This is a genomic window from Methylobacterium sp. 190mf (assembly GCF_900107945.1).
GTDB lineage: Bacteria > Pseudomonadota > Alphaproteobacteria > Rhizobiales > Beijerinckiaceae > Methylobacterium.
This window is the reverse complement of sequence record NZ_FNVI01000005.1, coordinates 55,475-167,463: the sequence shown is the minus strand read 5'-3', so window position 1 is coordinate 167,463 and position 111,989 is coordinate 55,475. Positions and strand designations below refer to the sequence as shown.

General features: G+C 72.1%; 101 protein-coding genes (2 of these 101 running past the window's edge). 54 read left to right on the top strand and 47 right to left on the bottom strand.

What is annotated here, in order from left to right; genetic code table 11:
* The 5 genes in view from rimM to C4T42_RS07850 are tightly spaced (at most 18 nt apart) and all read right to left on the bottom strand, a layout consistent with a single transcriptional unit that may run on beyond the window.
* On the bottom strand, positions 1-488 hold the 5' portion of the coding sequence (gene rimM, locus C4T42_RS07870) for a ribosome maturation factor RimM (protein WP_020092606.1). 208 nt of this gene lie to the left of the window's left edge; only the first 488 of its 696 coding nucleotides appear in the window; its start codon is at positions 486-488; its stop codon lies beyond the left edge, outside the window.
* Between the two features lie 12 nt (positions 489-500).
* Positions 501-863: a 30S ribosomal protein S16 gene (rpsP, locus tag C4T42_RS07865; protein WP_020092607.1), complete on the bottom strand. Its 363-nt coding sequence runs from the start codon at positions 861-863 to the stop codon at positions 501-503.
* A 7-nt stretch (positions 864-870) separates the two neighbouring features.
* Positions 871-1,203 carry a chorismate mutase gene (locus tag C4T42_RS07860; RefSeq protein WP_012320554.1) on the bottom strand — a complete coding sequence of 111 codons (333 nt, stop codon included), beginning with the start codon at positions 1,201-1,203 and terminating at the stop codon, positions 871-873.
* On the bottom strand, positions 1,200-2,759 hold the full coding sequence (ffh, locus tag C4T42_RS07855; protein ID WP_042675612.1) for a signal recognition particle protein: 1,560 nt from the start codon (positions 2,757-2,759) through the stop codon (positions 1,200-1,202). Before ffh ends, C4T42_RS07860 begins: the two co-directional genes overlap by 4 nt.
* A gap of 18 nt (positions 2,760-2,777) precedes the next feature.
* Entirely contained in the window at positions 2,778-2,996 is a 219-nt protein-coding gene (locus tag C4T42_RS07850; protein ID WP_026604841.1) for a glutathione S-transferase, read from the bottom strand.
* Between the two features lie 300 nt (positions 2,997-3,296).
* Here C4T42_RS07850 and C4T42_RS07845 point away from each other — a divergent pair, with 300 nt between their 5' ends.
* Together C4T42_RS07845 and C4T42_RS07840 are read left to right on the top strand one after the other, a co-directional pair.
* Entirely contained in the window at positions 3,297-3,926 is a 630-nt protein-coding gene (locus C4T42_RS07845) for a hypothetical protein (RefSeq protein WP_020092610.1), read from the top strand.
* A gap of 360 nt (positions 3,927-4,286) precedes the next feature.
* Complete coding sequence (locus C4T42_RS07840; protein ID WP_051123736.1) at positions 4,287-5,420, top strand: aromatic ring-hydroxylating dioxygenase subunit alpha; 1,134 nt, start codon at positions 4,287-4,289, stop codon at positions 5,418-5,420.
* A 7-nt stretch (positions 5,421-5,427) separates the two neighbouring features.
* Here C4T42_RS07840 and C4T42_RS07835 read toward each other — a convergent pair whose 3' ends face one another.
* Positions 5,428-6,162, bottom strand: coding sequence for a methyltransferase domain-containing protein (locus tag C4T42_RS07835; protein ID WP_020092612.1), 735 nt, complete (start codon positions 6,160-6,162; stop codon positions 5,428-5,430).
* Between the two features lie 75 nt (positions 6,163-6,237).
* On the opposite strand from C4T42_RS07835, the gene trmD reads away from it, so the two are divergent.
* Both trmD and C4T42_RS07820 read left to right on the top strand, forming a co-directional pair.
* Positions 6,238-7,002, top strand: a complete 765-nt coding sequence (gene trmD / locus C4T42_RS07830; protein WP_020092613.1) for a tRNA (guanosine(37)-N1)-methyltransferase TrmD — start codon at positions 6,238-6,240, stop codon at positions 7,000-7,002.
* A 351-nt stretch (positions 7,003-7,353) separates the two neighbouring features.
* Complete coding sequence (locus tag C4T42_RS07820; protein ID WP_020092614.1) at positions 7,354-8,523, top strand: phosphoserine transaminase; 1,170 nt, start codon at positions 7,354-7,356, stop codon at positions 8,521-8,523.
* A gap of 213 nt (positions 8,524-8,736) precedes the next feature.
* On the opposite strand, the gene C4T42_RS07815 is transcribed toward C4T42_RS07820, so the two are convergent.
* The 3 genes from C4T42_RS07815 to tesB all read right to left on the bottom strand — a co-directional run bounded on the left by C4T42_RS07815 (position 8,737) and on the right by tesB (position 11,856).
* Positions 8,737-10,236 carry an ammonium transporter gene (locus C4T42_RS07815; protein ID WP_042675605.1) on the bottom strand — a complete coding sequence of 500 codons (1,500 nt, stop codon included), beginning with the start codon at positions 10,234-10,236 and terminating at the stop codon, positions 8,737-8,739.
* 81 nt (positions 10,237-10,317) lie between these two features.
* Positions 10,318-10,656 carry a P-II family nitrogen regulator gene (locus C4T42_RS07810; RefSeq protein ID WP_010683623.1) on the bottom strand — a complete coding sequence of 113 codons (339 nt, stop codon included), beginning with the start codon at positions 10,654-10,656 and terminating at the stop codon, positions 10,318-10,320.
* 300 nt (positions 10,657-10,956) lie between these two features.
* Positions 10,957-11,856 carry an acyl-CoA thioesterase II gene (gene tesB, locus C4T42_RS07805; RefSeq protein WP_091976800.1) on the bottom strand — a complete coding sequence of 300 codons (900 nt, stop codon included), beginning with the start codon at positions 11,854-11,856 and terminating at the stop codon, positions 10,957-10,959.
* Between the two features lie 98 nt (positions 11,857-11,954).
* Between tesB and C4T42_RS07800 the strand changes: the two genes are divergently transcribed.
* The gene (locus tag C4T42_RS07800) at positions 11,955-13,220 is read left to right on the top strand and encodes an FAD-dependent monooxygenase (protein ID WP_103984967.1); all 1,266 of its coding nucleotides are present in this window, start codon (positions 11,955-11,957) and stop codon (positions 13,218-13,220) included.
* A 21-nt stretch (positions 13,221-13,241) separates the two neighbouring features.
* Here C4T42_RS07800 and C4T42_RS07795 read toward each other — a convergent pair whose 3' ends face one another.
* The 5 genes from C4T42_RS07795 to C4T42_RS07775 form a co-directional block, all read right to left on the bottom strand.
* Positions 13,242-14,195: a phosphatase PAP2 family protein gene (locus C4T42_RS07795; RefSeq protein ID WP_103984966.1), complete on the bottom strand. Its 954-nt coding sequence runs from the start codon at positions 14,193-14,195 to the stop codon at positions 13,242-13,244.
* Between the two features lie 74 nt (positions 14,196-14,269).
* Complete coding sequence (locus C4T42_RS07790; RefSeq protein WP_103984965.1) at positions 14,270-15,304, bottom strand: acyltransferase; 1,035 nt, start codon at positions 15,302-15,304, stop codon at positions 14,270-14,272.
* Positions 15,305-15,437: 133 nt separating this feature from the next.
* Complete coding sequence (locus C4T42_RS07785; protein WP_020092621.1) at positions 15,438-15,941, bottom strand: cupin domain-containing protein; 504 nt, start codon at positions 15,939-15,941, stop codon at positions 15,438-15,440.
* A gap of 132 nt (positions 15,942-16,073) precedes the next feature.
* Positions 16,074-17,606, bottom strand: a complete 1,533-nt coding sequence (locus tag C4T42_RS07780) for a glycosyltransferase (RefSeq protein WP_103984964.1) — start codon at positions 17,604-17,606, stop codon at positions 16,074-16,076.
* Positions 17,607-17,625: 19 nt separating this feature from the next.
* Positions 17,626-20,760, bottom strand: coding sequence for a rhamnan synthesis F family protein (locus C4T42_RS07775; RefSeq protein WP_026604845.1), 3,135 nt, complete (start codon positions 20,758-20,760; stop codon positions 17,626-17,628).
* Positions 20,761-21,096: 336 nt separating this feature from the next.
* On the opposite strand from C4T42_RS07775, the gene C4T42_RS07770 reads away from it, so the two are divergent.
* From C4T42_RS07770 to C4T42_RS07740, 7 genes are all read left to right on the top strand, one after another.
* Positions 21,097-22,101, top strand: coding sequence for a MoxR family ATPase (locus tag C4T42_RS07770; protein WP_026604846.1), 1,005 nt, complete (start codon positions 21,097-21,099; stop codon positions 22,099-22,101).
* A 2-nt stretch (positions 22,102-22,103) separates the two neighbouring features.
* Complete coding sequence (locus tag C4T42_RS07765; protein ID WP_103984963.1) at positions 22,104-23,015, top strand: DUF58 domain-containing protein; 912 nt, start codon at positions 22,104-22,106, stop codon at positions 23,013-23,015.
* 7 nt (positions 23,016-23,022) lie between these two features.
* Positions 23,023-25,842 (top strand): DUF4159 domain-containing protein, encoded by a 2,820-nt coding sequence (locus C4T42_RS07760; protein WP_020092626.1) that lies wholly within the window; start codon positions 23,023-23,025, stop codon positions 25,840-25,842.
* Positions 25,843-26,176: 334 nt separating this feature from the next.
* Positions 26,177-28,258, top strand: coding sequence for a membrane protein (locus tag C4T42_RS07755; RefSeq protein ID WP_042671469.1), 2,082 nt, complete (start codon positions 26,177-26,179; stop codon positions 28,256-28,258).
* 151 nt (positions 28,259-28,409) lie between these two features.
* Positions 28,410-30,335, top strand: a complete 1,926-nt coding sequence (locus C4T42_RS07750; protein WP_020092628.1) for an extracellular solute-binding protein — start codon at positions 28,410-28,412, stop codon at positions 30,333-30,335.
* 14 nt (positions 30,336-30,349) lie between these two features.
* Entirely contained in the window at positions 30,350-32,197 is a 1,848-nt protein-coding gene (locus C4T42_RS07745; protein ID WP_020092629.1) for an extracellular solute-binding protein, read from the top strand.
* A gap of 4 nt (positions 32,198-32,201) precedes the next feature.
* Positions 32,202-33,305, top strand: a complete 1,104-nt coding sequence (locus tag C4T42_RS07740) for a microcin C ABC transporter permease YejB (RefSeq protein ID WP_020092630.1) — start codon at positions 32,202-32,204, stop codon at positions 33,303-33,305.
* A gap of 19 nt (positions 33,306-33,324) precedes the next feature.
* On the opposite strand, the gene C4T42_RS07735 is transcribed toward C4T42_RS07740, so the two are convergent.
* Positions 33,325-33,816, bottom strand: a complete 492-nt coding sequence (locus C4T42_RS07735; protein WP_020092631.1) for an Rrf2 family transcriptional regulator — start codon at positions 33,814-33,816, stop codon at positions 33,325-33,327.
* A gap of 192 nt (positions 33,817-34,008) precedes the next feature.
* Between C4T42_RS07735 and hmpA the strand changes: the two genes are divergently transcribed.
* Entirely contained in the window at positions 34,009-35,250 is a 1,242-nt protein-coding gene (gene hmpA / locus C4T42_RS07730; RefSeq protein ID WP_020092632.1) for an NO-inducible flavohemoprotein, read from the top strand.
* Between the two features lie 7 nt (positions 35,251-35,257).
* Here hmpA and C4T42_RS07725 read toward each other — a convergent pair whose 3' ends face one another.
* Positions 35,258-36,073, bottom strand: coding sequence for a helix-turn-helix transcriptional regulator (locus C4T42_RS07725; protein WP_026604847.1), 816 nt, complete (start codon positions 36,071-36,073; stop codon positions 35,258-35,260).
* A gap of 62 nt (positions 36,074-36,135) precedes the next feature.
* Here C4T42_RS07725 and C4T42_RS07720 point away from each other — a divergent pair, with 62 nt between their 5' ends.
* Positions 36,136-37,332, top strand: a complete 1,197-nt coding sequence (locus C4T42_RS07720; protein ID WP_103984962.1) for an MFS transporter — start codon at positions 36,136-36,138, stop codon at positions 37,330-37,332.
* A gap of 64 nt (positions 37,333-37,396) precedes the next feature.
* Positions 37,397-37,900 carry an N-acetyltransferase gene (locus tag C4T42_RS07715; protein ID WP_020092635.1) on the top strand — a complete coding sequence of 168 codons (504 nt, stop codon included), beginning with the start codon at positions 37,397-37,399 and terminating at the stop codon, positions 37,898-37,900.
* Positions 37,901-38,168: 268 nt separating this feature from the next.
* Here the strand turns inward: C4T42_RS07715 and C4T42_RS07710 are convergent, their stop codons facing one another.
* Together C4T42_RS07710 and C4T42_RS07705 are read right to left on the bottom strand one after the other, a co-directional pair.
* Entirely contained in the window at positions 38,169-39,350 is a 1,182-nt protein-coding gene (locus C4T42_RS07710; protein ID WP_234081219.1) for a multidrug effflux MFS transporter, read from the bottom strand.
* A 143-nt stretch (positions 39,351-39,493) separates the two neighbouring features.
* Entirely contained in the window at positions 39,494-40,465 is a 972-nt protein-coding gene (locus C4T42_RS07705; protein ID WP_020092637.1) for a cytochrome c family protein, read from the bottom strand.
* 323 nt (positions 40,466-40,788) lie between these two features.
* Between C4T42_RS07705 and C4T42_RS07700 the strand changes: the two genes are divergently transcribed.
* Positions 40,789-41,532 carry a 3-deoxy-manno-octulosonate cytidylyltransferase gene (locus C4T42_RS07700; RefSeq protein ID WP_020092638.1) on the top strand — a complete coding sequence of 248 codons (744 nt, stop codon included), beginning with the start codon at positions 40,789-40,791 and terminating at the stop codon, positions 41,530-41,532.
* Between the two features lie 24 nt (positions 41,533-41,556).
* Positions 41,557-42,414 carry a prephenate dehydratase gene (locus tag C4T42_RS07695; RefSeq protein ID WP_020092639.1) on the top strand — a complete coding sequence of 286 codons (858 nt, stop codon included), beginning with the start codon at positions 41,557-41,559 and terminating at the stop codon, positions 42,412-42,414.
* A 3-nt stretch (positions 42,415-42,417) separates the two neighbouring features.
* Here the strand turns inward: C4T42_RS07695 and C4T42_RS07690 are convergent, their stop codons facing one another.
* Positions 42,418-43,143: a tyrosine-protein phosphatase gene (locus C4T42_RS07690; protein WP_020092640.1), complete on the bottom strand. Its 726-nt coding sequence runs from the start codon at positions 43,141-43,143 to the stop codon at positions 42,418-42,420.
* Positions 43,144-43,348: 205 nt separating this feature from the next.
* On the opposite strand from C4T42_RS07690, the gene C4T42_RS07685 reads away from it, so the two are divergent.
* Entirely contained in the window at positions 43,349-43,855 is a 507-nt protein-coding gene (locus C4T42_RS07685; protein ID WP_020092641.1) for an N-acetyltransferase, read from the top strand.
* Positions 43,856-43,966: 111 nt separating this feature from the next.
* Positions 43,967-44,500, top strand: coding sequence for an inorganic diphosphatase (gene ppa, locus C4T42_RS07680; protein WP_020092642.1), 534 nt, complete (start codon positions 43,967-43,969; stop codon positions 44,498-44,500).
* Positions 44,501-44,540: 40 nt separating this feature from the next.
* On the opposite strand, the gene C4T42_RS07675 is transcribed toward ppa, so the two are convergent.
* On the bottom strand, positions 44,541-45,074 hold the full coding sequence (locus C4T42_RS07675) for a gamma carbonic anhydrase family protein (RefSeq protein WP_020092643.1): 534 nt from the start codon (positions 45,072-45,074) through the stop codon (positions 44,541-44,543).
* A 158-nt stretch (positions 45,075-45,232) separates the two neighbouring features.
* Here C4T42_RS07675 and C4T42_RS07670 point away from each other — a divergent pair, with 158 nt between their 5' ends.
* Both C4T42_RS07670 and C4T42_RS07665 read left to right on the top strand, forming a co-directional pair.
* Positions 45,233-45,511, top strand: a complete 279-nt coding sequence (locus C4T42_RS07670; protein ID WP_020092644.1) for a hypothetical protein — start codon at positions 45,233-45,235, stop codon at positions 45,509-45,511.
* 108 nt (positions 45,512-45,619) lie between these two features.
* Positions 45,620-45,835, top strand: a complete 216-nt coding sequence (locus C4T42_RS07665; RefSeq protein ID WP_020092645.1) for a hypothetical protein — start codon at positions 45,620-45,622, stop codon at positions 45,833-45,835.
* A gap of 29 nt (positions 45,836-45,864) precedes the next feature.
* Here C4T42_RS07665 and C4T42_RS31900 read toward each other — a convergent pair whose 3' ends face one another.
* Positions 45,865-46,029: a hypothetical protein gene (locus C4T42_RS31900; protein ID WP_020092646.1), complete on the bottom strand. Its 165-nt coding sequence runs from the start codon at positions 46,027-46,029 to the stop codon at positions 45,865-45,867.
* A 94-nt stretch (positions 46,030-46,123) separates the two neighbouring features.
* Entirely contained in the window at positions 46,124-46,639 is a 516-nt protein-coding gene (locus tag C4T42_RS07660; protein WP_026604848.1) for an META domain-containing protein, read from the bottom strand.
* A 222-nt stretch (positions 46,640-46,861) separates the two neighbouring features.
* Here C4T42_RS07660 and C4T42_RS07655 point away from each other — a divergent pair, with 222 nt between their 5' ends.
* From C4T42_RS07655 to C4T42_RS07640, 4 genes are all read left to right on the top strand, one after another.
* Positions 46,862-47,185 (top strand): XRE family transcriptional regulator, encoded by a 324-nt coding sequence (locus C4T42_RS07655; protein WP_020092648.1) that lies wholly within the window; start codon positions 46,862-46,864, stop codon positions 47,183-47,185.
* A 192-nt stretch (positions 47,186-47,377) separates the two neighbouring features.
* Positions 47,378-48,115 carry a PIG-L family deacetylase gene (locus C4T42_RS07650; RefSeq protein WP_020092649.1) on the top strand — a complete coding sequence of 246 codons (738 nt, stop codon included), beginning with the start codon at positions 47,378-47,380 and terminating at the stop codon, positions 48,113-48,115.
* Complete coding sequence (locus C4T42_RS07645; protein WP_020092650.1) at positions 48,112-48,705, top strand: SAM-dependent methyltransferase; 594 nt, start codon at positions 48,112-48,114, stop codon at positions 48,703-48,705. The genes C4T42_RS07650 and C4T42_RS07645 overlap by 4 nt, the downstream gene beginning before the upstream one ends.
* Entirely contained in the window at positions 48,702-49,553 is an 852-nt protein-coding gene (locus C4T42_RS07640; RefSeq protein WP_103984961.1) for a galactosyltransferase-related protein, read from the top strand. The genes C4T42_RS07645 and C4T42_RS07640 overlap by 4 nt, the downstream gene beginning before the upstream one ends.
* A gap of 187 nt (positions 49,554-49,740) precedes the next feature.
* On the opposite strand, the gene C4T42_RS07635 is transcribed toward C4T42_RS07640, so the two are convergent.
* From C4T42_RS07635 to C4T42_RS07600, 8 genes are all read right to left on the bottom strand, one after another.
* Positions 49,741-50,712 carry a CoA ester lyase gene (locus C4T42_RS07635; protein WP_103984960.1) on the bottom strand — a complete coding sequence of 324 codons (972 nt, stop codon included), beginning with the start codon at positions 50,710-50,712 and terminating at the stop codon, positions 49,741-49,743.
* A 187-nt stretch (positions 50,713-50,899) separates the two neighbouring features.
* Complete coding sequence (locus tag C4T42_RS07630; protein ID WP_020092652.1) at positions 50,900-53,650, bottom strand: phosphoenolpyruvate carboxylase; 2,751 nt, start codon at positions 53,648-53,650, stop codon at positions 50,900-50,902.
* A 167-nt stretch (positions 53,651-53,817) separates the two neighbouring features.
* Positions 53,818-54,708, bottom strand: coding sequence for a succinate--CoA ligase subunit alpha (gene sucD / locus C4T42_RS07625; RefSeq protein WP_010687110.1), 891 nt, complete (start codon positions 54,706-54,708; stop codon positions 53,818-53,820).
* A 16-nt stretch (positions 54,709-54,724) separates the two neighbouring features.
* On the bottom strand, positions 54,725-55,903 hold the full coding sequence (locus C4T42_RS07620) for a malate--CoA ligase subunit beta (RefSeq protein ID WP_020092653.1): 1,179 nt from the start codon (positions 55,901-55,903) through the stop codon (positions 54,725-54,727).
* Positions 55,904-56,303: 400 nt separating this feature from the next.
* Positions 56,304-56,945: a methenyltetrahydrofolate cyclohydrolase gene (gene fchA / locus C4T42_RS07615; RefSeq protein WP_020092654.1), complete on the bottom strand. Its 642-nt coding sequence runs from the start codon at positions 56,943-56,945 to the stop codon at positions 56,304-56,306.
* A 10-nt stretch (positions 56,946-56,955) separates the two neighbouring features.
* Positions 56,956-57,819 (bottom strand): NADP-dependent methylenetetrahydromethanopterin/methylenetetrahydrofolate dehydrogenase, encoded by an 864-nt coding sequence (locus C4T42_RS07610; RefSeq protein ID WP_042673897.1) that lies wholly within the window; start codon positions 57,817-57,819, stop codon positions 56,956-56,958.
* Between the two features lie 209 nt (positions 57,820-58,028).
* A complete protein-coding gene (locus C4T42_RS07605; protein WP_020092656.1) occupies positions 58,029-58,973 on the bottom strand; it encodes a D-2-hydroxyacid dehydrogenase in 945 nt (314 codons plus the stop codon).
* Positions 58,974-59,076: 103 nt separating this feature from the next.
* The gene (locus tag C4T42_RS07600) at positions 59,077-60,285 is read right to left on the bottom strand and encodes an aminotransferase class V-fold PLP-dependent enzyme (protein ID WP_020092657.1); all 1,209 of its coding nucleotides are present in this window, start codon (positions 60,283-60,285) and stop codon (positions 59,077-59,079) included.
* A gap of 519 nt (positions 60,286-60,804) precedes the next feature.
* Between C4T42_RS07600 and C4T42_RS07595 the strand changes: the two genes are divergently transcribed.
* The 3 genes from C4T42_RS07595 to C4T42_RS07585 are packed head-to-tail and all read left to right on the top strand — an operon-like array spanning position 60,805 to position 63,390.
* A complete protein-coding gene (locus tag C4T42_RS07595) occupies positions 60,805-61,620 on the top strand; it encodes a UDP-2,3-diacylglucosamine diphosphatase (protein WP_020092658.1) in 816 nt (271 codons plus the stop codon).
* A gap of 10 nt (positions 61,621-61,630) precedes the next feature.
* Positions 61,631-62,677 (top strand): glycosyltransferase family 1 protein, encoded by a 1,047-nt coding sequence (locus C4T42_RS07590; protein ID WP_020092659.1) that lies wholly within the window; start codon positions 61,631-61,633, stop codon positions 62,675-62,677.
* Positions 62,678-62,715: 38 nt separating this feature from the next.
* On the top strand, positions 62,716-63,390 hold the full coding sequence (locus tag C4T42_RS07585; RefSeq protein ID WP_020092660.1) for a ribonuclease HII: 675 nt from the start codon (positions 62,716-62,718) through the stop codon (positions 63,388-63,390).
* 13 nt (positions 63,391-63,403) lie between these two features.
* On the opposite strand, the gene C4T42_RS07580 is transcribed toward C4T42_RS07585, so the two are convergent.
* Together C4T42_RS07580 and C4T42_RS07575 are read right to left on the bottom strand one after the other, a co-directional pair.
* Positions 63,404-65,506: a HAMP domain-containing methyl-accepting chemotaxis protein gene (locus C4T42_RS07580; protein ID WP_020092661.1), complete on the bottom strand. Its 2,103-nt coding sequence runs from the start codon at positions 65,504-65,506 to the stop codon at positions 63,404-63,406.
* Positions 65,507-66,177: 671 nt separating this feature from the next.
* Positions 66,178-67,293 (bottom strand): PA0069 family radical SAM protein, encoded by a 1,116-nt coding sequence (locus C4T42_RS07575; protein ID WP_103984959.1) that lies wholly within the window; start codon positions 67,291-67,293, stop codon positions 66,178-66,180.
* A gap of 158 nt (positions 67,294-67,451) precedes the next feature.
* On the opposite strand from C4T42_RS07575, the gene C4T42_RS07570 reads away from it, so the two are divergent.
* Positions 67,452-67,982 carry a hypothetical protein gene (locus C4T42_RS07570; protein WP_020092663.1) on the top strand — a complete coding sequence of 177 codons (531 nt, stop codon included), beginning with the start codon at positions 67,452-67,454 and terminating at the stop codon, positions 67,980-67,982.
* A gap of 163 nt (positions 67,983-68,145) precedes the next feature.
* Positions 68,146-69,594, top strand: a complete 1,449-nt coding sequence (locus C4T42_RS07565) for an amino acid permease (protein WP_020092664.1) — start codon at positions 68,146-68,148, stop codon at positions 69,592-69,594.
* Positions 69,595-69,603: 9 nt separating this feature from the next.
* Here C4T42_RS07565 and moaB read toward each other — a convergent pair whose 3' ends face one another.
* Complete coding sequence (gene moaB / locus C4T42_RS07560; protein ID WP_020092665.1) at positions 69,604-70,161, bottom strand: molybdenum cofactor biosynthesis protein B; 558 nt, start codon at positions 70,159-70,161, stop codon at positions 69,604-69,606.
* Positions 70,162-70,302: 141 nt separating this feature from the next.
* Here moaB and maiA point away from each other — a divergent pair, with 141 nt between their 5' ends.
* From maiA to C4T42_RS07540, 4 genes are all read left to right on the top strand, one after another.
* Positions 70,303-70,950 (top strand): maleylacetoacetate isomerase, encoded by a 648-nt coding sequence (gene maiA / locus C4T42_RS07555; protein WP_020092666.1) that lies wholly within the window; start codon positions 70,303-70,305, stop codon positions 70,948-70,950.
* Positions 70,951-71,090: 140 nt separating this feature from the next.
* Positions 71,091-72,422, top strand: coding sequence for an NAD(P)/FAD-dependent oxidoreductase (locus C4T42_RS07550; RefSeq protein ID WP_020092667.1), 1,332 nt, complete (start codon positions 71,091-71,093; stop codon positions 72,420-72,422).
* 65 nt (positions 72,423-72,487) lie between these two features.
* Positions 72,488-72,799, top strand: coding sequence for an EthD family reductase (locus C4T42_RS07545; RefSeq protein WP_020092668.1), 312 nt, complete (start codon positions 72,488-72,490; stop codon positions 72,797-72,799).
* The gene (locus tag C4T42_RS07540; protein WP_020092669.1) at positions 72,796-73,113 is read left to right on the top strand and encodes a hypothetical protein; all 318 of its coding nucleotides are present in this window, start codon (positions 72,796-72,798) and stop codon (positions 73,111-73,113) included. Before C4T42_RS07545 ends, C4T42_RS07540 begins: the two co-directional genes overlap by 4 nt.
* Positions 73,114-73,249: 136 nt before the next feature.
* On the opposite strand, the gene C4T42_RS07535 is transcribed toward C4T42_RS07540, so the two are convergent.
* The 3 genes from C4T42_RS07535 to C4T42_RS07525 form a co-directional block, all read right to left on the bottom strand.
* A complete protein-coding gene (locus C4T42_RS07535) occupies positions 73,250-76,585 on the bottom strand; it encodes a GAF domain-containing hybrid sensor histidine kinase/response regulator (protein ID WP_020092670.1) in 3,336 nt (1,111 codons plus the stop codon).
* A 46-nt stretch (positions 76,586-76,631) separates the two neighbouring features.
* Positions 76,632-77,906: an O-antigen ligase family protein gene (locus tag C4T42_RS07530; RefSeq protein ID WP_020092671.1), complete on the bottom strand. Its 1,275-nt coding sequence runs from the start codon at positions 77,904-77,906 to the stop codon at positions 76,632-76,634.
* Positions 77,907-78,015: 109 nt separating this feature from the next.
* The gene (locus C4T42_RS07525) at positions 78,016-79,023 is read right to left on the bottom strand and encodes a GTP-binding protein (RefSeq protein ID WP_042673890.1); all 1,008 of its coding nucleotides are present in this window, start codon (positions 79,021-79,023) and stop codon (positions 78,016-78,018) included.
* A gap of 293 nt (positions 79,024-79,316) precedes the next feature.
* Here C4T42_RS07525 and C4T42_RS07520 point away from each other — a divergent pair, with 293 nt between their 5' ends.
* From C4T42_RS07520 to C4T42_RS07510, 3 genes are all read left to right on the top strand, one after another.
* The gene (locus C4T42_RS07520) at positions 79,317-80,639 is read left to right on the top strand and encodes an efflux RND transporter periplasmic adaptor subunit (RefSeq protein WP_020092673.1); all 1,323 of its coding nucleotides are present in this window, start codon (positions 79,317-79,319) and stop codon (positions 80,637-80,639) included.
* 11 nt (positions 80,640-80,650) lie between these two features.
* Positions 80,651-83,800, top strand: a complete 3,150-nt coding sequence (locus C4T42_RS07515) for a CusA/CzcA family heavy metal efflux RND transporter (RefSeq protein WP_020092674.1) — start codon at positions 80,651-80,653, stop codon at positions 83,798-83,800.
* Between the two features lie 143 nt (positions 83,801-83,943).
* Positions 83,944-85,479: an efflux transporter outer membrane subunit gene (locus C4T42_RS07510; RefSeq protein WP_020092675.1), complete on the top strand. Its 1,536-nt coding sequence runs from the start codon at positions 83,944-83,946 to the stop codon at positions 85,477-85,479.
* Between the two features lie 10 nt (positions 85,480-85,489).
* Here the strand turns inward: C4T42_RS07510 and C4T42_RS07505 are convergent, their stop codons facing one another.
* The 4 genes from C4T42_RS07505 to C4T42_RS07490 all read right to left on the bottom strand — a co-directional run bounded on the left by C4T42_RS07505 (position 85,490) and on the right by C4T42_RS07490 (position 89,667).
* Positions 85,490-86,281: a flagellar hook basal-body protein gene (locus C4T42_RS07505; protein ID WP_020092676.1), complete on the bottom strand. Its 792-nt coding sequence runs from the start codon at positions 86,279-86,281 to the stop codon at positions 85,490-85,492.
* A 136-nt stretch (positions 86,282-86,417) separates the two neighbouring features.
* Positions 86,418-86,900, bottom strand: a complete 483-nt coding sequence (locus tag C4T42_RS07500) for a secondary thiamine-phosphate synthase enzyme YjbQ (protein ID WP_020092677.1) — start codon at positions 86,898-86,900, stop codon at positions 86,418-86,420.
* The gene (locus tag C4T42_RS07495) at positions 86,897-88,615 is read right to left on the bottom strand and encodes a cisplatin damage response ATP-dependent DNA ligase (RefSeq protein WP_020092678.1); all 1,719 of its coding nucleotides are present in this window, start codon (positions 88,613-88,615) and stop codon (positions 86,897-86,899) included. The genes C4T42_RS07500 and C4T42_RS07495 overlap by 4 nt, the downstream gene beginning before the upstream one ends.
* Entirely contained in the window at positions 88,612-89,667 is a 1,056-nt protein-coding gene (locus C4T42_RS07490; protein ID WP_020092679.1) for a ligase-associated DNA damage response exonuclease, read from the bottom strand. The genes C4T42_RS07495 and C4T42_RS07490 overlap by 4 nt, the downstream gene beginning before the upstream one ends.
* Before the next feature lie 68 nt (positions 89,668-89,735).
* On the opposite strand from C4T42_RS07490, the gene C4T42_RS07485 reads away from it, so the two are divergent.
* Together C4T42_RS07485 and C4T42_RS07480 are read left to right on the top strand one after the other, a co-directional pair.
* Entirely contained in the window at positions 89,736-90,683 is a 948-nt protein-coding gene (locus C4T42_RS07485) for a methyltransferase domain-containing protein (protein ID WP_020092680.1), read from the top strand.
* A 69-nt stretch (positions 90,684-90,752) separates the two neighbouring features.
* Positions 90,753-91,547, top strand: coding sequence for a YoaK family protein (locus C4T42_RS07480; RefSeq protein WP_020092681.1), 795 nt, complete (start codon positions 90,753-90,755; stop codon positions 91,545-91,547).
* Positions 91,548-91,574: 27 nt separating this feature from the next.
* On the opposite strand, the gene arfB is transcribed toward C4T42_RS07480, so the two are convergent.
* On the bottom strand, positions 91,575-92,006 hold the full coding sequence (arfB, locus tag C4T42_RS07475) for an alternative ribosome rescue aminoacyl-tRNA hydrolase ArfB (RefSeq protein ID WP_020092682.1): 432 nt from the start codon (positions 92,004-92,006) through the stop codon (positions 91,575-91,577).
* 168 nt (positions 92,007-92,174) lie between these two features.
* Positions 92,175-92,471 (bottom strand): BolA family protein, encoded by a 297-nt coding sequence (locus C4T42_RS07470; protein WP_020092683.1) that lies wholly within the window; start codon positions 92,469-92,471, stop codon positions 92,175-92,177.
* A 108-nt stretch (positions 92,472-92,579) separates the two neighbouring features.
* Here C4T42_RS07470 and C4T42_RS07465 point away from each other — a divergent pair, with 108 nt between their 5' ends.
* The 4 genes from C4T42_RS07465 to cobT all read left to right on the top strand — a co-directional run bounded on the left by C4T42_RS07465 (position 92,580) and on the right by cobT (position 96,820).
* Positions 92,580-93,206: a DnaJ domain-containing protein gene (locus tag C4T42_RS07465; RefSeq protein ID WP_020092684.1), complete on the top strand. Its 627-nt coding sequence runs from the start codon at positions 92,580-92,582 to the stop codon at positions 93,204-93,206.
* Between the two features lie 208 nt (positions 93,207-93,414).
* Positions 93,415-94,398, top strand: a complete 984-nt coding sequence (gene cobS, locus C4T42_RS07460; RefSeq protein WP_012320633.1) for a cobaltochelatase subunit CobS — start codon at positions 93,415-93,417, stop codon at positions 94,396-94,398.
* Positions 94,399-94,403: 5 nt separating this feature from the next.
* The gene (locus C4T42_RS07455) at positions 94,404-94,910 is read left to right on the top strand and encodes a DUF29 domain-containing protein (protein ID WP_020092685.1); all 507 of its coding nucleotides are present in this window, start codon (positions 94,404-94,406) and stop codon (positions 94,908-94,910) included.
* Between the two features lie 5 nt (positions 94,911-94,915).
* Positions 94,916-96,820, top strand: a complete 1,905-nt coding sequence (cobT, locus tag C4T42_RS07450) for a cobaltochelatase subunit CobT (RefSeq protein ID WP_020092686.1) — start codon at positions 94,916-94,918, stop codon at positions 96,818-96,820.
* 349 nt (positions 96,821-97,169) lie between these two features.
* Here cobT and rpmB read toward each other — a convergent pair whose 3' ends face one another.
* Positions 97,170-97,472, bottom strand: coding sequence for a 50S ribosomal protein L28 (gene rpmB, locus C4T42_RS07445; RefSeq protein WP_012320636.1), 303 nt, complete (start codon positions 97,470-97,472; stop codon positions 97,170-97,172).
* A gap of 354 nt (positions 97,473-97,826) precedes the next feature.
* On the opposite strand from rpmB, the gene C4T42_RS07440 reads away from it, so the two are divergent.
* The 8 genes from C4T42_RS07440 to C4T42_RS07405 all read left to right on the top strand — a co-directional run bounded on the left by C4T42_RS07440 (position 97,827) and on the right by C4T42_RS07405 (position 106,227).
* On the top strand, positions 97,827-98,768 hold the full coding sequence (locus C4T42_RS07440; protein ID WP_234081223.1) for a DUF3108 domain-containing protein: 942 nt from the start codon (positions 97,827-97,829) through the stop codon (positions 98,766-98,768).
* 81 nt (positions 98,769-98,849) lie between these two features.
* Positions 98,850-99,140 carry a DUF1330 domain-containing protein gene (locus C4T42_RS07435; protein WP_020092689.1) on the top strand — a complete coding sequence of 97 codons (291 nt, stop codon included), beginning with the start codon at positions 98,850-98,852 and terminating at the stop codon, positions 99,138-99,140.
* 157 nt (positions 99,141-99,297) lie between these two features.
* Positions 99,298-99,612 carry a hypothetical protein gene (locus C4T42_RS07430; protein ID WP_020092690.1) on the top strand — a complete coding sequence of 105 codons (315 nt, stop codon included), beginning with the start codon at positions 99,298-99,300 and terminating at the stop codon, positions 99,610-99,612.
* A gap of 212 nt (positions 99,613-99,824) precedes the next feature.
* Positions 99,825-103,052: a helicase-related protein gene (locus C4T42_RS07425; protein WP_020092691.1), complete on the top strand. Its 3,228-nt coding sequence runs from the start codon at positions 99,825-99,827 to the stop codon at positions 103,050-103,052.
* Positions 103,053-103,062: 10 nt separating this feature from the next.
* Entirely contained in the window at positions 103,063-103,371 is a 309-nt protein-coding gene (locus C4T42_RS07420) for an RNA-binding S4 domain-containing protein (RefSeq protein WP_020092692.1), read from the top strand.
* Between the two features lie 217 nt (positions 103,372-103,588).
* A complete protein-coding gene (gene fdxA / locus C4T42_RS07415) occupies positions 103,589-103,927 on the top strand; it encodes a ferredoxin FdxA (protein WP_020092693.1) in 339 nt (112 codons plus the stop codon).
* A 503-nt stretch (positions 103,928-104,430) separates the two neighbouring features.
* Entirely contained in the window at positions 104,431-105,036 is a 606-nt protein-coding gene (locus C4T42_RS07410) for a CarD family transcriptional regulator (protein WP_020092694.1), read from the top strand.
* Positions 105,037-105,351: 315 nt separating this feature from the next.
* Positions 105,352-106,227, top strand: coding sequence for an RNA polymerase factor sigma-32 (locus C4T42_RS07405; RefSeq protein ID WP_012320644.1), 876 nt, complete (start codon positions 105,352-105,354; stop codon positions 106,225-106,227).
* A gap of 152 nt (positions 106,228-106,379) precedes the next feature.
* On the opposite strand, the gene C4T42_RS07400 is transcribed toward C4T42_RS07405, so the two are convergent.
* The 3 genes from C4T42_RS07400 to C4T42_RS07390 form a co-directional block, all read right to left on the bottom strand.
* Entirely contained in the window at positions 106,380-107,612 is a 1,233-nt protein-coding gene (locus tag C4T42_RS07400) for an MFS transporter (RefSeq protein ID WP_020092696.1), read from the bottom strand.
* Positions 107,613-107,726: 114 nt separating this feature from the next.
* Positions 107,727-108,119 (bottom strand): tautomerase family protein, encoded by a 393-nt coding sequence (locus tag C4T42_RS07395; RefSeq protein WP_020092697.1) that lies wholly within the window; start codon positions 108,117-108,119, stop codon positions 107,727-107,729.
* A 26-nt stretch (positions 108,120-108,145) separates the two neighbouring features.
* On the bottom strand, positions 108,146-108,706 hold the full coding sequence (locus tag C4T42_RS07390; protein ID WP_020092698.1) for a DUF4865 family protein: 561 nt from the start codon (positions 108,704-108,706) through the stop codon (positions 108,146-108,148).
* Between the two features lie 87 nt (positions 108,707-108,793).
* Between C4T42_RS07390 and C4T42_RS07385 the strand changes: the two genes are divergently transcribed.
* Positions 108,794-109,672, top strand: a complete 879-nt coding sequence (locus C4T42_RS07385; protein ID WP_020092699.1) for a LysR family transcriptional regulator — start codon at positions 108,794-108,796, stop codon at positions 109,670-109,672.
* 22 nt (positions 109,673-109,694) lie between these two features.
* On the opposite strand, the gene secB is transcribed toward C4T42_RS07385, so the two are convergent.
* Positions 109,695-110,195 carry a protein-export chaperone SecB gene (gene secB, locus C4T42_RS07380; protein ID WP_026604852.1) on the bottom strand — a complete coding sequence of 167 codons (501 nt, stop codon included), beginning with the start codon at positions 110,193-110,195 and terminating at the stop codon, positions 109,695-109,697.
* 346 nt (positions 110,196-110,541) lie between these two features.
* Between secB and C4T42_RS07375 the strand changes: the two genes are divergently transcribed.
* Both C4T42_RS07375 and C4T42_RS07370 read left to right on the top strand, forming a co-directional pair.
* Positions 110,542-111,255 (top strand): Tim44/TimA family putative adaptor protein, encoded by a 714-nt coding sequence (locus tag C4T42_RS07375; protein ID WP_020092701.1) that lies wholly within the window; start codon positions 110,542-110,544, stop codon positions 111,253-111,255.
* A 38-nt stretch (positions 111,256-111,293) separates the two neighbouring features.
* On the top strand, positions 111,294-111,989 hold the 5' portion of the coding sequence (locus tag C4T42_RS07370; protein WP_244603187.1) for an MltA domain-containing protein. 483 nt of this gene lie beyond the right edge of the window; 696 of the gene's 1,179 nt are visible here — the first part of the coding sequence; the start codon lies at positions 111,294-111,296; the stop codon falls past the right edge of the window.

Below are 111,989 nucleotides of genomic sequence, written 5' to 3'. Positions count from 1 at the left end.
GTCCCGGCCTCGTCCACCGCCGCGGCGCCGATCAGGTCGGCGGCGTAGACCTCGTCGTCGTCCTCGGGCGCGGACAGACGGTCGCGGGGAACGTACAGCGCCACGCGGTTGAGCGCCTCCGCGGCGCTGCGGCCCGAGACGCCCTTCACCCGGGCGATCAGCATGTCGGGCGACGGGCCGGGGGCGGGACGCACGTCGGCGAGCGTCAGCGTCCGGCCGTCGGCCGTCAGAAGGGTTCCGTAGCCGGCGATCGCCTGCGGATCGCCGGTGTAGGATTTGAGCCGGACCTCGCCGTTGAGGCCGTGCGCCCGCCCGAACTCGCCCAGCAGGACGAGGCTCGGATCGGGCGGCACGGGCAGCGGCGCCGGCCTGGGGGCCGGTGCCTTGGGCGAGGTCGCCGCGTCGGGCGCAATCTTGCCGATCGCCGAGCTCGTGCGGCCTCGGCGGCCGCCGTCGCGGGAGGTGGGACCTGCGGGGCGGCGCGCCATGACCGGTGCGCCTTACGCGGCGGCGTCCTCGGCGGGAGCGGCGGCCTTCTCGGCGCGCTTGGCGGCGCGCTCCTTGGCCTTCTCGCCCGGCTCGGCCTTCTGCGGGTTGTTGCGGGTCGGGCGCTTGGCGAGGCCGGCCTGGTCGAGGAAGCGCAGGACGCGGTCGGTCGGCTGCGCGCCCTTGGCGAGCCAGCTCTGGATCTTCTCGTTGTCGAGCACGATGCGGGCCGGATCGTCCTTGGCCTTCATCGGGTCGTAGGCGCCGACCTTGTCGATGAAGCGGCCGTCGCGCGGGGCGCGGGCGTCGGCGACGACGATGCGGTAGTAGGGGCGCTTCTTGGCGCCGCCGCGGGTGAGACGGATCTTGAGGGCCATGGTCTGACTACTTTCGCTGTTGCTCGATCTGGGACTCGTGGTCCGCCTTGATCGACTGGTGGTGCCGAATGACTTCCTTGACCACGAAGGCCAGAAACTTCTCGGCGAAGTCGGGGTCGAGCTTGGCCTCGACCGCGAGCTTGCGGAGCCGGGCGACCTGACGGGCCTCCCGGTCCGGATCGGAAGGGGGGATCCCCTTTCGGGCCTTGAGCTCGCCGACCCGCTGCGTGCAGCGGAAACGCTCGGCGAGGAGGTGGATCAGCGCCGCATCGAAATTGTCGATGCTGTCCCGCAGGCGCGCGAGTTCGGGATCGACGGCCTGGGCCGCGAGCACGCTCATTTCTTCTTCCCCGGCATGAACCCACCGAGACCCGGCAGCTTCGGACCGCCGAGGCCCGGAAGTCCGGGAAGCTTGGGCATCCCGCCCCCGCCCAGGCCCGGCGGCATCGGCGGCAGCTTGCCGCCGAACTGCTTCTCGAGCTGCGCGATCTGCTCCGGCGTCGGCTCCGGCATGCCGGGCGGGAGACCGGGCATTCCACCGCCCATCCCGCCGCCCAGGCCGAACATGGAGCCGAGCGCCTGCCCGATCCCGCGCTTGCCCTGGCCCATCGCCTTCATCATGTCGGCCATGGTCCGGTGCATCTTCAGGAGCTTGTTGATCTCCGAGACGTCGACCCCCGAGCCCGCCGCGATGCGCTTCTTGCGGCTGTTCTTGAGGAGGTCGGGGTTCTTCCGCTCCTGCGGGGTCATCGAAGAGATGATCGCCCGCTGGCGCTTGAACATCTTCTCGTCGAGGTTGGCGCCCTCGACCTGCTTCTTGATCTGGCCCATCCCGGGCAGCATGCCCATCAGGCCGCCGATGCCGCCCATCTTCTCCATCTGGGCGAGCTGCATGGACAAGTCTTCGAGGTCGAACTTGCCCTTGCGCATCTTCTCCGCGGTGCGGAGCGCCTGCTCGTGGTCGATGGTCTCGGCGGCCTTCTCGACGAGCGAGACGATGTCGCCCATGCCGAGGATGCGGTTGGCGACGCGGGCCGGGTGGAACTCCTCCAGCGCGTCGACCTTCTCGCCGACGCCGACGAGCTTGATCGGCTTGCCGGTGACGGCGCGCATCGACAGCGCCGCGCCGCCGCGGGAATCGCCGTCCATGCGGGTCAGCACGATGCCGGTGACGCCGAGCCGCTGGTCGAAGGCGCGGGCGGTGTTGACCGCGTCCTGGCCGGTGAGCGCGTCGGCGACGAGCAGCACCTCGTGGGGCCTTGTCGCGGCCTTCACCTCGGCGGCCTCGGCCATCAGGCCCTCGTCCACCGTGGTGCGGCCGGCGGTGTCGAGCATCACCACGTCGAAGCCGCCGAGGCGGGCCGCGTCCATGGCGCGCTTGGCGATCTGCACCGCCGACTGGCCGGCGATGATCGGCAGGCTCTCCACGCCGACCTGCTTGGCCAGCACCGCGAGCTGCTCCATGGCGGCCGGGCGGCGGGTGTCGAGCGAGGCGAGCAGGACCTTGCGCTTCTCGCGGTCGGAGAGGCGCCGGGCAATCTTGGCGGTGGTCGTGGTCTTGCCCGAGCCCTGCAGGCCGACCATCAGGATCGGCACCGGGGCGGGGGCGTTGAGATCGACGGTCTCGGCGTCGGTGCCGAGCATCGCCACGAGCTCGTCGTTGACGATCTTCACGACCATCTGGCCGGGCGTCACCGACTTGAGCACAACGGCGCCGACGGCCTTCTCCTTCACCCGGTCGGTGAAGCCGCGGACCACCTCGAGGGCGACGTCGGCCTCCAGCAGGGCGCGGCGCACCTCGCGCATGGCGGCGGTGACGTCGGCCTCGGTCAGGGCACCGCGACGGGTGAGCCCCGAGAGGATGCCGGAGAGGCGGTCGGACAGGCCTTCGAACATGTTCCTGACGCCCCGCCGTTACTGCTCGAGCCCGGCGCGCTCGACGCGGCGCGCCTGGAGGGCGGCCTCGAAGCCGCGCACAGCCTTGGCGAACTTGTCCCGGCAGTCCGGGTTGCAGAAGCCCACCACGGCGCCGTTGTAGAGCGTCAGCGAGTCCGCCGAGATCGGCTTGCCCGACCACGGGCAGGTCTCGTTGATCGCGTCCTCGATCTTCAACGCTTCTTGATCTCGCGTCATGCGGGTGCCTCGGCCGGCGGATCCCGTCCTCGCATATCGGCCAACGCCCATCGCGCCCGAGGGCGCGGACGCGCTGTCGGGCGTTGACCTCCGGCCTCGCGGGACCGGTCGGCTTGGCATCGGTCGATCTGCTACGGATCGGGAGGCCGGGGCGTAGCGGCAGCCGGCCGGAAAGTCAATTTTTCGGCCGGCCCGGCGCCGCGGCGGTGCCGAAACGGGCCGCCGATCGGTGTTAACTTTTACCGATCGTTAAGCATGTTGGGATTGTCTTCGGGCCATATTCGATCAGGACGCCCGCCGATGTCGGAACCCGCCCGCTCTCACTCGCCGACCGAGTCCGGCAGCTTTCCCGCGACCGGTCCGCTCCGCGACTGGCTGACGGCGATGAAGGCCCAGGCGCCGGCCGAGGCCCGCGGCGATGCCCGGCCCGAGGAGACCCTGCCCGAGGCGAAGCGGCCTCGCGGCGGGGAGACGGCGTGGTCGCCCCGCGTCGTCCCGGCCCCCGAGGCGCCGCGGGCCGCCGCCGAGGATCCCGACATCGCCGAGCTGATGGCCGAGAACCTGATGCTGAAGGCCAGGCTCCGCGTCGAGGCCGAGCGCCAGGACGAGCTGCAGACCATCCTGGCCGACGAGATCCGGACGCTCCGTGAGCATATCCGCGACGAGATCGGCTCCCTGGAGGATCTCCGGGCCGAGCAGGAGGACGTCCGCGTCGAGCGCGAGGAGTTCCGCGGCGAGCGGGAGCGCTTCCGGGCCGAGCGCGAGGAGCTGCGCGCCGAGCGCGACCGGGCGATCGCCGAGCGGGACGCCCTGCGGGCCGAGCGGCTGACCCTGGCCGGCGAGCGCGACGCCCTGCGCGAGGAGCGCGACCTGTGGCGCGCCCGGACCGAGGCGCTGGCCCAGCCGCTGTTCCAGTCCCAGCGGCGCTGAGCGGCGCTGAGCGGCGCTGAGCGGCGCTGAGCGGCGCTGAGCGGCGCCGACCGCATGTCCGGATCCTGAAACGCCGAAGGGCCACCCGAGAGGGTGGCCCTTCCATTGCCGAACCGTGTTGTCCGGCGGAACTGTCCCGAGATCGGGTCTCTGACGCGTCTTAGAGCGACGCGCCGGAGGCGACGGTCCAGGTCCGATGAGCCGAGACACACGGCTGATGACAATGAGACACTGGATCACCTCCTTTCGTTGGTTGCGGGTGAGGCGAAGGTAGGTGGCCGCGCCCGGCTTGTGAAGCCCCGCGCCTGCGCCCGTTTGTCCTCCCCGGCCCGGCGCTTCCCCGTCCCGGCGGCCGGGCGTATGACGGGCGCCCCGAGGTCTGCCCGAACCGCCTTGAACGCGCCCTTCGCCAACCCGCCGCGCCCCGCCGACGAGGCCGCGCTCGATCCCGACGCGATGCGCCAGCCGCTCGGCAACGCGTGGTACTGCGTCGGGCAGTCCCGGAGCCTCGGCAGGGTGGGCGGCCGGTCGGCCCTGCGGGCTGTGGCGCTGAACGGCGAGCAGATCGTCCTGGGCCGCGCCCCCGACGGCGCGCCCTTCGCGCTGCGCGACCGCTGCCCTCACCGCGGCATGGCCCTGTCGAAGGGCCGGTTCGACGGCGACACCCTGATGTGCCCGTTCCACGGCTGGCGCTTCGGCACCGACGGGCGCTGCCGCGACGTCCCGACCCTGTCGGAGCACGACGCCGCCGACTTCTCGCGCATCCAGGTGCAGCGCTTCCCCGTGCGGGAGAGCGCCGGCTTCCTCTGGGTCAACCCGCATCTCGGCCCGGCCGCCGGCGCGGTGCCGGAGGTGCCGGCGCTGGATTTCGAGCCCGCCGGATCCCTCGTGGTCGAGCTGGAGGTCGAGGCCTCCTTCGACTTGACGACGCTGAGCCTCGTCGATCCCGGGCACGTCGCCTTCGTCCACGATTCGTGGTGGTTCCGGCCCTCGAAGCAGCTCCGCGAGAAGGTGAAGACCTTCCAGCCGGTGCCGCACGGCTTCGTGATGACGAGCCACGCGACCACGACGAGCTCGCCGGTCTACCGCCTGCTCGGCGGCATCCCCGAGGTCGAGATCGAGTTCCGCCTGCCCGGCGTGCGGCTGGAGCGCATCCGCGCGGGGGAGAAGCGGGTGGCGAACTACACCTTCGCGACGCCGCTGACGCCGGACCGGACGCTGCTCACCAACGCCCTCTACTGGAGCATGCCGGCCCTGAACCTGCTCAAGCCGGTCGCGCGCCCGCTGATGCGGCAGTTCCTGACCCAGGACCAGCAGGTGCTCCAGCACGCGCAGGACGGGCTCGACCGCAAGCCCACCATGGTGCTGTTCGGCCAGGGCGACCTGCCCTCGCAATGGTATTTCCGGCTGAAGCGCGAGGCCCTGGAATCGGCCCGCGACGGGCGCCCGTTCGTCAACCCGCTGGAGCGCCGCGAGCTGCGCTGGCGCTCCTGAGGTGCCGCTACCGCGCCGTCGAGTCGTCGCGGCAGGGCCGGACCGTCTCCGGCCGCGGGCGCGCCTCCGGGGCGGGGGCCGCGAAGATTGCCAGGTAGGCCCCGTCCGCGAGCGGCCGGAAGCCGGTCTCCCGGTAGCCCGCGGCGGCGAGCTCGCAGCGCAGGAGCGCCGGCGGCGTGCCGTGCCGCGACGGGATCGCGTCGGCGTCGACGATCCCGACCCGGGCGCCCGGGCGCATCGCGGCGGCGAGGTTGTGGAGCAGGCCGAAGGGCTGGGTGATCTCGTGGTACATGTGGACGAGGATCGCCGCGTCCACCGAGGCCGGGGGCAGGCGCGGGTCGTGCGGCTCGCCGCGCACGACCGTGACGTTCCCGAGCGCCTTCACCCGCTTCTCTAAGGCCGCCAGGTAGGACGGCGTCACGTCCTCGGCGAGCACGCGGCCCCGCGGCCCGACCCGAGGGCTCAACCGCACCGCGTAGTAGCCGCTGCCGGCGCCGATATCCGCCACCGTCTCGCCGGGCGCGATGCCCATCCCCTCGGCCACCTGCTCGAACTCGCCCGCCCTGTCGCGCTCGGCCTCCGAGGACCAGCGCGGCGCGACGATCTCGGCCACGGGCCGGTCGGGCCTGGGGAAGGCGGCGGCGGGCGCGCCCAGGGGCGCCAGCGGCTCGGCGGCGCGGGCCGGGCCGGCCAGGGCGGCGGTGGCGGCAGCGGCCGCGAGGAGGGCGAGGGCGCAGATCATGGCCGACAACCCGCGGGGCGCGCCGACGGTGCCGGGCCCGTTGACCGTGCCGCACCCCGCGCGCCATCAAGCGCCATGACGCGCGCGGACACGCCCTGGCGGGCCACGATCCTCACCCTCTACCCGGAGATGTTCCCGGGCCCGCTGGGCGTGTCCCTGTCGGGCGACGCCCTGGCGCGGGGCGACTGGACCCTGGAGGCCCGCAACATCCGCGCGCACGGCCTCGGCCGCCACCGCTCGGTGGACGACACGCCGGCCGGCGGCGGGGCCGGGATGGTCCTGCGCTGCGACGTGCTCGGCGCCGCCATCGACGCCGCGACTTACGACGCCGCGACCGGGGCCGACGACCCGCGCCCGCGCCTGCTGATGTCGCCCCGCGGCCGGCCGCTCACCCAGGCCCGCGTGCGCGACCTCGCGGCGGGACCGGGCGCGCTGATCGTCTGCGGCCGCTTCGAGGGCGTCGACGAGCGCGTCATCGCCGGGCGCGGCCTGGAGGAGGTCTCGATCGGCGACTACGTGCTGTCCGGCGGCGAGATCGCCGCGCTGGTGGTTCTGGACGCCTGCGTGCGCCTGCTGCCCGGCGTGATGGGCAAGGTGGAATCCGGCGTCGAGGAGAGCTTCGAGGGCGGGCTCCTCGAGTACCCGCACTACACGCGCCCCCGCGACTGGGAGGGCCGCGCGATCCCGGACGTCCTCTCCGGCGGCAACCACGCCGCCATCGCCCGCTGGCGGCGGGCGGAGGCCGAGCGGATCACCGCCGAGCGGCGCCCGGACCTGCGCCCCGGGGGCAGCCCCGGTCAGGCCGGCTCGAGGTCGATCACCGGGCCGTCGCGGTCGTAATCCGGCGGGTCGAGCCGCAGCGGCTGCGGCACCAGCCGCGGTGTCCGGCTCGCCTGCAGGAGGCGGGGAATTAAGGCCCCAATAACCAAGAGTAGAACGGACCAGACCGCCAATATCGCGGCGCTGTGGAAAGTCATCGGCGCACCTCAAACGCTACGCGGCACCTCATTAAGGCTAACGGGCCGGGATTAATCGACTGTTCCCCGCCGCCCGGGGCCGTGTCCCGACCGGGGGCAGCGCCGCGAAGACTGCCGCCGGGACGGGCGCTTGCAAGCCGGCCGGTTTCGGCGCATGCGCGAGCCGGGACGCGCCTCCCCCGGGAGCGCGGCCCTCTGCAAGGATGGATCCGCCATGACCAGCCGCCCCACGCAGCGCCCGCGCGTGCCCCACTTCTCCTCCGGCCCCTGCGCCAAGCGCCCCGGCTGGACCCCGGCCGCCCTGGCCGACGCCGCCCTCGGCCGGTCGCACCGCTCCCCCCTCGGCAAGGCCAAGCTCGGCCGGGCGATCGACCTGACCCGCACGGTCCTGCAGGTGCCGTCCGACTACCGGATCGGCATCGTGCCGGCCTCCGACACCGGCGCCGTCGAGATGGCTATGTGGACGATGCTCGGGCCGAAGCCCGTCGCGGTCGCCGCCTGGGAGGCGTTCGGCAAGGAGTGGGTCACGGACGCGCTGAAGCAGCTCAAGATCGCGCCGCGCATTCACCAGACGCCCTACGGGATCCTGCCGGACCTCGCGGCGATCGACACGAAGAACAGCGACGTGGTCTTCACCTGGAACGGCACCGCGGCCGGCGTGAAGGTGCCGGACGGCGACTGGATCGCGGCCGACCGCGAGGGCCTGACGATCTGCGACGCGACCTCGGCGGCCTTCGCCCAACCCCTGCCCTGGGACAAGCTCGATGTCGTGACCTTCTCCTGGCAGAAGGTGATGGGCGGCGAGGCGGCGCACGGCATGCTGATCCTCTCGCCCCGCGCCGTGGCGCGACTGGAGAGCCACACACCGTCCTGGCCCCTGCCGAAGATCTTCCGCCTCACCAAGGACGGCAAGCTGATCGAGGGCATCTTCAAGGGCGACACGATCAACACGCCCTCGATGCTGGCCGTCGAGGACTACCTCGACACCCTGGACTGGGCCGAGCGGATCGGCGGCCTGAAGGCGCTGCACGCGCGGGCCGACGCCAACGCGAAGGTCGTCTACGACTGGGTCGCGCGCACGCCCTGGATCGCGCCGCTGGCCGCCGATCCCGCGACCTACTCGAACACGGGCGTCTGCCTCGTGATCGCCGATCCGGATGTGCTCGCCCGCGGCGACGCGGCGGTCTCGGCCTACGCGGCGGGGATCGTCGAGCGCCTCGACCGCGAGGGTGTCGCCCTCGACATCGGCGCCTATCGCGACGCGCCGGCGGGCCTGCGGATCTGGTGCGGCGCCACCGTGGAGACCTCGGATCTGGAAGCGCTGACGCCCTGGCTCGACTGGGCCTTCGCGGAGGAGAAGGCGGCGCTGACGCGGGCGGCGTGAATGCTTCGGGGTCGATGCCCGGTCGCCGCCCCGCATCGTCTTTGCGAGCGGAGCGAAGCAATCCAGGGCTTCGCTCCGATTCCGACCGCAGCGCTGCCCTGGGTCGCTTCGCTGCGCTCGCGATGACGGCCTGACGCGAAAAAACCCCGGTCCTCACGGAGCCGGGGTTTTCTCGTTCGGGGGACGCGGCCCCGCGGGGCCGCGCCCTCCGTCTCAGTAGTTGTAGGCGCGCTCGCCGTGATCGGCGATGTCGAGACCCTCGCGCTCCTCCTCCTGCGTGACGCGCAGGCCGATCGTCACGTCGACGAGCTTGTAGAGGATCGCCGAGCCGATGCCCGACCACAGGAGCGTCAGGCCGACCGCCTCGGCCTGGACGATGAGCTGGCTCATCATGTCGTAGGCACCGACCGCGAGCTCGCCCGGCTTCGAGGTGTAGTCGGGGATGCCGACGCCGCCGAGGTTCGGGTCGACCAGGATGCCGGTCGCCAGCGCGCCCAGGATGCCGCCGACGCAGTGGACGCCGAAGACGTCCAGCGAGTCGTCGTAGCCGAGCGCGTTCTTCACGGTCGAGCACATCACGAAGCAGACCACGCCGGCGACGAGGCCGAGCACGATCGAGCCCATGGGGCCGGCGAAGCCGGAGGCCGGGGTGACCGCGACGAGGCCGGCGACCGCGCCCGACAGCATGCCGAGCAGGGACGGTTTGCCCTTGAGGGCCCACTCGGCGAACAGCCACGCCACCGCGGCGCCGCAGGTCGCCACGAAGGTGTTGAGCATGGCGAGGGCGGCGGTGCCGTTGGACTCGAGGTTCGAGCCGGCGTTGAAGCCGAACCAGCCGACCCACAGCAGCGAGGCGCCGATCATCGTCATGGTCAGGGAGTGCGGGGCGAGCAGGTCACGGCCGTAGCCGATGCGCTTGCCCATGATCAGGCAGCCGACGAAGCCGGCGATGCCCGCGTTGATGTGCACGACCGTGCCGCCCGCGAAGTCGAGGGCGCCCTTCTGGAAGAGGAAGCCGGCATCCTTGTTGACCGCGTCGAGGGCCGCCTGGGCGGTCGCCTTCGAGGCGTCGTCGGTGGCGGCGGCCAGCGCCTTCGCGGCGTTGCCGACGGCGTCCGGGCCGGCCCAGTACCAGACCATGTGAGCCATCGGGAAGTAGATGATCGTGACCCAGAGGATCGTGAACACCACCAGCGCGGAGAACTTCATCCGCTCGGCGAAGGCGCCGACGATCAGCGCGGGCGTGATCATGGCGAACGTCATCTGGAAGCACAGATAGGCGTATTCCGGGATCACGACGCCGTTCGAGAAGGTCGCGACCGTCGAGTTCGCGTCGACGCCCTTCAGGAAGGCCTTCGAGAGGCCGCCGACGAAGTCGTTGAGGCCGCCGCCGCTGGTGAAGGCGAGGCTGTAGCCGTAGAACACCCAGAGCAGGCCGACGATCGACACGATCGCGAACACCTGGGTCAGCACCGACAGCATGTTCTTGGTGCGCACGAGGCCGCCGTAGAACAGCGCGAGGCCCGGGATGCTCATCATCAGCACCAGGGCCGACGAGATCATCATCCAGGCCGTGTCGCCCTTGTTGGGGATCGGCGAGGGCGGCGGCGAGGCGGCTTCCGGTGTCGGGGTCTGCGCGAGGGACGGCTCGATCAGGAGGGCGGCGATCGCCGCCCCTCCCAAGCCGAGCATGAGGGCATGACGAAGTTTCATGGGCACGTGGCTCCCGGTCTCAAGTCCGTAGTGTTTCAGGAGGTCTGGGGATCGGCGGGCCCGGGCGCACCGGGCCGCGGATCAGAGGGCGTCGGCGTCGGTCTCGCCGGTCCGGATGCGCACCGCCTTCTCCAGCGGCATCACGAAGATCTTGCCGTCGCCGATCTGGCCGGTCCGCGCGGCCCCCGCGATGGCGTCGATCACGCTGGACGTCAGGTCCGAGGCGACGGCGACCTCGATCTTCAGCTTCGGCAGGAAGCTGACGGCGTATTCCGCGCCGCGGTAGATCTCGGTGTGGCCCTTCTGGCGGCCATAACCCTTCACCTCCGTCACCGTCAGGCCGTGCACGCCGATTCCGGTGAGCGCGTCGCGCACCTCCTCGAGCTTGAACGGCTTGATGATGGCCATCACGATTTTCATGGGCGACGCCCCCTTCGAAGTCCTCGGGAACCGTTGCCGTCACCCGACCTGCGGGACGAGCCGACCCGGACCGTCCGCAGGCTCGGGATGACCCGCGGTCGAAGGCCGCTATTCAAGGACTATGCCAGACAAGCTTGGCCGGGAACATTTTCGCCGGTCGCCATTTTGCCCATCGATTAGCCCGATACGGCCAGATAGCGGGCAGGTCCGGTCGCGCCGCCGCACAAAGACGAGGCAATCTGCCCAATTCCGTGCATCTCGCCCCGTTGCGTGCCGGCAACACACGCGCGGCAACGCGATTTAATCCCGCGTCGGGCGGATCAGCCCCTCCTGGGCCACCGACGCCACGAGGTTGCCGGCCCGGTCGAAGATCTGGCCCCGGGCGAAGCCGCGCGCGCCGCCCGCGACCGGGCTGTCCTGGGCGTAGAGCAGCCAGTCGTCGATCTTCACGGGCCGGTGGAACCAGAGCGCGTGGTCGAGGCTCGCCGCCTGGATCGTCGGGTCGAACACCGAGCGCGCGTGCGGGATCAGCGAGACGTCGAGCAGGGTCATGTCGGACGCGTAGGCCAGCACGGCCCGGTGGAGTGCCGGATCGTCCGGCAGCGCCGAGGCCGCGCGCAGCCAGACATTGAAGATCGGGTCCGGCGCCCGGCCGCCCGCGCCGGCGGGCAGATAGCGGTTCAGATCGACCGGCCGCAGCGCGATCGGCCGCTCGCGGCCGAAATAGGCGGCGATCGCCTCCGGCATCCCGGTGCCGCCGGCCGCCGCCAGGGCCTTGCCGTCGAGGAGCCCCTCGGGCCCGGCCACCGCCGGCATCGCCGGCTGGTGCGTGAGCCCCTCCTCGACGACCTGATAGGACACCGTCGTGGCGAAGATCGCGCGCCCGTGCTGGATCGCCTTGACCCGGCGGGTCGTGAAGCTCCGCCCGTCCCGGATCCGCTCGACCTCATAGACGATGGGCGTGCGCGGGTCGCCGGGCAGCATGAAGTAGGCGTGGAGGGAGTGGGCGGGACGGTCGTCGGGCACCGTCCGGGTCGCGGCGACCAGGGCCTGCGCCACCACCTGCCCGCCGAAGACGCGCCGCCAGCCTGTCTTAGGGTTCTGGCCGCGGAACAGGTCGACCTCCAGGCGCTCTAGGTCGAGGATGGCGATCAGCTCGGCGACGGCGTCCGTCATCGCGTCGGTGTTGGCGTCGGTCATGACCCGCGGGGTTTCCGTTCGTTGCCCGCGTGCGACATAGGCTTTTCGGACGAACCAATCCACGCGTCCCGCGCTGGACCCCTAGGAGATCCGCCCCGATGACGGCCGAGACGCCTCGCTCCGGCAGCCGCAGCCTCCTGATCGCCGGCGGCGGCCTGCCCAGCCTCGCCCTGGCCCTCGCCCTGAAGCAGGCCCACGGGCCGGCGCTGGCCGAAACGGTGATCGATCCGGGCGCCGCCGACCCCGCCCGGCATCGCGGCCGCGCCTACGCCCTCGCGGCGGGCGGGCGGCGCATGCTGGAGCACCTCGGCCTGTGGGCCCGGGTCGCCGAAGCGGCCGAGCCGATCGGCGAGATGGTGATCAGCGACAGCCGCCTCGCCGACCCGGTGCGGCCGGTCTTCCTGACCTTCGGCCGCGAGGCGGACGCGGAGCGCGACGACGGCGAGCCCTTCGCCCACATGATCGAGGCCGAGCCGCTCGCCGCGGCCCTCGCGGAGGCCTGCCGGGCGGCGGGGGTCGCGATCGTCGCCGCCGGGGTGGTGCGCGCGGTGCCGGAGGGGGCCGCGATCCGCGCGGCGCTCACCACCGGCGAGACCCTGCGGGGCGACCTGCTAGTGGCCGCCGACGGCGCGCGCTCGCGGCTGCGCGAGGCGGCGCGGATCGGCTGGGTCGGCTGGTCCTACCCGCAGGTCGGGATCGTGGCGACGATCGGCCACGCCCGGCCGCACGAAGGCCGCGCCTTCGAGCACTTCCTGCCCGCGGGCCCGTTCGCGATCCTGCCGCTACGGGACGGCGGCCCCCTGGGGCACCGCTCCTCCATCGTCTGGACCGAGCGGTCGGACGACGCCGAGGCCCTGCTCTCCGGCGGCCCCGACGAGGTGCTCGCCGAGATCGAGCGCCGGTTCACCCTGGATCTCGGCGCGCTCGCGCTGGAGCACGGACCCAGCCGTCACCCCCTCGCCTTCGGCATCGCCCGCGCCTTCCGCGCCGAGCGCCTCGCCCTGCTGGGCGACGCGGCGCACGTGATCCACCCGATCGCCGGCCAGGGCCTCAATCTCGGGCTCGCGGACGCCGCGGCGCTGGCCGAATCCGTGACCGGCGCGCTGCGCCTCGGCCTCGACCCCGGCAGCCCCGACGTGCTGCGCGCCTACGAGCGCGCCCGGCGCTTCGACAGCTTCGCCATGGCGGCGGCGACCGACGGGCTGAACCGGCTGTTCTCGAACGACGCCCTGCCGCTGCGGCTCGCCCGCGACCTCGGCCTCGGGATCGTGGACCGGCTGCCGGGGCTCAAGCGCTTCTTCATCGGCGAGGCCGCGGCCGCACGCGACTCGCGGCCCCGGCTGATGCGAGGCGAGCCGCTCTGAGGTGCCCGCGGGCCGCGCGCGTCAGGCCCGCCCGGGTGCGGGTCCGCCCTCGGGCGCTCCGGGACTGGGCGCGTCCGCGGCCCACCGCCGCCCGAGCGCCCGCGCGGCGCAGATCGCCAGGACGGCGATGACCAGCCCGGCGATCACGTCGACGAAGTAGTGGCCGCCGTCGATCGGCGTGGCGGCGATGAGGAGGACGTTGACGAGAAGGGCCGGGATCCGGGCCGCGCGCAGGTGCCAGAAAGCCCAGATGTAGAGGGCCCCCAGCGCCGCGTGGAAGCTCGGGAACGTGATGATGCCCTCGACGTGGTCGAGGGAGATCGTCCGGAGCGCGCCGTCGCGCAGGCCGGTCAGGTCCGCGACGTGGACGTAGGACGCGGCCGGGTGCAGGTTGGGGAAGTCCGCCGGGGACAGGCCCAGGTACACGAAGTTCGCCAGGGCCGGCGTCAGCGCCGAGATCAGGACCGTCACCGTGCCGGCGAGGGCGAAGGCCAGGACGAAGTCCCGCAGGGCCCGCAGCCGGCCGCTGAAGCCCAGCAGGATGACCGCCAGCATGGTCTGCAGGATCAGGCTCCGGTAGGCCAGCGAGAGCGCCAGCCCGAGCCGCGGATGGCCGTCCACGAAGGCCAGGTAGGCGCGCCAGTCCAGTCCGAGCCGCCGGTCCCAGGCGTCGAAGGTCGAATCCCAGAGCGGGCCGCCGGTGCTCGCGACGGTGTACGACAGCGCGGCCGCGCAGGCGCTGAAGGCGATGACCTGCGCCAGCGCGCTCAGCGTCGCGGCGATGCGCGGCTCGGGGCGTCGCGTGCGGTAGACCTGCGCCAGGGCCTCGAGCCCGCCGCAGGCCGCGAGGGTGACGAGGGCGCTGTCCCAGGCGAAGTGCAGCCCGGCGACCGCCATCCAGACGATCGTGGCGACCAGCGTGGCGGCGATGAGGGGCCACGCGCCGACGCCGCCGCGCGGGCGCTCAGCGAACATCGGGGCCCCTGGCGTGTGGCGCTGTCATCGAAGGTCTTGCCGCCGGAATGCCGGCGGATCGTCCCGCACAAGTCTTAAGGATCCGCCCCGGGCAAGCCCGGCCGCGCGCGACGCCGGCGGCCGGCGAGCCCGTCGACCAAGCCGTCGACAACACTGTCGGCGGCCGCGCGGACGGCCCGGATCGGCCCGCGCAGCCCGCGAGCCGCGATCAGGTGCAGGGGCAGGCCGATTGCGGCGAGCAGCACCAGGCCGTCCCACCGGTCCCAGGCGGGCCAGTGCGGCGCCAGGAGGAGGAAGACGCCGCTGACGATGTAGAGTTCGAAGCTCGCCCGCCCCAGCAGGCCGGCCGCGGCGCGCGGCGGGCCGCGCAGCCGGCCGGCGACCGCCAGCGCGAACGCCGAGCCCGCCACCGCCGTCACGGCGAACAGCGCCGGGTCGCCGTAATGCCCGGTCGCGACGTGGACGAAGTTCCGCGGCGCGGAGAGCAGGAGCACGGCGAGGCCGCAGGCGCCGAGCAGCGCCGACACGTCGAACGACCGTGGCCCGAGCCGCAGGCCCGCGACGTAGAACGGCAGGGCGCCCACGAGCGCGTGGACCTGCCAGTACGGGAACGCCCGCGCGCTGCAGGTCCACGACAGGGCCAGGGCGCCGCCCAGGACGATCCAGTAGCCGCCCGGGAAGGTCGCCGCGCGCGCCGCGGCGTCGATCACCCGCACAAGCCCCAGGGCGACCAGGAACCAGAGCACGCCCAGACCGAAGTCGCGGCCGCACAGCGCGTCGCCCAGCGCGTCCCCGGGCGACAGGGTGCCGGCGAGGGCCTGGGGCACCAGCGCGAGGGTGCCGAACGCCAGCGTCACCGCCACGAGCCGCAGCGCGGAGCGGCAGGCTTCGCCGAGACTCGCCTCGCCCTTGATCCGGTCGACCATCCCGCAGAGCAGGAAGAAGAACGGCATGTGGAAGGCGTAGATGACCCGCCAGACCGCGAGGGCCGGCCCCGGCTCGGGCCCCGACGGGCCGTAGAAGACGGGCTGCAGCAGGTGGCCGGACAGGACCAGCAGCACGGCTAGACCGCGCGCGGCGTCGAGCTGCAGGTCGCGGGGTGGGGGCATCGGGTCGGTTCGCGGCGTCGGAGCGCCGAAGATGCCGCGCCGAGCCTTAGCAAGCCGTGTCACCGGATCGCGGGATTCAACCTAGATTACGCCTCGTCGGCGCGGCGCGGCGGACGCCGCCGGCGCCCGCGCCTCAGCCGGCGACGAGCGCCCGCGCCCGGCGCAGCCAGCGCAGGGACGCCTCGACCAGGGTCGGGCTGCGGTGCTTGAGGATCGCCGATTTGAGGAGCGTCCTCGGCACCTCCCAGAGCTGGACGGACCCGACCGGGAAATGCGCCACGTCGCCCGGCGTTAGGTGGTGGCGGCTGCCGTCGGCGTCGGTGACGAAGACCTCGCCGTCGAGGATGGTGATGATCTCGTCGGCGTGGTGGGTCCAGCGGAACGTGCTGGCCGTGGTGCGCCAGAGGTAGACCTGCGCGCTGCCGTCATGGGTCTGCGAGACCTCCGCGACCTCGGTGACGGGGTCGCCGGAGACGACCCAGTCCGCCGGGATCGGCGCCGGGGCGAAGGCGGCGCCGCCGGACCGGACCGCCGTGCTGGCGACGGGACGGCCCCGCTCGTGCAGCCGGATCTCCGCCGCGAGGCCGACCAGGGCGAGGCCGACGAGGAGGGCGGCGGCGGTGAGCGGCTTCTTCACGTTGGGCTCCCCACCCCAGCACGGACGAGTCCGTCCGCGCATCGCCCGCAAGGGGTAGAGGGTCGGACTGCCCCGTTCCAGCCCGCGACGCCGAACTTCGCGCGTTTAGCTTAACCCGGGCGCGCCGGCCGCTCAGGCGGCGTCCGCCCGGCGCTCCGCGATCCAGCGCGTCGCGTCGGCCCGCGGGGCGACCACGTCGGTGTCGATGCGCAGCTGCGGGCTGTAGGCCGGATCCTCCGCGATGACGTCGCCCCAGCGGCGCAGGAAGCGGGCGATCTGCGAGCCCGGCGCGAAGCTGGTCTGCCGCGAGGCGCTCTCGTGGTGCGCCATCTCGGCGAAGGGCGTGTAGACGATGCGGTAGCCGAGCTGCCGCATTTTCAGGCAGAGGTCGACGTCGTTGAAGTCGAGGGCGAAGCCCTCGTCGAAGCCGTTGACCGCCTCCAGCACCGCCTTGCGGGTGGCGAAGAGCGCCCCTGTCACCGCCGAGCAGTCGCGCTGCGTCAGGGCCCAGTCGCCGTAGGTCGGCTCGGCCGCGTCCCGGTTGTACCAGGGGTGGGCGAACACGTCGAAGATGCCGCCGGTCATGCCGGCATGCTGGATCTTGCCGGTGGGGAACAGCAGCCGGCCGCCGGCGCCGCCGACGCCGCGGTCCAGCGCGAAGGTCAGGAGCGCCTCGATCCAGCCGGGGCGGCGCACGACGAGGTCGTCGTTCATCAGGATGACGAGGTCGGTCTCGGCCGCGCGCCAGAGGGTGTTCATCTTGGCCGCGTAGTTGAACCGCTCGCCCGGCGCCCGGGTCGTCAGCAGGCGGGTCACGGTGAAGCGGTCGGAGCGGCCGCGGTAGATCGCGTCGTCGGCCACGTCGTCGCCGATCAGCACGCGGATCCGGTCGGCCGGGTAGGTGCTGCGGCCGAGACTGTCGAGCAGGTTGATCACGTGGGGCTTCGCGCCCTCGACGGCGCGGCCCTGATCGTCCTTCGGGCGGCTCTGGTTGGTCGGCACGACCAGGGTCACGGCCGGCCGCGCGTCGAAGCTCCGGCGGATCTCCAGCGTGTCCGGGGTCAGCCCCGGGGCGGTGCGCAGGGGCATGCCGGAGGCCTCGAACCAGCGGTCGAGGGCGTGGGCGCGCGCCGTGCGCATCGCCTTCGGGCGCTCCAGCGGCGAGGCGATCAGGGTCTGGGGGATCCGGTCGATGCCGATCCCCGCGGAGATCGCGCCGAGCAGGAATCGGAACCACGCGGCGCTGCCGTGGCGCAGGCCGAAATCGGGGCTCAGGCCGGCCAGGGCCGAGACGCGGATCAGCAGCGGGAAGCCGATAAAGTCGTCGGCCATCAGGAGGGCCGGGTTGAAGGCCGGCTTGCAGTGGACGCTGCGGACCTGGCCGGCGCCGTCCACCACGGCGTCGTCGCCGTAGAAGATGCCGATATCGGGCCGCTCCGCCAGCGCGCGCGTCAGGTGCGCCGCGAGGTCGGGGCGCAGCTCGGAGGCCGCGGGCGCGACGAAGATCGCCCGGCAGGCGGGGAACTGGCCGGAAGCGACCTGGGCGAGCCGGCGCTCGTCGAGGGGACGGAGCTGCCCGTCGAGGGGCAGCGGCAGGATCGCGTCCGGCCACGGGAGCGTGCCCCACGAGGCCGACGGGGCCGGGACCGGCTTCTTCTTCAACACGGGTCGCGTCTCCGGGGATTCAGGACCGTTCGGCGGCCAGGAGGCGGGTCAGGCTCGCCTCCATGGCCCGCGCCACCGCGCCGATGGACAGGCGCTCGCGGATGCGCGCCCGGGCGGCGGCGCCGATCCGGGCCGCGTCGCCGCCGGTCACCGCCCGGGCGGCGTCGTTGAGGGCCCGGGTCAGGTCCGCCTCGTCCACCTGGCCCCACTCGGCGCCGCGCAGGTACGGGCCGTAGGTCTGGTCGAGGGCCGTGACCTCGGCCTTCACGGGGAAGCCGCAGGTGGCGTCGAGGAAGTCGCGGCAGCCGCCGTAATCGGTGGCGACCACGACCTTGCCCATCTCCATCGCTTCGGCGATCGTCAGGCCGAAGCCCTCCGAGGAGTGCGACGACGCGTAGATTGCGCAGAGATCGAACAGCGCGCCGAGCTCGTTCTGGGAGAGCGGCTGGTCGATCACCACGACGTCGCCGGACGTGCCCACGAGGTCGAGGAGCTTCTTGCCCTCCTCGGGCAGGTCGAACACGTGCTTGGTCTTGAGCACGAGCTGCCAGCCGGCCTGCCCGAGACCCGCCGCCCGGAAGGCCCGGATCAGCGCGTGCGGATTCTTGCGGGCGAGGTAGCTGGAGCCGTCAAAGGCGTAGAGGATCACCCGCTTGGACGGGTCGATCGCGAAGGCCTTGCGCAGGTTCGCCTTGGCGGCGGCGCTCACCGGCTCGCCGGCCTCGTTCTCGACCACGTAGGGCACGACGTCGACCGGGATGTCGGTGATCTGCCGGAAGATCGCCGCGCAGAACTCCGTGGGCGCCCAGATCGCGTCGAGGCCGTCGACGGTCGGCAGCCAGCCCCCGGGCACGTGCGAGGTCTCCCAGACGAACAGCCCGATCTTCAGCCGCGCCTCGGCGGCGATCGCCCGCTGCCGGTCGCTCATCAGCGAGTGCCAGCTGTCGCCGTTGAAATGGACCAGCGCGACGTCGGCGGGGCCCGAGAAGGTCCGGGCCTGCCACGCCGGCGCCACCCGGGCGTGGACGTGGAACGGCCGCTCCATCGGGTGGACGTTCAGCGCGAAGGGGGTCCGATGCAGGGCGCGGGCGTAGCTGCGGGCCGCGACGCCGAGGCCGTTGGCGTAGTTCATCGGCGAGACGTAGGCGACGCGCAGCGGCCGCTCCGGCGCCCGGGGCCGGCGCAGGTCGGCCCAGATCTTGGCGCCCGGATACGTGTAGGTCACGTCGAGCCGGTCGAGGTCGAAGCCGCGCTCGGCGATCGCCTCCCGCACCGCCGCCCCGCCGATCGCGGCGTGCTCGCCCAGCAGCGAGCGCTTCACGAACGGGAAGCCCTGGCTGAGCATGTTCTCCCAGTCGAACAGGGTGCGGTTGTTGCGCGGGTCGTTGACCAGCGACATGTGCTTGTTCTGGGCCGAGAACAGGCTGCGCATCCCGAGCCCGGCCGCCCGCATCCGCTGCGAGAAGGTCAGCTCGTACTCGGTGATGACCGCGTTCTTGTCCGGCCAGTTCGCCACCGACAGGAGGAAGTGGCTGAACGCGTACGAGGACAGGCAGCGCCGCTTCAGGGCCAGGAAGAAGCTCTGGAGGTGGTGGCTGTAGTAGAAATTGTCGGCGAGGCCGATTACCGCCTCCGGGAAGGCGTCGATCTTCGCGAGCAGGCCGGCGAAGTCGTCGCGGTCGAGGGGGCCGACGAGGCTGTCGTTGGCGAGGTAGAGCGTCTCGGAATCGAGGAGGTCGGTGTCCTCCAAGAGGACATGCGCCCAGGCGGCGAAGTCGAAGCCGCTGTTCTCGCGCAGGTAGACCGAGGCGCAGAGATCCAGGATCGCCTGCGGCACGGCGTTCTTGTGCTGGTCGGCGGCGATGATCAGGACGAGGTCGGTCCCGTTCTCCGCGAAGGCCTTGAGGTAGGGCTCGACGTGGCCGCGGATCCGCCCCTCGGGGCAGTGTGTGATGAACAGGGCCGTGCGGCCGTGCCGCCGGGGCTCGCGCTTCAGGCAGGAGAGGCGCGCGTCGGAGGCTTCCGGCACCGCGGCCCCGGGGACGCGGCGGGTCAGGCGGCCCGCCTCCAGGCCGGTGGTGACGTAGTCGATCAGCGGGTTGAGGCCCAGCGCCGCGACCTTCGGGTAGCGGGCGCGGTACCAGGGCGCGTCGAAGCGCGGCGACGGGCTCGTCGTGCGCCCGCCATCGGCGAGGAAATGCGCCAGCGGGTTCTGCCCGGCCGCGTCGTCTTCAAGGTAGGTCTCGGTGTACCAGCGCGTGGCGAACCAGGGCCCCGGGTCGAGGCCCTCGGCGGCGCCGTGCTCCAGGTAATGGACCAGCGGGTTGAGGCTGTCGGCCCGCACCGCGGCGGACTGGGCCGCGTACCAGTCGGGATCGAACAGCGGGTGGGGCGCGTAGCGGCGGTAGCCGCCGGCCATCACGTAGTGCTCCAGGGGCTCGAGCCCGCTGGTCTCGGCCTCGGGGCAGCGCTCGCGGTAGAACGCGGCGTCGAAGAGCCCCGACCGCCGGATCAGGTCGACGTGCCGCGACAGGCCGGCGAACTCCTCCGGGTTGCGCAGGTAGCCCTGCTTCCGGCCGGTCTCGAAGAAGTGGCTCAGCGCGTTGCCGCCGGCCGCGCGGGCATCCGGGTAGCGGGACAAGTACCAGGCGGTGTCGAACTGAGGCGACGGGTCGGTGTCGCCCCGCGACAGGAAGTCGGAGAACGCCCAGGCGCGGTGCTCCGCGCCGCCGAGGTAGCGCGTCGCGTACCAGTCCGGGTCGAACAGCGGGTTGGGGCGGATGCCCGCCGCGGCGCCGCGGTCGAGGTAGTGGAGCAGCGGGTTGGTGCCCTCGGCCCGGAGGCCCGGGACGGAGTCGAGGTAGAGGTCGCCGTGGAAGAGCGGGTGCGGCCAGCGCCCCTCGCGCCCGCCGTGGACCGCGTAGTGCACCGCCGGATCGATCCCCTCGCCGACCACGTCGGGGTAGCGCCTCGCGTACCAGGCCGGGTCGAACAGGCCGGATTCCTTGACCGCGCGGACGAGGTCCGCCTGGCGGGGTTCGGTGCGGCGGCGGCCCTTGAGGCGCCGGGTCAGCGGGCGCGCGAGGGACTGCGCCGCGCCTGCGAGGCCGGCCTTCTCCGACGATCCGACGACGAACACATCTCGAAGGCGCATGGTCAGGTCCGGATACGCGGGAAGCCCGCAAAGCTGCCCACGCCGCGATCCGCGAGAGACATCAGAGGGTTCGGCCGGTCCGGCGGTCGCGGGTGAGGATCGCCCCGGCTTGGGCGCCTTCCTAAAGGTCCGGGTCGCCCACGCCAAGAGCGGGGCGGGATCGGCGTCCGACCCATCGCGGGCGGCTCCGGTCTCGGCGAGGGCGCCGGACGCCGCCAACGCGGCCGCGAACGGGCGTGCGGCGATCCCGACCTTGCCAGCCCGGCACCTGAAGCCCCACACTTGCGGGATTGGCCGGCGGGTCCCGCGGGGCCCGGGCAGGAGATGGATATCGGCATGACGCAGGGGATCAGCCCGGCCACCACCCTGGACGACGGCATCGTGGCGACGGCGGAGAGCTGCCTCGCCGATGTCGGCGCGGCGCGGGAGGCGATCCACGGGGTGATCTTCGGCCAGGAGAAAGTGGTCGATCTCGCACTCGTGACCATCCTGGCCGGCGGCCACGGCCTGCTGGTCGGCCTGCCGGGCCTCGCCAAGACCAAGCTGGTCGAGACGCTGGGCACGGTGCTGGGCCTCGACGCGCGGCGCGTGCAGTTCACGCCAGACCTGATGCCCTCCGACATCCTCGGCACCGAGATCCTAGAGGAGGACGCCGAGCGCCGCCGGGCCTTCCGGTTCGTGCAGGGGCCGGTCTTCACCCAGCTCCTGATGGCCGACGAGATCAACCGGGCGAGCCCGCGCACGCAGTCGGCGCTGCTGCAGGCCATGCAGGAGGGCCACGTCTCGGTGGCGGGCGCCCGCCACGACCTTCCGCGGCCGTTCCACGTGCTGGCGACCCAGAATCCGATCGAGCAGGAGGGCACCTATCCCCTGCCCGAGGCGCAGCTCGACCGCTTCCTCCTGGAGATCGACGTCGGCTACCCCGACCGCGCCGCCGAGCGGCGGATCCTGATCGAGACCACCGGCGTGGACGAGGCGCGCCCGCGGGCCGTGATGTCCACCGAGCAGCTGCTCACCGCCCAGCGCCTCGTGCGCCGGCTGCCGGTGGGCGAGGCCGTGGTCGAGGCGATCCTCGACCTCGTCCGCGCCGCCCGGCCGGACAGCGGCGACGCCATCGTGAAGGACAAGCTCCTCTGGGGTCCCGGCCCCCGCGCCAGCCAGGCGCTGACGCTCGCCGCCCGCGCCCGGGCGCTGATCGAGGGCCGGGTCGCGCCGTCGGTGGCCGACGTGAAGGCGCTCGCCGAGCCGGTGCTCAAGCACCGGATGGCGCTGAGCTACACTGCCCGCGCCGACGGCGAGACCATCGAGGGCCTGATCGCCAAGCTCGCGGAGAAGCTCTGACTTTGGTCGCGACGAACGCCCTCGACGCCGGCAGGCGCACCCCCGGCCGGCGCGAGAGCGAGGGCGCGACCGCCCTCTCCGACAAGATGCCCCGCCTCGTCCTGGAGGCGCGCCGCGTGTCGAGCCTGCTGGCCCACGGCCTCCACGGCCGCCGCCGCGCCGGGCCGGGCGAGAGCTTCTGGCAGTTCCGCCCCTTCGTCACCGGCGAGGCCGCGGCCCGCGTCGACTGGCGCCGCTCGGCCCGCGACGACCGGCTCTACGTGCGCGAGCGCGAATGGGAGGCGGCCCACAACATCTGGCTGTGGATCGACCGCTCGGCCTCGATGGGCTTCGTTTCGGACCTCGCCTCGGCCCCGAAGATCGAGCGCGCGCTGATCCTAGGCCTCGCCCTGGCCGACGCCTTCGTGGAGGGCGGCGAGCGGGTGGGCCTGCTCGGCCTGACCCGCGCGAGCGCCTCCCGCGGGATCGTCGAGCGCCTGGCCCAGGCGCTCGTGGCCGACACGGCCGGCCTCACCCAGGACCTGCCGCCCCGGGCCAGCCCCGCCCGCTTCGACGAGGTGGTGCTGATCGGCGACTTCCTGACCCAGCCCGACCGGATCGCGGCCTCCATTCAGAGCCTCGCCGGCCGCGGCAGCCGCGGCCATCTCCTCATGGTGGCGGACCCGATCGAGGAGACCTTCCCGTTCACCGGCCAGGCCGTCCTGCACGATCTCGAGGGCGGCCTCAGCCTCGACATCGGCGACGCCGACGCCTGGGGCGCGCGCTACCGGGCCCGGATCGCCGAGCACCGGGCCGCCCTCGCGTCCATCGCCCGCGGCCAGGGCTGGACGCTGACGATCCACCGCACGGACCGGCCGGCGAGCGAGGCGGCCCTGCGGCTCGCCACGCTCATCGCCGCCCGCGGCACCGAGTGAGGCCGCCATGCTGGGTCTGACCTTCGCGGCGCCGCTGGCGCTCGCCGCCCTGATCGGCCTGCCGGCCCTGTGGTTCCTGCTGCGGGTGACCCCGCCGCGCCCGCGCCGGATCAACTTCCCGCCGCTGAAGCTCGTCGCCGACCTGATCCCGCAGCGGCAGACCCCGGCGCGCACGCCGCCCTGGCTGCTGATCCTCCGGCTCCTGATCGCCGCCGCCCTGATCCTCGCGGTGGCCGGCCCGGTCTGGAACGCCGGTGGCGTGGGGGCCGGGGGCGGCCGCAGCGCGCTCCTCGTGCTCCTCGACAACGGCTTCCCGGCCGCCCACGACTGGCGCGACCGCCTGCGCGTCGCCACCGACGCGGTGGAGGGCGCCGCCCGCGACGGACGGCCCGTCGCAGTGATCGGCCTCGCCGACGCCCCCGCGGCCTTCGAGGCGAAGACGCCGGCCGCCGCCCTGGAGCGGCTGCGCGCGCTCGCGCCGCGGCCGATCCTCCCCGCCCGCGACGCGCATCTCCCGACGATCGAGACCTTCCTCGACAAGAACCGGGGCGCCGGCCTCGTCTGGATCAGCGACGGCGTCGCCGGCGCGAGCGACACGCGCTTCGCCAAGGGGCTGGCCGACCTCGCGGGCGACAGGGGCGCGGCCCTCACGGTGCTGCGGGCCGACAGGCCGCCGGCCCTCGCCCTGACCGCCACCGAGAACGCCGGCAAGCTCGTGACCCACGCCCTGCGGGCGGCGCCGAACGGGCGCGACGCGGGCGTGATCCGGGCGCTCGACCAGAAGGGCCTGCCGCTCGCCGAGCGCGACTTCGCCTTCGCGGCCGACGCCACCGAGGCGGACGCGACCTTCGAGATGCCGGTGGAGCTGCGCAACAGCATCAGCCGGCTGGAGATCGCGGGCGAGCGCTCGGCAGGCGCCGTGGTGCTGCAGGACGAGCGCGGCAAGCGCCGCCGGGTCGGACTCGTGTTCGGCGGCACCCTCGACCAGGCGCAGCCGCTCCTGGCGCCGACCTACTACCTGTCGCGGGCGCTCCAGCCCTTCGCGGACGTGCAGGAGCCGCGGGGCGCCAAGGGCACGGCGGACTCGATCAACCAGCTTCTCGACAATCAGGTCTCGGTCCTCGTGCTGGCCGATGTCGGCGCGCTCGACGAGAAGACCACCGCGCGGATCGAGAGCTTCGTGAAGGACGGCGGGATGCTGCTGCGCTTCGCCGGCCCGCGGCTCGCCGCCGGCAACGATCCGCTGGTGCCGGTGCGGCTGCGCCGGGGCGGCCGGACGCTCGGCGGCACGCTCTCCTGGGACAGCCCCAAGACCCTGGCACCGTTCCCGCCCGAGAGCCCGTTCGCGGGCCTGACGCCGCCGGCCGATATCGGCGTGCGCCGCCAGATCCTCGCCGAGCCGGACGGCGACCTGCCGAACCGGACCTGGGCGTCGCTCCAGGACGGCACGCCGATCGTCACCGCGCAGAAGCGCGGCCAGGGCACGATCGTCCTGTTCCACGTGACCGCCGACACGACGTGGTCGAACCTCCCGCTGTCCGGCCTGTTCATCGACATGCTCCGGCGCGTCGTGGCGCTGGCCGGCGCTTCCGCGCCGGTCCAGGGCGATGCCACCCGGGCCGCCCCCCCGGTGCTCGCGCCGCGGGTGACTCTGGACGGGTTCGGCGCGCTGGGCTCGCCGCCGGCCTCGGCCACAGCGGTGTCGGCCGACTACGCCGACCGGGCGAACCTCGAACATCCGCCGGGCTTCTACGGCCCGCCGGACGGAGGCATCAGCGTGAACGCCCTGAAACCGGATGACCGGCTGAAGCCCCTCGACACCGCCGCGCTCGAGGGCGCCCGGTTCGGATCCCTCGCCGGCGCCGAGACCCTGGACCTGCGGCCGAGCCTGTTCACCCTGGCGCTGCTGCTGCTGGCGCTCGACACCCTGGCGGGGCTGTGGCTCGGCGGCTTCCTGCGCCGCGGCGGTCTGGCGGCCCGCCTGCGCGGCCGTCCGGCCGTGCTGGCCCTCGCCGGCCTCGTCCTGCTCGCCGCCCTGCCGGCGCGCCCGGTCCGCGCGGAGGAGCCGCCGGCCAACCGGCCGAACGGCATCGAATCGGCGCTGGTCACGCGCCTCGCCTACGTGATCACGGGCGACGCCGCCGTCGACGAGGCGAGCCGCACCGGCCTCACCGGCCTGACCCAGATGCTGGCCGCGCGCACCGCGCTGGAGCCGGGCGAGCCGGCCGGGATCGACCCGGCGAAGGACGAGCTGGCCTTCTACCCGCTGATCTACTGGCCGATCGCCCCGAACCGGCCGCAGCCCTCGGACGTCGCGATCCGCAAGATCGACGCGTTCATGCGCAACGGCGGCACGGTCCTGTTCGACACCCGCGACGCGCTCACCGCCCGGCCGGGCGGGCCGCCCACCCCGGAAGGAGCCTATCTCCGGAAGATGCTGGCGACGCTCGAGGTGCCGGAACTGGAGCCGGTGCCCCTCGACCACGTGCTGACCAAGGCCTTCTACCTCGTGGACAGCTTCCCCGGCCGCTACGCCACGGGCCAGACCTGGGTGGAGGCGCTGCCGCCCGCCGCCGAGGGCGCCGAGCGCCGCCCGGCCCGCGCCGGCGACGGCGTGAGCCCGATCATCATCACCGGCAACGACCTCGCCGCCGCCTGGGCGGTGGGGCGCCGGGGCGAGCCGCTCTACCCGGTCGTGGGCGGCGACCAGCGCCAGCGCGAGATGGCATTCCGCGGCGGCGTGAACATCGTGATGTACACGCTCACCGGCAACTACAAGGCGGACCAGGTCCACGTGCCCGCGCTGCTGGAGCGGCTGGGGCAGTGATGGGTTCGGACACACGGCGCGCGGCCGCCTTCCCTCCCTCCTCTGCATGCCTGCAGATTCGAAGCGCGCGCGCGGCGCCGCGTCGGCAGGACGGGGCGCGGGTCCCCTCTCCCGTGCGGGAGAGGGACACGGTGAGGGGCCAGATCTCCCCGGACGCGGCGCTCCCTGCCGGCACATCGACGGCGTGCTCGAGCCTGTACCTTCCCGACCCTCACCCCAGCCCTCTCCCGCGCGGGAGAAGGAGCCCGTCGCGCCTGCCCGCGCCGCCGCGTGAGCGTGGCGGTTCATGGAATGAGGCGCGGCGCCGCCTCACGGATCCGGAGCGCTCCGCCCCATGCTGAGCCTCAGCTTCACCCCGCTCCTGCCCTGGCCGGCCATCGCCGTCCTCGGAGCGATCGTCGCCGTCCTGGCGGTGTTCGCCGTCCTGGCCCGGGGCCGCACCGCGCTACTGCGCGTCCTCGTCCTCGCCCTGGTCCTGGCGGCGCTCACCAACCCCGCGCTGGTGCGCGAGGACCGGGAGCCCGTGAAGGACGTGGCCGCCATCGTGGTCGACCGGTCCGGGTCCCAGCAGCTCGGCGACCGGCCGCAGATGACCGACGCGGTCCGCGCCGAGCTGCAGCGCCGGTTCGGCGCGCTCACCGACATCGAGCCGCGCTTCATCGACGTGCCGGATTCCAAGGACGGCGACGACGGCACCAAGCTGTTCACGGCCCTGAGTCAGGCGCTCGCCGACGTGCCGCCGGAACGCCTCGCCGGGATCGTGATGCTCACCGACGGCGTGGTGCACGACGTCCCCGCCTCCCTGGCCCAGCTCGGCATCAAGGCGCCGCTCCACGTCCTCGTCACCGGTCACCCGGACGAGCGCGACCGGCAGATCAAGCTCCTGGAGGCGCCGCGCTTCGGCATCGTCGGCAAGGACCTGACGATCCGCGCCGAGGTCATGGAGCGCGGCGGGACCGGCCACGCCGTCGTCACGGTGCGCCGCGACGGCGAGGAGATCGGCCGGCGGGACGTCGCCACCGACAAGCCGTTCGCTCTGAACCTGCGCATCGAGCACGGCGGCCCGAACGTGGTGGAGATCGAGGTCGAGCCGCTGCCGGGCGAGCTCACCACGGTCAACAACCGGGCGGTCCTGCCGATCGAGGGCATCCGCGAGAAGCTCCGGGTGCTGCTCGTCTCCGGCGAGCCGCACCAGGGCGAGCGCACGTGGCGCAACCTCCTGAAGTCGGACGCCAACGTCGACCTCGTCCACTTCACCATCCTGCGGCCGCCGGAGAAGCAGGACGGCACGCCGATCTCGGAACTCTCCCTGATCGCCTTCCCGACGCGCGAGCTGTTCGTCCAGAAGATCAAGGACTTCGACCTGATCATCTTCGACCGCTACGCCAACCAGAGCGTGCTGCCGCAGGCCTATTTCGACAACATCGTCCGCTACGTCCGCGAGGGCGGCGCCCTGCTGATCGCCGCCGGCCCCGAATTCGCCGGACCGGCCAGCCTCGCCCGCACGCGGCTCGCCGGCATCCTGCCCGGCGACCCCGACGGCCGGGTCGTCGAGAAGCCCTACAAGGCGACGCCGACGCAGGTCGGCCAGCGCCACCCGGTGACCCGCGCCCTGCCGGGCTCGGACGCGAACCCGCCCGCCTGGGGCGACTGGCTGCGCATCGTCGAGGCCCGGACCCGGCCGGGGATCCAGCCGATCCTGTCGGGGGCCGAGGGCCTGCCGCTGCTCGCGCTGTCGCGCGAGGACAAGGGCCGCGTCGCCCTGCTCCTGTCCGACCACGCCTGGCTCTGGGCGCGGGGCTACCAGGAGGGCGGCCCCTATCTCGACCTGCTGCGCCGCCTCGGCCACTGGCTGATGAAGGAGCCGGCCCTGGAGGAGGAGGCGCTGCGCGCCCAGACCACCGGGCGCGGCCGCGAGGTGCGGGTCGAGCGCCAGACGATGGCGGACCAGGCCGAGCCGGTCACAGTGACGGGCCCCACCGGCAAGGTGACGACGCTGACGCTCAAGCCCCAGGAGCCCGGCCTGTTCACCGCGACCTTCGACGCGGAGACCCTGGGCCTGCACACCCTGCGGTCGGGCAACCTCGTGGCCTTCGTCAGCGTCGGGCCGGCCAACCCGCGCGAGCTCGCCGACGTGTTCAGCGACACTGAGCGCCTGAAGGCCGCGGCCGACGGGTCGGGCGGCTCGGTCCGCCGGGTCGCCGAGTCGGGCGGCATCCAGGTGCCGCGCCTCGCGCTGGTGCGCGGCGGCCGCCTCGCCGGCAGCGACTGGATCGGCTTCCGGCCGAGCGACAGCGCCAACATCCGCGGCGTCGAGGTCTACCCGCTGGCGCTCGGCCTCGCGGCGCTGGCCACGCTGGCGGCCGCCCTTCTCGCCATGTGGCTGGTCGAGGGCCGGCGGGGGCGGGCGGCGTGACGCGGACTTGCGGCTGGGCGCGCCTTCGGCCCCGCGCGGCCCTGTGCGCTCCCGCATGGTCGACGGGCGGCGGTCCGCGTCCTATGACCCCCTGACATGTCGAGAGAGTCCGCGTCCGGCGCGGGCTCGAACCAACGGAGACAGCCTGCCCGTGACAGCGCAGACCGTGACTGGACGCCTCCTCGCCGCGACACTCCTCGTCGCCTGCCTCCAGCTCGCCCCGGCCCTTGCGCAGGAACCGGCCGCGATGCCGTCGACGCCGCCCACCGTGCCGGCCACCCTGCCGGCCGCCAACGGCCAGTGGACCCACGCGATCACGCTGATGGGCCAGCCGAAATACGGCCCGGACTTCAAGCATTTCGACTACGCCGACCCGGCAGCCCCCAAGGGCGGCATGGTCCGGTTCGGGGCCCAGGGCGGGTTCGACAATTTCAACATCGTCGTCGCCGGCCTGAAGGGCGACCTCGAGAACGGCATCCAGCAGATCTACGATCCGCTGATGACCGAGTCGTCGGACGAGCCGTTCACCTCCTACGGCCTGCTCGCCGAGGCGGTGCGGATCGCCCCCGATCTCGGCTCCGTCTCGTACCGGCTGCGCGAGAACGCCCGCTGGCACGACGGCAAGCCGATCACGCCCGAGGACGTGGTCTGGTCCTTCGACGTGCTGAAGGCCAACAGCCCGTTCTACGCCGCCTACTACCAGACGGTGGCCAAGGCCGAGGTGACCGGGCCGCACGAGGTGACCTTCACCTTCACGGAGACCGGCAACCGCGAGCTGCCGCAGGTGATCGGGCAGCTGCGCGTCCTGCCCAAGCACTGGTGGACCGCCAAGGATTCCAACGGCAAGGCGCGCAGCGTCACCGAGACGACCCTGGAGCCGCCGCTGGGCTCGGGCCCCTATCGGCTCGCGAAATTCGAGGCGGGCCGCACCACCACCTACACCCGCGTGCCCGATTACTGGGGCAAGGACCTGCCGGTGAATGCCGGGCGCTACAACTTCGACACCGAGCGCTACGAGTACTTCCGCGACGGCACCGTGCTGGTCGAGGCGCTGAAGGGCGATCTCTACGATTTCCGGGTCGAGAACATCGCCCGGAACTGGGCGACCGCCTACGAGGATTTCCCCGCCGTGAAGGAGGGCCGCCTGATCAAGGAGGCGTTCCCCGAGCGCGGCATGGGCATCATGCAGGCCTTCGCGTTCAACACGCGCCGGGACAAGTTCAGGGACCCGCGCGTGCGCCGGGCCTTCAATCTCGCGATGAACTACGAGGAGATGAACAAGGCGCTGTTCTACGGCCTGTACAAGCGCATCAACTCCTACTTCTTCGGCTCGGAGCTGGCCTCCTCCGGCCTGCCGGAGGGCGAGGAGAAGGCGATCCTCGAGAGCGTCAGGGACAAGGTCCCGGCCTCGGTCTTCACCACCCCCTACGCCAACCCTGTCAACGACGGCCCCGAGGCGGTGCGCAGGAACCTGCGCGAGGCCGTCGGCCTGCTGCGCGAGGCCGGCTACGAGCTGCGCGGCGGCAAGATGGTCAGCAAGGCGACCGGCGAGCCGCTGACCGTCGAGTTCCTGGAGTTCCAGAACACCTTCGAGCGGGTCATCCTGCCGTTCTCGGCGCAGCTGAAGCTGATCGGCATCGACGCCACCCTGCGGGTCATCGACCAGGCGCAGTACCAGAACCGCATCCGCAACTTCGACTTCGACGTCACCACGGCGTCGTGGGGCGAGTCGCTCTCGCCGGGCAACGAGCAGCGCGAGTACTGGGGCTCGGCGGCGGCCGACAAGCCGGGCTCGCGCAACCTGATCGGGATCAAGGATCCCGGCATCGACGCCCTGATCGAGAAGGTCATCTTCGCCAAGGACCGCCACACCGTGGTCGCGGCGACGCGCGCCCTCGACCGGGTGCTCCTCGCCCACGACTACGTCGTCCCGCAATGGTCCTCCGACCAGCAGCGGACGCTGCGCTGGAACCGGTTCGGCCACCCGGCGATCCTGCCGCTCTACGCCAGCTCCGGCTTCCCGACGACGTGGTGGTACGACGAGACGCTCGCCGCCAAGACCGGGGCGCCCCGTTGACGGGCGGTCCCGGGATGCCGACCCGGCGCGGGCTGGTCCTCGGGGCCGGCGCGCTCGCGGCGATGCCGCCGTGGCGCCCCGCCCGGGCGGTTGACGCGCAGGAGCGCCACGGCCTGTCCAGCTTCGGCGAGCTCAAATACGGCCCGGACTTCGCGCATTTCGACTACGTGAACCCGATGGCGCCCCGCGGCGGGCGCTTCTCGGCGCAGCTCGCCGCGACGACCGGCAACCAGTCGCTCAACACCTTCAACACGCTCAACGTCTACGTGCTGCGCGGCGACGGGGCCGCCGGCATGCCCCTGACCTTCGACAGCCTGATGGTCCGCGCCCTCGACGAGCCGGACGCCCTCTACGGGCTGGTGGCGCGCGCCGTCACGGTCAGCCCGGACGGCCTGACCTACACCTTCGCGCTGCGCCCGCAGGCGCGGTTCCACGACGGCTCGCCGCTGACCGCGCGGGACGCGGCCTTCAGCCTCAAGCTCCTGCGCGACAAGGGCCACCCCGAGATCGCCGAGGTGATCCGGCCCATGACCGACGCCCGGGCCGAGGGCGACGGGCGGCTCGTGGTGACCTTCGAGCCGGGCCGCGCCCGGGACCTGCCGCTGTTCGTCGCGCAGCTGCCGCTCTTCTCCGCCGCCTACTACGCCGGCCGGGACTTCGAGGCCTCGACCCTGGAGGCGCCGCTCGGCTCCGGTCCCTACCGGGTCGGCACCGTCGATCCGGGCCGGTCCATCGGCCTGGAGCGCGTCCCGGATTACTGGGCCGCCGAGCTGCCGGTGAATGTCGGCCAGAACAACTTCGACGCGATCCGCTACGAGTATTTCCGCGACCGCACCGTGGCGTTCGAGGCGTTCAAGAGCGGTGCCTTCACGTTCCGCGAGGAGTTCACCGCCCGGGTCTGGGCGACCGGCTACGACTTCCCGGCGATGACCGAGGGCCGCGTGGTCCGCGAGACGGTGCCGGACGCGCGGCCGAGCGGCACGCAGGGCTGGTGGATCAACACCCGCCGCGCCGCGTTCCGCGACCCGCGGGTGCGCGAGGCGATCGGCCTGTGCTTCGATTTCGAGTGGTCGAACCGCAACCTGATGTACGGCGCCTACGCGCGCACGGCCTCGTTCTTCGAGAATTCCGACCTCAAGGCGACCGGCAAGCCCTCGGCCCAGGAGCTCGCCCTGCTGGAGCCGTTCAAGGACTTGCCGCCCGAGGTGTTCGGCGAGGCCTGGGCGCCGCCGGTCTCCGACGGGTCGGGCCAGGACCGGGCGCTGCTGAAGCGCGCCGACGCGCTCCTGCGGGAGGCCGGCTGCACCCGCCAGGGCGGCAACCTGCTGCTGCCCGGCGGCCAGCCCCTGACCCTCGAGTTCCTCGACGAGGATCCGGTCTTCCAGGCGGTCACGCAGCCCTTCATCCGCAACCTGGGGCTGCTCGGCATCAAGGCGAGCCTGCGCACGGTCGACCCGTCTCAGTACCAGGCGCGGCTGAAGGATTTCGACTTCGACGTCACGCCGCGCCGCTACAGCAGCGGGCTCACCCCCGGCGCGGAGCTGCGCGAGACCTACGGGTCCCGCTCCGCCGGGACCGCGGGCTCCAACAACCTGTCGGGGATCGCGAGCCCGGCGATCGACGCGCTGCTCACCGCCGTCGCCGACGCGACGTCGCGGGCGGACCTGACCACCGCCTGCCGGGCCCTGGACCGGGTCCTGCGGGCCGGGCGCTACTGGGTGCCGATGTGGTACGCCTCGACCCATCGCCTCGCCCTCTGGGACGTGTACGGCCGCCCGGCGACGCCGCCGAAATACGATCTCGGCGCCCCCGGGACGTGGTGGTTCGACGCCGACAAGGCCAAGCGGATCGGGCGGGACTGACGCCATGCTCGCCTACATCCTGCGCCGCATCGGCCTGATGATCCCGACCCTGTTCGGGATCATGCTGATCACCTTCACCATCGTGCAGTTCGCCCCCGGCGGACCGGTGGAGCGGGTGCTGTCGCAGCTCCAGGGCCAGCGCGACGGGGCCATGTCCCGCATCACCGGCGGCTCGGGCGACCTCGGCGGCGCCAGCCGGCCGTCGGGCGGCGGCGACGCCAGTTCCCGCTACCGCGGCGCCCAGGGGTTGAGCCCGGAATTCATCGCCAAGCTCGAGAAGCAGTTCGGCTTCGACAAGCCGGCGCCCGAGCGCTTCGCCAAGATGCTCTGGGACTACGTCCGGTTCGATTTCGGCCGCAGCTACTTCCGCGACGTCACGGTCATCCAGCTGATCAAGGAGCGGCTGCCGGTCTCGATCTCGCTGGGCCTGTGGATGACGCTGCTGTCCTACGCGATCTCGATCCCGCTCGGGATCCGCAAGGCCGTGGCGGACGGCACGCGCTTCGACCGCGCGACCTCCTTCGTGGTGATCATCGGCTACGCGATCCCGGGCTTCATGTTCGGGCTGATGCTCATCATCCTGTTCGCCGGCGGCTCGTTCTACCAGTGGTTCCCGCTGCGCGGCCTGACCAGCGAGGGCTGGGAGAGCTTCTCGCCCTGGCACAAGGTGACCGACTACGCGTGGCACATGGTGCTGCCGCTGACCGCTCTGGTGATCGGCGCCTTCGCCACCTCGACCCTGCTGACCAAGAACTCGTTCCTCGACGAGATCCGCAAGCAGTACGTGCTGACCGCGCGGATGAAGGGGCTGTCCGAGCGGCGCGTGCTCTACGGGCACGTCTTCCGCAACGCCATGCTGATCGTGATCGCGGGCTTCCCCGGTGCCTTCATCTCGGCCTTCTTCACCGGCTCGCTGCTCATCGAGACGATCTTCTCCCTCGACGGCCTGGGCGAGCTGTCGTTCCGGGCGATCGTCGGGCGCGACTATCCGGTGGTGTTCGCCACGCTCTACATCTTCTCGCTGCTCGGGCTCGCGGTGAACCTGCTGTCCGACCTGATCTACGTCTGGATCGACCCGCGGATCGATTTCTCGGCGCGGGCGACCTGACCGCGCGACGCGCGGAGCCTCAGGCCTCCGGGAGGCTCGCGGCGCCGGCCGGCACCGGCGGCTCGTCGCGCGGGGGGCCGGCCAGGCCCAGCAGCGCCGCGATGGCGTCGCCGTCCGGCGCGCCGAGGAGGTCCGCCAGGGTGTAGCGGTCGAGGACGGCGAGGAACGCCGCCAGGGCCTCGCCCAGCACCCGCCGGAGCCGGCACGGGGCCGTGATGGCGCAGGCGCCGCCGCCGAAACACTCGACCAGCGCCAGGTCGTCCTCGGTCTGGCGCACCACTGCACCGACGACGATCTCCTCCGGCGGCTTCGCCAGCCGAAGGCCGCCGCCCCGCCCGCGGATCGTCCGGATCAGGCCGAGCCGTCCCAGCTGGTGGACCACCTTGGTCAGGTGGTTCTCCGAGATGCCGTAGGCGCGCGCGATCCCGGCGATCGAACTCTGCTCGGGCTCGTGGAGCCCGACGTAGATCAGCGTGCGCAACGCGTAATCTGTGTAGCGGGTCAGGCGCATCTCAACTCCAGAAGACGATCCCTGCCGTGGGGCGATGCGATGTCCGCCGCGGTCCGAGTCCGTACGCGCAGCCGCGGACCGGCACCACCGCTGGCAGGCGAACAGGCTTCGTCCCTATAAGATGTATTTCCCTTGCATCTTTTCGAGGGGGCGCTAAAAGAAGCATGTCGTATGCACCTTTTGAGCTGTGCCATGCCCGCGCCCCTCTCCCCCGCCACCGTCGCTCTCATCAAGGCCACCGTGCCGGCCCTGGAGGCCCACGGCCTCACCATCACCAAGCGCATGTACGAGCGCCTCTTCGAGAACGCTGAGATACGCGACCTCTTCAACCAGTCCCATCACGGCGAGACCGGCTCTCAGCCGAAGGCCCTGGCCCAGGCCGTGCTCGCCTACGCCCGCAACATCGACAATCTCGGCGTCCTGGCGGGCGCGGTCGAGCGCATCGCGCAGAAGCACGTCGCCCTGAACATCCTGCCGGAGCACTACCCGCACGTGGCCGACGCCCTCCTCGGCGCGATCGGGGATGTCCTCGGCGAGGCCGCCACGCCGGAGATCGCCACGGCCTGGGGGGAGGCTTACTGGTTCCTGGCGGAACTGCTGATCGGCCGGGAGGCCGCGATCTACCGCGACCATGCCTCCAAGCCGGGCGGCTGGAACGGCTGGCGCGACTTCGTGGTCGACAGCGTGACCCAGGAGAGCGAGACGATCCGCTCCTTCGTCCTCGTGCCGGCCGACGGTGGCCCGGTGCTGCGGCATCGGCCGGGCCAGTATCTCGGCTTCCTCCTGGACCTGCCGGGCCGCGGTGTGCTGAAGCGGAACTACTCGGTGTCCTGCGCGCCGAGCGACCGGGCCTACCGCATCACCGTCAAGCGCGAGGCGGCGCCGGGCCGTCCGGCCGGGATCGCCTCGAACTGGCTGCACGACCACGCGCGGCCCGGCACCGTGCTGAAGGTCGCCGCACCGGCGGGCGACTTCAGCCTCGACACCGAAAGTGACGCGCCCGTGGTGCTGGTCAGCGGCGGCGTCGGGCTGACCCCGATGATCAGCATGCTCGAGACCATCGCGGCGGACAGCCCGGACCGGCCGACCTGGTACGTCCACGGCGCCCTGTTCGGCCGCGTCCACGCCCTGCGCGACCACGCCCGGGCGCTCGCGGCGCGGGCCCGCGCCGCGACGCTCGTGACGTTCTACGCGGAGCCCGAAGCCGCGGACCGGCCGGGTGAGCACTACGACGTCCAGGGCCTGATCACGGCGGACTGGCTCGCGGAACACACGCCGCACGACCGCGCGACCTACTACCTGTGCGGTCCCAAGCCGTTCCTGCGGGATCTCGCCACCGGCCTGCTGCGCCGCGGCGTCCCGGCCGAGCGGGTGAAGTTCGAGTTCTTCGGCCCGGCCGACGAGCTCTTCGAGGAGCCCCGACAGGCAGCCTAGGCGGCGCTCAGGGCGTCCCGCCGCGGAGCGGACGCGCGGCGCCGAGCACCCGCGCCACGGTCGTGCGCAGCGCCTGCGCGCTCCGGTAGCCCACGGCCGCCGCGACCGCCCGGGGCGGCCGCCCCTCGGCCGCCAGCGCCAGCGCCCGGATCACGCGGGCTCTCGCCCGCCAGTCGCCGAAGCTGAGACCGGTCTCCGCGCGGAACCCGCGCGTGAGCGTGCGCCGGCTCGCCCCGGCACGGTCGGCCCAGGCGTCGAGATCGGCCTCCGAGGCCGGATTCTCGATCAGCGCGAGGCAGACGCGGCGCAGGCGCGGGTCCCGGGGGAGCGGCAGCGCGAGCGGCGTCGCCGGGGCCCGGCCGATCTCGTCGAGCACCAGGGCGGCGAGGTGGCCGCCGCGACCCGCCTCTGCGTAGAGCACCGGCTCCTCCGCCAGCGCGGTGAGCGCGGCGGCGAGGAGCCGCGACACCGCGATCACCCGGCAGCTCGCCGGGAAGGACCGGACCGCGGCCGGATCGAGATAGGCCGAGCACATCGCGACCGCGCCGTGGGTCGCGACCGCGTGCGGCAGAAGCGGCGGGATCCAGAGGGCGTGCCCCTCGGGAACCACCCAGGTGCCGTCCTCCGCGAACGCCATCATCAGCCCGGACGTGGCGTAGAGCAGCTGCGCGCGGGGATGGAAGTGCCGGGCGAGGTGCATCCCGGCCGCGTAGGTCTTGGGCATCACCGCGACCGGGCGCGGCACGTCCTGATAGTCGGCCGCCTCGGTCGACCGCCCGACGGCGCCGCGCGCCTCCGTCAACATTGGCCCGTTCGCGTACATATCCGGCCCAATACCGCCATCGGGTCAGGCTATCAGGGTGCCGTCCCGGAGGATACGCCGCGATGGATTCGGACACGCTGTCCCGCCGCACCCTGCGCTTCGTCAACGTCGCGCACGCCCTCGACCATTTCGTGCTGCTGATCTACCCGACCGCGGTCATCGCCATCGCAGCCCAGACCGGGCTCGGCTACGGCGAGCTGATCGGGCTCGCCACCGGCGCCTTCGTGGCCTTCGGTCTGTGCTCGCTGCCGATGGGCTCGCTGGCCGACCGCTTCGGGCGGCGCAACATGCTGGCGGTGTTCTTCTTCGGCTACGGCCTGTCCTGCCTGGGCGTGGCGAGCGCCTCGACGCCGCTGGGCTTCGCCCTCTGGCTCTGCGTCCTCGGGCTCGCCTCGGCGATCTACCACCCGGTCGGCTCCGCCATGCTGGTCACCCATGCGCGCCGGCTCGGGCACGATCTCGGCATCAACGGCGTCTGGGGCAATCTCGGCGCGGCCTCGGCCTCCGGCCTGACCGCGCTGCTCGCCGCCACGGTCAGCTGGCGCGCGGCCTTCATCGTTCCCGGCCTCGTCTGCCTCGCCTGCGGGGCCGCCTTCGTGGCCCTGGTCCCGGGGGACGGCGACGCCGCGGGGAGGAAGGCCGGCGGCGCGGCGGTGATCCCCGTCACCCGGCCCTGGGCGCTCATGGCGATGTTCGCCCTGTCGATCTTCGCGGGCGGCCTGACCTTCAACCTGACGACGATCAGCCTGCCCAAGGTGATCGACGAGGGCGTCGGGCAGGCGCTGCCCCTGGCGCTGACCGGCTCGATCGCCACCGGCGTCTTCCTGTTCGGCGCGCTGATGCAGCTCGCCATGGGCCGGCTGATCGACCGCTACAGCCTGCCGTCCCTGTTCGTGGCCCTGTCGGTGCTGCAGCCGCTGGGGCTCGGGATCGCGGCCGTCTCCACCGGCCTGCCGCTGCTCGCCGGGCTCGTCCTCGCCATGACGGCGATCTACGGGCAGGTGGTGATCAACGACGCGATGATCGCCCGCTACGTGCCGCCCGCCTACCGGGCCCGCGCCTACAGCGTGCGCTACTTCGTCGGCTTCACGGCGAGCGGCTTCGTGGTGCCGGCGATCGCCCTCCTGCACGACCGCGGCGGCTTCGCGCTGGTCCTCGGCGCCGCCTCCGCCTGCGGCGCGGTGATCTGGCTCGCGGCCCTGGGCTTCCTGAGGCTGACGCAGGGCGGCGCGCGGCCCGCCCTGGCCGCCGCCGAGTAGCGCGACGGTTTGCGGGTCCGGCCCGGCGCTGCTACGCGGCGCCCGTCCGACCCGCGAGTACCCCGTGACCGATCTGTCCCTCGTCATCCGGCCGGAGCGGCCGGAGGATGCCCCCGCCATCGAGCGCCTCCACGCCCGGGCCTTCGGTCCCGGCCGCTTCGCCCGCACCGCCTACCGCCTCCGCGAGGGCGCGGCCGAGCGGATCGACCTCGGCATCACCGCCTCGGTCGGCAGCTTCCTCGTCGGCTCGGTCCGGATGGGTCCGGTGCGGACCGGGGCGACGCCCTTCGTGATGCTCGGCCCCCTGGCGGTCGATCCGAGCTTCGAGGGCCGCGGCATCGGCGGCACCCTGACCCGCGCGGCGATCGAGGGGGCGCGGCGGGCGGGCGAGGGTCTGGTGATCCTCGTCGGCGACGCGCCCTACTACGCCCGCTTCGGGTTCACACCGGTTCCGCCCGGGCGCCTGACCCTGCCGGGGCCGGTCGACCCGGCGCGCCTGCTGTGGCTGGAACTGGCCGAGGAGTTCCGTGCGGGCGTGACGGGCCCGATCGAGGCGGTCAGGACCTGAAACGGGGCCCGGCGGGCGTGCCTCAGCTCTCTGACGGTGATTTCGATCCGCACCGGGCTGGTCTTCTGCATGCGCGTGAATGGCTCAGCTCAATCCACACGCAGCCGCCGTCATTGCGAGCGAAGCGAAGCAATCCAGTAGCGCCACACTTACGGAGGGCGCGCTGGACCTGGGTCGCTTCGCTGCGCTCGCGATGACGGAGGGGGCCGACGGCTCCGCCGAGCAGCGAGCGCCGCCGGGGCCGGCGCTCGACCGTTCGAAACCCCGTTCAGGCCCGCCGGAGCGCCAGCGCGGCGATCAGCCCGGCCGCGAGCAGCGCCAGCGCCACCGGCGTCGCCGAGGTCGCCGGCCAAGCGGAGGCGGCGGCCGTGAACAGCGCCCCGAACGTCATCTGGGTGAAGCCGTAGAGGCTGGAGGCCGACCCGGCGGCGTGCGGGTCGACGTTCATCAGCCCCGCCACCGCGTTGGGGCTGAGCAGACCGACGCCCACCGCGTAGGCGAAGAGCGGCACGATCAGGCTGACCACGCCGAGCATGCCGGTGCGGTCCACGACCAGCAGCGACAGCGCCGCCCCGATACAGAGGAGATTGCCGCTCCGCGCCGCCTTGCGGATCGGCACCCGGGCGGCGAGCCGGCTCGCCAGGACGGCGCCGCCGACCATGCCGAACACGACGATCAGGCAGTCGAAGCCCACCTCCTGCGAGGAGCGCCCGAGCCGGTCCACGAGGAGGAACGGCGCCACCGCCAGGAACGCGTACAGGCTGGTGCCGCCGCAGGCCCCCGCCACCAGGTAGGCCCGGAACACCGGGACCCGCACCAGCCGCAGGTAGCCGGACAGGACGGCGACGAAGCCCGGCAGCGCCACCTTGTGGCGGTTGGTCTCGGGCAGGGTGAAGACCACGAGCGCGCCCAGCACGGCGACGAGGCCGGCCAGCACCACGAACACCGCGCGCCAGCCGAAGGCCTCGTTCACCACGCCGCCGATCGCCGGGGCCAGCGCGGGCGTGAGCGTCATCGCGGTGGTGAGGATCGCGAGCTTCCGGGCGGCGTCCTCGCGGGTCGAGACGTCGCGGACCATCGCCCGGCCGATCACCAGCGAGCCGCAGGCGCCGAGGGACTGCAGGACGCGGGCGACGAGCAGGACCCCGATATTCGGCGCGGGGATCGCGAGCAGCAGGCCGGCGAGGTAGAGGCCGAGTCCCCCGATCAGGATCGGGCGCCGCCCGTACCGGTCCGAGAGCGGCCCGTAGAGGAGCTGACCGCCCGCGAGCCCGATCAGGTAGACGGTGATCGTCAGCTGCGCGCCGGCGGCGTTGGTGCCGAGGTCGACGGCCGCCGCCGCCAGCGCCGGCACGAAGATGTGCAGCGCCACCGTCCCGGTCATGGTCACGGCGACGAGGAGCGGCAGGGGGGCCCGGCGCTCCGGCACGGCGGGACGTCGATCAGTCAAGGGGCCCTACGCGGTTCTCGATCCGGCCGGATGCCGGGGCGCAGCCGCCTTAGAGCAAGGGCCACGCCCGGAGCCATGCCGGCGGAACGCGCCAGGCACGCGAGGGGCGGGACCGTGCCCGGCCCCGCACCCGGCCGTGCCGCCTACTCCTTCGGCAGCGGCTGCGGGGTCGGCAGTGGCGCGTTCAGATCCTTGGTCGGGCCGCCGACCTCCAGATCCTTCGCCCGCTCGACGGCCTCGGGATTGGCCTTCGCGGCCGGCTCCTTGGCGGCCGGCGCCGTCGGCGCGGTCGGCTCGGCGGGGATCAGGCTCGAGGGCTGGCCCTGCTGGTCGCTGTCGTGGGCGCTGGCCGGGGGAGCCGGCGCGTTGCGGTCGCTCGACTCGCCGGTCGTCCGCGGGCTGCCGGGCGACTTCGCCTCGACCGGCTTGGCGGTGCCGGTATCGGCGGGCTTGGCCGGGCTGTCCTTACCCTCGGACGCCTTGTTGGCGGCGGGCTTGTCGGCGGACGGCTTGTCGGCGGCGGGCTTGTCCTCGGGCTTGGCCGCGGCGGGCGCGGCCGCCGGCGCGGCGTCGGTCTTCTCGACGGCCGGCAGCGGCTTCGGCGATTCGGCTAGCGTCCGCAGGTAGGCGATGACGTTGGCCCGCTCCTGCGGCGCAGCGATGCCCGCGTAGGCCATCTTGGTGCCCTTCACGTAGGCCTTCGGGTTCGTCAGGAACTCGTCGAGGTCGGCGTAGGTCCAGGTGCCGCCCTTCTCCTTCATGGCCGCCGAGTAGTCGAAGCCCGCATGCGCGCCCTTCGGCCGCTCGACGATGCCGTACAGGTCGGGGCCGACCTTGTTCGGGCCGCCCTTCTCGAAGCTGTGGCAGGCGTGACAGGCCTTGGTGCCGGCCTCGCCCTTCTCGGCATTGGCGCTCGCGAGGCGGACGGCGATCGGCTCGACCTTGGCCTCGGGCGCCGCGGAGGCGGCCTCGGGCTGCGGCTCGGGCAAGTCGTAGCCGGCATTGCCCGCCGGCTTCGGGTGGTAGATCAATTCGGCGACGAAACCCGATCCGGCCGCGAACAGAAGGGCGCCGAGGACCGCACCCAGGACCTTGTTCACCTCGAACGAGTTCATGCTCTTCTCGCAACTCGGCCGTGCCGAACGCGCGCCTGACACGGGCGAGCGGGCTCGGACACCGGACATTGGAAGATTTCGAGGTTGCCTTAGCGGTTCCGGGCGGCTCCTGACAATGCCGCAGGGGCGTTCCGCGTCGCTCCGGCGCAGGATTGTTCCACTGAATTGTCCAGCTTGTCACCGGGTGGCACCTTTTCTCCACCGCGGCCCGGCCCGTTTCCGCAGGCCCGTTCCCGGGGGACGACAACCAGGGGCCGGCCTGTTAAGCAGCCGGCCGCCTCCCGTCGCGGCCGCTCGATCCGCGCATCCGGATCCGAATCTCGATGTCCGATCCCCTGGTCCTGATCCCGGCGCGCCTCGCCGCGACCCGCCTGCCGAACAAGCCGCTGGCCGACATCGCCGGCGAGGCCATGATCGTCCATGTCTGGCGCCGGGCCGTCGAGGCCGGGATCGGCCCGGTGGTGGTCGCCACCGACACGGCGGAGATCGCCCGCACGGTCGAGGCCGCGGGCGGCCTCGCGGTGATGACCCGGGCCGACCACCCGTCGGGCTCCGATCGCCTCGCCGAGGCCCTGGAGATCGTCGATCCGGAGGGCCGCCACGACGTGGTCGTCAACGTGCAGGGTGACCTGCCGACCATCGACCCGGCGATCATCGGCGCCTCCGTCGCGCCGCTCGCCGACCGCACCGTCGACATCGTCACCCTCTGCGCGCCGATCACCGATCCGCACGAGGCCGACAACCCCAACGTGGTCAAGCTCGTCGGCCACGCGGTCGGTCCCGGGCGCCTGCGCGCCCTCTACTTCACCCGCGCCCGCGCGCCCTGGGGCGACGGGCCCCTCTGGCACCATATCGGCCTGTACGCCTACCGGCGCACGGCGCTCAGCCGGTTCGTGGCCCTGCCGCCCGGCGAGCTGGAGGTGCGGGAGAAGCTGGAGCAGCTGCGGGCCCTCGAGGCCGGCATGCGCATCGATGCCGCCATCGTCGACGACCTGCCGCTGGGCGTCGACACCCCCGCCGACCTGGAACGGGCCCGCGCCCTGCTGCAGGGTCGGCGCCTGAACTGACCCGACGAACGAATCCGCGCCGCCATGACCGACCGCACCATCGCCTACCAGGGTGAGCCCGGGGCCAACTCGCACATCATCTGCGCGGAGGCCTACCCGGACTGGACGCCGCTGCCCTGCCCGACCTTCGAGGACGCCTTCGCGGCGGTGACGGAGGGGCGCGCGCAGCGGGCGATGATCCCGATCGAGAACTCGATCGCGGGCCGCGTCGCCGACATCCACCACCTGATCCCGATCTCGCCGCTGCACATCGTGGCCGAGCACTTCCTGCCGATCCACTTCCAGCTGATGGTCCTGCCGGGCACGAAGCTCGAGGCGCTGAGGAGCGTCCACAGCCACGTCCACGCGCTGGGCCAGTGCCGCCGCATAATCCGCCGGCTGGGCCTGAAGGCCGTGGTCGCCGGCGACACCGCCGGGGCGGCCCGCGAGATCGCCGAGATCGGCGACCCGAGCCGGGCGGCCCTGGCGCCCGCTCTCGCCGCCGAGGTCTACGGCCTGGACATCCTCGAGCGCGACGTCGAGGACGAGGCGCACAACACCACCCGGTTCGTGGTGTTCTCCCCCGAGCCCGAGCCGGTCGCCCAGGGCGCCGAGCCCTGCGTGACGAGCTTCGTGTTCCGCGTCCGCAACATCCCGGCCGCCCTCTACAAGGCGCTCGGCGGCTTCGCGACCAACGGCGTCAACATGTCGAAGCTCGAGAGCTACATGGTCGACGGCGAGTTCACCGCCACGCAGTTCTACGCCGAGGTCGACGGCCATCCGGAGGATACGGGCCTCCGCCGCGCGCTGGACGAGCTCGGCTTCTTCTCGCGCGAGCTGCGGGTGATCGGGACCTACCCGGCCCACCCGTTCCGCGAGGCGGCGCGGCCGCCCGCGGAGTGATCCTCACTCCCGCCGCAGGATGCGGTCGGCGGCCAGATCCGACCAGAAGCCCGGCCGGAAATCCCGCTTGAGCGCCTCGGGATCGTAGACGGTCTCGACCCAGGTCAGGAAGTCGAGGCCCTGCGCCTCGCCCTCGACGCGGTAGCGGGCGAAGAACGCGTCGAGGATCCCGGTCTTGGCGAAGCGGAGATGGCCGTAGCGGGCGGAGAGCTGCCGGGCGGCCTCGGCCACCGGGCGGCCCTCGTGCAGGATCAGGTACAGGGCCGAGGCGAGGCCGGCCCGGTCGGCGCCGGACTTGCAGTGCATCACGGCCGGGTACTCGATGCCGGCGAAGAACGCCTTGGCGCCGAGGATGGTGGCGCGGTCCGGCGCCTCCCGCGAGCGGAGCACGAACTCGACGAGCTTGAGGCCGTGGCGCTCGCAGGCCTCGCGCTGCAGCGGCCAGGACCCGTGCTCGCGCCCGCCGCGCAGGGAGATGATCGTCCGCACGCCCTCGGCCCGGAAGCGGGCGAGTTGGTGGGGACCGGGCTGGGCCGAGCGCCAGACGGCGCCGGTGCCGACCCGGTGCCGGTTGAGGTAGGCGAGGCGGAACACGCCGTGGTCCATCAGCAGCATGCTGGCCCAGGCCATCAGCCGGTCGCCGGGGCCGGCGATCGGCCGCTCGAAGCGGGCGATCCGGGCCATGCGGCGCGCGTAGCGCGTCTCGGGCTTGAGGAAGCGGTTGAACAAGGCCAGGCTGCCGAGGGAACGAGCCCGGGCTCTACCAGCCACCCGGCGGCCCGGCAATTCGCGGGCCCGGCCCCCGACCGGCACGCGGTCGACCACACCGACGCGATCCGGCGCCGTTCTTGCCTTCACTCCGCCCGGATCGGCATCGAACCTGCGCGGACCGCGCGAGTTATCCGCCGGTCGGACGATGGGAGGCCCGAGGCCCATGAGCACGCGCACCACGAGCATCCGCCGGGCCCGCGAGGCCGACCTCGGCGGCTTGTCCAAGGTGTTCGACGCGTCGTGGCGCGAGGCCTATCGCGGCATCATCCCGGGCGTCGCCCTGGAGCGGCTGATCTCGACCCGGGACCGGGCGTGGTGGCGGGGCGCCCTGCGCCGCGGCCGGCCGATCGCGGTGGTCGAGACGGGCGAACTCGTCGTCGGCTACGCGGCCTACGGGCGAACGCGCAGCCGGTCCCTCGGCACCGAGGCGGAGATTGACGAACTCTACCTGCTGCCGGAGTACCAGGGCGTCGGCCTGGGCCGCCGCCTGTTCCGGGCGGTGCGCAACGACCTCGCGGATCACGGCTTCGCGCGGCTCGGCGTGTGGAGCCTGGAGGACAACGCCCGCGCGAGCGCCTTCTACGAGGGGCTCGGCGGCGTCGCCGGCCCGCGGGTGCTGGACCGCGTGGCGGGCCTCCCGCTCCCGAAGGTCGGGTTTCTCTTCGGCTAACGTTTTCCAGCGCTCGTTGCCGGGCCGTACCATCGACTGATTTGCTTTGCCAGGCGGCGCCTCTAAGAGATCCGGGAAGCGGACGAGACCGCATTCCGGAAGCGACAGGCCATGAAGATCGACGCCATCCCGCTCGGCAAGAAGCCGCCGCACGACGTCAACGTGATCGTCGAGGTGCCGCTCGGCGGCGAGCCGATCAAGTACGAGATGGACAAGGAATCCGGTGCGCTGGTCGTCGACCGGTTCCTGTACACGCCGATGTTCTACCCGGGCAATTACGGCTTCATCCCCCACACCCTGTCGGGCGACGGCGATCCCTGCGACGTGCTGGTGGCCAACACCCGCGCCGTGCTGCCGGGCGCGATCATCAGCGCGCGTCCCGTGGGCGTGATGGTGATGCAGGACGAGGGCGGCGAGGACGAGAAGATCATCGCGGTGCCCTCGCGCCACCTGACCAAGCGCTACGACCGGGTCGAGAACTACACCGACCTGCCCGACATCACGATCCAGCAGATCCAGCACTTCTTCGAGCACTACAAGGATCTGGAGCCCGGCAAGTGGGTCAAGTTCGTCCGCTGGGGCGACAAGGAGGAGGCCCACCGGCTGATCGAGGAAGCGATCGAGCGCGGCAAGGCCAAGAAGTAAGGGTGTTCCGGCCGCTCCTCCGGGGAGCGGCCCGTACCCGTCAGCCGTCGATGCGGCGCAGCCCGGCCCGGTAGCGCCGGGCATTCTCCACATAGCGCAGGGCGGCCTGCCGCAGACCCTCGATCGCGGCCTCGTCGAGGGTGCGCACGGCCTTGGCCGGCGCCCCGACGATCAGGCTGTGATCCGGGAACTCCTTGCCCTCGGTGACCAGCGCGTTGGCGCCGACGAGGCAGCCGCGGCCGATCCGGGCCCCGTTCAGAACCGTCGCCCCCATGCCGACGAGGCTGCCGTCCCCGATGGTGCAGCCGTGCACGATCGCGCCGTGCCCGATCGTGACGTCGGTCCCGATCACGAGGGGGAAGCCGGGATCGACGTGCATGATCACGCCTTCCTGGACGTTGGTGCGGTCGCCGATGCGGATCGGCTCGTTGTCGCCGCGCAGGGCCGCGCCGAACCAGATGCCGACATCGAGGCCGAGATGCACCCGGCCGATCACCTGCGCGTCGGGCGCGATCCAGACCCGGGCCGGGTCGGCGAGGTCGGGGACGTGCTCGTCGAGGGCATAGAGCGGCATGGCGGCCTTTCACGGAAGAGCGGTGGTATCGGCCGCGCGGCGCGGCCGGGATCGCGACAGATGACGCGCGGCACGTGTCGCGGGAATGGTACGGCGCGTCCAGGCTGCCAATGCTAGGCTGGCTCCGCAAGCGGTCGTGACCCGGATCGGAGACAGAGATGGCACGCCTCCCGGCCCTGATCGGTCTGACGCTTCTCCTGCTGACGCAGGGGGCCGGGGCCGCGGACCTGCGGGGGCCGGCGGCGCTGGGCCGGTTCCGGGCGACGTGCGAGGATCTCGGGACCTTCTGCTTCGCCGACGCCTGCGGCGGCGATCAGATCGCGGCGGCCGAGGGCTGCCGGGCGCGCTGTCCGAGCGCGTCGATCGTCGAGGTCGTCCCGGCCGCCTGCCCGCTGCCGGACGGTCGGTCCGTGCCGATCCTCCGGCGCCGCGGCTGAGAATCGGCCGCGATCGAGGGCCGGGAGAAATATCGGACGTCCGCGGCAACGAAACGCGGAACGCGGCATTGACCGTTTCGAACACGCTAACAACGGAGACGCGGACAGATGCTCGCGAACGCGCGCGATGCCCGCCGGCGCACGAAGCTGACCAGCGATCTCCGTCCGCCCGAAGCGGGAGCGAACGCCGATCCCGTCCTGTACGGCGTGGCCGCGGGTCTGGCGGCCCTGTTCCCGCCCGTGATGCTGCGCTCGGAGGCCTCGCCCGAGACGCACCGCGCCTCCGAGACCTCGCGGGCGCCGGACGCGACCGGCACCCGCTGAGGCTAGGACCGGTCGGCGCAGGCTCCCCCTCAGGCCGCGAGCCGGACGAGGAGGAGGAGGGTCGCCAGGAGCGGCGACGCCGCGGCGAGCCAGAGGGCGCCCGGATGGAAGCCCTCGGGTCCCGAGAAGCGCGCGGTCCTCGTCACCGCGGGACGCAGGGGATCCCCGCGTCCGATCCCGATCCCGACTGGCATCCGCGCACTCCTCGATACCGGAGGAGTGAGCGCCGACGTCCCTCAAGAGCGTCTGAATCGGCGGCCGTCGTCGTTCGGCGTGGTGAACCGGCCCTTAAAGGGCCCGGTCGAACTTCAGCTCGCCGTTCGGGCTCTTCAGAACGAGCTGCGAGCCGACCATGTCCCACACCGCCGAGGTGCGCAGGGCGATGAAGAACGCCTGCTCGGCGGCCGCGAGGCCCTTGTCGCAGCTCTTCTTGGTGAGCGCGAGCGGGCCGACGGCGATGTGCTGCTCCTTGAGCGGGAAGGCGGTCGCCGCGAAGGTGTTGCAGCCGCCGTAGCCGCGGGCGCGGTACTGCTTGTCGATGATGAAGCTCGGCCGGTCGCCGCCCGTGAACGGCTTGCCGTTCAGGCTCACGGCGGTCCAGGTCGAGTCCAGCGGGAACATCTTCTCGCTGGCCTTGGTCCCCGGCACGTACTGGGGCTTCTTCTCCTCCTCGCCGCCCGGCCGGCGGTTGCCCCGGCCGAAGCCCGTGGGCGAGCCGCCCATCTGCGCCTGCGCCTGCGTCGCCGCGGTCAGGTCCATGGCCAGCACGGCACAGGCCAAGCTCGCGATCAGCACCCCTCTCATCGTCCAGTCCCCATGTCGCGCGCGCCGCGCGCAGGTCATCCCGGTCCGGAAGCGCCGCGCGGGCCGCGCGGTCCGGCCCCTCGCGTGGGCCGCTCCGAATCCTTGCGCCTTGCCGGATGCGACAGGATTTCAGCACAATTATGGTCGCGCTCGGCCGAAGACCGCCCGGAAACGATCCGGGACCGCGATCGTTGTTGATCAGTGCGAAGCAGGAGGATCACCTTGGCAGGATCGGACGAGGGCGCGCAGAGCGGGACCCGGGCGCTCGCCATGACCCCGGCGCAGTCGCGGGCGGCTCGCGGGCTGCTCGGCTGGTCGGAGGCCGATCTCGCCGGCAAGGTCGGCCTGGACGAGCGATTCGTGCGGGATTTCGAGGGCGGCTATAGCGACGCGCCTAGTGGCCAAGTCGAGGCCCTGCGCAGCGCCCTCAGCGCCGCCGGTGCGGTCTTCCGCGACGCGCCGACGCCGGGCGTCCACCTCGCGGCGGGCCGGGGCGTCGACGAGGGCACCCGCGCCGACGCGCTCACCACCGAGAACGATCGCTGACACCCGCCGGCCGGCCCGAACGCGCCGCTCATGGCGCGTTCATGCGCTGCGCCTGACAACCCGGGACGCCACAACCCGCGCACCGTCCGTGGAGCGTCCCGTGATCGATCCCGTCAGCAGCCCGTCGCGGTGCGACCGGCGCTTTCCCTTGGCCTTCGTCTTGTCGGCCTCCGACCGGATCGGAGGCCGCTGATGCGCGCCGACGCCTTCCTCGCCGCCGCCGACGCGCTGCCCGTGGCGAGCCTCGACGCCCTCCTGGGGAGCCGGGGGCTCGTGGTGGTCGCGCCCCATCCCGACGACGAGAGCCTCGGATGCGGCGGGCTGATCGCCGCCGCCCGGGCGTCGGGACGGCCCGTGCATCTCGTCGTGGTCAGCGACGGCTGCGGGTCGCACACGCATTCCCGTCTCTACCCGCCCGAGAAACTGCGCGCCCTGCGCGAGGCGGAGACCCGGCGGGCCGTGGCGGTCCTCGGCCTCGGGCCCGAGGCCGTCACCTTCCTGCGCCTCCCGGACGCGCACGTCCCGAGCGACGGCCCCGGGGCCGAGGCCGCCGCGTCCGCGGTCGCCCGCGCGGCCGCGGCGATCGGGGCCGGCGCGGTCTTCGTCACGTGGCGCCACGATCCCCACTGCGACCACAAGGCGGCCGCGGCGATCGTCGCCCTCGCGCGGCCGCAGATGCCGGGGGTCCGCGTCTACGAGTACCCCGTCTGGGGCTGGACCCTGCCGCCCGAGACCGAGGTCGGGCCGAGCCCCGCCGGCCTGCGCCTCGACGTCTCCGCCTATCGCGAGACCAAGGCGCGCGCCGTCGCCGCCCACGAATCGCAGACCACCGACCTGATCGCGGACGATCCCCAGGGCTTCCGGCTCGAGCCTGCCATGATCGACCGGCTCTGCGGCCCCTACGAGCGCTTCGTCGCGGTCCCCGCATGAGCCGCCGGACGAAGACCCTGCCGGAAGACTACTTCCTCGGCATGTACGCCAGCGACCCGGATCCCTGGCGCTTCACCTCGTCGTCCTACGAGCGCGACAAGTACGCGGCGACGCTGGCGGCCCTGCCGCAGGCGCGCTACCGGGCCGCGTTCGAGCCGGCCTGCTCCATCGGCGTCTTCACCCACGCCCTGTCCGAGCGCTGCGAGCGTCTGCTCGCCACGGATCTGGTTCCGGCCGCCCTGGAGGACGCCCGGGCGCGCTGCGCGGATCGCCCCCACGTCGAGATCCGGCAGGGCACGATGCCGGCGGACTGGCCCGAGGAGCGGTTCGACCTGATCGTCCTCTCCGAGTTCCTGTACTTCCTGGCCCCGGAGGATTTCGCCGCGCTCGTGCGCCGGGCCGGCGCGACGATCGCGCCCGGCGGCGACATCGTGCTGGTGCACTGGCTGGGCGAGACCGACTACCCGCTCTCGGGTGACGGCGCCGCCGAGGGCTTCATCCGGCTGTCGGCACCCTTCGCACAGGTCCTGAGTCAGGCGCGGACGGACAAGTACCGCATCGACGTCCTGCGCGCCGGAACCGCCCCGTGAGCGTCGCGGTCATCACCCTCAACAAGGGCCGGCGCGCGCACCTGACCCGTCTGCTCGAAGGCCTCGGCCGCGGCGACCCGCCCGACCGCTGCGTCGTCGTCGAGATCGGCGACGACGCGGCGCCCTACCCGGCCCTGCCCTTCCCGGTGGAGCGCGTGCCGTTCCCGCGTGCCGGCCTGCCGCTCGCCGCGGCGCGCAATGCCGGGCGCCGGGCCGCCGGTGCCGACACGCTGATCTTCCTCGACGTGGACTGCATCCCCTCGGCGGGGCTCGTCGCGGGCCTGTCGCGGGCGGTGGCCGAGCGGGACGGCCTGATCTGCTGCGAGATCGGCTACCTGCCGGTCGGCGCGGTCGCGGACGGGTGGCGCGAGACGGATCTGGCGCGTCTCGGCGCGCCGCACCCGGTGCGGGCCTTCCCGCCCGCCGGCACGGTGGCGCCGGCGCCGCAGCCCGGCCTGTTCTGGTCCCTCGCCTTCGCGGTGCGGGCCGCGACCTATGACCGCCTCGGCGGCTTCGACGAGACCTTCTCAGGCTACGGCGCGGAGGACACCGACCTCGCCTTCCGGGCCGAGCGGGCCGGCGTGCCGATCCTGTTCCTCGGCGGCCCCCGGGCCTACCACCAGCATCATCCGGGCTACGACCCGCCGCTGCAGCATTTCCGCGACATCGTCGCCAACGCGGCGCGCTTCCACGACCGGCACGGGATCTGGCCGATGGACGGCTGGCTCGACGGGTTCGCCCGGCTCGGGCTGATCGCGGCGGACCGCTCCACCGGGATCGTGGTTCACCGGGACCCGACGCCGGACGAGATGGAAGCGGCGCGGCTACCGGACGATCAGCCGTTCTGACGGGACTTCGGGCCACGCGGCGCCGCCGTCCTCGCGAGCGCAGCGAGGCAACCCGGCAGCGACACGCATGTCGCCGTAGCCGCGACCCTGGATTGCTTCGCTGCGCTCGCTAGGACGAGACGTTCCTCGCCGTGCGGAGGGCGGATCCCGGCCAGGGGGCTGGGATCCGCCCGCGTCGGAGCCGTCTTCAGCCCTTCATGGCGTTCGCCTTCTCGATCAGCGCCTCGGCCATGCGGATCGAGGCGATGTCGATGAGGCGGCCGTCCAGGGACACGGCGCCGCGGCCGGCCTTGGCGGCCTCTTCCATGGCCTCGAGGATGCGCCGAGCCTTGGTGACCTCGGCCTCGGAGGGGGTGAACACCTCGTTGGCGAGCTCGATCTGGCTCGGGTGGATCGCCCACTTGCCCTCGAAGCCGAGGGCCGCGCAGCGGCGGGCCGCCGAGCGGTAGCCGTCCGGATCCGAGAAGTCGCCGAACGGTCCGTCGATCGGGCGCAGTCCGTAGGCGCGGCAGGCGACCAGCATGCGGTTCTGGGCGAACAGCCACGGGTCCTGCCAGTGGGTCTGGCGGCTGCCGGACTCGTCCTTGTCGGTCAGCACCGAGAAGTCGGGGTTCACGCCGCCGATGACGGTGGATCGGGCGCGGGTCGAGGCGGCGTAGTCGGCGACGCCGAAGGACATCGCCTCCAGCCGCTTCGACGACTGGGCGATCGCCTCGACGTTGGCCATGCCGAGGGCCGTCTCGATCAGCACCTCGAAGCCGATCTGCTTCTCGCGCTTCTTGGCCTGCTCGATCTGGGTGACCAGCACGTCGATGGCGTAGACGTCGGCCGGCACGCCGACCTTGGGGATCAGCACCATGTCGAGCCGCGGGCAGGCTTCGACGATGTCGACCACGTCGCGGTACATGTAGTGGGTGTCGAGACCGTTGATGCGGATCATCATGGTCTTGTTGCCCCAATCCAGGTCGTTCAGCGCCTGGATGATGTTGGCGCGGGCCTTCTCCTTGTCGTCCGGGGCGACCGCGTCCTCGAGATCGAGGAAGATCACGTCCGCCGCCGAGGAGGCCGACTTCTCCATGAAGGTCGGGTTGGAGCCGGGCACGGCGAGTTCGGAGCGGTGCAGGCGCGGCTTGGCCTGCTGGATCAGGGTGAAGCTCATCTTGGGTTCTCTCTCCTGGTGACGGTTCTGGTGCCGTTGCGGGATGCGGTCCCGTTCATCGGCGGCAAATGGCGCGCGCGTGGGTCGCTGACAGGGCGCGGCTGCACGAATGGACCGGGTCCCCGGTACGGGATCGAGGCACGGGTCCCGTCTCCCGCGCGGGAGAGGGAGCCCGCTGGACCCTCCCCTATCCGGTCGCCCCGAAGCCGACCGCGATGCAGTTGATGGACAGGAGCAGGGCCGACTTCACCGCCTCGCGCCGGTCCTCGTCGGTCTCCGCGCGGTAGCGGGCGAGCAGCTCGACCTGCTCGCGGCTGACCTGGTTGATCGTCGGGAGCCGGCCCTTCAGGCGGTCCCGAAACAGGGGGAAGCGCTCGGCCAGCTCCGTGCCGCCGCTCACCCGCAGCACCATCTCGCGGGTGAGCGCGTACTCGGCCTCGATCATCGAGAAGATCCGGTCCCGGACGCCCGCGTCCTGGACGAGGCCCGCGTAGGCGCGGGCGATGTCGAGATCGACCATCATCAGCGTCTTCTCGACCTCGTCGAGGACGAGGCGGAGGATGCGGGACTCGTTGAACAGCCGCTTGAGGGTCGCCTCGCCGTCGCGGCCGCGCACGTCGATGAAGCTCGCCAGCCCCGAGCCGACGCCGTACCAGCCGGTGATCACGTGCCGGTTCTGCGACCACGCGAACACCCAGGGGATCGCGCGGAGGTCCGAGAGCGAGCGCGCGCCGAAGCGGCGGGCCGGACGCGAGCCGATGTTGAGAAGGGAGATCTCGTCGAGCGGGCTCGCCGCCTGGAAGTAGTCGACGAGGCCGTCGGTCTGGAGCAGCTGGACGTAGGCCGCCCGCGAGGCACCGGCGAGCGCCTCGAGGGCGTCGTCGTGGCCGGGGCCCACCCGCTCGCCGTCGCCGGCGAGCGCGTGCTCGAACACCGAGGCCGCCAGCAGCTCCATCTGGTAGGCGGCCGTGCCGCGGTTGGCGTACTTGAACGAGACGACCTCGCCCTGCTCGGTGGTCCGGAACCGACCGCGGATGGAGCCCGGCGGCTGGGCCATGATGCCCTTCTGGGTCGGCACGCCGCCGCGGCTCACCGAGCCGCCGCGCCCGTGGAAGAAGGCGATCCCGACGCCGAGCTCCTCGCCGAGCCGGGTCAGCTTGCTCTGCGCCTTGTAGAGCTCCCAGTTGGCGGCGACGAAGCCGCCGTCCTTGTTGGAGTCGGAGTAGCCGATCATCACCTCCTGCACGCCGCCCTGCCAGCGGGTGGAGCGGCGGACCACCGGCACGTTGAGCAGCGCCCGCATGATCGCCGGGGCGGCGCGCAGGTCGTCGATGGTCTCGAACAGGGGCACGATCGGCAGCGGGCAGATCTCCGTCCCGGCGGCGTCGAGGAACACCCCCGCTTCCTTGGCCAGCAGGTACGCGCCGAGCACGTCCTCCACCGAGCGGGTCATCGACAGCACGAAGGCGCCGAACGCCTCGCGGTCGAGGGCCTCGCGCATCTCGGCGACGAGGGCGAAGGTGGCCAGCGTCTCGCGGGCGGCGTCGGGCAAGTCCTCGAAGGACCGCTCGGGATCGCGCGGCCGGGCGAGCTCCGTGTCGAGCCACTGGCGCCACGCGGCCGAGCCGAGGGCCGGCGGCTCGCCGTCGCCGTTGCGCTGGCGCCAGAGGGCGTGGAGCGTGTCGGTGGTCCGGGTCGTGTTCTCGCGCAGGTCGAGGCGGACCGTCGAGAAGCGGAAGATCTCGACCATGCGCCGGACCGGACGCACGAGATCCCGCGCCAGTGCCCCGCACTTGGCCTCGGTCAGGCCGCGCTCCAGGGTGCGCAGGTCCTCGATGAGCCCGTCCGCGCTCGCGTAGTCGGGGCCGGACGGGTGCTCGCCCTCGTTGCGGGCGATCGTCGCCTCGATCTTGCGCAGGACGCAGGACAGGTACTGCCTATAGGGCTCGCCCGGGTTGCGCCGGGTGATGGCGCGGGCCTGGCCGCTCTCGGCGAGATTCCGGTCGAGCTCCGCGCGGAAGCTCTCGGGCAGCGGCAGCGAGCGCTCGGTGAGCGAGAGGGTCCGCCCCAGCTCGCGGACGCCGTCGCGGTAGCGCGTGAGCGAGGCGAGCGCGTTGCGGTGCAGGGTCTGCCGGGTGACCGCCGCCGTCACGTAGGGGTTGCCGTCCCGGTCGCCGCCGATCCAGGAGCCGAACTGGAAGAACGGCGGCACCCTGAACTCGGTGCCCGGATAGGTCTCGGCCAGCGCCTCGTGCAGGGTCTCCAGGGTCTCGGGCAGCATCTCGAACAGGGTCTCGTCGAAGAAGTGCAGCCCCCAGGCCACCTCCCGCTCGACGGTCGCCTTCTCCAAGTGCAGCTCGCCCGTCATCCAGACCAGCTCGATCTGGTCGCGCAGCTCGTTCATGAGCCCGTTGCGCTCACGGTCGGTCCAGCGCGGCATCTCCAGCTCGCGCAGGACGAGGTAGATCCGGCGGAACTTCTCCAGCACCGTCACCCGCTTGCCCTCGGTCGGGTGGGCGGTGAGCGTCGGGCGGATGCGCAGGTCGCTGAGCAGCGCCTGGATTTTTTCAGGGGGCACCCCCTGTTTGCGCGCGTCGGAAAAAACCTTGGCGAAGGAGCCGCCGAGCGCGGCCCGCCCCTCCGTGCGCTCCACGTGCCGGCGTCGGCGCATCGCGGCGTTCTGCTCGGCGATGGAGATCAGCTGGAACCAGATGCCCTGCACCTGCAGCGCGCGCGCCAGCATCTGCGGCGAGAAGCGCGAGATGTCGGCCGTCCCGTGCAGGACCGCCTCGAGGTCGGGGTCGTGCCGGCGGGCGACGTCGAGCAGCGCCTGGAACAGGATGTCCAGCGCCTGTTCCGACGACGTGCCGACGATCACCGGCGGCGCGAAGGCCGTGGCATCGACGAGACCGGGGGTTGCGTGAAGGGTGCGGGTCATGGAGCCACCTCGTGGCGCACGGTCTTTCTCGAGGATGTTCAGCGCGATGCGCCGTCACCTCCGGGAGGGAGGCGCGCATCGGCCGGTGCCCAGCGCGACGCGCGCCCTCTCCCGCTCGGGAGAGAGGACCCGCGCCGCGTTCCGGGACGTAAGGCGGGCCGGCCGCGCTACGCGGCCCGGGCCAGCACGTCGGCCACCGTCTGCCCGAAGGAGCCCGGATCCGGCGCCACCGTCAGCCCGTAGGAGCGCATGATCTCGGCCTTCTCGGCGGCGCTGTCGCCGGCCGCCGAGATGATCGCGCCGGCATGGCCCATGCGGCGCCCCTTCGGGGCGGTCAGCCCGGCCACGAAGCCGATTACCGGCTTCGACATGTTCTCGCGGATCCAGGCCGAGGCCTCGGCCTCCTGCGGGCCGCCGATCTCGCCGATCATCAGGACCGCGTCGGTGTCCGGGTCGGTCTCGAATAGGGCGAGGTGGTCGAGGAAGGACGAGCCGTTGATCGGGTCGCCGCCGATGCCCACCGAGGTCGAGATCCCGAGCCCGAGTTCCTTGAGTTGCGAGGCGGCCTCGTAGCCCAGCGTCCCGGAGCGGGAGATCACCCCGACATTGCCCGGAAGGTAGATGTGGCCGGGCATGATGCCGAGCATCGCCTTGCCGGGCGAGATGATGCCGGCGCAGTTCGGGCCGACCACCATGGTCCGCTTCTCTTTGGGGTAGCGGTACAGGTAGCGCTTCACCCGCATCATGTCCTGGGCCGGGATGCCGTCGGTGATCGAGCAGACCAGCCGCAGGCCGGCATCGGCCGCCTCCATGATGGCGTCCGCCGCGAAGGGGGGCGCCACGAAGGTGATCGACGTGGTGGCGCCGGTCGCCGCCACCGCCTCCTTGACGGTGTTGAACACCGGCAGGCCGAGATGGGTGCGCCCGCCCTTGCCCGGGGTGACGCCGCCGACGACGTTCGTGCCGTAATCCAGCATCTCCTTGGCGTGGAAGGTGCCCTTGTCGCCCGTGATGCCCTGGACGATGATCGGGGTGGTCTCGTCGATGAGGATGCTCATGGCGCGGTCTCCCCTCTCAGTGCTGCGTCTTGGCGGCGGAGCAGGCGTCGACCGCCTTCTTGGCCGCCTCAGCCAGCGTGTCGGCGGTGATGAGATCGAGGCCGCTCTCGGCCAGGATCTTCTTGCCGGCCTCGACGTTCGTGCCGGCGAGCCGGACCACCAGCGGCACGTCGATCTTCACCTCGCGGGCGGCCTGGACGACGCCCTCGGCGACCCAGTCGCAGCGGTTGATGCCGGCGAAGATGTTGACGAGGATCGCCTTCACGTTGCGGTCCGACAGGACCAGCCGGAAGGCCGTGGCCACCCGCTCAGGGGACGCGCCGCCGCCGACATCGAGGAAGTTCGCCGGCTCGCCGCCTGCGTGCTTGATCATGTCCATGGTGGCCATGGCGAGGCCCGCGCCGTTGACGATGCAGCCGATCTCGCCCTCGAGGCCGATGTAGCTGAGGTTGTGCTCGGCGGCCTGCGCCTCGCGGGGATCGCCCTGGGACGGGTCGTGCATGTCGGCGATGCCCGGCCGGCGGAACATCGCGTTGTCGTCGAAGCTCATCTTGGCGTCGAGCGCCAGCACCCGGTCGTCCTTGGTGACGACGAGCGGGTTGATCTCCAGCATGGTGCCGTCGCAGTCGCGGAACGCCCGGTAGGCGTTCATGATCGTCTTCACCGCGGCCGAGACCTGCTTGATGTTGAGCCCGAGCTGGAAGGCAATCTCCCGCGCCTGGAACTGCTGCAGGCCGACCGCCGGCTCGACCACCACCTGGATGAGCGAGTCGGGCTCCTTGGCGGCGATCTCCTCGATGTCCATGCCGCCGCGCTGGCTGGCGATGACCCGCACGCGCTCGGCCTTCCGGTCCAGCACGTAGCCGAGGTAGAGCTCGCGCTCGAACGGGTCGGCGGTCTCGACGTAGACCCGCTGCACCGGCTTGCCCTCGGGGCCGGTCTGGTGCGTGACGAGGCGCTTGCCGAGGAGATCCTTCGCGGCGTCGCGGACCTCGTTGTAGGTCCGGCACAGCTTGATCCCGCCGGCCTTGCCGCGGGCGCCGGCGTGGATCTGCGCCTTCACGGCCCAGAACGAGCCGCCGAGCTCGGTGGCCGCGTAGACCGCCTGGTCCGGGCTGAAGGCGATCGCGCCTTTCGGGACGGCCACGCCGAAGCTCGCGAGCAGCTCCTTGGCCTGATACTCGTGGACGTCCATTCGGCGCCTCCTCCGCGGTTCGTTGCCGCCGTTGACGCTCTCTACTTTAGTTGAGTCGAAAGATTACGCCCGTCAAATTTTTTAAGCTCCTGATTGACCGCGACTTTTTCGCGGTCGCAACACAGATCGTATTTCATATTGCGATGCAGCATACAGGAAAACAGCGAGGCCGGGAGCACGATGCACCCGGCCTCGACTGTTGAATCGCTACAAAGTACGCCGGAACGCTTCGTTCAGGACGCGCTGTCCGTCATCGCGAGCGCAGCGACGTGACCCAGGGCAGCGCGACCTCTGAGATCGTGGCGCCAACTGGATTGCTTCGCTGCGCTCGCAGAGACGGCGGCGTCGACGGGGCCGACCGAGCACGCTGTGACGCGCGGTGCTGACCCAAGTCGCCGGTTCAGTTCACCTTGTCCTTGACGACCGCGTAGACCTTCTCGGTGAGTGCGCCGGCCTCGCCGAGCAGATCCTCCAGCTCCTTCAGCCGCTCCTCGGCGAACGCGCGGTCCTCGAGACCCTTGGCGTTCACGTAGACGTTCAGCGCCGCGCTGCGCAGGCCGGCATAGGCGGAGAGCACCGCCACGCCGGCATCCGACACGACGTTGAGGTTGCCCTTGTCGGCGGTGATGGCCGCGAGGTCGATCACCGCGCGGCAGGCCCGGCAGCAGGCGAGCGGCACGTCGCAGGCGGTCTTGAGCGCCGCCTGGATCTTCTCGGCGCGGGCCGCCTTCTCGTCGTCGGTGTTCTTGGGCAGGCCGTAGGCGCCCATGACGGCGTCGAAGGCCTGGACGTCCTCGCCGATCATGCCGGTGAGCACGACCCGCAGGCCCTCGGACTTGGCCAGGACCTCCTTCAGCTCGGCCTCGACCTCGACGTACTTCTTCTTGCCGATGGTGAGGTTGCAGACCATCGACACAAGGGCCGCGCCCATGGCGCCGGAGATCGCCGCCGCGCCGCCGCCCCCGGGGGTGGGGGCAGCGCTCGCCAGCTCCGTCAGGAATTTCTCGATGCTGTCGGTCTCGGGGCGATGCGTCTCGGTCACCGGCGCCTCCTCAGGCCATCGTCTTGGCGAGGGCGTAGATCTCCTCGGCGTCGAGCACCTTGTCGGTGCTCTCGAAGAGCTGGCCGACGCAGGCCCGGTGCAGCTTGAGCTTCAGGCCGCCGATGCCCAGCGCCCCGAAGGCCTGCTTGCCGTTGCGCTCCTTGCCCTTGTCCATCACGTCGATGCCGCCGATGCCCGTCGGGGGCTGGGCGTTGTAGTCGGCGACGAACTCGATCGACGATTCCTGCGCCCAGGCGGCTTCCGGCAGCAGCTCGACGCCGATGGCGCCGGCCGTGAACACGAGGTTCGTGCCCTTCACCAGGGCGACGCGGGAGGCCTCGTCGGGGGTCGCGGCGGCCTTCACGTTGACCTTGAAGCGCGTGTTGATCTGGTCCGCGGCGGCCTGGGTCTTGTCGAGGGCGCGGCCCGCGATGGTGACCTCGGCGCCCTCGCCGGCGAGCAGAGCGGCCGAGCGCATGCCGACCGGGCCGGTGCCCGCCAGCACGACGGCCTTCTTGCCCTGGAGCGAGCCCGCGGCCTTGGCCACCAGCGCGACGCCCGCGGCGGCCGTGGTGTTGGAGCCGTTGGAATCGAGCATCACCGAGACCCGGAACGGGCCGAAGAAGCGCTTCTTGACGGCGGTGAACAGCGCCTCGCCCGCCGCCATGCTGCCGCCGCCGACGAAGATCGCCGTCGACTTCTTCTCGGAGCCGCCGCGGGTGTAGATCGTGCCGTCGACCAGGGCGCCGACATTGTCGGGATTCACGCCGCCGTAGCCGGTGATGTGGTCGGCGCCGCCGTCGTAGCCGACGACCGTGTCGAACACGTTCGGCACGGCATCGGTGTCGAACAGGAACAGCAGTTTTTTCGTCATTTTCTTGGGACCTTTCCGTCGCGCCCGTGGGGCGCCGGCGCTGATGTTGGTTGGGTCGGTGCGTGGACGCAGCCCCTCTCCTCCCCCTTGCGGGGAGGAGCCGGAGGTGGGGGTGGTGGAGAATTGAGCGGAGCAGTGCCTCCTGCACCACCCCCACCCCTGGCCACTCCCCGCAGGGGGGAGGGGAACGCCCGTTGCTGATTTTGAGCTTAGGCTTCCACCACGTTCTGCGGCTTGCCCGCCACGAAAGCCTCGACGTTGTCGACGAGCTGGTCGGCCAGGATCTGCATCGCCTCCTTGCTCGCCCAAGCGACGTGCGGCGTGACGATCAGGTTCGGCAGGTCGGCGTCGCACAGGATGTTGCCGTCCTTGGGCGGCTCCTGCGCCACCACGTCGAACCCGGCGCCCGCGATGGTGCCGTCCTTGAGCGCCTCGAGAAGGGCCGCCTCGTCCACGAGGCCGCCGCGGGCCGTGTTGATGAGGATGGCGCTCTTCTTCATCTTCTTGAGCTCGGCGGCGCCGATCATCCCCTTGGTGTCGGGGGTCAGCGGCACGTGCAGCGTGATCACGTCGGACTGCGTCAGGATCGTCTCGAAATCGACCAGCCCGTCCTGCGGGAACACGTCGTAGGCGATGACCTTCATGCCCAGCGCCTCGGCGCGCTTGGCGATCGACTTGCCCAGCGCCCCGTAGCCGACGATGCCGAGCGTCGAGCCGGCGATGTCGTAGATCGGATAGTCGAAATAGCAGAACTGCTTGGACTTCGCCCAGTCGCCGCGCCGCACCGAGTTGGCGTAGGGCACGATCGCCCGGCGCAGGGCGAACATCAGCCCGACCACGTGCTCCGGCACGGTGTTGAACGCGTAGTTGCGGATGTTGACGACCGTGACCCCCTGGGCCTTGGCCTGGGCCTTGTCGACCACGTCGGTGCCGGTGGCGGCGACCGCGATCAGCTTCAGGTCGGGGAGCTGCTTCAGCGTCTCGGCCCGCATCGGGACCTTGTTGATCAGCGCGATCTCCGCGCCCTGGAGGCGGGAGACGATCTCCTCCGGCGTCCAGGTCGACTCGTGCTCGACGTATTCGTGGGGGAAATTGAACGGTCGGACCCTGGCATCGAGGGATTCACGATCCAGGAACACGATCTTCTTGGTCATAGGACCCCTCTCGTACGACGGGCGGTTTCCTCGATAGTCTTGTTCTTACTTGCGCGTCGGGGCGGGCCCGGCAACCCGGTCCCGCCCCGATCGCGTGCGCAGATCACGCCTTATGCAGCGGATTCTCGCGCAGGTAGCTGGAGGCCGCGGCGACGCCCGAGCCCGGCGTGACCTTGATGCCGCAATCGATCATGGCCATCTCGGCGCCCGCGATGGCACCCAGCAGCGACAGCTCGTTCAGGTCGCCCAGGTGACCGATGCGGAACACCTTGCCGGCGACTTTGGACAGGCCGGCGCCCAGCGAGAGGTTGTAGCGCTCGTAGGCGTGGGTGATCACCTTGGCGGCGTCGGCGCCCTCCGGCACCACGATCGCCGTGACCGTGTCGGAGTTCCACTTGGGCTCCTTGGCGCAGGGCTTGAGGCCCCAGGCCGCGACCGCCTGGCGGGTCGCCTCGGCGAGGACGTGGTGGCGGTGGTAGACGTTCTCCAGCCCCTCTTCCTTCACGACCGCCAGGGCCTCGCGCAGGCCGTAGAGCAGCGGCAGGACGGGGGTGTAGGGGAAGTAGCCGGTGGCGTTGGCGGCCAGCTGGTCCTTCCAGGCGAAGTAGGCGTGGCCGAGCCGGTCGTTGCGGCCGGTGCCGCTCTCGGCGATCTTGAGCGCCTTCGGGCTGATGCAGATCAGGCCGAGGCCGGCCGGCAGCATGAAGCCCTTCTGCGAGCCCGCGATGGCGCAGTCGACCTTCCACGCGTCCATCTCGAACGGCAGAGAGCCGATCGACGAGATGCCGTCCACGAACAGCAGAGCCGGGTGCCCGGCGGCGTCGATCGCCTTCCGCACAGCGCCGATGTCGCTGGTGACGCCGGTGGCGGTCTCGTTGTGGACGACCATGACGGCCTTGATCTTATGGTCCTTGTCGGCGCGCAGGGCCTCCTCGATCTTCTGCGGATCGGCGCCGGTGCCCCACTCCTCCTCCTGGACGACCACGTCGAGGCCGAGGCGCTGGGCCATGTCGACCCAGAGGTGGCTGAACTGGCCGTAGCGCGAGGTCAGCACCGTGTCGCCGCGGCAGAGGGTGTTGGACAGGGCCGATTCCCAGATGCCGGTGCCCGAGGACGGGAACAGGATGACCGTCCCGGCGGTCGAGCCGAACACCATCTTGGAGTCCTGCAGGAGCGGCTTCACCAGCTCGGGGAAGCTCGGCGAGCGGTGATCCTCCGACGGCACGTGCATGGCGCGCAGGACGCGCTCCGGGATGTTGGTGGGGCCCGGGATGAAGAGGTGGTTGCGACCGGGGCGCCGGGTTGCGGCCATGATGTTTCCTCCGAAAAGTCCATTGCGCGCGGGCGTGAACCCGCACCGGGTTGTCCAAGCGTCCTCAGGGAGTCGGTCCGGCGCCGTCGAGAGCGGCTCGCGCCGCACCCCCTCGAACGCCATCCTCTGCCGTGATCGGGGGGTCTCCGCGGAGCGGCAGGCGGCCTCACGCCGCTCGCGTCGCGGCGCGCCCCCGCGCGCCGGTCGCCTCCGAATTGCCGTCCCGTCCAACGGCTCCAGGGCCGTCCTCGCCGCCTTCCTGTCAAGGTCCGGCCGTGCTCGTGCCGAGCGGCCGGTTCTTGGTATTATGAGGCGGTGAAGCTCGAAAGGAAAACCGGAAAAACTTCCGGAACTTGCCAAAAAAATTTTTTGTGCGACGCAACGAAGCTACGCTCCGGTTGAGAGGCTTCGCGGCACCGCACACCGAAGTCTTTCCGCCCCGTCGGAACCCGCGTCATCAAACTGAGATCGGATCGCGCTCTGGATCCCGGCACCGTTCAGCCGCCGGGAGAGGGTGCCGTGGCCGAGGTTGAGGAGATGCCGGTCCGCGTGCGGACGCTGTTCCTGTCCGACCTGCATCTCGGCACGCGCGGCTGCCAGGCCGGCCTGCTGCTGTCGTTCCTGAAGGACTACGACGCCGACACGATCTACCTCGTCGGCGACATCGTGGACGGCTGGCAGCTGCGCTCGGGCTGGTACTGGCCGCAGGAGCACAACGACGTGGTGCAGAAGCTCCTGCGCAAGGTCCGCAAGGGCGCGCGGATCGTCTACCTGCCTGGCAACCACGACGAGTTCCTGCGCGACTACGTGGGCACGAGCTTCGGCGGCATCGAACTCGCCGAGACCGCGATCCACGAGGCGGCAGACGGCAAGCGCTACCTCGTCATCCACGGCGACCAGTTCGACATGGTCGTGCGCCACTCGCCGTGGCTCGCCCATCTGGGCGACGGCGCCTACACGCTGGCGCTCTCCCTCAACACGCTGATCAACAAGGTGCGGCGGCGGCTCGGCCTGTCCTACTGGTCGCTGTCGGCCTGGGCGAAGCTGCGCGTGAAGAACGCGGTGAGCTTCATCGGCCGCTTCGAGACGATCCTGGCCGAGGAGGCCCGCCGCCAGGGCGCCGACGGGGTGATCTGCGGCCACATCCACCACGCCGCGGACCGGCCGATCGGCGACCTGCGCTACCTCAACACCGGCGACTGGGTGGAATCCTGCACCGGGCTCGTGGAGCACTACGACGGCCGCATCGAGGTGTTGCACTACCCGAGCCTCCTGCGGGCGCGGGAGGCCGAGGTCGTGCCGCAGCCCCTGCCGGGCCGGCGCGCGGTGGCGTGAGGGCGCCGCCGTGAAGCTCCTGATCGCCAGCGACGCGTGGCACCCCCAGGTGAACGGCGTCGTGCGCTCCCTCGAGCAGATGGTCCGGCGCGCGCCCGAGCACGGCTTCGCCACGACGCTGCTGTCCGTCGCGGATTTCCGCTCGCTGCCGCTGCCGGGCTACCCGGAGATCCGCCTCGCCTATGCCGGGCGCGAGCGGGTGGCGGCGCGCTGGCGGGCCGAGCGGCCGAGCCACGTGCACATCGCCACGGAGGGGCCGGTCGGCCTCGCGGCGCGCCGGCACTGCCTCGCGCACGACCTGCCCTTCACGACGAGCTACCACACGCGCTTCCCGGAATACCTCGCCGCCCGCGCCCCGGTGCCGGAGGCGTGGTCCTACGCGTACCTGCGCCGGTTCCACGGCGCCGCCCGCGGGACGATGGTCAGCACCGCCTCGCTCCAGGGCGAGCTCGCGGCGCGGGGTTTCGGCCGGCTGATGCGCTGGACCCGGGGCGTGGACACGGAGCGGTTCCGGCCGGCCGAGCCCGGGACGCCCGTGCCGGCGGAACTCGCCGGCCTGCCGGGGCCGCTGTTCCTCTACGTCGGGCGGCTGGCGGTGGAGAAGAACGTCGCGGCCTTCCTCGCCCTCGACCTGCCCGGCACCAAGGTGGTGGTCGGCGACGGCCCGGACCGCGCGCGGCTGCAGGCGCTCGCGCCGGCGGCGCACTTCCTCGGCACCCGCACCGGCGCGGACCTCTCGGCGGTCTACGCGGCCTGCGACGTCTTCGTCTTCCCGAGCCTCACCGACACGTTCGGCATCGTGCTCCTGGAGGCCCTGGCCAGCGGCCTCCCGGTGGCGGCCTTCCCGGTGCCGGGTCCGAACGACGTCGTCGGCGGCACGCGGGTCGGCGTGCTCGACCCGGACCTGCGGGTCGCCGCGCTGGCGGCCCTGCGCCTGTCGCGCGCCGAGTGCCGGGCCGAGGCCCTGCGCCGCGGCTGGGACGTGAGCGCGCGGCAGTTCTTCGGTAACATCGTCGAGGCGCATGGGGGCGCCCGGAGCACCCGCGACGCCGCCTGACGCGTGACGGCGTCCGCGCGGAATGGCAGGAGGGCGCGATGCCGCCCGCCAAGCCACCCGCCAAGCCGCCAGCCGGATCGCCCGCCGGACCGGCCGGGTCCGCCAGAGCCCGGCCCCCGGTCGCCGGGCCGTTCGATCCCGCCCGGGCCGCCGCCTATCCGGCGGCGATCGGCTGCGACGAGGTCGGGCGCGGCGCGCTCTGCGGACCCGTGGTGGTGGCCGCGGTCTGGTTCGATCCGGCGGCGATCCCGGCCGACCTGCTCGCGGCCCTCGACGACAGCAAGCGCGTCCCCGAGCCCGTGCGCGACCGGCTGGCCCCCCTGATCCGCGCCCACGCGCGGGTCGCGGTGGCGGCGGGGTCGCGCGCCCTGATCGACCGGATCAACATCCGCGGCGCGACCCTCGACGCCATGGCGCGGGCGGTGGCGCGGCTCGGCCTCGCCGCGCCCGTGCTGGTCGACGGGCGCGACGCTCTGCCGGGCTTGCCCGGCCGCGCCGTCGTCGGCGGCGACCACTTGGTGCCCCAGATCGCCGCCGCGTCGATCGTCGCCAAGGTGCTCCGGGACCAGCTGATGCGGCGGCTCGCCCGGCGCCATCCCGGCTACGGCTGGGAGCGCAACGTCGGCTACGGGACGGCCGTCCACCGCGCCGGCCTGACGCAGCTCGGGCGCAGCCCCCACCACCGGCTCAGCTTCACCCGCGGCTTCGACTGAGCCGGGCGACGGGTCACGCGGCCCGGACGCCGGTGAGGAAGCGCTCGACCTCCGCGGCGAGTTCCTCCGACTGACGCGTGAGCGCGGTGGCGGCCGTCAGCACGTGGTCGGCCGCGTGGCCGGTTCGGTCGGCCGCCTGCGCCACGCCGGCGATGTTGCCGGTGACCTCCTGCGTGCCGGCATTGGCCTGGGCGACATTGCGGACGATCTCCTGCGTCGCCGCCCCCTGCTGCTCCACCGCGGCCGCGATGGCGGCGGCCACGGCGTCGATCTCCCCGATCCGGCCGGTGATCGTCCCGATCGCCCGCACCGCCTGACCGGTCACGGCCCGGATCTCGCCGATCTGCCGGCCGACCTCGTCGGTGGCCCGACCGGTCTGGGCGGCCAGGTCCTTGACCTCGGTTGCGACGACCGCGAAGCCGCGCCCGGCCTCGCCGGCCCGCGCCGCCTCGATCGTGGCGTTGAGCGCCAGCAGGTTCGTCTGCGCGGCGATGCGGGCGATCAGCTCGACGACGGCGTCGACCCGGGCGACGGACGCGTTCAGCGCCGCCACCAGGGCGGCCGTCTGGTCGGCCTCGCCGACCGCGCTCCGGGCCAGCTCGGACGAGCCCTGGACCTGCCGCCCGATCTCCTGGACGGAGGTGCCGAGTTCCTCCACCGCGGCGGCCACCGTCCTGACGCCGGCGGACGCCTCCTCGGCGGCCGCGGCCACGGTATCGGACTGGCTGGCCGTCTCCTGGGCTGTGGTGGTCATCTCCCAGGCCGTGGTCTGCAGTTCGGCCGCGGCGGCGGAGACCTGCCCGACGATGCCGGCCACCGCCGCCTCGAAGGTCTGCGCCATCGTGTGCGTCATGGTCCGGCGCTGCGCCTCCGCGGCGCGCGCCGCCTCGTCCGCCTCTGCCTCCAGGGCGCGGGTGCGGACGAGGTTGTCCCGGAAGACCTCCACGGCCGCCGCCATCGCGCCGATCTCGTCCCGCCGCCCGCGGGCCGGGATCTCCACGGCGACGTCGCCGGAGGCGAGCGCCCGCATCGCCTGGATCATGGCCCGGAGCGGCCCGAGCACGCGGCGGACGACGACGACGGCGCCGGCACCGGCGAGCAGCACCGATGCGGCCAGGAACAGGCCGGTGTGCAGCAGCGTCGCCCCCGCCTCAGCGAAGAGTGCCTGCGCGCGGGCGACCATCGCGTTCAGCGCCGCCTCGGCGAGGTCGGCGATAGTGTTGACCTCCCGCGTGTTGCGGTCGCGCAGGTCCTGGATCGCGACGCCCGGCGGCTGGCCCCGGCTCAGGGCCGCCCGCAAGGCCTGCCGCCGCGCCGCGACCTCACCCTCGAAGTTGCTGGCGCCCGCCCTCACGAAGGCGTCCTGGACCGCCCGCGGCAGCGTGTCGTCCATGTGATCGACGAGATTCGCCCAGCTCGCCGCGACGCGGCCGCGCTCCTCGGCCTCCGCGAGGCGCTCCTCCTCGGACCAGCCCGTGCCCCGCGTCACGGCCGTCTCGGCCCGCGCCACGTTGCCGCCGATCGCGACCCGCGTGATCCAGGCGGCGCGCTTGATGTCCAGGGCGCGGGCCAGCGCCGCGTCCCGGCGCGGGATCGTGACGTCGACGGCCCCGCTGGTCGCCGTGAGGGCGTCGAGCAGATCCCGGAAGGCGGTCGCGGCGACCTCCGCGGTCGCGGCCTCGCGCTCCGCGACCGGGACCGCGAGGGCCGCGTCGATCCGCGACGTCAGGCCGGTGACGGCCTCGTGCGCCCGTCGGAGCGGATCGACCGTCTTCGCCACCGCGGCGGTGTCGATCGCGCGCACCAGGCTCAGGAGCGCCGCCAGCCGGTCGATCCGGGTCGCGCGCTGTCGGGCGATCAGGGCCGCGTCGGCGGGCGGGATCCTGTCCGCGGCGATCAGCGCCTGCAGGGTCCGCCCCCGCTCGAGGCGCACGGCGAGCAGGATCTCGAGGAGGATACGGCTGCCTTCCGTGAGCGCGACGACGCGGCGGCTCTCCCGCTCCTGCGCCCCGGCCTCCAGCGCCGTCCGGGCGCCCGCGGCCAGCAGCATGGCGCTGAGTGAGAACAGGATCGCGCACAGGATCGTGCCGATGGACGGACGCGGAAGACGCAGCATGAGGGTCGGGATCTCTCTTCGCGGTGCGTCGAGGCGCGCGGCCCGCCGCCGGGCTGCCCGGTTCGAGCAGGGCGGCCGGTCGGCCTCGGTCGACGGAAAGGCTGAGCGACGCGACAGGCACCCCGACGCGGCGCCGGCCCGGTTCGCTCGAAGGGCGCGGCGAGGGCGCGGCGAGTCCGGGAGTTCGCCCGGTCGGCATCGAAGGTCGAAACCCCGACACGCTACCGTCTCAAGGAAGGACGGCAGTCGCGACCGGCAGAACCGAGCAGGGCCGCGGCGCGAGGCTCGCCCGCGACCGGATCACGGCGCACAGCGTCCATTGGCGGGATCTGCGGACACGGACGCCGGACAAAATCGCGCTCTTACGCACAGAACGACCCTCAATATAGAACTGAAATTCGATAACTCAATCAAACTTGGTCAAAATCTCGCAGTAACCCTCGCGATCTCAGGCATTTGAACCACAATGGCACAGATGTCAATCTTACGTTCTGCGATTTTACTCACGCCTTAGACATCTAAAAATCCACTTTGGGAGCAACATTTGAGTCGTTTTCTATCTTTGGAAATGTATTTTTACGCCGCTTCCGGCCAAAATGACTGGAATTTTCGCTGAACCGTACTGTGGGACAGGTCCGCCGCCTCGCGCGCGCCGCCGCGTCGGTCGCGTGTCAGAACAGCGCCAGCTGCGCGCCGGGCTTCCGGAAGGCGTCGCGATTCAGCGCGATGCGCCCGAAGGCGAAACCGAGACGCGTGCCGGCGAGCCGGACCCGCTGGCCGATCATCGCCGCGTAGGCGCCCTCCCCGCGGAAGCGGTGGCCGAAGCGCGGGTCGTTCTCGCGCCCGCCCCGGGCTTCCCGCAGGAGTGCGAAGGCCCGCGCCCTGCGTTCGGGATAATGCTCGGTGAACCAGTCCGCCACGAGGTCCGCGACTTCGCCCGGGAGGCGCAGCAGCGCGTGGCCGATCCGGCTCGCCCCGTGCGCGCGCGCCTCGGCCAGGATCGATTCGATCTCGTGGTCCGTCAGGCCGGGGATGATCGGCGAGACGTTGACCATGACGGGCACGCCCGCCGCGCTCAGGCCCCGCATCGCCGCGAGCCGCTTGCCCGGCCGCGGCGCCCGCGGGTCGAGGCGGCGGGCGAGGTCCGGATCCAGCGTCGGCAGCGAGATCGCCGCCAGCACGAGGTTCTCCGCCGCCATCTCTGCCAGGAGGTCGAGGTCGCGCAGCACGAGGTCCGACTTGGTGGTGATGCTGACGGGGTGGCGGGCCTCCCGCAGCACCTCCAGAACCGCGCGGGTGAGCCGGTGCTCCCGCTCGACCGGCTGGTAGGGATCCGTGGCGGTGCCGAGGGCGATCGTGTCGGGCCGGTAGCCCGGCGCGGCGATCTCGCGGGCGAGGAGCCGGGCGGCGTCCGGCTTGGTGAAGATCCGCGACTCGAAGTCGAGCCCCGGCGACAGGCCGAGCCAGGCATGGGTCGGGCGCGCGTAGCAGTAGATGCAGCCGTGCTCGCAGCCCCGGTACGGGTTGATCGACCGGTCGAACGGGATGTCGGGCGAGCTGTTGCGCGCGATGATCCGGGCGGACCGCTCTGGCGTGACCTCCGTGCGCAGGGGTGCCGGAGCTTCCGCCGTCCAGGTCTCGTCATGGAACGCCTCGCGCCGGGCGGATTCGTATCGGCCCGTCGGGTTGGCCGTCGCGCCGCGCCCCCGCCGGGCGGCCGGTTCCGCGACGCTCGGCCCGAGTCGCGGCGCGGCCCCGGAGGCGGTCCCGTCGCGCGTGCCCCCCATGACGACTCGCCTCCCTCACGCATCCATATAAGAACATAGAGCGAACGCGATGGCGACGGGCGCCTTTTTTTCAGGCAAATGCGGTTCTGCAGCCCGTCCGAACGGCGACGCGTCGGCGCGCGGGCCGCGGGGCAGTTTACGGCGCCGCAGAATCGTCTATGCGCGCGCTCATGCTCTCCGCCGTGACCTATCTGGCCGAACCGGCCGATCCGGACGCGATCGATCGCCTGGCCGACACGCTCAGCGTGCTCGTCTCCGGCGTGGCCGGCGGCCTCGTCGGCGACGCGGTGATCGTCGCGGGCCGCGAGAGCGAGGCCGTGGCGGCCGTCGCGGAGGCCACGGGCGCGACCCTCGTGCTGCACCGGGGCGGCAATCCCTACGCGGCGGGCGCCGCCGCGGCCCGGCGGGACTGGATCCTGTGCCTGGAGGCCGGCGACGTCCCGGCCGAGGGCTGGATCCGCACCCTCGACCGCTTCGTCGGGACCGCGCGGCCGGAGACGGCGCTCGGCCGCCTGCACCGCCCGGCCGGGCGTTGGCTCGGCCGGCTCGTCAGACGGGCGGAGACCGTCGTCGGCGCCCGGCAGGCCCGGGCCGGCGACGTCGTCCGGCGCGAGGCCCTGCGTGCCGAGGGCGCGTTCACGGGTCGCCTCAAGGTCAGGCCGCTGATCGCTCGGATCGAGCGCGCCTGACCGGAAAGATCTTGCTCGGGAGAATCTTGCTCCGGAAGAATCTTGCGCCCGCTCACGTTGTTGTCGGTCGATCCGCCTCTACAACTCTGGAAGCGCGGCAGGATCGTCGCCGTCTCCGGACATGTCGACGCGCTGAGCCACCCCGATCTGGAAGGATGGTGCAATGGATTCGTCGGGCCTGATGGGGCGCAAGTCGGTCGAGGACATCGTCGAGAGCGGCGAGGGCGAGCAACAGCTCTCGAAGTCGCTGGGCGCCCTCTCGATCACCGCGATGGGCATCGGGGCGATCATCGGCGCCGGCATCTTCGTCCTGACCGGCACGGCCGCGGCCCAGTATGCCGGGCCGGGGATCATGCTGTCCTTCGTGCTCGGCGGCATCGCCTGCGCCTTCGTCGGCCTCTGCTACTCGGAGATGGCCGCGCTGATCCCGGTCGCCGGATCGAGCTACACCTACACCTACGCGACGCTCGGCGAGTTCTTCGCGTGGCTGATCGGCTGGGACCTGATCCTCGAATACGCCATGGGCGCCGCCACCGTGGCGGTCGGCTGGTCGGGCTACGTGACCAGCATCCTGAAGAGCGTCGGCATCGTGATCCCGGCGCAGTTCGCCAACGCGCCGGGCACGCCGATCGAGGGCGGCGGGACCGCGCTGCTGAACCTGCCGGCGGTCCTGATCGTGGCGCTGATCACGATCCTGCTGATGCGGGGCACGAAGGAATCGGCGCTCTTCAACAACATCATGGTCGCGGTGAAGCTCACCGTCGTGGTCGCCTTCATCGCCCTGGGCTGGGGCCACGTGAACGCCGCGAACTGGAGCCCGCTCATCCCGGACAACGACGGGACCTTCGGCCATTTCGGCTACAGCGGCGTTCTGCGCGGCGCGGGCGTGGTGTTCTTCGCCTTCATCGGCTTCGACGCGGTCTCGACCGCCGCCCAGGAGGCGCGCAAGCCCCAGAAGGACATGCCCATCGGCATCCTGGGCTCGCTCGCGGTCTGCACGATCCTGTACGTGCTCGTCGCCGCCGTGCTCACCGGTCTCGTGCCCTACAAGGACCTCAACGTCCCGGACCCGATCGCCAAGGGCGTCGACGTGATCGGCATCGGCTGGTTCAGCCTCCTGATCAAGCTCGGGGCGCTGACCGGGCTGACGACGGTGATCCTCGTCCTGCTCTACGGCCAGAGCCGGATCTTCTTCACCATGGCGCAGGACGGCCTGCTGCCGAAGATGTTCTCCCACGTCCACCCGACCTACCAGACGCCGTATCGCAGCCAGGCGATGATCGGCGCCGCGGTCGCCGTGGTGGCGGCGCTGGTGCCGATCCACATCCTCGGCGAGATGGTGAGCATCGGCACCCTCGCGGCCTTCATCCTCGTCTGCGGCTCGGTCCTCTACCTGCGGCGGGCCGAGCGCACCATGAAGCGGCCGTTCCGGGCGCCCGCCGTGCCGGTCGTGCCGATCCTCGGCATCCTGTCCTGCCTGCTCCTGATGATCGGCCTGCCCCTCGACACGTGGCTGCGGCTGGTGATCTGGATGGCGCTCGGCCTCGTCGTGTACTTCTTCTACGGCCGCAAGCACTCGGTCCTGCGCCGCAAGGAGGGGAACCTCGCGTAGCGCGCGGCCTCACACCGTGAGGCTCGCGCCGCGCCGCAGGTGCTCGTCGAGGCGCGGCATGATCTCCACGAAGTTGCAGGGCCGGTGCCGGTAGTCGAGCTGCTGGGCCAGGATCCCGTCCCAGGCGTCGCGGCAGGCGCCGGGCGAGCCCGGCAGCACGAACACGTAGGTCGCCCGCGCGACCCCCGCGGTGGCGCGGGATTGCAGGGTCGAGGTGCCGATCTTGTCGTACGAGATCCGGTGGAACACGGCCGAGAAGCCGTCCATGCGCTTCTCGAACAGCGGCTCCAGCGCCTCGGGGGTGACGTCGCGGCCGGTGAAGCCGGTCCCGCCGGTGGTGATCACCACGTCGACGCCGGGGTCGCGCAGCCACGCCTCCACCCGCGCGCGGATCGCCGGGACCTCGTCCGGGACGATCGACCGGGCCGCCAGGATGTGCCCCGCCTCGGTGAGGCGCTGGGTCAGGGTGTCGCCCGAGCGGTCGTCCTCCGGGCGGCGGGTGTCGGAGACGGTCAGGACCGCGATGTTCAGGGGGATGAAGCGGCGGGCGTCGGTCTGATCGGCCATCGTGCGGGCTCTCCGGGGCGGGAGACCGATATGGGCCCGGCGGGACTGCTTGTCGCCCCCGGGCCGCCGCGCGCGCAGCCCCCTTGCGGGCCGCGGCGAAGTCGGCTGTGCTCGCTCGACCCCGTCGGAGACCGCTGACCCATGCACATGTACGGCAACTGGCGCTCGGCCGCGGCCTTCCGGGTGCGGATCGCCCTGAAGCTGAAGGGCATCGCCTACGAGGAGACCTTCATCGACCTCGACGCCGGCGACCAGCACGAGCCGGCGTTCCGGAAGATCAACCCGCAGGGCGCGGTGCCGGCGCTGTTCGACGGCGACGGGCCGCCGCTCACCCAGTCGCTGGCGATCCTCGACTACTTGGAGGAGACGCGCGGCGGCGTCCGCCTCCTGCCCGAGGAGCCCCGGGCGCGGGCCCGCGCCCGCTCGCTGGCGCAGGTGGTCGCGTGCGACACCCACCCGCTCTACGTGCCCCGGGTGCGCACCTTCCTGATGAAGCATTACGGCCTGCCCCGGGAGCGCATGCTGGATTTCCTGCGCAACGCCTTCGAGACCGGCCTCCGGACCCTGGAGACGCGCCTCGCCACCGAGCCGGGGACGGGCCGGTTCTGCCAGGGCGATTCGGTGAGCCACGCCGACCTCTGCCTCGTCAGCCTCTGGGTCGGGACGGGCATCTTCGGCATCGACACGGCGGCCTACCCGACGGTCGCGCGAATCGCCGAGGCCTGCCTCGCCCTGCCGGCGGTCGCGGAGGCGCATCCGCTGCGCCAGCCGGGCGCCCCGCCGGCGTGACCGGGCTCCGCGCGCCGCCCGTCCGGTGCGCGACGTCGCACTCGTGACCGGGGGTCGCGGCCGGCGATGTGGTATTCGGCAACCCAGGCCGTGTAAGGAGGCCGGCGACTGATCCCGGTCCGGGGGGAGAAAGAGTGTCGATGGCATCCGTCGAGAACGAGTCGGGCCTTCATCGCGTCGTGGTGGTCGGCGGCGGCGCAGCCGGACTGCAGCTGGTCACGAAGCTCGGCGACAAGCTCGGGCGCGGCAAGCGCGCGCACGTCACCCTCGTGGACCGCGCCCGGACGCATATCTGGAAGCCGCTGCTCCACGAGGTGGCGGCCGGCAGCCTCGACGTCGGCCACCACGCGGTGGATTACCTGCACCACGCCCACATGCACGGCTTCCGCTACCGGATCGGGCGGATGACCGGGCTCGACCGGGAGGCGCGCACGATCCAGCTCGCCGCGAGCCACGACGCGGAAGGGCGCGAGATCACGCCCGAGCGCGCCGTCCCCTACGACACGCTGGTGATGGCGGTGGGCTCCACCACCAACGATTTCGGCACGCCGGGCGTCGCCGAGCACGCCATCGCCCTCGACACCCAGGACCAGGCGGTGCGCTTCCACCAGCGCCTCGTGAACGCCTCGCTGCGCGCGCACACGCAGGCCGGCCCGGTCCGGCCCGGCCAGCTCCACGTCACGGTGATCGGCGCGGGCGCGACCGGGACGGAACTCGCCGCCGAGCTCCACCGGACCCTGCGCCACGTCGTCTCGACCGGGCTCGACAAGATCGACCCGGGCAAGGACATCCGCATCACCCTGGTCGAGGCCGCCGACCGGATCCTGCCGGCGGTGCCGCAGCGCCTCTCGGCGGAGGTGATGCAGCTGCTCAGCAAGATCGGCGTCGACGTGCGCGTGAAGGCGCGGGTCACCGAGGTCCGCGCGGACGGCGTGCAGCTCGCCGACGGCACCTTCATCCCGTCCGAGCTGGTCGTCTGGGCGGCGGGCGTGAAGGCGCCGCCCTTCCTGCAGGGCATCGGCGGCCTGGAGACGACGCGGACCAACCAGCTGGTGGTGACGCCGACGCTGCAGACCACCCGCGACCCCGACATCTTCGCCATCGGCGACTGCGCCTACCTGGTCGAGGCCGGCTCCGACACGCCGGTGCCGCCCCGCGCGCAGGCGGCCCACCAGCAGGCGAGCCACCTGATCGCCCAGATCCCGGCCAAGATCGACGGCAAGCCGCTGAAGCCGTTCCGGTACAAGGATTTCGGCTCGCTGGTCTCGCTGGGCGAGTACTCGACCGTGGGCAGCCTGATGGGGTTCGTGCGCGGCAAGAACATGCTCATCGCCGGTCTGTTCGCCCGGATGATGTACCGCTCGCTCTACAAGATGCACGAGCGGGCGCTGCACGGCACGGCCAAGACCGCCCTCGACACCCTGGCCCGCGCGCTGACCCGGCGCACCGAGCCGCGGGTGAAGCTGCACTGACCGTCGCCGTACGACCCGAGGACGGGCGCCCGGATCGACCGGGCGCCACACAGGAAGGAAACGCCATGATCCTGGTAAGCGTGATGTACCCGGCCGGCCCGAGCTTCGACATGGGCTACTACCTCGGCCACCACATGCCGCTGGTGCGCGAGCGCTGGTCGTCCCTCGGCCTCCACGACGCGAAGGTCGTCAAGGGCGCCGGCACGCCGGACGGCGGCGCCGCCCCGTTCCAGGTGATGGCCCTCCTGACCTTCGAGTCGGTCGACGCCTTCAAGAAGGCCGTCGCCGCCCACGGCGAGGAGATCTTCGCCGACATCCCGAACTTCACCGCGGCGCAGGCCCAGGTGCAGATCAACGACTTCGCGGAGAACCCGTGATCGACATCGTCAAGGCGGTGCAGGAGGCCGATCCGAGCCTCGGCACCTACGTGGTCGTGCTGCGCACCGACGCCCGGGCCCTGGACGGCCCGGAGCGGTTCACGCCGGAGGCGCAGGCCTGGATCGCCGAGAAGGCGCCGAGCGGCCGGCTCGCCCGGGTGCGCGTCCTGCTCGCCCCCTATCCGGGGGCGGAGCCGGCCGCGCGCGAGGTCACCGTGGCGGCCTTCGCCGACGCGCGGGAGCTCGCCGCCTTCGCGACGACCTGGACCGGCGACCCGCTGCCGGAGGAGCCGGGGGATTCTCTTCCCGACTGACGGCTCCGGGGCCGCCGTCTCGGCGAGCGGAGTAGGCGATCCAGGGCAACGCGGCGCTCACCGGCGGCGCGCCGACCCTGGGTCACTTCGCTCCGCCCGCGATGACGGAAAGGGTCCTCGATACCCGCGCGCGGACTCACGCCGCGCGCAGCTGCCGGATGGCGCGGAGCGCGGTCGCCCGCTGGATCTCCAGGCGCCGGATCAGCGGCATCAGGTCGGCGCCCGCGTGGGCGGCGGCCTCGACCTCCCGGCACAGGCTCGACAGGCCGACGAAGCCCAGCAGCCCGGCCGCCGCCACCAGGGCGTGCGCGTCGTGGGCGATCTGCAGGCGGTCGGTCTCGCTCGGCCGGAACCGCTCGGACAGCTCGTTCGCCAGGAGATCGAGCAGCGCCCCGACGCGATCGGTGCCGAAGCTCGCCTCCATCTCGGTCAGGACCGCCGCGTCGAGCACGGCCGAATCGACCTGCGGCAGGCGGCGCGGCACCTCGGCCCGCGCCGGCCGCCGCGCGCCCGGCGCCGTCCAGCGGCTGATCGTGGCGAAGAGGTCGGCCCGCCGGAACGGCTTGCCGACATGGTCGTCCATCCCGGCCTCGCGCAGCTCCTCGATCTGCGACGGCAGGACGTTGGCGGTCATGGCGACGATCGGGATGTCGCAGGCGGGCGGCGCGAGGGCGCGGATGCGGCGCGTGGCCGTGAGCCCGTCGACGCGGGGCATCTGGACGTCCATCAGCACGAGATCGTAGGCCCGGCCGGCCGCGACCGACGACCCGACCGCCGTGATCGCCTCGGCGCCGTCCCCGGCCACGTCCACCGCGTAGCCCTGGGATTCGAGCACCGCGCAGGCGAGTTCCTGGTTGAGCGGCACGTCCTCGACGAGGAGCAGCCGCAGCGGCGCGCCCGGGACCTCGCCGGCCGCCGGAGCCGCGGCCGGGGGCGGCCGCGACGGCCCACCCGCGTCGGCCGCGGCGCCCGGGGCCGCGGTGTCCCGCTCGCCGCGGGGCAGCACCAGCCGGAACCAGAAGGTCGAGCCCGCCCCCTCGCGGCTCTCGACCCCGATCTCGCCGCCCATCAGCGACACGAGGTGCCGGGAGATCGCGAGGCCGAGGCCGGTGCCGCCGAAGCGCCGGCTGATCGAGCCGTCGACCTGGCTGAACCGCTTGAACAGCCGGTCCTGCTGCGCCGGCGCGATGCCGATGCCGGTATCGACCACGGAGAACCGGACCGCGTCGCCGGGGCGCCCGTCGGGGGCGACGCCGTCGCTCTCCCGCTCCGCGGTCACCGTGACCGAGCCCTCGGGCGTGAACTTCACGGCGTTGTTCAGCAGGTTGAGCAGCACCTGTCGCAGGCGCCCGGCATCGCCGACCACGAAGGTCGGCAGGGCCGGGTCGATCCGGGCCTCGATGGCGAGGCCGCTGCGGAGCGCGCTGCCCCGCACGATCGAGACCGTGCTGTCGACGGTCGAGGCCAGCGGGAAGGTGACCGGATCGAGGGTCAGCTCGCCAGCCTCGATCTTCGAGAAGTCGAGGATGTCGTTGACGACCGTGAGCAGGGCCGCGCCGGAACTCTGGATCAGCTCGAGGCGCCGCCGGTCCTCGTTCTGGATCGCGTCGCCGTCGAGGAGCAGCTCGGCATAGCCCAGGATGCCGTTCAGCGGGGTGCGGATCTCGTGGCTCATGGCGGCCAGGAACTCGCTCTTGGCCGCGCTCGCGCGCTCCGCCTCGGTGCGGGCCGCCTCGGCGTCGCGCGTGGCGGTGCGCAGGGCCGCCTCGACCGCCTTGCGCTCGGTGATGTCGAGGTGGAGGCCGACCATCCGCTGGGGCTGCCCGTCGGTGCCGCCGAGCGTCCGGCCCCGCGCGTAGAGCCAGCGCGCGCCGACCCGGAACTCGGCCGCGTAGGGGGTGCCGGACTCGACCGCCCGCCGGATCTCGTTCCAGACATCGGAGACGTCGTCCGGATCGATCAGCGCCGTCCACGCGGAGGCCGAGATCGTGTGGGCGCCGCCGGTCTCCGGCAGGCCGTGCATCCGCGCGCTCTCCGGGCTGAGGACGGCGAGCCCCGTGCGCATGTCCCAGTCCCAGGTGCCGGCCTCCGCGGCGTCGAGGGCGATGTCGAGCAGGCCGCTCGCCTCCTCGACGGCGAGCCGCGCCGTGACGATGTCGTCGACGTCGAGGGCGGTCCCGAGCCACTCCGCCACCGCGCCGTCCGCCGGGTCGAGGCGGATCGGGATCAGGGAGAGCTTGTGCCACCGGTAGACGCCGTCCTGGCGCCGGATCCGCCACTGGCCGCTGTAGCCGGTGCCGGTCTCGACCGCCCGGATCCAGGCTGCCTCCATGGCGGCGGCATCCTCGGGGTGGTTCCGGACGAGGCGCTCCGCGCGCTCGGGCCCGATCGGCCCGTAATAGGACTGGAACTGCGCGTTGGCGTAGGTCGCCTGACCGTCCCCGACCCGCATGGTCCAGACCAGGAGCGGCAGCGCCTCGGCGAGGCCCCGGTAGCGCAGCTCGCTGCGGCGAACCTCGTCCTCGGCGCGCCGGCGCTCGGTCACGTCGATCAGGACGCCGAACAGGCCGGCGCCCGCCCCCTCCCCCCGGGCCATGCCGCGCACGACCACGTCGCGCAGCGCGCCGTCCGGCCGCAGCAGCCGGGCCTCGAAATCGAACCGGACCCCGCGGGCGATCGCGTCGGCGACGATCGCCTCGAGCCGGGCGCGGTCGTCGGGATGGTAGATCTGCGAGAAGGCGTCGAGATGCGGCGGCGGGGTCGCCGGGTCGCGGCCCGCGATGGCGTAGAGGCTCGCCGACCAGACCGGCTGCCCGTCCGCGAGATCCACGCGCCAGTTCCCGACGCTGGCGAGTTGCTCGGCCATGGTGAGCTGGTGGTTCGCCGCCTCTTGGGCGCGGGCCCGAGCGTTGATCTCCTGGTGCTGCTCGCGGATCAGCGCCTCGCGGATCGCCGCCTGCGCGATCTCCCGGTCGCGCCGCGCGTTGGCCTCCGTGAGGCGCAGATGCGCCACGACGATTTCGGCGAGGTCGCGGAAGGCGGCCGCATCCTCGGGCGAGAAGTCGGAGCGGGGCTCGGGATCGGCGAGGCAGAGGGTTCCGACCGGCAGGCCCGGCTGGAGGCTCAGGGCGATGCCCGCGTAGAACCGGATCCCGTCCGGCGCGGCGGCCACGGGCAGGTCGCGGAAGCGCGCGTCGAGCCGCGCGTCGGGGACGACCACGAGGGCGTCGCTGCGGATCGTGTGCTGGCAGAAGCTCTCGTCCCGCCGCATCGTGGTCGGCACCCCGGCACAGGGCGTCTTCAGCCACTGGTGCGTGTCGCCCAGGAAGGCCACGAACGCGCTGCGCACGCCGAACAGGCGCCGGGCGGTCCGGCAGACGGCCTCGAAATGCGGTTCCGGCGGTGTCCCGAGGATCGCGAGGGCCTCGAGGGCCGCGAGCCGGTCGCGCTCGTTCTCCGGCTGTGTGCTCACGTACCGTCTCCGGGTGCCGATCGGCCGCGACCGAGCGATGCCGCGCCTAGCGCCGCGTTTCAAGCGCGCCCGCCTGCGGCCGCGTGCCCATGCGCAACCGCGCGGCCTCCAGCGCCCAGACCATGCCCAGCATCATGTAGACGTGGCGCCACTTCTCGATGTCGATCTGGACGGCCTGCAGGAAGAACATCAGCAGCGCCGGCCAGACGATCTGGGCGTGCGCCCGGACCGGCGACGGCTGCGCCAGGAGCCGGAAGCCGACGAGGCCGGTCGCCACCACGAGGCCGATGAACACGGCCCCGCCGAGCCAGCCGCCGTTGGCGAAGGAGCCGATGTAGGAATTGTGCGGTTCGAGCCCGAAGATCAGCCGCCAGTGCATCGGCCCCATCCCGAACGGCCGCTCCAGCAGCATGGCGAAGCCGCGGATCTGGTTGCCGAAGCGGCCGGTCTCGCCCTGGTCGTAGTCCTGGGTCAGGGCCGCCCGGGTCTCGAACATCTTGTGGACGTGGTCGACCGAGAGCAGCCCGATCACCGCGACGGTGCCGAGAACGATGGTCGCCAGGGTCAGGAGCACGATGCGGCGGCGCAGGCGCGGGGAGTCGCTGCCGGCGTAGACCGATCCCACCATCAGCAGCACCGCGACGGCGCTCCCGCCCCAGGACCCGCGCGAGAACGACAGGAAGATGCCGGCCACGATGATCAGCAGGCCGGCGAGCGACACGAGCGGCCGGCGCGTGGAGCCGGTGAGCAGGCCGTGCATCAGGTAGAGCGCGCCGAGCGTCAGGAACGAGCCGAAGACGTTCGGGTCCTGGAACGTGCCCGAGGCCCGGTCGTACTTGTAGAACAGGTCCTCGATCCCGAGCCATTGCAGGTAGCCGACGATGCCCAGAGCCGCCGAGAACACGCAGCTCGCCGTGTAGGCCTTGAGCGCCAGCTCCATCCGGGCGTGGGTGTCGTCCGCGAAGAACATCGCGAAGAAGATGCAGGTGATCGAGAGATAGACCAGCTGCACCGTCCAGGTGACCGGGAACTCCTCGTTCAGGTAGGGCAGCAGCGCGGTGACGATGCCCGCGAGGTAGAGGAGCAGGAGCGCCACCAGGGGCACCGCCCCGCGGTGCAGCCGGACGCCGAGGCAGAGCCAGAGCAGGATCGTGGGGATCGCGACCGCGTCGTAGGGCGAGGTCTCCGAGAAGGCGAAGCAGGCGAAGAAGACGAACGCCGCGAACAGCGCCTTGGCCAGCCCCTCGACGGCCGCGATGAGCGGGATTCCGCCCGCCGACCCGGACGGGACCGGGCCTGCGGGCGCTGCGGTGTGGGCCATGGATACGCGGGCTCCGCGGGCCGGTTACGCGGGCCCGCGCCGTCCGTGATGCCACGGAAACGTTGAGAATCGCCTTCCCGGCGCGGGGCGCCGGGGAGGCGGCGCCCGTTCAGGCGCGGCAGGCCTCGAAGCCCTCCTTGATCGCCGCCGGATCGAGGTTGCGGCCGATGAAGACCACCCGGGAGACCCGCTCCTCGTCCTGGCCCCAGTCCCCCTGCACGTCGCCGTCGAGGATCATGTGCACGCCCTGGAAGACGAAGCGCTTCGGCTCGTCGGGGAAGGCCACGATCCCCTTGCACCGCAGGATGTCCGGACCCTGCGACTGGGTGAGGTTCGAGATCCACGGCATGAACTTGTCCGGGTCGACCGCGCCCTCGATCTTGGCCGAGATCGAGCGGATGTCGGAATCGTGATGGTGGTGGTGCCCCGCCTCGAGGAAGTCGGGCTCGACGTCGAGGATGCGGTCGAGGTCGAAGGCGTTGCGCTCGAGGACCGCGTCGAGGGGCACGGCGCATTTCTGCGTGCGGTGGAGCTTGGCCAGCGGGTTGATCGTGCGGATCTCGGCCTCGACGCGGTCGAGGTCGGCCGGGGACACGAGGTCGCTCTTGTTGAGCAGGATCACGTCCGCGAAGGCGATCTGGTTCTTCGCCTCCGGCGCGTCCTTCAGGCGGTCGGACAGCCACTTGGCGTCGGCCACCGTCACCACGGCGTCGAGGCGGGCGGCCTCGCCGACATCCTGGTCGACGAAGAAGGTCTGCGCCACGGGGGCCGGGTCGGCGAGGCCGGTCGTCTCGACGATGATCGCGTCGAACTTGCCCCGGCGCTTCACCAGCCCGTCCATGATCCGGATCAGGTCGCCGCGCACCGTGCAGCAGACGCAGCCGTTGTTCATCTCGAACACCTCCTCGTCCGCGCCGACGACGAGGTCGTTGTCGATGCCGATCTCGCCGAACTCGTTGACGATCACGGCGTAGCGCTTGCCGTGGTTCTCGGTGAGGATCCGGTTGAGGAGCGTGGTCTTGCCCGCGCCGAGGTAGCCGGTGAGCACGGTGACCGGGATCTTGCCGGAGGCGGAACCGGGAGCGGCCGGGGCGGAAGCGTTGCTCGTATCGGACATGACGGCTTCTTCGGTGACGGGTGCGGGATCGCGCGGGCCTGGACCCGCGAGCGTTGTCATATTGTAACAAATCCCGTCAAAGGAAGACGGGGCCACACGGTTTCGCGACCGGGGCGCCGGATCGATTGCCTGTCGGACAAGCTTTGCTCTAGGCACGCCGTACCGCCCGAATCTTCCCGCGGCGCGCCATAGAAAAGCACCAGCGACCGCATTGATGTAGGCGTCGTCCGGGCACGTATCGTACTCTCGTCACCCAGCCCGGACTCTCGGTCCGGACCTAGAAGATCATCCGCATGGACGCCCGAAATCCGCTGGACCAGGACGAGGCCGTCGCCGGCCCCGCGCGCGGGCGCCGATGGCCCGGCCTGCTGATCGCCGCCGTCCTGCTCGCGGCCGCCCTGGGCGCCGCCATCGCGTTTCCCGACCGGACCCGCGAGGCCGCCGCGCACCTCGTCGCGGCCGTGACCGGGCTGTTCGCCCCGGGCAACCCCGACCCGGGCATCGACGTGGAGAAGGCCGGCCCGGTGGAGCGGGTGTTCCGGCCCTCCAAGGAACAGCGGGCCGCCTTCGAGATCCTGCCGGTCGCCAACCTCGTATTCCGGCCCGAGGGCTCGGCCGAGGGACGGATCGCCCTCAACGAGGACGACAACGTCCCGGTGGTCTCGCCCTATGCCGGCCGGGTGACGAAGGTCTTGGTCCGCGCCGGCGACGACGTGAAGGCCGGCGACGTGCTGCTGACGCTCGAGGCCACCGACATGGTCCAGGCGCAGAACGACTATCAGGCGGCCGTGAACAACCTCCAGAAGCAGCAGGCGCTCCTGAAGCTCGACCAGACCATCGCGCAGCGCCAGCAGGAGCTGTTCCAGGCCCGCGCGACGGCACTGAAGGACTACCAGTCGGCCCAGAACGACGTCATCGCCGCCCAGAGCGACCTGAAGACCGCCGAGGGCGCCCTCGACGCGGTGCGGAGCCGCCTGCGCCTGCTGGGCAAGACCGACGCCGAGATCGCCGCCTTCGAGAAGAACGGCACGATGAGCGCCGAGACGCAGATCCGGGCGCCGATCGCCGGCACGATCGTCCAGCGCAAGGTCGGCATCGGACAGTACCTCTCGGCCTCCAGCGACCCGGTCTTCGTGATCGGCGACCTGTCGACGGTCTGGCTCGTGGCCAACGTCCGCGAGAGCGAGATCCCCAAGATCCGCATCGGCCAGGAGGTCGAGGCGAAGGTGGCGGGCTTCGGCGCGCGGGTGTTCAAGGCCCGGGTGAACTACATGGCCTCCAGCCTCGACCCGGCGACGCGGCGCCTCGCGGTGCGCAGCGAGGTCGACAACCCGGACCGGGTGCTGCGCCCGGAGATGTTCGCCACCTACACGATCATCACCGGCAAGGGTGAGCCGAGCCCGAGCGTGCCGGTGGCCGCCATCGTGTACGAGGGCGACCGCACCCACGTCTGGGTGGCGCGGCCCGACGGCGCCGTGGAGGCGCGCGACATCAAGCTCGGCCTGATCAACGGCGACAACGCCCAGGTCGTCCAGGGCCTGAGCGCGGGCGAGCAGGTCGTCACGCGCGGGGCCCTGTTCATCGACCGGGCGGCCACCGGCGACAAGGCGTCCTGAGCGGGGATCCGATGAACGCCCTGATCGCCTTCTCGCTGCGCCAGCGCGTGCTGGTGGTGCTGCTGTTCGTCGTGATGCTCGGCGTCGGCTACGGCGCCTACACGCAGCTCAACATCGAGGCCTACCCGGATCCGGTCCCGCCGCTCGTCGACGTGATCACCCAGAATCCGGGCCAGTCGGCCGACGAGATCGAGCGCTACATCACCATCCCCCTGGAGGTGGCGCTCGCCGGCATCCCGAACGCCCAGGTGGTCCGGACGATCTCGCTGTTCGGCCTCTCGGACGTGAAGGTCCAGTTCAACTACGAGTACACGTACGAGCAGGCGCTGCAGCGGGTGCTCAACCGCCTGTCGCAGGCGCCGACCCTGCCCAACGGCGCCACGCCGCAGATCTCGCCGACGAGCCCGGTGGGCGAGATCATGCGCTACAAGCTCGTCGGCCCGGCGGGCTACTCGCCCATGGACATGAAGACCTTGCAGGACTGGGTGCTGCAGCGCCGGTTCAAGGCGATCCCCGGCGTCGTCGACGTCACGGCCTTCGGCGGGAAGGCGAAGGAGTACGAGGTCGCGGTCGACCTGAATCGCCTCCAGGCCCAGGGCCTGACCCTGGTGCAGCTGACCAACGCACTGAACAACGCCTCGATCAACGTCGGCGGCCAGACGCTGAACGTCGGGCAGCAATCGGCGGTGGTGCGCGGCATCGGCCTGATCCGCGACATGGACGACATTCGCGACACGATGATCAGCCTCGTCAACGGCACCCCGGTGCTGGTGCGAGACGTGGCGGAGGTGCGCGTGTCGAACGCCCCGCGCCTCGGCATCGTCGGCCACGACAACCAGCCCGACATCGTCGAGGGCATCGTGCTCATGACCCGCGGCGGCAAGAGCCTGCCGACGCTGGAGCGGGTCGAGGCCGAGATCGACAAGATCAACAGCTCCACGATCCTGCCGCCCGACGTGAAGATCGAGCGGATCTACGACCGCTCGGGCCTGATCCACACCACCACCCACACGGTGATGCACAACCTCGTTTTCGGCGTGGTGCTGGTCTTCGTGGTGCAGTGGCTGTTCCTCGGCTCGCTCACGAGCGCGATCATCGTGGCGGCCACGATCCCGTTCGCGCTCGGCTTCGCGATCCTGATCCTGGTGGTGCGCGGCGACTCGGCCAACCTGCTGTCGCTCGGCGCGATCGATTTCGGCCTGATCGTCGACGCGACCGTGATCATGGTGGAGAACGTCTTCCGCCACATCGCCGAGCCCGATCACGTGAAGGGCGAGGATCCGCCCGACGGCCTCACCGGGCGGCTCGGCACGATCGCGATCGCCGGGCGCGAGGTGAACCGGGCGATCTTCTTCTCGGCGACGATCATCATCGTCGGCTTCCTGCCGCTGTTCACGATGACCGGCGTCGAGGGCCACATCTTCGGCCCGATGGCCAAGACCTACGCGTACGCGCTGCTCGGCGGCCTGCTGGCGACCTTCACCGTCTCGCCCGCGCTCTCGGCCCTCATGCTGCCGAAGAAGCTCGAGGAGCGCGACACCCTGATCGTGCGGGTGCTGCGCGTCGGCCACGAGGCGGCCCTGCGCTTCGGCCTGCGCAACCGGATCCTGGCGGTCGCCGTGATGCTGGCGGTTCTGCTGGTCTCGGGCCTCACGGCCCGCAACCTCGGCCTCGAATTCCTGCCGCGTCTCGAGGAGGGCAACCTCTACGTGCGCGGGACGATGCCGTCCTCGATCTCGCTGGAGGCCGGCAACGCCTACGTCCAGCGCATGCGCAAGATCTTCCAGGAGGTCCCGGAGGTCACCACCGTCCTGTCGCACCAGGGCCGCCCGAACGACGGCACCGACGCCACGGGATTCTTCAACGTCGAGATCCTGGCGCCGCTCAAGCCCATCGACCAGTGGCGCAAGGGCCTCGACAAGGAGACGCTGATCCAGGACCTCAGCAAGAAGCTGGAGGCAGAATTCCCCGGTATCGAGTTCAACTTCTCACAGTATATCGAGGACAACGTCCAGGAGGCCGCCTCGGGCGTGAAGGGCGAGAACTCGGTCAAGATCTACGGCAACGACCTCGCGCAGCTCACCAAGACCGCCAACGCCGTCAAGGCCGCGCTCGCCACCGTCCCCGGCGTCACCGACCTGTCGGTGTTCGAATCCCTCGGCCAGCCGACGGTGCGGATCGACGTCGACCGCCACAAGGCCGCCCGCTACGGCCTCTCGATCGGCGACGTGAACACCACGATCCAGGCGGCGATCGGCGGCCAGACCGCGGGCGACCTCTACGAGTACGGCTCGGACCGGCACTTCCCGATGCGGGTGCGGCTCGCCAAGGAGTACCGCTCCTCGCTCGCCGGCATCCGCAACATCGCGGTCGGCGCCCAGAACCCCAACGGCGGCGTGATCCAGGTGCCGCTCTCCGAGATCGCCGACGTCGACCTCGTCTCCGGCGCCTCGTTCATCTACCGCGAGGACCAGCAGCGCTACATCCCGGTGAAGTTCTCGGTGCGCGGCCGCGACCTCGGCAGCGCCGTGCTCGAGGCCCAGCGCAAGGTCGCCGACGCGGTCGACCTCCCGCCAGGCTACCGGCTGGAATGGGTCGGCCAGTTCACCAACCTGAAGGAGGCGGCCGCCCGCCTCAGCCTCGTGGTGCCGATCACGCTGCTGCTGATCGCGCTGCTCCTCTACATCAACTTCTCATCGGTGGCCGACATGCTGCTGACCCTGTCGGTCATCCCGATGGCGATGATCGGCGGCATTTTCGCCCTGGCGCTGACCGGCACGCCGTTCTCGATCTCGGCGGCGATCGGCTTCATCGCGCTGTTCGGGATCTCGACCATGGAGGGCGTGATCCTGCTCGCCTACTACAACCAGCTGCTCGACGAGGGCTGGAAGCGGCAGGAGGCGGTCTGGCACGCCGCCGTGGTCCGCATGCGCCCGGTGATGATGACCTGCGTGGCGGCCTGCGTCGGCCTGCTGCCGGCCGCGGTCTCCACCGGCATCGGCTCGCAGGTGCAGAAGCCGCTGGCGCTCGTGGTGGTGGGCGGCATCATCCTGGCGCCGAACCTGATCCTCGTGATCGTCCCGGTGCTGATCTCACTGTTCTCCCGACGCCGCCCGAACCCGGACGCCCAGGCGCGGCCCGCGCACCGGGCCGCCGCGTGAGCCGGCTCACGACCACGCGGGCCGGCGCGCGGCCCGTTGCAGGGGGGCCACAACGGCCGCGCCGCGCGCGCCGCCCGGGGATGGTCGGATTGACTTGGCAGCGGGTCGCGCCGCTCTACCGAGGTGAGGTTTTCGGGGGCGGGATGGTGAGCTTTGCGCCGAGACGGTGCGGACGGGCGACCGCGTGGCTGGCGGCCTCCCTGGGCCTGTCGGCCTGCGCGGTCGGCCCGAACTTCGTGGCGCCCGAGGCTCCGCCGGTCGGCCGTTACACCAAGGAGCCGCTGCAGAACCCCTCCGCGGCCGACAACATCCGGACCCGGCAGGGCGGCTCGGCCGACCAGAGCTTCGTGTCCGGCGCCGACATCCCGGGCGAGTGGTGGAGGCTGTTCCACTCGAAGGCCCTGAACCGCGTCGTCGAGCAGGCGCTCGCCAACAACCCAACGCTGGAGGCCGCGCAGGCCTCCCTGCGGGTGGCGCAGCAGAACGTGCTGGCCCAGAAGGGCACCCTCTACCCGAGCCTGACCGCGACGCCGCAGGTCCAGGGGGCGCTGGCGCCCGGCCTCGACCTGCAATCGCCCCTCAACAATCAGAGCCGGTACCTCTACAGCCTGTCCACGCCGCAGGCGGTGGTCTCGTACAATCCCGACGTGTTCGGCGGGAATCGCCGGCAGATCGAGTCGCTGGAGGCCACCACCGAGAACCAGCGCTTCCAGCTGGAGGCGGCCTACCTGAGCCTGACCGCCAACGTCGTCGCCGCCGCGATCCAGGAAGCGTCCCTGCGCGCGCAGATCGACGCGACCCGCAAGGTGATCCAGGCGCAGACCGAGGTCCTGCAGCTCTACAACAAGCAGCTCTCGCTGGGTCAGATCGCCGGGGCCGACGTGGTGCAGCAGCAGGCCGCGCTGGCGCTGTCACAGCAGCTCCTGCCGCCGCTGGAGAAGGCGCTCGCCCAGCAGCGCAACCTGCTGACCGCCCTGGTGGGGCGCCTGCCCTCCGACGAGGTCTCCGAGACCTTCGACCTCGCCGCCCTGCGCCTGCCGACCCGGCTCCCGGTGAGCCTGCCCTCGCGGCTCGTGCAGCAGCGCCCCGACGTGAAGGCGGCGGAGGCCCTGGTGCAGCAGGCGAGTGCCAATGTCGGCGTCGCGGTGGCGAACCGCCTGCCGCAGTTCAGCCTGACCGCCACGGGCGGCTCCAGCGCCACGCGGATCGCCCAGATCGCCAATCCGGGCGCGGCGTTCTTCACGATCATCGGGCAGGCGACGGCGCCGATCTTCGATGCCGGCACCCTGTTCCGGCGCCAGCAGGCCGCCGAGGAATCGCTGACGGAGGCGCAGGCGCAGTACAAGGCGACGGTGATCACCGCCTTCCAGAACGTCGCGGACGCGCTGCGCGCGCTCCAGGCCGACGCGAAGGCCGTGGCCGCCGCCGACGCAGCGGTGAGCGCCACGAACCAGAGCCTCGCGCTGATCCGCAAGCAGTACACGGCCGGGGCGATCACCTCCTCGCAGGTGCTGATCGCCCAGCAGGGCTACCTCTCGGCGCTGGTGACCTCGGCGGCGGCGCGCGCCACCCAGTACGCCGACACCGCCGCGCTGTTCGTGGCCCTCGGCGGCGGCTGGTGGAACCGCGCCGACGTGGCGCCGCCCCCACCCGAGAAGGACCCGCTGAAGTTCCTCTGACGGGGCCGCCTCAGGTGTACATCGCGATGGCGTCCTGCAGCATCTGGTCAGTGGTGCTCATGACCTTGGTGTTGGCCGTGTAGGCCTGCTGGGTCTCGATCATCTTCGAGAACTGATCCGAGATCCCGGCATTGGACTGCTCCACCGAGCCGGCCGTGATGGTCGCGCCGTTGAGGCCGTAGCTCGGCGTCCCGGACTGGCCGGTGGCCACGTAAGTGCCGCCATCGAGCGAGGCGAGGTTGTCCTGCATGCCGAACTGCGCCAGCTGCAGCGTGCCGAGGGCCAGGGTGCTGCCGTCCGCGGCCGTGCCCGTGAGGGTGCCGGCGGGCGAGACCGCGAGGCTCGCCAGGGTGCTCGCCCCGGTCGGAACCTGGACGGGGGTCGTCGCCGAGGGGCCGGCGAACAGGTAGTAGCCCGCGCCGTTCGCGAGATAGCCGCTGGCGTCCGGAGCGAAGTCGCCGCGCCGCGTGTAGCCGGTGTCGCCGGCGAAGGCCGGGCTGTCCGGCGTCCCGGTGTTCTTCTTGACGACGAAGTAGCCGTTGCCCGAGATCGCGAGGTTGGTCGCCACACCGGTCGACTGCATCGTGCCCTGGATGTTGAGGCTGTTGCGCGTGCTCGGCAGCACGCCGCCGGTCAGCTGCGTGCCGTCCCGGGTCTCGGCCAGCATGTCGGCGAACCGCGTCTCGGTGGACTTGAAGCCCACCGTCTGGGTGTTGGCGATGTTCCCCGAGATATTGTTCAGGGCCAGCGACTGCGCCGAGGCGCCGGAAATCGAGTTCGAGAGCGCGGTGTAAAGGCCCATCGGGGTCTCCGTTCGCCGGAGCGGCACGGTCCCCGATCCGACGGAAGCCGATAAGGACCCACTATGGTTAACCGACGGTGTGTGACCGCATGTTGCTGAGCCGGCCCGCGCCGCCCGCGCGACGCCGGCGGACGCGTCACGCCCCGAGGGCGCTCAGCACGATCTCCCGCCGGTGCGGCCGGTCGCGGTGCTCGATCAGGTAGATCCCCTGCCAGGTGCCGAGCGCCAGCGCCCCGCCGACCAGCGGGATGGTCAGGGCCGAATCGGTGACCAGGGTGCGGATATGGGCCGGCATGTCGTCCGGCCCCTCGGCGCCGTGGACGTAGCCGGCGTGGCGCGGCGCGAAGCCGTCGAGCGCGGTCATCAGGTCGGTCTGGACGTCGGGATCGGCATTCTCCTGGATGGTCAGCGAGGCCGAGGTGTGCCGGCAGAACACCGTGAGGAGCCCGTCCCGGACGCCGCTGTCGCGCACGAACGCGGCCACCGCGGCGGTGAAGTCCGTGAAGCCCGGTCCCGGGGTCGCGACGGTGAGGCGCGCGCTGGCGTGACGCTCCACCGGACCGGAGGCCAGCGCCTCGACCGACCCGATCCTGCCCTCCCGTCCGTGTCCCTGCCTCATGCGGACTTCTCCATCAGCGTCGCGCCCGGCGCGATCTCGCGCTCGCCCCGGGCGAGGATCCGTTCCAGCACGTCGATCCGGTCGGCCTCCGCGGGCGGCTTGTCCCAGCGGATGCGGCTGACCCGGGGGAAGCGCATGGCCACGCCCGACTTGTGCCGGGTCGAGCGCTGCACGCCCTCGAAGGCGATCTCAAGGACGAGCCCGGCCTCGCGGCCGTGGGCGACCTCGCGCACCGGACCGAAGCGCTTGGTGGTGTTGTTGCGGACGTAGCGGTCGAGCTTGGCGAGCTCGACGTCGGTGAAGCCGTGATAGGCCTTGCCCACCGGCACCAGCTCGTCGCCGCCCTCGGGGGCCTCCCGCCAGACGCCGAACGTGTAGTCCGAGTAGAAGGAGGAGCGCTTCCCGTGCCCGCGCTGGGCGTACATCATCACGGCGTCGACGATGTGCGGCTCGCGCTTCCACTTCCACCAGGGTCCCTTGGGGCGTCCCGGCAGGTAGGGGCTGTTGAGGCGCTTGAGCATCACGCCCTCGATGGCGTCGGCATCCGCGCCGGCGCCCACCGAGGCCGGGTCCGCCCGGGCGGCCGCCAGAGCCTCCCAGTCCGCGAAGGGCACGAGCGGCGAGATGTCGATCCGCGCGTGGTCGAGGCGCGTGACCAGCGCCTCCAGCTTCCGCCGCCGCTCCGCGAAGGGCTCTGCCCGAAGGTCGTCGCCCTCCAGGGTGAGGAGGTCGTAGGCCCGCACGTGGGCCGGGAACTCCTCCAGGAGCTTGCCCGTCACGGCCTTCCGGTTCAGGCGCTGCTGCAGCACGTTGAAGCTCTGCACCCGCCGCTCGCGGAGGATCAGCAGCTCGCCGTCGAGGGCGCCCGCGAAGGTGATGGCCTCGGCGAGGTCCGGGAACGCCCCGGTGATGTCCTCGCCGGTGCGCGAATAGACCTTCCCGACCTGCTGGCCGGCCCGGTCGAGACCGCCGACGAGCTGGACGCGGATGCCGTCCCACTTCCACTCTGCGGAGAACGCCCCGGCCTCCAGCTTCTCGAGGTCGGCCTCCTCCTCGATCGGGTGCGACAGCATCGGCGGCCGGAACGGCGCGGGGTTCAGGGTCTCGGGCCGCTCGGCCCGGCCCTCGACCCAGGCGAACAGGGTCTCGAAGGGTGGGGTCAGCCCGTGCCAGACCTCCTCGACGGCGTCGGCGTCGTGGTTGCCCAGCGCGCCCACCGCCGTCTTGGCGAGCCGCGCCGAGACGCCGACCCGCAGGTTGCCGGTGACCAGCTTCAGGAGCGCCCAGCGCCCGGTCTCGTCGAGGGCGTCGAGCCAGTCGGCAAGATGGCGGGGCAGATCGCGCTTGGGGATGGTCGCGAGGGTTTCCACGACCTCGGCCAGGGTCGGGACGTGCGGCGGCGGGTTGTTGTGGCCGGGGCCCGGTTCCCGCGGCGCCTCCGCCGGTCCCGGCCAGATCAGCGCCGTCGTCTCCGCGAGGTCGCCCACGTAATTGTGCGACAGCCGGAACAGCACCGGGTCGATCCGCTCCTCGACCAGTCCCCGGATCAGGGCCGGCTTGGCCTCGCGGAAGCTCAGCGTGCCGGTCATGGCACCGAGCGCGTAACCGCGCTCGGGATCGGGCGTGCGCGCGAAGTAGTCCTGGAGCATGCGCAGCTTGGCGTTGCGGCGCGGCTCGTAGGCGAGGCGGTCGAGCAGGTGGGCGAAGTCGTTCACGCCGCCGCCTCCGCCCCGGAGCCCGCCTCCGAGGTCCCCTCGACCTCGCCGTCATCGCCGTAGCCGAGCAGGTGGAGCGGCTTCGCCCGGATCCCCTGGGTCCCGCACCAGTGGACCAACGCGTCCTCCTGGCCGTGGGTCACCCAGACCTCCCCGGCGCCGGTGTCGCGGATGGTGCGGCCCAGGTCCGGCCAGTCGGAATGGTCGGAGATCACCAGCGGCAGCTCGACGCCCTTCTGGCGGGCGCGGGCGCGCACCCGCATCCAGCCCGAGGCGAAGCAGGTCACCGGGTCGGGAAACCTGCGGGACCACAAGTCCTGGATCGACGAGGGCGGGCAGAGCACGATCGCCCCGTGCAGGTCCTTCCGCTCGGCGGCCACGACCTTGGGCGTGTCGCCGAGCGGCACGCCCTCCTCCTTGTAGAGCGTCGTCAGCTTCTCCATGGCGCCGTGCAGGTGGATCGGGCGGTCCCAGCCCTCCTCGCGCAGGAGCGCCATCACCCGCTGCGCCTTGCCGAGCGCGTAGGCGCCCACGATGTGGGCGCGCTCCGGGAACAGCCGGACCGATTCGAGGAGCTTGCGGACCTCGCCCCGCGTGTCGGGATGGGTGAAGACCGGCAGTCCGAAGGTCGCCTCGGTGATGAACACGTCGCAGGGCACGACCTCGAAGGGCAGGCACGTCGGGTCCGGCGCGCGCTTGTAGTCGCCCGACACCACGACGCGGACGCCGTCCCGCTCGATGGCGATCTGCGCCGACCCGAGGACGTGGCCGGCCGGGGCGAAGCGCACGGTGACGTCGCCGACGCGGAGCGCCGCGCCGAGCTGCGCCTCCTGCCGCTGGCGGCAGAAATCCGTCCCGTAGCGGACCGCCATGATCCGCAGGGTCTCGGGCGTCGCCAGCACCTGGCCGTGGCCCGCGCGGGCGTGGTCGGCGTGCCCGTGCGTGATCAGCGCGCGCTCCACGGGCCAGGTCGGATCAACGTGGAAGCGTCCGAGGGGGCAGTAGAGACCCTCGCGGGTCAGGGTGAGGAGATCGCTGGCGCGTATCGGCATCGGGTCCGTGCTGCCGGTGGAGTCCGCCGGTGGCCCCGGTATATAGGCGCCCCCGACCCGGCAGACGCATGGCCTCGCAGCTCAGTTCCGGCGACCTCCTCGCCGATCGCCGCTACCGCTACGCCGAGGCCTGCCTCGCCGACGGCGACCACGCGGCCGCCGCCGACCTCGCCGAGCAGGTCCTGGAACGCGCCCCGCGCTACGCGCCGGCCTGGCTCCTGCTGGGCCGGGCGCGCGCGGGCCTGGCCGCCGCCGGCCCCGATCCGGCCCTGCGCGACGCCGCGGCGCAGGCCTTTTCCCGCGCCCTCGACATCGATCCCGAGGACCGGCTGGGCGTGCGCGCGCATCTCGTCCGCCTGGGCGGCGGCGACATTCTCCCGGTCCTGTCGCCGGCCTATGTCCGCACCCTGTTCGACGACTACGCGCCACGGTTCGAGCGCCACCTCGTGGACGGCCTCGGCTATGTCGGCCCGCAACTCGTCCGCGACGCCCTGCCGCGCGTTCCGGAGCGCTTCGCGGTCGCCGTCGATCTCGGCTGTGGCACGGGGCTCATGGGCGAGGTCGTGCGCGACCGGGTCGACCATCTGACCGGGATCGACCTCTCACCCGGGATGCTGGCGCTGGCGCGGGCCAAGACGGCGCGGGGTCGGCCGCTCTACGAGCGCCTCGTCGAGGGCGACATCGGCGCCGCCCTGACCGACCTGCCGGAGGCGTCGGCCGACCTCTGCCTCGCCGCGGACGTCCTGATCTACGTCGCGGACCTCGCGACGTTCCTGGCGCGGGTGGGGCGGGTCCTGCGGCCGGGCGGGCTCGGTGCCGTCACGGTGCAATCCCACGACGGCCCCGGTTCCGTCCTGGGCGAGGACGGCCGCTACGCCCACGCGGAGGCCCACATCGCGGCGACGGCAGCCGCGTCCGGATTGGAGCTGCTGACGACGAGACCGGCGGAAGTCCGTCGCGAGGGCGGACGGCCAGTGCCGGGGCGCGTCGTTGTGTTGCGGCGCACATCGGCATGAAACCGCTCCGCTATTCGTCCATTGTCAGTCGACCGCGACTAGGCGCGGCGGCTCGATCGGGGGATCAGCATGGCGGAATACGGAAGTCGGACAGGTGGTGCAGCACCGGAGCAGAAACCTGAGCCACCGGCCGACAAGTCGTTTCCCGCCGATCCGCGAACCCGCATCCCTTTCGCGATCGCCCTCGCGGCGCTCGCGGGCTGCGCCGACTCCATCGGCTTCCTGGAATTCTCGCAGCTCTTCATGTCGTTCATGTCGGGCAACACCACCCGCTTCGGCGTGGCGGTCGCCAACGCCGACTGGGAGAACGTCAGCCGCGTCGCCAGCACCATCTGCATGTTCTGCTTCGGCGCCTTCCTGGGGACGCTGATCGCCGCCTGGGTCGGGCGCTGGCGCCTCGCCGTGCTGCTGACGCTCCAGGCCCTGCTGCTCGCCGGCGGCCTGCTGATGCCCTGGGGTACCTTCGCGTACCCGCTCCACGCCTATCCGATCGTCCTGGCGCTGGGCCTCCAGAACGCGACGCTGCAGGACGAGGGCGGCCGCTCCCTGGCGCTCACCTACGTCACGGGCGCCGTGGTGCGTTTCGGCACGGGCTGCGCCAACCTGCTGCTCGGCACGGTGGCGCCGTCCTTCTGGATCCAGGCGCCGCTCTGGGCCGGGCTCAGCACCGGCGCCGTCGTCGGCGGCCTGCTCGACATGCGCTACGGCGAATCGGCCTTCCTGTTCCCGGCGGCTCTGGCCGCCATCCTGGCGATGATCGCGATCGTCCTGACCATCGCCAAGCCGGGCAGCACCCTGGTGGCGGGCTCCTCCCCGGCGCCCGACGCCAGCCCGAAGGCCGAGGTCATCGACGCGATCCACTGAGACCCGGCCGCGGCGGCGGGATCGGGGTCAGCCGTCCGAATCCCGGACGCTGCCCCGGCCCTGCTTGATCGCGGCGCGGCTCTTCTTCGCGCCGATTCGCCGCTCCTGCGAGCCCCGGGTGGGCTTCGTGGGCCGGCGGATCGGCGGCGGCGGCTTGGCCGCCTCCGCCACCAGATCGACGAGCCGCTGCAGCACGTCGGCCCGGTTGCGCTCCTGCGTCCGGTGCCGCTGCCCGGCGAGGACGAGCACGCCGTCCTTGGTCATCCGCCGCCCGGCGAGCCGCACCAGGTTGGCCCGCACCCGCTCGTCGATGGCGGGCGAGGCCAGCGCCGCCCAGCGCAGCTGGACCGCGGTCTCGACCTTGTTGACGTTCTGTCCGCCGGCCCCCGAGGCGCGCATGAAGGACAGCTCGATCTCGTCCTCGTCGATGGCGATGCGCGGCGTCACGCGCAGGGCCATGGCGCCCTCCCCGGCCGCGCGACGACGGCGCGCCGCGCCCCCGCGTCGGGTGCGCAGCCCGCGAGCGGGCGGATGCGGATCGGCGGCTCCGTCACCATATCTGTCCCGTGCCTCCCGTCCCGTACCCCGTCGGCGCGATCCCGCCCGCGTCCCCAGCGGGGCCCCGATTCAGGCCGCCTCGGCCGGCGTGCGGGCGCGGAGCGCGAGGGCGTGCAAACCCCGCTTGAACGCGTCGTCGAGCAGCGCGTTCACCAAGCGGTGCCGCTCGACGCGGCTCTTGCCCTCGAACGCCGACGCGACGATGTCGAGCCGGTAATGGGTCTCGCCCCCCGGCCGCGCTCCGGCGTGGCCGGCATGCAGATGCGACTCGTCGATCACGTCGAGCCGCGCCGGCGCGAGTTGCTCCCGCAGCCGCGCCTCCATCCAGTCCCGCAGGGTGCCGCCCGCGCCCGCACCGTCCGTCATCGTGCCCTCGCGTCGTGTCCGTGGGCGCCGTCAAGCCCGATCCCGCGCATGCGTCATCAGGCCCGGTGCCCTTGTGTCTCAGGTCCGCCCCCTCATAATCGGCCCGTCATGGATCTCAACTCGCGCCTGTTCGACAGCATCCGGATCAAGCCGACCTGCGACGAGCCGAAGCCCGCCGCGGAAGCCGGCTGCGAGAGCCCCGGCTGCACCCATCCGGGCCTGTACCGGGCGCCGAAGGGGCGGAAGGCGGAGGGCCAGTACTGGCGCTTCTGCATCGACCATGTCCGCGCCTACAACGCCACCTACAATTACTTCGATGGCATGAACGACGCCGCCGTTCAGGCCTACCAGAAGGACGCGATCATCGGTCATCGCCCAACCTGGGCGATGGGCGTGAACCGGACCGGCGAGGCCAAGCCGGCGGACGAGCCGGTTCGGGACTGGGCCTACGTCGATCCCCTCGGCATCCTGCGCGGCGAGGGCGTCGGCGACGCGCGCCGGCGTGCCCGCCAGCCCGAGGAGCCGCGCAAGCCCAAGCACTCGGCGACGGTGCGCCGCGCCCTCGACGTGATGGGCCTCGAGGAGGGCGCGGACGCGGCCGCCATCAAGGCGCAGTACAAGGTGCTGGTGAAGCGCTTCCACCCGGACGCCAACGGCGGCGACCGCTCCTTCGAGGAGCGCCTGCGCGACATCATCCGCGCCCACGACGTGCTCCGCGCGGCCGGTCTCTGCTGAGCGGCACGAACGATGCACGCCGGTTCGCACCCAGGATAGGGCAAACCGCGCGGGGCGGCCCTATATGGGATCCATGCCGGTCGGTGGCGCGCGAGCGCGCCGCCGTCTAAGGATGGCTCCGCCCCGCCGCGGAGGCCCGGCTCGACGTCCTTCCGCGCGGATGCTTCACTGTTTGGGAGTGGAGCGCCCGCGCCTCACGAGGTTCCGAATGCTCTCTGACGCTACGCCCGCCGCGCTGCCCGACCGCACCGTCTCCGTCCGCGATGTCTTCGGCATCGACCTCGACCTCAAGGTGCCGGCCTTCGCCGAGCCCGAGGAGCACGTGCCGGATGTCGACCCGGACTACATCTTCGACCGGGAGACGACGCTCGCGATCCTGGCCGGCTTCGCCCGCAACCGCCGCGTGATGGTCACCGGCTATCACGGCACCGGCAAGTCGACCCATATCGAGCAGGTCGCCGCCCGGCTGAACTGGCCGTGCATCCGGATCAACCTCGACAGCCACGTCTCGCGCATCGACCTCGTCGGCAAGGACGCCATCGTCCTGCAGGACGGCAAGCAGGTCACCGCCTTCCAGGACGGGATCCTGCCCTGGGCGCTGCAGAACAACGTCGCGCTCGTGTTCGACGAGTACGACGCCGGCCGCCCGGACGTGATGTTCGTGATCCAGCGCGTGCTGGAGCTCTCGGGCCGGCTGACGCTCCTCGACCAGAAGCGCGTGATCCGCCCGCACCCGGCCTTCCGGCTGTTCGCCACCGCCAACACGGTGGGCCTCGGCGACACGTCGGGCCTCTATCACGGCACGCAGCAGATCAATCAGGGCCAGATGGACCGCTGGTCGATCGTCACCACGCTGAACTACCTGCCGCACGACCGCGAGGTCGACATCGTGCTCTCGAAGGCGACGCATTACCGGGGCGACCAGGGCCGCGACATCGTCAACCGGATGGTGCGCGTGGCGGATCTCACCCGCAACGCCTTCATGAACGGCGACCTCTCCACCGTCATGAGCCCGCGCACGGTGATCACCTGGGCCGAGAACGCCGACATCTTCAAGGATATCGGCTTCGCCTTCCGGGTGACGTTCCTCAACAAGTGCGACGAGCTGGAGCGGACGCTGGTGGCCGAGTTCTACCAGCGCGCCTTCGGCAAGGAGCTGCCCGAGAGCGCGGTGAACGTCGCGCTGAGCTGACCCGCATGGAGGACGCGATGGCGCATCCGGCCCCGACGCGCGAGGACGCCCCGGCGACTGCGCACGCGCGGGGACGGACCCGCCACGCGGACGATCTCTACACCTGGGTTCAGGAGCAGGTGGCGCTGCTCCGCGCCGGCCGGGTGGACGCGCTCGACCTCGACAACATCGCCGAGGAGCTGAGCGACGTGGGTTCGGAGCAGTACGATAAGCTCGAGAGCGCGATCGAGGTGCTTCTCGCCCACGCCCTCAAATGGGATCACCAGCCCGAGCGGCGCAGCCGAAGCGGGTCGCTGACGATTGCGGAACAGCGCGTGCGGATCGACAGGCAGGTGCGCAAAAATCCAGGTCTCAAGCCGCGCATCGCCGAAGCCGCCAGCGAAGGCTACCGGGTCGGTCGGATCCGAGCCGCTCGCGAGATGAAGCGATCGCCCGAAACCCTGCCCGCGGACTGTCCCTACAGCTGGGACGAGATCCTGAACCGCCCCTTCGCGTTCGAGGACGACCGGTAGCGCTGATGTCCATCTCCAACCGCAAGCCCGGCGAGCGCCGCGAACCCGTGGCCGAGCCCCTGAAGCGCTCGGTGGCCGGGTGCCTGCGCGCCATCGCCCGGCGCTCCGAGGTCGAGGTCACCTACGCGACCGACCGGCCGGCGCTCACCGGCGACAAGGCCCGCCTCCCTGAGCCCCCGCGCAAGCTCTCGGCGCAGGACGTCGCGGTGCTGCGCGGCAACGCCGACGCCATGGCGCTGCGGCTGGGCTGCCACGACGTGGCCGTCCACCGCCGTCTCGCCCCCGAGAACGCACCCGCGCGCGCCGTGTACGACGCGGTCGAGCAGGCCCGGGTCGAGGCGATCGGGTCGCGCCGGATGGCGGGCGTGGCCAGCAACATCTCGGCGATGCTGGAGGACCGCTACCATCGCGGCGGCAAGTACGAGTCCATCACCGACCGGGCCGACGCTCCGATGGAGGATGCCGTCGCCCTGATGGTGCGCGAGCGCCTGACCGGCCAGAAGCCGCCCGAGGCCGCAACCAAGATCGTCGAGCTGTGGCGCGAACATATCGAGGCCAAGGCCGGCCCGAACCTCGACGGGCTGCTCGGCTCGATCGAGGATCAGCGCAAGTTCGCCCGCTCGGTGCGCGACCTCCTCACCTCCCTCGACATGTCGGACGAGACGCCGTTCGACGCGGAGGACGACGAGAACGACGACGAGAACGACGCCCAGGACGACGAGCAGAACCCCAGCGAGGGCGATTCGGAGGAGAAGAGCCAGGGCGAGCGCGCCGAGATCGAGACCTCCGAGGAGGCCTCCGACGAGATCGAGGAGGGCGCCCAGGAATCCGCCGACGCACCGTCTGGTGAGTTGCCCGAGGAGGCCGAGGACGCGGAGTCGGAGGAGGCCTCGGAGGCCTCGCGCCCGCCGCAGCGGCAGGGCAACGAGGCGCGCGGGCCCGAGTACAAAGTGTTCAATCCGCGGTTCGACGAGGTCATCCACGCCGAGGAGCTGTGCGACGCCGACGAGCTGTCGCGCCTGCGCTCCTACCTCGACAAGCAGCTCTCGCACCTGCAGGGTGTGGTCGGCCGCCTCGCCAACCGGCTCCAGCGCCGCCTCCTCGCCCAGCAGAACCGCGCCTGGGAGTTCGACCTAGAGGAGGGGCAGCTCGACCCGGCGCGGCTCGTGCGCGTGGTCATCGACCCGTACCAGCCGCTCTCCTTCAAGCAGGAGAAGGACACCAATTTCCGCGACACGGTGGTCACGCTGCTCCTCGACAATTCGGGCTCGATGCGCGGCCGGCCGATCACCGTGGCGGCGACCTGCGCCGATATCCTGGCGCGGACACTGGAGCGCTGCGGCGTGAAGGTGGAGATCCTGGGCTTCACCACCCGCGCCTGGAAGGGCGGCCAGAGCCGCGAGGCGTGGCTCGCCGCCGGCAAGCCGCCGAATCCCGGCCGCCTGAACGACCTGCGCCACATCGTCTACAAGTCGGCCGACGCGCCCTGGCGGCGCGCGCGGAAGAACCTCGGGCTGATGATGCGCGAGGGGCTGCTCAAGGAGAACATCGACGGCGAGGCCCTGGACTGGGCGCACAAGCGCCTGCTCGGACGGCCGGAGCAGCGCAAGATCCTGATGGTGATCTCCGACGGCGCGCCGGTGGACGATTCGACCCTGTCGGTGAATGCCGGCAACTACCTGGAGCGGCACCTGCGCTGGATGATCGAGGAGATCGAGACGCGCTCGCCGGTGGAACTGCTGGCCATCGGCATCGGCCACGACGTGACCCGGTACTATCGCCGCGCCGTGACGATCATCGACGCCGAGGAGCTCGGCGGGGCGATGACCGAGAAGCTCGCCGAGCTGTTCGAGGAGGACGGCGCGGCGCCGACGGGGCGGATGCTGCGCGCAGCGGGCGGGCGGCGGTAATCACGCCGCGCGCTGCCGCGCGCAACAGACGATCCGCGTCGAGGAAGCTGGCAGATCCGAACCTCGACACGGTTCATGTTCGCAACTTGGACGGCGAAGCCCCCTCCGTCATCACGAGCGCAGCGAAGTGACCTAGGGCGGCGCGGGGCTTGTCCACGTGGCGCCGCCTGGATTGCTTCGCTCCGCTCGCAACGACGGCGCAGGGGCATCGGCCGGACATTGACGGCAGCCTGCGGCCGAGCTCTGGATTGCTTGAAGTGGCATGCCAGCCGCAAACAAGCGGAAACCGCCGCGGCCTCGACGGCCACGGCGGTTCAAACCGTCCGATAGGGGCGTGAAGCCCGACGACTCAGGCCGCGGCGGCCGGGGTCTCGGCGAGCTTCTTATGGATCTCGCGCTTCAGGAGGCGGGCAGTCTGCGACAGGTCACCCTCGCCGGCCTTGATCAGGAAGGCGTCGAGGCCGCCGCGGTGCTCCACCGAGCGCAGGGCGTGCGCCGTGACACGCAGGCGGACGCGCTTGCCCAGCGCGTCGGACTGGAGGGTGACGTTGCACAGGTTCGGCAGGAACCGGCACTTGGTCTTGCGGTTCGAGTGGCTCACGAGGTGGCCGACCTGAACGGCCTTGCCGGTGAGTTCGCAGCGGCGCGCCATGATAAAAAACGATCCCGTCTCGTTCCGCCCGGTGAAGACCCGATCGCGGCCGGCGCGATCATCGTCGCAGCGGGCGGCGCCCATTGCGTGTTCCAGGTCCGGCGGAGTCCTGTTGAAGGCGCGAGCCTATAGGCGACGAAGGCGCGGTGCGTCAAGGTGCCGGCGGGGTTCAGCATCGCGCCGGACGACCAACGGTCTGTTAACCACGATGCCGGGATATAGCCTTCTTCCACCTGCAGGAAGGCGCCTCTCCCCGCTCCGTGCGTCGCAGAGGACGTCGGCGAGCGGGTGTGTTCGAGAGGGTGCGTTCGAGCGAGTGTCTTGGCCCGCCCGCCCTGGGATGCGATCCGGATCATGAGCGCCACGCCAATCCGTCGAATGATCAAGCCGTCGAAGAAGCACGCTGCCGGGCGCCTCGCGGGCAGCCTCCTCGCGGTCGCGGTCCTCGCGGCCCCGACCGATGCCGGCGCGCGGACGTCGCGGGCCAAGCGGGCCGCGCCCGCCGCCGCGACCGTGGCGGTCGATTACGGTATCAACCTCGCCGGTCTCCCGATCGGCACGGCCCGCCTGGCCGGCTCCTTCGACCGCGACCGCTACATGATGGACGTGTCGGCCGTGCTCACCGGCCTCGTCGGCGCGATCACCGGCGGCAAGGGCTCCGCCCGGGCCTCGGGAAGCTTCTCGGCCGCGCCGCAGCCCGGCGCCTTCGCCATCGCGACCCAGACGGCGAGTTCCGGCATCGCGGTGCGCATGGCCCTGGCGCGCGGCAACGTCGTCCAGGCCGAGATCACGCCGCCGCTCGTCGACATGCAGGACCGCGTGCCGGTCACCCCGGCCAACAAGCGCGGCATCATCGACCCGGTGAGCGCGCTGCTGATGCCGACCCAGGGGCGCGGCGAGCCCCTCGACCCGGAGAACTGCAACCGGACCCTGCCGGTCTTCGACGGCGCCACCCGCTTCAACGTGGTGCTGAGCTACGCCGAGACCCGCCCGGTGCAGAAGCCCGGCTATGCGGGGCAAGTCCTCGTATGCAACGCCCGCTACCAGGCGGTCGCCGGCCACCGGCCGGACCGGCCGGGCGTCAAGTTCATGGAGGAGAACCGCGAGATGTCGGTCTGGCTCGCCCCCGTCGAGGGGACGCGCGTCCTGATCCCGCTGCGCATCTCGGTGCTCACCACGATCGGCACCAACATCATCGAGGCCACACGCTGGAGCCAGAGCGGCACGCCGACGACCACCGGCACGGCCGGCGCCGCCGGCAACAGTGTCGCGCAGGCGAGCCTGTCCGGGCAGTAGCGGCGCGTCAGGGAGCGTTTGACCGGCGGCCGGTTTCCCGGCACCTCGGCGCGGCGCGGCAGCCGCGCGGGGAGGTCAGCAGTGCCCAAGGGCTACATCATCGTCCGGATGACGGTCACCGACCCGGACACCTACAAGGACTACGCCGCCATGGCCTCCGAGGCGATGCGCAAGTACGGCTGCAAGCCGCTGGTGCGCGGCGGCCGCTGCGAGGCGCTGGAGGGCGAGGGCCGTCCGCGCAACGTCGTGCTGGAATTCGAGTCCTACGAGGCGGCGCGCACCTACTACTTCTCGCCCGAGTACCAGGCTGCCGTAGCCAAGCGCCGGCCCGCGGGCATCGGCGAGGTGGTGCTCGTCGAGGGCGTCGACTGATCGACGTACCGGTCGCAGCCGGGCTCGACGCGGCCCGCGCCATCGGCGCGTGCTGCGAGATGACCCAGGGAGGCGCCGGGCCGGTGGGAACCCTCGCGGCGGGGACCGCGGCCGCGCGGGTGGAGGGAATCTTCACGTTCCCGGCGATAATGCCCGGATGTGCTCGCCTGCCCTCCGAATCGCCCTCGCCCTCGCCCTGGCCGCGCTCGCGGGGCCGGCCGCGGCGCAGTCCCTCAGTGCCGGGTCCGCCGATCCAGGGTGCGGCGGTGACGCCTTCTCGTCGGCCGAGGTCGTCGAGAACAGGCCGCCCCGCCGCGGCCCCCTCGTCGCGACCCCCGACACGCTCTGCGCCGACCTCGCGCCGCAGCCGGGCACGCCGACGACGCAGATCGACGTCTACCCGATGATCACGCCGCAGATTGGACCTGGCGGCGGCGGCATCCCATATGGGGGAGGACCGTACCGGCCCTAGCGTCCCTGACGCGGTCGGCCGGTCGAACCCGCCTCCCCGCCCGCGCCGCGACGGCGCCGCGACGGCCTTCCCGCTCGAAGGAACCGCCGACCATCGACGCGCTGCTCCGCCCCACGCCCAGCCGCTCGCTGTCCCGCGAGGCCCGCGCCCGCGGCGTCACCGCGGTCCTCGGGCCGACCAACACCGGCAAGACGCATCTCGCCATCGAGCGGATGCTCGCCCACCCGACCGGCATGATCGGGCTGCCCCTGCGGCTGCTCGCCCGCGAGGTCTACCTGCGCGTCGTCGCGAAGGTCGGCCCCGAGAAGGTCGCCCTCGTCACGGGCGAGGAGAAGATCAAGCCGGACCGTCCGCGCTACTGGATCTGCACCATCGAGGCGATGCCGCGTGACCTCGACGTGGCGTACGTCGCCATCGACGAGATCCAGCTCGCCGCCGACATGGATCGCGGCCACGTCTTCACCGACCGCCTGCTCTACGTCCGCGGCCGGGAGGAGACCCTGCTGATCGGCTCCTCGACCATGCTGCCGCTGGTCCAGGACCTGATTCCGAACGTTCACACCACGACCCGGCCGCGGCTCTCGCAGCTCACCTTCGCGGGGGAGAAGCGGCTGTCGCGCCTGCCCCGGCGCACCGCCATCGTGGCGTTCTCGGCCGAGGAGGTCTACGCGATCGCCGAGCTGATCCGCCGCCAGCGCGGGGGCGCCGCGGTGGTGCTGGGCGCCCTGTCGCCGCGGACCCGCAACGCCCAGGTCGAGATGTACCAGGCGGGGGACGTCGACTACCTCGTGGCCACCGACGCGGTCGGGATGGGCCTCAACCTCGACGTCGATCACGTCGCGTTCGCGGCCAACTGGAAGTACGACGGCACCCGCTTCCGCAAGCTCACCCCCGCCGAGATGGGCCAGATCGCGGGGCGCGCCGGCCGCCACCTCGCGGACGGTACCTTCGGCTCGACCGGACGCTGCCCGCCCTTCGAGGCCGAGCTGGTGGAGCGGCTGGAGAGCCACGACTTCGATCCCCTGCGCATCCTGCAGTGGCGCAATCCGGATCTCAGCTTCGGCAGCCTGGAGGGCCTGCAGGCGAGCCTCGACGAGCACCCGCGCGAATCGGGCCTGACGCGCGCGCCCATGGGGGAGGACCAGCAGGCCCTCGAGATCCTCATGAAGGAGGACGACATCCGCGACATGGCGCGGAGCGCCGCTACGGTGCGCCGCCTGTGGGACGTCTGCGGCGTGCCGGATTACCGCAAGGTCCACCCGCAGGTGCACGCCGACCTCGTGGCGCAGCTCTACCGATTCCTCATGAAGGGCATGGCGGGCCGCATCCCCGACACGTGGTTCGCCGAGCAGGTCGCGATGATCGACCGGACCGACGGCGACATCGACACGCTGTCCCGCCGGATTGCCCAGGGACGCACCTGGACTTTCGTGGCGAACCGTCCCGACTGGCTGCGCGACCCAGAACATTGGCAGGGCGAGACGCGTCGGGTAGAGGACAGGCTGTCCGACGCCCTGCACGAACGCCTCGCGAGCCGCTTCGTCGACCGGCGCACAAGCGTCCTGATGCGGCGCCTGAGAGAGAACACGATGCTCGAAGCCCAGATCACCGCCGACGGTGACGTCACCGTCGAGGGTCAGCATGTCGGCCACCTTCACGGATTTCTGTTCGTTCCCGATGCCAGCGCCGAGGGGCACGAGGCCAAAACCCTGAGGAGCGCCGCCGAGAAGGCGCTCGCCGGGGAGATCGAGTCCCGGGCCGAGCGGTTTTCGGCAACGGCCGATTCGACCCTCGTGCTCTCGCACGACGGCACGATCCGCTGGACCGGCGCGCCCGTCGCCAAGCTCACCCCCGGCGAGAAGCTGTTCGCCCCGCAGATCCGTCTGCTGGCGGACGACAGCCTGACCGGCGCGCATCGCGAGAAGGTCGAGGCGCGCCTCGAAGCGTGGTTGAAGGCCTACATCGTGCGGCTGCTCGGGCCGCTGATGGAGATCGAGACCGCGGCAGACCTGACTGGCCTCGCCAAGGGAATCGGCTACCAAGTCGTCGAGGCGCTCGGCGTGCTGGAGCGCTCGAAGGTGGCGCACGAGATGCGCAGCCTCGACCAGGAGGGCCGCGGCGCCCTGCGCCGCCACGGCGTCCGGTTCGGCGCCTACCACATCTTCCTGCCGGCGCTGCTGAAGCCGGCGCCCCGCACGCTCGCGGCTCAGCTCTGGGCCCTGCGCAACGGCGGCCTCGACCAGCGCGGCCTCGACGAGATCGCGCATCTCGCCGGCTCCGGCCGCACCTCGATCAAGGTCGACCGCGAGATCGCCAAGGGCCTCTACCGCGCGGCCGGCTTCCGGGTCAGCGGCGAGCGGGCGGTGCGGGTCGACATCCTGGAGCGGCTCGCCGACCTGATCCGCCCGGCGATCGCCTACCGGCCCGGTACCACCCCGGGCGCCCCGCCGGACGGCACCGCCGACGGCGACGGCTTCGTGGCCACCGTCGGCATGACCTCGCTGGTCGGATGCTCGGGCGAGGATTTCGCCTCGATCCTGAAGTCGCTCGGCTACAATTCCGAGGCGCGCCCCGGCCCGGCCATCACGGTGCCGCTCGTCCCCGCTGCCGCCACCGCGCCGGCGGCGCCGACCGCCGCCGAGGCTTCCTCCGAGGAGGCTGTCGCCGCGCAGGCTGATGCCGCCGAGCCGGTCGGCGACGAGGCCCCGGCCGCCGAGGGTGTCGAGACCACCGCCGATCACGCTGACGCGGCCGAGGAAGCCCCGGCCGCCCTCGAGGCGGAGCCCGCCGAGGGCGAGACTGCGGACGAGTCGGCCGGCACGCCGGTCGACGCGGCCACCGAGGCGCCCGCGACCGAGACATCTGCGACCGAGTCGCCCCACGCCGAGGCGGAGCAGCCGGCCGAGGCGGACGCCGCGCCGGCGGCCGAACCCATCGCCGAGGAGACCGCGCCCGACGCGGCCGCCGAGGTGGAGCCCGACGCGGCCGAGTCGGCCGAGACGGCCGAGGCCGTTGGTGCCGAGGGCGAGGGCGCAGCCGAGATCCCGCAGATCGAGGTCTGGCGCCTGCAGCGCCACCAGCGCCCGGCCCACCAGCGCCCGCAGAACCGTCCCCGCGGGGCTGGTCGGGGGCGCGACGGCGGCCAGCAGGGCCAGCATTCGGGACAGGGGCGTCCCGACGGTGGCCGGCCGGAGCAGCGCCGGGCCGAGGGCGACGGTGGCCCGCGCCCCGGCCGGGACCGCGGCCCGCGCCGCGACCGCTTCGAGGGCGGCCGTCCGGAACGCCGCGACGACCAGCGCGGCGCCGAGCAGCGCCATTCCGGCCCGCGGCCCGACCAGCGGCCGCCGCGGCGCGAGCGGGCGCCCGATCCGGACTCGCCCTTCGCCAAGCTCGCGGCCCTGAAGGCGCAGCTCGAGGCCGGCGACGGCGGGAAGCGCTGATCCGCGGCGGATGCGCGAGGACCGGCAGCGCCTCGACAAGTGGCTGTGGTTCGCGCGCTTCGCGCGGACCCGGTCGCTCGCGGCGCGGCTGGCCTCCGACGGCTTCGTGCGGGTGAACGGCAGCCGGGCCGAGAACCCCGCGAAGGCCATCGGCATCGGTGACGTGGTCACGGTGGCGGCGCCCCACGCGACCCTGGCCGTGCGGGTCCTCGGTCTCGGCCTGCGCCGCGGCCCGGCGTCGGAGGCGCGGCTCCTCTACGACGACCTGTCGGGCGGCACCCTGTCGGTCGAGGACGGTCCGGACGGGCCGTCCGAGTGATGAGGTCGCGCCACAGCGGCCGCGCGAGCGACCCGACGCGAACCCTTGCGGCGCCCGCACGCTTGTCAGTCCGGGAGGCAGCGTCTAGAGCCGTGGGCCTCCGAGATCCGTCCCCGAGTCGGGTCTCACCGGCGTTCCCCTCGCAGCACCCTCCGGGCGCGCGGGCCGTCTCCAGGCTCCGCCCGGGCCAAGTCGAGTTTTAGGACGAAGACATCCGATGACCTACGTCGTCACCGACAATTGCATCAAGTGCAAGTACACGGACTGCGTCGAGGTCTGTCCGGTGGACTGCTTCTACGAAGGCGAGAACATGCTCGTCATCCATCCGGACGAGTGCATCGATTGCGGCGTCTGCGAGCCGGAATGCCCCGCCGAGGCGATCAAGCCCGACACCGAGTCGAATCTCGACACGTGGCTGAAGCTGAACGCCGACTACGCCAAGTCCTGGCCCAACATCACGCAGAAGAAGGAAGCGCCGGCCGACGCCAAGGATTGGGACGGCAAGAGCGGGAAGCTCGAGGCGCATTTCTCGCCCAACCCCGGCTCGGGCGACTGACCCCGCGCCGGCCCCGCAGGTTCTGACGCCGGCCCGCGGCCCGCTTCCCAGATTGCGGGAAGATCTGTCGGGCCCCTGCCGCCGCTGAACCCCGCGGCGGGGCTGCGTCATACGAGGGCCTGATACGCGGCCAGGTCATTCCTGTCCCGCCGCACCAGTGTAAAACTCTTTGGCGCCGCGCTTGGTCCGCGCGTGCGTCTTCAGGGATGCTTTGATCTGCGCGCCGGATTGTGGTAGACAATCCGCCTGCCGTCGCTCGCGCCTGACGTGCTCCCTCCGGCTGAAACGCCTTCGCTTTTCGTGGGTTAGGAGTAGTACGCGCTCGACCGCTGGAGGCGACTTCGGCGGGCGGGCTAGGCGTTCGCACGGCCGCGCCGGGGAACGCCCGGATTCGTGCGCTCGGCGCCGGGTCCGGGAGCGGCGAGGCAGACCGGGTGTCCCGCCCGGAAGAACACGGTTTCGCGCGGCGCCGAACGCTGCGCGCCAGTGGAGGCCCTTCTCGCATGACCACAGCCAAGAAGACGACGACCGCAGGCCGGCAGGGCTTCAAGACCGGCGAGGCTGTCGTGTATCCGGCCCACGGCGTCGGTCGCATCACCGCGATCGAGGAGCAGGAGATCGCCGGCTACAAGCTTGAGCTGTTCGTCGTATCGTTCGAGAAGGACAAGATGGTCCTGCGCGTCCCCACCGCGAAGGCCAACAGCGTGGGCATGCGCAAGCTCGCCGAGCCGGAACTGGTCAAGAAGGCGCTCGACCTGCTGACCGGCCGCGCCCGGATCAAGCGCACCATGTGGTCGCGCCGCGCGCAGGAATACGAGGCCAAGATCAACTCGGGCGACCTGCTCGCCGTCACCGAGGTCGTGCGCGACCTCTTCCGGTCCGAGGCTCAGCCGGAGCAGTCCTACTCCGAGCGCCAGCTCTACGAAGCTGCCCTGGACCGGATCGTGCGCGAGATCTCGTCGGTGAACCGCATCACCGAGACCGAGGCCCTGAAGCTGATCGAGCAGAGCCTCGCCAAGTCGCCCCGTCGGGCGAAGAACGAGGCGGAGCCCGAGGCCGAGGCCGACGGTGACAGCGAGGGCGACGACATTCAGGAGGAGGCCGCCTGAGGCGCGCTTCCCCCCCGCGGACGACATCGAACCCGGCCCCTTTGGCCGGGTTTTTTGTGCCCGGACCGTTCCGACCCGGCGCGCCGGCCCGGTCGTTTCGGGACATCCGGGCTGGACGGCGCGCGGCCGGATCCCATCTGATCGGAACGGAACACGATTTCGTGGCCGCCCGGTTGTCGCATTGTGGGGCATCGGGACGGAACTTTCGCGTTTTGCCTTCCGTTGTCGGTTGCCTGGCGTCGCCTCTCGGTGGCGCCTGCGCGTCGGGCTATCGGCTCGACGCCGCAACAGCACTCGACAACAAGAGGCAGGCGGATGGCTGAGATCGCGGGAATTCGACGGCAGTTCATACGGACTGCCATGGAGGCACCCTTCCTGGCCCGGGAAGAAGAGCGCGGCCTCGCCGTCCGCTGGAAGGACGAGCGCGACGAGCGGGCCCTCCACCGTCTGATCTCCGCCCATATGCGCCTCGTCATCGCCCTGGCGGGGCGTTTTCGTCACTACGGCCTGCCCATGGCCGACCTCGTCCAGGAAGGGCATGTCGGCCTGATGGAGGCCGCCGCCCGGTTCGAGCCCGAGCGGGACGTCCGCTTCTCGACCTACGCGACGTGGTGGATCCGCGCGTCGATCCAGGATTACATCCTGCGCAACTGGTCGATCGTGCGCGGCGGCACGTCCTCCGCGCAGAAGGCCCTGTTCTTCAACCTGCGGCGGCTGCGCGCCCGGCTGATGCAATCCACCGAGGAGCATGTCGGCGACGAGATCCACCGCCGCATCGCCAGCGCCATCGGCGTGTCGCGGGACGACGTCGCCCTGATGGACGCGCGCCTCTCCGGTCCCGACATGTCGCTCAACGCCCCGGTGGGCGAGGACAGCGACGCCTCGTCGGAGCGGATGGACTTCCTCGTCGACGGCGCCGACCTGCCGGACGAGACCGTGAGCGCCACGGTCGACGGCGAGCGTCGGTTGAGCTGGCTCCAGCAGGCCCTGACCGTGCTGTCGGAGCGCGAGCTGCGCATCCTGCGCGAGCGCCGCCTCGCCGAGGATCAGGCAACCCTGGAGGCCCTGGGCCAGCGGCTCGGCATCTCCAAGGAGCGCGTCCGCCAGATCGAGAACCGGGCCCTGGAGAAGCTGCGCCGCGCCCTGGCCGACCGCTTCCCCGCCGCGACCGGCAGCCCGCATATCGGCTGAGCCCACGCGGTAGCGACACCGACGCGAAGCCCGGCCCCGAGGCCGGGTTTTCGCGTTTCAGAGGGCCCCGCGTCCGGCGGCACCGCAACGCGCGGGGGCGCCCCGATCCGGTCCTATAGCGGGTCGACGCGGGCTTCGGTCGCGCGGCCGGTTCAGGCTCCCTGAGCGGCGGTGCTGCGCCGCTCCCGCCGGCGGCTGCGCCGGCCGGGCTCGGGCGTCGCGTCGAGCCAGATCACCAGCGCGAGGGCGATGAGCGCCGGCAGGCCGAGAGCCAGGAAGGCGCCGGTCCAGCCGAACATCCCGTAGGACAGGCCGCCGTACCAGCCCGACAGGGCGCCGCCGACGCCCTGCACGGCGTTGACGCTGCCGATGGCCGTCTGGGTCCGGCCGGATCCCCAGGTCAGGTCGGCGACGATGACCGGCACCGCCACCCCGACGATGCCGGAGGCGACGCCGTCCAGCACCTCGGCGGCGATCAGCCAGACCGGATCGTCGATGAGGCCGGACAGCAGCGCCCGCACCGGCAGGACCGCGAAGGCGACCATCAGCAGTTGGCGGCGGCCGCGCTTGTCGGCGAGCGATCCGGCGAACAGCGCCACCGGGACCATCACCAGCTGGGCCACCATGACGTAGCGGGCCGTCCAGGTTGTGGCGTCGGCCGCGGTCGCGACCAGCTTCTGGCCGAGCAGCGAGAGCATGCCGCCGTTCCCGAGATTGAACAGGGTCAGCGCCACGGTCAGCACCAGCAGGCGACGGTTCCCCAGGACCTGGCGGAGGCCGCTGCGCTCCGGCTCGTCCGAGTCGTCCTCCTTCCAGCCGACGGCGCGGCGGCGGCTCCACGCCTTGGCCGGCATCGTCGCCGTCGCGGCGATCGCCGCCAGCGCCATGCCGCCGAGCACCCAGAAGGCGATCGCCGGGCCGAAATAGCCGGTGCCGAGGCTGATGGCGCCCGCCGCGATCAGGATACCGACGTGATTGAAGGCCTGGTTGCGCCCCTGCTGCGCGGGGAACCGGTCCTTGCCGACGATACCCAGAGTCAGCGCCGCGACGGCCGGCAGCAGCAGGGTGCCGCCGGCCGCCGCGAACAGCTGCGCGCACAGCACCGCCGGGAAGCTGCGGGCCGGCAGGAGCAGCAGCGTTCCCACCAGGATCGCCCCGCAGGCCAGCGCGATCAGCAGGCGCGGGCGCGGGAACCGATCGACCAGGGCACCGAACGGTCCGCTCAGGAACAGCGTGCCGATGCCGACCAGCGTGATGACGAACCCGACCCGCGCGGGGCTCCACGAGGCCGATTCTGCCAGCCAGGTCCCGAGAAAGGGTCCGAGGCCGCCCTGGATGTCCCCGATGAACAGGTTGATCAGGGCGAGGTTTGCGGTGGGGGCCATGCGATCCTGGAGCCGTTTCGGGCCCCGGACCTGTACTCCCCCCCCGGAACGGTCAAGCCCGGATCGCCGCCATCATCGCCGCACCGCTCCCGCGGCGGACTCGCTGCACCGGCCTCACGGCTCCCGCGGGCCGTACTGCATCAGCCCCTCCCCGAATGACCAGTTCTCCGGGTTGACCTCGACGAGGTTGATGAAGACGTCCCCCGGCGCCACGCCGGGATCGCGGGCGAGGTTGCGGGTCACGGCGGCGTAGAGGGCGCGCTTCTGCGCGGTGCCGCGCGTCGCGTTGGCGGTGATCTGGACGATCACGAGGCGGTCGCTGCGCCGGATCCCGAGATAGTCGGGACCGTAGACGAAGTCCGACGCGTCGTGCTGGTGCACCAGGGCGAACAGGTCGCCCTCCGGCACCGCGAAGGTCTCGCGCATGGCGTCGTAGACACCCGCGACGAGAGCGGCCCGGTAGGTCTCGGTCGTCCCGGCACGCAGGGAGATGCGGGTCAGAGGCATGGTCTGGCTCCTCGATGAGTGGGAAATCAGCGGCCGCGCGCCGCGGCGAGGCCCGGCGCGGCGAGATGGGCGATCGCGGTTCCGGACAGTCCGGCGGCCGCCTCGGCACGGAGGGTGAAGCGGGTGAGGCGCCATCCGTCGGGATCGAGCCCGGCCACGGTGGCGAGGACGTCGCGCCCGGCCGCGATGTCGCGCCCGCGTCCCCGCTCGTCGTCGCGCAGGGCGGCGAGATCCTCCGCGGGCCCGACGAGACGCGTCTCCTCCGAGAGGGCGCCCGCCGCGTCCCCCGGCCCGAACGCGGCTGCGACCGCCAGCCACGTCTCGATGCGCGGCCGGCCGAAGCTCGCGATCACGGCGCCGAACCCAGCCCCGGCCAGGAACGCGGCGGCGGCGCCGGCATCCTGCCAGAGATAGAGAGAGCTGTAGGCGTTGGCGGCGGCCCCGCGCGCCCGGTCCTCGACCGTGAAGGCCTTGAAGACGAGGCCGGGCACCGCGTCCCAGGCCGGCGCGCGGGCGGCGACGCGCGCGCGGATCCTGTCCATGGCGTAGTCGGCCGGCAGACGATGGCGGTAGCGGGTGATCAGCATGGGGCACTCCCGAAGAGGCCCGCAGGCTTGCACGCCGCCTCGATAACGGGGACATATCGGCGCTGATATCTACGATAAGAGTGCGTTATGGTCGCCGATCGTCCCCTCGACCTCGAAGGCGTCCTGGCCTTCGTGCGCGTGGTCGATCTCGGCAGCTTCACCCGTGCCGCCGAGGCGCTCGCCACGTCGCAGGCGGCGATCAGCCTGCGGCTGAAGCGGCTCGAGGACCGGCTCGGCACGCGCCTCCTGGACCGGACCCCGCGGCACGTGGACCTGACGCGCCAGGGCGCCCTGTTCCTGCCGGCCGCTCGGCGCCTCCTGGACGCCCATGACAGCGCCGTGGCCGACGCGGCGACGGCGCAGCCCGCCCGGCTCAGCCTCGGGATCAGCGACCACGTCGCCGGCCCCGATCTGCCGGTGCTGCTGCGGCGCCTGGGCCTGGATCGGGCCGGGCTGATCACGGAGGTGCGGATCGTCCCGTCGCGCGATCTCGCGGCCGCGTTCGGATCCTCCGGCGAGGGCGGCTACGACGCGGTGATCTTCCGGACGGAAGACGAGGCCGGCCACGGCGGCGCGGTCCTGGCGGAGGAGCGGCTGGGCTGGTTCGCCGCACCGGATTTCCCGGCGCCCCGGCCGGGCGAGACGCTGCGGCTGGCGGGACTCGCGGGCCCCTGCACGGTCCGGGGCGCGGCGACGCGGGTTCTCGACGCGGCCGGGCTCCCCTGGACCGAGGTCTTCGTCGGCGGCGGCGTGCTGGCGGTGGGGGCGGCCGTGATGGCGGGGCTGGCGGTGGCGGCCCTGGCGCCGAGCACGGCACCGGCCGGCGCCGTGGAGGTCGGCGGCCGGTTCGGGCTACCCGAACTGCCGCGCACCTTCGTGGTCCTGCGCGCCCGCCGCCTGGCCGGGCGCCCCGCCGAGGCGCTGCGCGCCCTGGCGGCGGCGTATCGCGGTCCCGGCGGCCGCTGAGCGGCCGCCGGCTCGTCCTGCCTCAGGAGGCGAGCGGGCCCTGGGCGCCCTGCTGCTCCATCACCTTCTGCCGGTAGAGGCCGACGAAATCGATCGGGTCGATGTACAGGGGCGGGAAGCCGCCGTTGCGCACCGCCTCGGCCACGATCTGGCGGGCGAAGGGGAAGAGCAGGCGCGGGCACTCGATCATCACCGCCGGATGGATCTGGTCGGCCGGGATGTTGAGGAGCCGGAAAACGCCGGCATAGGTCACCTCGAAGGCGAACAGCACCTCGTTCTGGATCTTGGCGTCGCCCTCGAGCTTCAACTCGACCTCGAAATCGGTCTCCGAGAGCTGCTGCGCGTTGACGTTCACCTGGATGTTGATCTGCGGCCCCTGGCCCTCCTTGGGCTGGAGCGAGCGCGGTGCGTTCGGATTCTCGAAGGACAGGTCCTTCGTGTACTGCGCCAGGGCGTTGATGGTCGGCGCATCGCCCTGCGGCATGCCGCCGCCGTTGCCGTTCGCTGCCGGGGAATCGGCCATGCGGATCATCCTTCTCGATCGACCGGCAGGGCCGGCGCGGGTTGTTGTCGCGGCGGGAGCGGCTGGATCACGCCGCGGAACTGCCCAAACGGCAGGGCCGCTAACACGCGGGCCGGGCCTGGACAAGCGAGCGGGCGCGGCGCTGGCGCCGGCGGCCCCCACGACCCATATCGACCGGATCGCAATTGACGCGTGGGTTCGATCGTCCGGCCGACACAACCGGCTCGCTCCCGACGCGTTGGTCGGATATGAGTCGGCCAGACCTCTGCGCGCTTAGCCGGCGCCGCACCGCGCGCGACCTGAGCAAGGGGCACAGGGTCTCGCCGCGGCCACCATCGGATCGGTGATGCAGGACAGTTTCGACGTTACGACGATCATCTTCCTCGCGCTGGCCGTCTTCGTGATCTGGCGTCTGCGCTCGGTGCTCGGTCAGAAGACGGGGGCCGAGCGCTCGCCGTTCAAACCGGTCGACCGCAGCCGGACTGAGCCCCAGGCGCGCTCCGACGGCGACAACGTCGTTCGCCTGCCCGGCGCCGACCGGGTCCAGGCCGCGCCGCAGCCCGCCGCCGCCCCGCGGGACTGGCGCGGGATCGCCGAGCCGGGATCCGAGGTCGCGCGCGGCCTGGAGGCCTGCATCCAGGCGGAGCCAAGCTTCGATCCCCGCGCTTTCATCGAGGGCGCCAAGTCGGCCTACGAAGCCATCATGATCGCCTTCGCCAAGGGTGACCGGAAGACCCTGCGCGGCCTCCTCTCGAAAGAGGTCGGCGAGGCGTTCGAGCGGGCGATCGCCGAGCGCGAGCGCAACCGGCAGACGCTCGAGACCACCTTCGTGTCGATCGACAAGGCCGAGATCGTCGCCGTCGAGGTGCGCAACCGCGTGGCGCACGTCACCGTCCGCTTCCTGTCGAACCTGATCACCGCCACCCGCGACGCCGACGGCAAGGTGGTGGACGGCAGCGCCGAGACGGTGGTCGAGGTGCCGGATGTCTGGACCTTCGCCCGCACGCTTGGCTCGCGGGACCCGAACTGGCAGCTCGTGGCCACCGAGGCCGGCGCCTGAGTCCGTGACCGGCGTTCCGTGACGATCTTGCCGTGCCGATGTCCCGCGCCCGGTCCGGAGCAGTCCCGGCCGCCCTCCTCGCGTCCCTCCTGAGTCATGCCGTGTCCGCCGCGCCGACGGCAGTCGGCGGCGCGGTGCTGACCCCCGTGGCCGCGGCGGACCTGCCGGGCTTCCCCGGCGCGGGGGCTGAGGCGGCGCTCGACGCCTTCCGCCGCGTCTGCGCGGCCCCGCCGCCCGCCCTGCCCCAGCCCGACGGCGTCGCGGGAGATCCGGCCGCCCTCGCCGAGGCCTGCGCGGCCGCCGCCGGCCCCGTGCCCGACGCCGCCGCCTTCTTCCGCGAGCGGTTCGAGGCGTTCCGCGTCGCGCGGCCCGGCGCGGACCGGCCCGGCTTCCTGACCGGCTATTTCGAGCCGGAACTCACCGGCTCCCTGGAGCCCGGCCCGGATTTCCCGACGCCGGTCCTGGCCCGCCCCGATGACCTGATCTCCCTCGGCCCCGGCGAGACCCGCCCGGGGCTCGACCCGGCCCTGCGCGCCGCCCGCGCCACCGCGGACGGCTTCGCCCCCTACCCCGACCGCGCCGCGATCGACGACGGCGCCCTGGGCGCGCGGGCGAAGCCGATCCTGTGGCTGCGCGACGCGGTCGACCTGCTGGTCCTGCAGGTCCAGGGTTCCGGGCGCGTCCGGCTGCCGGACGGGCGCGCGGTGCGGGTGCTCTACGACGGCCGCAACGGC

Bases quoted from the DNA above. Each gene is read 5' to 3' on its own strand.
- C4T42_RS07840 (WP_051123736.1), top strand. From the start codon at position 4,287: ATGACGGGCGCCCCGAGGTCTGCCCGAACCGCCTTGAACGCGCCCTTC.
- C4T42_RS07550 (WP_020092667.1), top strand. From the start codon at position 71,091: ATGGCATCCGTCGAGAACGAGTCGGGCCTTCATCGCGTCGTGGTGGTC.
- C4T42_RS07525 (WP_042673890.1), bottom strand. From the start codon at position 79,023: ATGTCCGATACGAGCAACGCTTCCGCCCCGGCCGCTCCCGGTTCCGCC.
- C4T42_RS07600 (WP_020092657.1), bottom strand. From the start codon at position 60,285: ATGGCCGCAACCCGGCGCCCCGGTCGCAACCACCTCTTCATCCCGGGC.
- C4T42_RS07385 (WP_020092699.1), top strand. From the start codon at position 108,794: ATGGTCGCCGATCGTCCCCTCGACCTCGAAGGCGTCCTGGCCTTCGTG.
- C4T42_RS07410 (WP_020092694.1), top strand. From the start codon at position 104,431: ATGACCACAGCCAAGAAGACGACGACCGCAGGCCGGCAGGGCTTCAAG.
- C4T42_RS07635 (WP_103984960.1), bottom strand. From the start codon at position 50,712: ATGAGCTTCACCCTGATCCAGCAGGCCAAGCCGCGCCTGCACCGCTCC.
- C4T42_RS07700 (WP_020092638.1), top strand. From the start codon at position 40,789: ATGTCCGATCCCCTGGTCCTGATCCCGGCGCGCCTCGCCGCGACCCGC.
- moaB (WP_020092665.1), bottom strand. From the start codon at position 70,161: ATGGCCGATCAGACCGACGCCCGCCGCTTCATCCCCCTGAACATCGCG.
- C4T42_RS07745 (WP_020092629.1), top strand. From the start codon at position 30,350: ATGCCGACCCGGCGCGGGCTGGTCCTCGGGGCCGGCGCGCTCGCGGCG.
- sucD (WP_010687110.1), bottom strand. From the start codon at position 54,708: ATGAGCATCCTCATCGACGAGACCACCCCGATCATCGTCCAGGGCATC.
- C4T42_RS07575 (WP_103984959.1), bottom strand. From the start codon at position 67,293: ATGGGGGGCACGCGCGACGGGACCGCCTCCGGGGCCGCGCCGCGACTC.
- C4T42_RS07505 (WP_020092676.1), bottom strand. From the start codon at position 86,281: ATGGGCCTTTACACCGCGCTCTCGAACTCGATTTCCGGCGCCTCGGCG.
- C4T42_RS07545 (WP_020092668.1), top strand. From the start codon at position 72,488: ATGATCCTGGTAAGCGTGATGTACCCGGCCGGCCCGAGCTTCGACATG.
- C4T42_RS07400 (WP_020092696.1), bottom strand. From the start codon at position 107,612: ATGGCCCCCACCGCAAACCTCGCCCTGATCAACCTGTTCATCGGGGAC.
- fdxA (WP_020092693.1), top strand. From the start codon at position 103,589: ATGACCTACGTCGTCACCGACAATTGCATCAAGTGCAAGTACACGGAC.
- C4T42_RS07580 (WP_020092661.1), bottom strand. From the start codon at position 65,506: ATGCTGCGTCTTCCGCGTCCGTCCATCGGCACGATCCTGTGCGCGATC.
- C4T42_RS07440 (WP_234081223.1), top strand. From the start codon at position 97,827: ATGAGCGCCACGCCAATCCGTCGAATGATCAAGCCGTCGAAGAAGCAC.
- C4T42_RS07760 (WP_020092626.1), top strand. From the start codon at position 23,023: ATGCTGGGTCTGACCTTCGCGGCGCCGCTGGCGCTCGCCGCCCTGATC.
- C4T42_RS07375 (WP_020092701.1), top strand. From the start codon at position 110,542: ATGCAGGACAGTTTCGACGTTACGACGATCATCTTCCTCGCGCTGGCC.
- C4T42_RS07685 (WP_020092641.1), top strand. From the start codon at position 43,349: ATGAGCACGCGCACCACGAGCATCCGCCGGGCCCGCGAGGCCGACCTC.
- C4T42_RS07570 (WP_020092663.1), top strand. From the start codon at position 67,452: ATGCGCGCGCTCATGCTCTCCGCCGTGACCTATCTGGCCGAACCGGCC.
- C4T42_RS07770 (WP_026604846.1), top strand. From the start codon at position 21,097: ATGACGCAGGGGATCAGCCCGGCCACCACCCTGGACGACGGCATCGTG.
- C4T42_RS07605 (WP_020092656.1), bottom strand. From the start codon at position 58,973: ATGACCAAGAAGATCGTGTTCCTGGATCGTGAATCCCTCGATGCCAGG.
- ffh (WP_042675612.1), bottom strand. From the start codon at position 2,759: ATGTTCGAAGGCCTGTCCGACCGCCTCTCCGGCATCCTCTCGGGGCTC.
- hmpA (WP_020092632.1), top strand. From the start codon at position 34,009: ATGCCCGCGCCCCTCTCCCCCGCCACCGTCGCTCTCATCAAGGCCACC.
- C4T42_RS07735 (WP_020092631.1), bottom strand. From the start codon at position 33,816: ATGCGCCTGACCCGCTACACAGATTACGCGTTGCGCACGCTGATCTAC.
- C4T42_RS07670 (WP_020092644.1), top strand. From the start codon at position 45,233: ATGGCACGCCTCCCGGCCCTGATCGGTCTGACGCTTCTCCTGCTGACG.
- C4T42_RS07480 (WP_020092681.1), top strand. From the start codon at position 90,753: ATGGCGGAATACGGAAGTCGGACAGGTGGTGCAGCACCGGAGCAGAAA.
- C4T42_RS07500 (WP_020092677.1), bottom strand. From the start codon at position 86,900: ATGAGGCAGGGACACGGACGGGAGGGCAGGATCGGGTCGGTCGAGGCG.
- C4T42_RS07725 (WP_026604847.1), bottom strand. From the start codon at position 36,073: ATGTACGCGAACGGGCCAATGTTGACGGAGGCGCGCGGCGCCGTCGGG.
- C4T42_RS07705 (WP_020092637.1), bottom strand. From the start codon at position 40,465: ATGAACTCGTTCGAGGTGAACAAGGTCCTGGGTGCGGTCCTCGGCGCC.
- arfB (WP_020092682.1), bottom strand. From the start codon at position 92,006: ATGGCCCTGCGCGTGACGCCGCGCATCGCCATCGACGAGGACGAGATC.
- C4T42_RS07650 (WP_020092649.1), top strand. From the start codon at position 47,378: ATGCGCGCCGACGCCTTCCTCGCCGCCGCCGACGCGCTGCCCGTGGCG.
- C4T42_RS07565 (WP_020092664.1), top strand. From the start codon at position 68,146: ATGGATTCGTCGGGCCTGATGGGGCGCAAGTCGGTCGAGGACATCGTC.
- C4T42_RS07740 (WP_020092630.1), top strand. From the start codon at position 32,202: ATGCTCGCCTACATCCTGCGCCGCATCGGCCTGATGATCCCGACCCTG.
- C4T42_RS07420 (WP_020092692.1), top strand. From the start codon at position 103,063: ATGCGCGAGGACCGGCAGCGCCTCGACAAGTGGCTGTGGTTCGCGCGC.
- C4T42_RS07630 (WP_020092652.1), bottom strand. From the start codon at position 53,650: ATGACCCGCACCCTTCACGCAACCCCCGGTCTCGTCGATGCCACGGCC.
- C4T42_RS07485 (WP_020092680.1), top strand. From the start codon at position 89,736: ATGGCCTCGCAGCTCAGTTCCGGCGACCTCCTCGCCGATCGCCGCTAC.
- C4T42_RS07620 (WP_020092653.1), bottom strand. From the start codon at position 55,903: ATGGACGTCCACGAGTATCAGGCCAAGGAGCTGCTCGCGAGCTTCGGC.
- C4T42_RS07835 (WP_020092612.1), bottom strand. From the start codon at position 6,162: ATGATCTGCGCCCTCGCCCTCCTCGCGGCCGCTGCCGCCACCGCCGCC.
- trmD (WP_020092613.1), top strand. From the start codon at position 6,238: ATGACGCGCGCGGACACGCCCTGGCGGGCCACGATCCTCACCCTCTAC.
- C4T42_RS07820 (WP_020092614.1), top strand. From the start codon at position 7,354: ATGACCAGCCGCCCCACGCAGCGCCCGCGCGTGCCCCACTTCTCCTCC.
- C4T42_RS07660 (WP_026604848.1), bottom strand. From the start codon at position 46,639: ATGAGAGGGGTGCTGATCGCGAGCTTGGCCTGTGCCGTGCTGGCCATG.
- C4T42_RS07515 (WP_020092674.1), top strand. From the start codon at position 80,651: ATGAACGCCCTGATCGCCTTCTCGCTGCGCCAGCGCGTGCTGGTGGTG.
- ppa (WP_020092642.1), top strand. From the start codon at position 43,967: ATGAAGATCGACGCCATCCCGCTCGGCAAGAAGCCGCCGCACGACGTC.
- maiA (WP_020092666.1), top strand. From the start codon at position 70,303: ATGCACATGTACGGCAACTGGCGCTCGGCCGCGGCCTTCCGGGTGCGG.
- C4T42_RS07465 (WP_020092684.1), top strand. From the start codon at position 92,580: ATGGATCTCAACTCGCGCCTGTTCGACAGCATCCGGATCAAGCCGACC.
- C4T42_RS07530 (WP_020092671.1), bottom strand. From the start codon at position 77,906: ATGGCCCACACCGCAGCGCCCGCAGGCCCGGTCCCGTCCGGGTCGGCG.
- cobS (WP_012320633.1), top strand. From the start codon at position 93,415: ATGCTCTCTGACGCTACGCCCGCCGCGCTGCCCGACCGCACCGTCTCC.
- C4T42_RS07850 (WP_026604841.1), bottom strand. From the start codon at position 2,996: ATGACGCGAGATCAAGAAGCGTTGAAGATCGAGGACGCGATCAACGAG.
- rpsP (WP_020092607.1), bottom strand. From the start codon at position 863: ATGGCCCTCAAGATCCGTCTCACCCGCGGCGGCGCCAAGAAGCGCCCC.
- C4T42_RS07510 (WP_020092675.1), top strand. From the start codon at position 83,944: ATGGTGAGCTTTGCGCCGAGACGGTGCGGACGGGCGACCGCGTGGCTG.
- C4T42_RS07520 (WP_020092673.1), top strand. From the start codon at position 79,317: ATGGACGCCCGAAATCCGCTGGACCAGGACGAGGCCGTCGCCGGCCCC.
- C4T42_RS07860 (WP_012320554.1), bottom strand. From the start codon at position 1,203: ATGAGCGTGCTCGCGGCCCAGGCCGTCGATCCCGAACTCGCGCGCCTG.
- C4T42_RS07790 (WP_103984965.1), bottom strand. From the start codon at position 15,304: ATGCCCCCACCCCGCGACCTGCAGCTCGACGCCGCGCGCGGTCTAGCC.
- C4T42_RS07430 (WP_020092690.1), top strand. From the start codon at position 99,298: ATGTGCTCGCCTGCCCTCCGAATCGCCCTCGCCCTCGCCCTGGCCGCG.
- C4T42_RS07645 (WP_020092650.1), top strand. From the start codon at position 48,112: ATGAGCCGCCGGACGAAGACCCTGCCGGAAGACTACTTCCTCGGCATG.
- cobT (WP_020092686.1), top strand. From the start codon at position 94,916: ATGTCCATCTCCAACCGCAAGCCCGGCGAGCGCCGCGAACCCGTGGCC.
- C4T42_RS07405 (WP_012320644.1), top strand. From the start codon at position 105,352: ATGGCTGAGATCGCGGGAATTCGACGGCAGTTCATACGGACTGCCATG.
- C4T42_RS07815 (WP_042675605.1), bottom strand. From the start codon at position 10,236: ATGAAACTTCGTCATGCCCTCATGCTCGGCTTGGGAGGGGCGGCGATC.
- C4T42_RS31900 (WP_020092646.1), bottom strand. From the start codon at position 46,029: ATGCCAGTCGGGATCGGGATCGGACGCGGGGATCCCCTGCGTCCCGCG.
- C4T42_RS07390 (WP_020092698.1), bottom strand. From the start codon at position 108,706: ATGCTGATCACCCGCTACCGCCATCGTCTGCCGGCCGACTACGCCATG.
- C4T42_RS07665 (WP_020092645.1), top strand. From the start codon at position 45,620: ATGCTCGCGAACGCGCGCGATGCCCGCCGGCGCACGAAGCTGACCAGC.
- C4T42_RS07470 (WP_020092683.1), bottom strand. From the start codon at position 92,471: ATGACGGACGGTGCGGGCGCGGGCGGCACCCTGCGGGACTGGATGGAG.
- C4T42_RS07585 (WP_020092660.1), top strand. From the start codon at position 62,716: ATGCCGCCCGCCAAGCCACCCGCCAAGCCGCCAGCCGGATCGCCCGCC.
- rpmB (WP_012320636.1), bottom strand. From the start codon at position 97,472: ATGGCGCGCCGCTGCGAACTCACCGGCAAGGCCGTTCAGGTCGGCCAC.
- C4T42_RS07490 (WP_020092679.1), bottom strand. From the start codon at position 89,667: ATGCCGATACGCGCCAGCGATCTCCTCACCCTGACCCGCGAGGGTCTC.
- C4T42_RS07800 (WP_103984967.1), top strand. From the start codon at position 11,955: ATGACGGCCGAGACGCCTCGCTCCGGCAGCCGCAGCCTCCTGATCGCC.
- C4T42_RS07795 (WP_103984966.1), bottom strand. From the start codon at position 14,195: ATGTTCGCTGAGCGCCCGCGCGGCGGCGTCGGCGCGTGGCCCCTCATC.
- C4T42_RS07610 (WP_042673897.1), bottom strand. From the start codon at position 57,819: ATGACGAAAAAACTGCTGTTCCTGTTCGACACCGATGCCGTGCCGAAC.
- C4T42_RS07810 (WP_010683623.1), bottom strand. From the start codon at position 10,656: ATGAAAATCGTGATGGCCATCATCAAGCCGTTCAAGCTCGAGGAGGTG.
- C4T42_RS07755 (WP_042671469.1), top strand. From the start codon at position 26,177: ATGCTGAGCCTCAGCTTCACCCCGCTCCTGCCCTGGCCGGCCATCGCC.
- C4T42_RS07845 (WP_020092610.1), top strand. From the start codon at position 3,297: ATGTCGGAACCCGCCCGCTCTCACTCGCCGACCGAGTCCGGCAGCTTT.
- C4T42_RS07695 (WP_020092639.1), top strand. From the start codon at position 41,557: ATGACCGACCGCACCATCGCCTACCAGGGTGAGCCCGGGGCCAACTCG.
- C4T42_RS07455 (WP_020092685.1), top strand. From the start codon at position 94,404: ATGGAGGACGCGATGGCGCATCCGGCCCCGACGCGCGAGGACGCCCCG.
- C4T42_RS07395 (WP_020092697.1), bottom strand. From the start codon at position 108,119: ATGCCTCTGACCCGCATCTCCCTGCGTGCCGGGACGACCGAGACCTAC.
- tesB (WP_091976800.1), bottom strand. From the start codon at position 11,856: ATGACCGACGCCAACACCGACGCGATGACGGACGCCGTCGCCGAGCTG.
- secB (WP_026604852.1), bottom strand. From the start codon at position 110,195: ATGGCCGATTCCCCGGCAGCGAACGGCAACGGCGGCGGCATGCCGCAG.
- C4T42_RS07720 (WP_103984962.1), top strand. From the start codon at position 36,136: ATGGATTCGGACACGCTGTCCCGCCGCACCCTGCGCTTCGTCAACGTC.
- C4T42_RS07425 (WP_020092691.1), top strand. From the start codon at position 99,825: ATGCTCGCCCACCCGACCGGCATGATCGGGCTGCCCCTGCGGCTGCTC.
- C4T42_RS07675 (WP_020092643.1), bottom strand. From the start codon at position 45,074: ATGCCGCTCTATGCCCTCGACGAGCACGTCCCCGACCTCGCCGACCCG.
- C4T42_RS07775 (WP_026604845.1), bottom strand. From the start codon at position 20,760: ATGCGCCTTCGAGATGTGTTCGTCGTCGGATCGTCGGAGAAGGCCGGC.